This window comes from Arthrobacter sp. SE2 (genome assembly GCF_058244265.1).
Genome location: NZ_JBZAYA010000002.1, coordinates 57,375 through 169,274, shown reverse-complemented (window position 1 = coordinate 169,274; position 111,900 = coordinate 57,375). Strand labels below are relative to the sequence as shown.

Below are 111,900 nucleotides of genomic sequence, written 5' to 3'. Positions count from 1 at the left end.
ACTCGGCCTTCCGCCGGCTGTGCCGTGAATACGGCGGCGGCCTGTACGTCGCGGAGATGGTGACCTCCCGTGCCCTGGTGGAGCGCACCCCGGAATCGTTGCGCATCATCTCCCACGACGACGACGAAAAGGTCCGATCCGTGCAGCTGTACGGCGTGGATCCCGTCACCGTTGGCCAGGCCGTGCGCATGCTCGTCGAAGAAGACCGGGCGGACCACATCGACCTCAACTTCGGCTGTCCCGTGCCCAAGGTCACCCGACGAGGCGGCGGATCCGCCCTTCCCTGGAAGATCGACCTCTTCACCTCCATCGTCCAGACCGCCGTCAAGGAAGCCTCCAAGGGCGATATCCCGCTGACCATCAAGATGCGCAAGGGCATTGACGAGGACCACCTCACGTACCTCGACGCCGGCCGCATCGCCAGGGATTCCGGCGTTGCCGCCGTCGCACTCCACGGCCGCACGGCCGCGCAGTTCTACTCCGGCCAGGCCGACTGGTCCGCCATCGCACGCCTGCGCGAGGCCCTCCCTGACATTCCCGTCGTGGGCAACGGCGACATCTGGTCCGCCGAAGACGCAGTCCGCATGGTGCGCGAAACCGGGATCGACGGAGTTGTGGTTGGCCGCGGCTGCCAAGGCCGCCCGTGGCTCTTCGGTGACCTCCAGGCAGCGTTTGAAGGAAGCGACGAGCGCCACCGTCCGGGCCTGCGCGAAGTGGCCGACGGCGTCTACCGCCACGCCGAACTCATGATCGAAACATTCGGCAACGACGAGTACAAGGCGCTGCGCGAGATCCGCAAGCACATGGCCTGGTACTTCAAGGGCTACGTCGTGGGCGGGGAACTGCGGGCCAAACTGGCCACCGTGCCAACGCTCGAGGTCCTGCGCGAGCTGCTGGACCAACTCGACATGGACCTGCCGTACCCGGGCGTCGACTCGGAAGGCCCGCGCGGACGCGCAGGTTCCCCCAAGAGGCCGGCCTTGCCCAAGGACTGGCTGCTCAGCCGGCAGATGGACGCCGATCAGACGCGCGATATCGCCGCAGCGGAACTCGACGTCTCAGGCGGCTAAAGCCTGGCCCGGGTCGCCGCGTGCACGCGCACGGCCAGAGTCGTGGAAAACTGGCTGCATAGGCACTGGCTGACGAGACGCCGGTGCACGGCAAGCGGAGGAGGCAGATACCCATGGGAACTGAAGCGATGTCTGCAGCACGCCCGGCCGAAAACGCAACGGGCATTCCAGGCTATGTGGAGGCCGACTCGGCACGCTGGGTCCAGGAACCCCGGAAGAACACCTACCGCTCGGACTTCGAGAGGGACCGGGCAAGGGTGCTGCATTCGTCGGCCCTCCGACGGCTCGGAGCTAAGACCCAAGTAGTCGCGCCGGACACCGATGACTTCGTCCGCACCCGCCTGACGCACAGCCTTGAAGTGGCCCAGGTGGGCCGCGAGTTGGGCCGCGCGCTCGGTTGCGATCCGGATGTTGTGGACACGGCGTGCCTGAGCCACGACCTCGGCCACCCGCCTTTCGGCCACAACGGGGAATCCGCGCTCAACGAGGTAGCCCACGGAATCGGTGGCTTCGAAGGCAACGCCCAGACCCTGCGCCTGCTGACCCGACTTGAACCCAAGGTCCTTGCTGCCGACGGCCGGCCCGCGGGCCTGAACCTGACCCGCGCGAGCCTTGACGCAGCGTCCAAATACCCGTGGTCGGCCGTCGACGCGCCCGTCATCCACGGACAGCGGAGCAGCAAATTCGGTGCCTATGAAGACGACCTGCCCGTATTCACGTGGCTTCGTGACGGCGCGCCGGGCAACCGCTCCTGCATAGAGGCCCAGGTGATGGACCTGGCTGACGATATCTCCTACTCCGTCCACGACGTTGAGGATGCCATCGTTGCCGGCCACTTCCAGCTCAAGTGGCTGGACAATCCCGACCACCGGGCCCGAGTGGTGGGGTACACCAAGCAGTGGTACCTGCCCCACAACGATCCCGCCGAAATCGATGCCGCTCTGGCCCGCCTCGAAGCCACGAGCGTGTGGGTCCGCGAGGCCGATGGCAGCCGCAAGTCGATGGCGGCGCTGAAGGACATGACCAGCCAGCTGATCGGCCGGTTCTGCCAGAGTGCCCTTGAGACCACGCGTGCCCGCTTCGGCCCGGACCACCTCACGCGCTACGGCGCCGAACTCATGGTCGCGGAGGAAACCGTCACGGAGATCGCCGCCATGAAGGGCCTTGCCACCACGTTCGTGATCTCCACCGACCATCGGCAACCCGTCTATGAGCGGCAGCGCGAAGTCCTGCACGCGTTGGTGGGCGTACTCAACGCGAGCGGAGACCGGCACCTGGAACCGATGTTCGCCGCGGACTGGCGGGACGCCCCCGACGACGGCGCCCGGCTTCGCGTCGTCATCGACCAAGTGGCGTCCCTGACGGACGCATCGGCGCTGGCGATGTACGAACGGCTCGTGGGTAGCCTGCCGTCGCTCTGGTAGGCCACCGCCGAGTTGTCTGCCCGCTCAAGGACCGCCCGCGCGAAGCGACTAGGATGGTGACGTGGCTGGCCTGATCAAACGTGAAGATATCGACGAAGTACGCCAGCGCACCGATATCAAGGAAGTGGTGGACGGCTACGTCACCCTCAAGGGCGCGGGCCTGGGGACCTTCAAAGGCCTCTGTCCCTTCCACGACGAGCGCTCGCCGTCGTTCACTGTCCGTCCCCAAGTAGGCCGGTACCATTGCTTCGGCTGCGGTGAAGACGGCGATGCGATCTCCTTCGTCCAGAAGATGGACCACAGCTCCTTCCACGAAGCCGTGGAAAAGCTCGCAGCCCGGATCGGCTACGAGCTGCGTTATGAAGATGGCGGCACCGGTCCCAACCGCGAAGAGGTCGGCAAGCGCCAACGGCTGCTGGATGCCCACAAGATCGCCGACGAATTCTTCCGCGCCCAATTGCTCACGGCAGGGGCGGCCGAGGGCCGCAACTTCCTCCACGGCCGCGGTTTCGACCGGACCGCAGCCGAACAGTTCGGCGTCGGCTACGCGCCGCAGGGCTGGGACTCGCTCCTGAAACACCTGCGCGGACGCGGCTTCACGGACGCCGAATTGAAGCTGACGGGAATGTTCTCGGAAGGCAACAGGGGCATTTACGACCGCTTCCGAGGCCGGCTCATCTGGCCCATCCGGGACATCGCCGGCGACACCATCGGCTTCGGCGCCCGCAAGCTCTACGAGGACGACCAAGGCCCGAAATACCTGAACACTCCGGAGACCGTGCTCTACAAGAAGTCCCAGGTCCTCTACGGCATCGACCTCGCCAAGCGGAACATCGCCAAAGACCGGCAACTGGTGGTGGTGGAGGGCTACACGGATGTCATGGCCTGCCACCTTGCCGGAGTCGGTACCGCCGTGGCCACATGCGGCACGGCTTTCGGTACCGACCACATCAAGATCGCCCGCCGCTTGCTGTCCGACGACGGCACCGGGGGAGAGGTCATCTTCACCTTCGACGGTGACGCCGCCGGCCAGAAAGCGGCATTGCGCGCCTTCGAGGAAGACCAGCGCTTCGTCGCGCAGACTTACGTAGCCGTGGAACCGAGCGGGGCCGATCCCTGCGACTTGCGCCAGCTCAAGGGGGATGCGGCCGTCCGGGACCTGATTGGCACCCGCCGGCCGCTCTTCGAATTCGCGATCCGGGCGTCCCTCAAACGCCACAACCTGGACACCGTGGAAGGCCGCGTCTCAGCCCTGCGGGAATCGGCCCCAGTGGTGGCGCAGATCCGTGATTCGGGCATCCGCCCAGCATATGTCCGCGAGCTGGCAGGCTGGCTCGGCATGCCCATTGAAGAAGTCAGCCGGGCTGTGGGCTTGGCTGCCAAACGCGCTGCTTCCGGCGCGCCGGGTACTGCGGGGGCTGCGAGCACCGCAGGAGCCACGGGGGCCGGGCAAGGCGCAACGCCGGGCCAGGCCGGACAGCCGGCGGCAGCACCGCCGTCGGACGCTCCCATCGCCTTCATGCGCCCGGATCCTCGGGATCCCATTGCCGCCATGGAGCGGCAGGCCCTCGAGGTGGTCATCCAGAACCCCGCTGTCCTCGGAGGCGAAGCTGCGCTTAGCGGCGGAGCATGGGAACGTTTTGAGGCATGCCACTTCGTCACTCCGGCCTACTCCGCGGTACACACGGCGGTTCGGGCCGCCGGACTGGCCCACGTTGGGGACCCGGTGGCCTGGGTGGAAGGGATTCGCCGGGAAGTTCCGGAACCGCTCCAAGGCTTGGTCTCCGAGCTTGCCGTCGTTCCGTTGCCGGCCAGCACGCCGGAAGCGCTTCAGCGGTATTGCCGAGACATCCTGGCCCGGCTTTTCGAACTGCAGATCACCAGGGTCAAGGCGGACAAGATGGGCCAATTGCAGCGCCTGGATGCCTCGGCCCAGCCGGAGGAGTTCCAACGCCTCAACCGGGAACTGATGCAACTGGAAATGCAGCGCCGCGCCCTCCGCATGGATAGCTGAAGGCCTTCCCCTGCGCCGATTTCGTTTCCCGGCGGCCCTTTGTTAGGCTTGTACACGCTTCATTCCTCCGTAGCTCAATTGGCAGAGCATTCGACTGTTAATCGAAGGGTTACTGGTTCAAGTCCAGTCGGAGGAGCGCTACTCAAAAATCCCCGTCCTCAGTAGAGGGCGGGGATTTTTGGCGTCTTGTGCATTTACCTCGTGGTGAGGGTGACGTCGTCGAGGTACATCCAGGTGTCGTCGGCGGGGCTGGCGCCGTCGAGGTGGACGTTGATCCACAGCGTGATGGTCTGTCCCTTATAGGCAGAGAGATCGGCGCTGAACTGGGTCCACGTGCCGGAGTCACTGCAGAGTTTGAACAGGCTGGCCAGGACCGTGCCGTTCGTGGAGCGGACTTGTGCTTCCATCCAGTCGTACCGGCACGTGGTTCCGTTGCAGGTGTCGTCATTCGTGTGCGGCTGGTACCAGAAGGACAGCGTCGATGTCCCGGTGGCGGGGACCGTCACGGTCTGGGCCACACTGCTGTCGCCGAGGGGCTCGTTGCCGGAGGCCAGGCCCAGGAGCGCGGAGCCCGTGCCGGTGTGGGCGATGGTGGAGGCCACGGGTGCCCTGACGCCGCCGGTGATCCAGGAGCTGAGCCCGGATTCGAAGCCGCCGTTGGTGATGGTCGAGGTTGTTGTTCCCGTGGGGGTGACCGGTGCCGAGGCGGCGGAGGCCGGGGAGGTGCCGATGGCGTTGGTGGCGGTGACGGTGAAGGTGTAGGCGGTGCCGTTAGTCAGACCTGTCACGGCTGTGCTCGTGGCCGGGGGTGTACCGGTCACGGTGACCGGGGCCAGGGTCGTGGCGCCGGCGTGCGGGGTGACCGCGTAGGAGGTGGTCGGGGAGCCGCCGTTGGCCGGGGCGGTCCAGGACACGGTTGCGGAGGCGTTGCCCGCCGTCGCCGTGACCCCGGTCGGAGCGGCGGGTGCCGTCGCCCCCGCCGTGGGGGTGACCGGCGCCGAGGCCGCCGACGCCGGGGAGGTGCCGACGGCGTTCGCGGCAGTGACGGTAAACGTGTAGGCGGTGCCGTTAGTCAGCCCGGTGATGCTCGCCGACGTCGCGGGCGGGTTCCCGGTGACGGTCACCGGGGCCAGGGTGGTGGCACCGGCGTGCGGGGTGATGGTGTAGGAGGTGATCGGGGAGCCGCCGTTGGCCGGGGCGGTCCAGGACACAGTCGCGGAGGCGTTGCCCGCCGTTGCCGTCACCCCGGTCGGGGCGGCAGGCGCCGTCGGCGTTGTCTGGGTGTTGGTCAGGGTCACGTCGTCCAGGTACATCCAGGTGTCATCCGCCGGGCTGGAGCCGTCGAGGTGGACGTTGAACCAGAGCACGATGCTCTGGCCGTTGTAGGCGGAGAGGTTGGCGCTGAGCTGGGTCCACGTGCCGTTGTCGTTGCTGAGTTTGAACAGGCTCGCCAGGACCGTGCCGCTGGTGGTGCGGACCTGCGCTTCCATCCAGTCGTACCTGCAGGCGGTGCCGTTGCAGGTCTCGTCCGCGGTGTGCGGCTGGTACCAGAAGGACAGGGTGGACGTCCCTCCAGCGGGCATCGTGATCGTCTGGGACAGGCTGCTGTCCCCGAGCGGCTCGGCCCCGGAGGCCAGGCCCAGCAGTGCCGAGCCGGTGCCGGTGTGGGCGGTGGTGGAGGCCACGGGTGCCCTGACGCCGCCGGTGGTCCAGGACGTGAGCCCGGATTCGAACCCGCCATTAGTGACGCCGGGAACCGGGGCCGTGGGCGTGACCGGGGCCGAGGCCGCGGAGGGCGCGGACGTCCCGACGGCGTTGGTGGCGGTGACCGTGAACGTGTAGGCCGTGCCGTTAGTCAGCCCGGTGACGGTCCCCGTCGTCGAGGGCGGACTTCCGGAGACCGTCACCGGAGCCAAAGCCGTGCCGCCGGACGAAGGCGTCACCGCATACGAGGTGATCGCGGAGCCACCGTTGGCCGGCGCCGTCCACGACACCACCGCGGACGCGTTGCCCGCCGTCGCGCTCACCCCGGCGGGAACCCCCGGAACCGTCGGCGCCGTCGGGGTGACGGGAGCCGATGCGGCTGACGGCGCGGACGTCCCGACGGCGTTGGTCGCCGTCACGGTAAACGTGTAGGCGGTGCCGTTAGTCAGCCCGGTGACGGTCGCCGTCGTCGCGGGCGGATTACCGGTAACCGTCATCGGAGCCAAAGCCGTGCCACCGGACGAAGGCGTCACGGCATACGAGGTAAGTGGAGAGCCGCCGTTGGCCGGCGCCGTCCAGGACACGGACGCCGACGCGTTACCCGCCGTCGCGGTCACGGCGCTGGGAGCCGCAGGCGCCGTCGCGGCGGCCGCTACAGTTACCGCGTGCGTGACGGTCCCTGTGAGGCCGGAGTTATCGGTCACCGTCAGCTTCACTTGGTACGTTCCCGCCGCGGCGTAGGTGTGCGAAGGCTTCACACCGGTGCCTGCCGCGGAGCCGTCGCCGAAGTCCCAGCTGTAAGAGGCCACAGTCCCGTTCGGATCGGTCGAAGTCGATCCGTCAAGCGTGGCTGTGAGACCCGCCGTCGAGGATGTGAAGGCGGCTACCGGGGGCTGGCTGGGCACATTGCCCAAGGCCTGGGCGACCGTTTGAACGGACGTGGTTCCGTTGGCCGTTCTCGCAGCCAGCCACGTGACAAAAGTCTTGAAGAGATTGGGATCGATGGTCAAAGTGGGATCTGTCCCGACTGCGATGTGGTGGAAGGTCAGCTGGACCCAGCCCCCTCCCGGTTCCGCGTTGGTAACCAGGTCCTCCAGGTTCTGCAGCGTCCACGTGCTGTCGACTTCATCCGGTGCCGCTGTGTTGTAGGGATTCGCCGGCGGAAGGGTTTCCGCGAAGGGGCAGCCAGAGCAGCTCGCGGGCGAACGGATGTCACCCAAATTGCGCGCACTGGCAAAACCGCAGTTCTTCACGATTTGCTCGACGGAAGAGTTTTCGGCGGCGAAGGGATAGGCGAAATTGGTGGCGTTGAACCCCCAGCTGGCAAGCGTGGTCCGCCCGCCGCAAACCTCGTTAGTTGCGGCTGAGGTGGACAAGGTGGTGAGGTCCGGGTGGGTGATGGTGTGGCCACCGATCTCGTTGCCGTCCGCAGCGATGCTGTTCAGGTTGGCTCGGGTGAGCCATGACGGATTATCGATCCAGCTGGTCGTAATGAAGAAGGTGCCGTGCAATCCGAGTGACTTCAGTAACTGTTCGGCCGGGAGCTGATCGGCATTGCCGTCGTCGAAGGTCAGGCTGATGATTGTCTTCGGCACTGCCGCCCGCGCGGCAGGCGCCAAGTAGACAGCGGAGTAGCCCAGCAAGAACAGCACGGACGCGGCCGTGGCCCAGCGGAACCAAGCGGGCCGCCGGAACAGTATGGTCAGGAGCCGCATCGGCTTCCCCTTTTTCTGAACAGACCGGGTCAGAATCCCCAGGTCCGGAGCCTATTGGTTATCCATCGCACGGGTTAAGAGTGGATGGTACCCGTTTTAGACCCGGTCTCCCGCTCGTCCACTCGGGCTCCGATGCGCGTATCCGGCCCCAAGGCCGCCGACTCAAGCGAAAGGGGAGTACCTTCCCTCAGAGACGAGTTCGATTGTCCCGTCGAGCACGCTCACCACTGGCCCGTGACCCGGCAGGATGGTCTGAGCGCCCAATTGCCTAAGCACCTCAACGCTGGCCAAGGTCTCCGCCGGGCGGTGATGGAAGACAGCGGGCAACAACTGCGGACCGCGGACTGGACTGACGGCGTGGCCCGTGACGAGCGCGTCCCCGGTGACCACGGCCTTGGCTGAAGGGACGAAGAAGGACACATGGCCGCTGGTGTGCCCGCCGGTGGCGACGACCCGGGGAGATCCCGGGAGCCCGTCGAGAATGTCCTGGGTCATCGCGGCGACGCCCGGGACCGCGACGTCGGACAAGCCCCCCGAGCCGATGGCGTGTACCGCCCACGCGCCGACCCTCGGGCGGAGGATCCGCGATCCAAGATCTTTAACCGTGACTTGTTCCAGGACCTCCCGGCGGATGTTCGGCAACTCCGCATGGGACGCAAATACCGGAATACCCATCGCGGATATTCTGGCGGCATTGCCGATGTGATCCGAGTGACCATGCGTCAGGAGAACTCCGGCAGCATTTTCCATAGCCAGCCCAAGGAAATTCATGCTCGATTGGAGCAATGGCCAGTTCCCGGGATAGCCCGTGTCAATGAGGGTGAATTCCTTGCCCCGCTTGAGGATCGTCCAGTTGACGGCAGGCCCTTGGACGAAGAAGACGTCCTCGGCAACTTCCGTCACGTTGTCCTCGGCTGACCAGTTCTTAGGCATGCTTCCTTCTGTTCCTTTCCGTCACGGATGCGTTTCGGAGGCTCCACGTATGCGCCTCAGGCGCGCCGGACTATCCTATCCTCGGTGAGGGCGTCGGCTCCGCGGCATTTGGCGATACCCGGGAGGGGTATTCTGCTGCCCTTCCCGCAGGGTCCGGGGCTCGATTTCACTTGAGGCAAAACCTTTGCTAAAGTCATAACCGCTTCATTCCTCCGTAGCTCAATTGGCAGAGCATTCGACTGTTAATCGAAGGGTTACTGGTTCAAGTCCAGTCGGAGGAGCGCAAAGGTCCCGCACCGATTTTATTGGTGCGGGACCTGTTTTTTTGCCTCGGTTTGTCTGATTTTGCGCAATTGCTCGAATGGGCAGATTCTCATCGCCAAGTCGTCAAACGAAATCCATTTCCACTTGAAGGAATCTCGCTGCCTCGGCCACGGCGGACTGGAAGGCGTCATCTTCGGTGGGCGGCGTCCTCGGCTCCCGCGGGTGCCATTCGTGCGCGGCGGAGTGGACGCGGGTGAATCCGCCGCCAGGTGGTGCGTAGAAGATTCCGAAGCGTTGGACGGGCCATTCGGGGGAGGTCTCCGGAGCCACGAGCAGGGCCGCGCCGTTTGTCGGATTGAACCACTGCGCAATCGGCCGGCGGCGGTCCTCGGTGAAGAGCCCGGCCGCGTAAAGGGCCGCGGATTGCGGACTTGTCACGGTGCATAGACGATCCCACCACAGCGGCAGGATGCCATCATCCTTGCGCTGCCATGGGGCTGGAATAGGCTGTAGTTCCTGCCAACGGGGCACATCTCAACTTTATCGCCGGGCCATGACCGGCAACAGGCCTCGAAGCAACGGAAGGCCTGCTTAGTCCCGTTTCCATGGCCCGGGATTGATCCTGTAGAGGATTGCGGAACCGACGACGGCGCCCAGCAGTGCTCCGAACACAGGGTTTCCGGCCCCACGGCCCAGCAGGAAGCCGACGACGGCGCCAAGCACCGCTCCGAGGAAAAGTCCCCTGCCGTTGCGGTGCGGTTTGCGCGTCATGGTTTGAGCCTACTTCTCCGTGCCGACCGGGCTTCTCGAATCAGTGGACAGCTGCATCAGTGGATGGGCGGATCAGTGGATGGAGGGGACGGACCGGGGCCGCACGACGAGCCAGAGGGCCGCCACGGCGCCTGCAAGGCACACGGCCTGGACGGCCCCCATGGGAACGGCAGAACCGACGCCCAGCCAGCCAACCACGGGTGGGATGATGCCGGCCATCAGGAAGTTCGAGGCACCCAGCAGGGAGGCCGCGGTTCCGGCTTGCGCGCCATGGTTAGCCAGGGCAATCACCTGGACGCAGGGGAACATGAACCCGGTGGCAAGGATGTAGAACCACAACGGGACCATGACGCCCCATAGGCCGAAGCCGAGCAGATCGAACACCACAATCAACACAGCCATCAGGAGCATCCAGGCCGTGGCGAACGCCATGATCCATTGGGGTGCCACCCGCCGGATGACCCTGGAGCTGATCTGGACGCCAGCGACGATGCCCAAGGAATTGACACCGAACAGCAGGCCGTATTCCTGCGGGGAAAAGTTGTAGACCTGTTGGAACAGGAAAGTGGACGCGGATAGGTAAGCAAACAATCCGCCGAAGTTGAAGCCGCCTACGAGCAGCATCCCGACGAAAATCCGGTCGGCGAACACGGCCTTGTAACGCTGGCCCGCCGTCGACGTCGTCTGCCGGCGGAGTTCGGCAGGATACGTTTCCCGGATAAGGAAAACCGCGGCAATGAACACGAGGATTCCGTAGCTCGCCAGGAAGTAGAAGATCCCGGGCCATGGCATCACCAACAGCAGTTGTGAACCGATGATAGGAGCCAAAATGGGTGCCAGGCCATTCACCAGCGACATGCGGGAGAACATCCGCACCATGGCGTAGCCCGCGAAGAGGTCCCGGACCATCGCCATGGCCACTACGCCACCGCCGGCTGCACCGACGCCCATGAGGACGCGGAAAAGGGCTAGTGTGCTGATGTCCGTGGACAGCGCGGCGCCGAGGGAAGACCCGATATGCAGGGCCGTTGCCAGGATCAAGGGCATGCGGCGCCCGAACTTGTCGCTGAACGGCCCCACCATCAATTGGCCAATGGCGAAGCCCACCGTTGTGCCGGTGAGTGTGAGTTGGATCGCAGCCGCTGACACGTCGAAATGATGCTCCAGCGCCGGAAACGCCGGCAAATAGAGATCCACTGTGAATGGACCCAAGGCGGTCAATGCGCCAAGTAGCAGGATATAGAGGAGTTTTTCGCGTCGACTAAGGGAATCGCCCGGTACAGGGGGAGTGTTCACGATTATCAATCCTATGTGCGACAGATCATATTTATCAGCGATGGCGGGGGCGCGCCGCAGGACCGCCCCGGAAGTTGAGGCTGAAGCTGAATGGTAGTTTTGTGGACAGGTGCGCGTGGGCGGCTGTATTCGTCTCCGTGCCGGAGCCGGGTAGGAGCAAGATGGAAGCAGTGAGGCGGAACCTATGAGTGGACGTCACAGCGGCCGGGCTGGCCAACGCCCGGGCATTTCGGCGTTGCCGAACACCCTGAAACTTGCAGTCCGGCTCGCGCCGCGGCAGCTCAACGACGAAATCAGCCTGGCCAAGCTTGAACTTAAGGGCAAAGGCAAACAGCTGGGTGTTGCCGGCGCTTTCGCTGGCGTTGCGCTGATCTTTCTCTCTTTGCTCGTCATCGCTTTGGTTGTGGCGGCAATCTTGGGCCTGGCCACGGTCATGCCACCGTGGCTGGCTGCGCTTGTGGTTGCGGCCGCGTTCCTTTTGATCATTCTTATCGGGGCACTCGTCGCATTCCGCGGGTTCAAAGGCGCCATGCCGCTTGTGCCTGAGAAGACCATCCGCGGCATCAAGCACGATCTCGGCATAGTCAAGGAGGGCACTTCTTTCGATGCCAGCATCGTCGACCCCTCGTCGGAAGCCTACAAGGCAGCGGAGGCAGCGAAAGCCGCAGCAGCTGAGAAAGCCAAGGCTGAAAAAGCCGCCAAGGCAGAAGCACACAAAGCAGAGCAACCCCCCGCCCCAAGCGAAGCTGAGCTGCTCCGCCGTCTGGAGCAGCGCCGCGAGCACCTCGCCGACGTTCGCGATCAGCTCGGCGTCGAGCTCGACGTCAAGACCCAGGGAAAGGTCCTCCGCGACGTTGCCGGGCAAAAGTTCGACGACGGACGCCGGTTCGCTGCCGACAAGCTCGCAGATTTCAGTGAGAAAGTTCCTGCCGGGCTGCCGGAGCGGCTCGCCGCGCGCTGGAAAGAGCTGTTTCTCTTCGCCGCTTCCGCCACGGTGGCCGCAGTAGGACTGCGGAAGCTGTTCAAGAAGTAATCGGGACGGCAAGCAGCAGCGTCAGCTGCGGACTACGGAAAGGGGGACAGGTGAAGTTCATCGGTGCAGGCGCACGCCCGGGCCAGCCACAGATCGACCACGATCTCATCTTCACTGTCCCCAATTTCCTGACCGTGTTGCGCTTCATGGGCGTCCCGCTGTTCGTGTGGCTGGTGCTGTGGCAAAGAGAATACGGTTTCGCCGTACTGGTTCTCGCCATCATGGGCGGCACTGACTGGGTGGATGGCTACGTCGCGCGGCGTTTCAACCAAACCTCCAAACTGGGCCGCATCCTCGATCCCGTCGCGGACCGCCTGGCACTCATCGCCGTCGCTGTCACGCTCGCCATCGCCGGTGTGGTGGATTGGTGGTACCTGGCCGCCCTCGTGGTGCCCGACGTCGTGCTTGCCACTGCGTCATTGTTCTATTTCCATAGCCACCCCGACCTCCCGGTGAGCCGGATCGGCAAGATCAGGACCGCGTTCCTGCTCCTGGGCACGCCTCTTCTGGTCCTCTCGAGGCTCGCGATTCCCTACACCGGTGTGTACTTCGTGATCGCATGGATCTGCCTGGGCCTGGGGCTGCTGGGGCACTGGGTGGCGGCCTACAACTATTTCTGGGCAATCCTCCGTAAGGGCAAAGAACTCAAAGCCAACGACGGCGGTCGCAGCTGATGGCCTGGTTCGCAGTCCTTCTTGCGGTGCTTGGCGCCTTCTGCCTCGCCATTGGCGCCCAGCGCCAGGGCAGCGCGGTCAAGGCCGATACCGGTGGCCTCGCCCTCAGTTCCCAGGGTTTCCTGAGGCTTCTCCGAAATCCGCGGTGGGTGCTCGGCCTGCTGTTGCTTGCCTTGGGCATGTGCATGAACGCCATTGCCTTGGTGTCGGCACCCCTGACGGTGGTGCAGCCCATTGGAGCCATCGCGTTGGTCATCACCACGGTGGTCAACGCCAAGGACCAGGGACTCAGTATCAACCGCGGCACGGTGGTGGCGATCTCGGCTTGCGTGACCGGATCGGCGATGTTCGTCCTACTGGCCGTCAACGCCACCCAGGAGAACCATCACGTCAGCGGCGAGGACGAAATCACCATCGTGCTCCTGTTGACCCTCGCCGTCGGGCTCTTTGGAACGTTGGCCGTGATGTTCCGGCACCGCTTGAGTGCTTTCGTGTACATCCTGGGAGCCGGGGTGTTGTTCGGATTCGTCGCGGTGCTGACTCGCATCATCGGACGGCACCTGCTGGACCCGAACGGGCACTTTTTGCTTAACGTTCAGTGGTACACGTTGGTGGCAATCGCCGCCGCCGGCGGGCTCGGCTCGTGGTTCGTGCAGAGTGCCTACTCCGGTGGGCCGCCGGATTTGGTGATCGCAGGGCTGACTGTGGTGGACCCCATTGTCGGAATTGCCATCGGGATCGCAATTTTGGGTGAGCTTCGTCCCGATGTCCACGCCGTGCTTGCAATCGGCATGGCCGTGGCCGCTTCCCTTGCTATCGTGGGGGTTATTGCCCTGAGCCGGCACCATCCCGAGGTCACCAAGCGAAAACGTGACGCGAAGGCGGCTGCAAGCCGGAAGGCCTAGGGCAAAGTTCGACAACCGTGCCCCGCACACCCGCGGCAGGCAACCGGCGAAGACACCGCAGGCCCAAACGTTTTGCGATGTTCGCACCGTGACCATCAGGAGTTCTCCACGTGACTGTTCCCGAAACCAACAAACCCCTCACCATCCTGATCGCGGCGGAGACCTACCGCCCGCAGGTCAACGGTGCTGCACAGTTCGGGTACCGGCTTGCCAAAGGCATGAAGGCGCGCGGGCACAACGTCCATGTGCTGGCCTGCCGGGCGGACAACGGCAAGAGCTTCACCGAGTTCGGGGATGAAGGCACCGTGCACCGCTTGAAGTCCCACGGAGTCTTTACGCACGAGTACTTTCGCATCTGCTACCCCTGGGAAATCAAGAACGACATTCGGATGCTCTTCGACAAGGTGCAGCCCGACGTCGTTCACATCCAAAGCCACTACATGATCGGCGAACACGTTCTCTACGAGGCGAAGAAGCGGGGCATCCGGATCATCGCCACCAACCACTTCATGCCCGAAAACCTGAACCCGTTCTTGCCGTTCCCGCAGTGGTTCAAGGACATCATCGGGCGGGTCTCGTGGAAAGACATGGGCAAGGTCATGGGCCGGGCCGATGTCGTCACTACTCCCACGCCGCTGGCCGCGAAGGCCATGCACCAGCACGCTTTCCTCCGCAAGGTCCTGCCTCTGTCCAACGGTATTGACGCGGCGGCTTATGAACTGGCGCCGGGCGAAGAAATCGAGCCGCATGCCAACCCCACCGTTCTCTTCGTCGGCCGCCTTGCTGAAGAAAAGCATGTGAACGTCCTGATCGACGCCGTCTCCAAAACACCCGCCGAACTCAATGTGCATCTTGAAATCGTCGGCGGCGGAGAGGTTCGTGCCGCACTGGAGGCCCAAGCCAAGCGGCTGGGCCTGGGCGAGCGGGTCAAGTTCCTGGGCCTCGCCAGCGATGAGGACCTGAGGAAGGCGTATATTCGCGCGGACCTGTTCTGCATGCCCGGAACCGCCGAACTGCAGTCCCTCGTGACGCTTGAGGCGATGTCGGCGTCGACGCCGGTTCTTCTCGCCAACGCGATGGCCCTGCCGCACCTTGTGCGCGAAGGCGAGAACGGGCATCTCTTCACGCCAGGGGACAGCAATGAGCTGGCAGCCCGGATCACCGAGCTCTTCCGTCTGCCGGCCGGCGAACTCGAAGCCATGGGCAAGGCCAGTCGCGCCATGGTGGAGCCGCATAGCATCCAAGGCACATTGCAGACGTTCGAGGACCTCTACCGCGGGGCAAGCTATGAGGACAAGGTCATCTAGCCAGCTGGACCGGGCGTAGTCTCTCGCTTGGCTCAAGCGACCGAAGTGAATTCCCCACCTTTCGGAGACCGAACCGACCGCAATCACGGATTCATAAAGTTTCGGAGGTTCGATCACGACCAAAACAGGGGGATTTCAGCGCCACTCTCCGCGGTTTGCGGCCTGATGTGCGCCTGAGCCTTGGGAATGACTAGTATTGCTAGAGTGTTTTGGCCCGGAACGCTTCCCTAGGAAGATTTCCGGGCACTTTACGGGGCTATAGCTCAGCTGGTTAGAGCGCGGGACTCATAATCCTAAGGTCCTCGGTTCAAGTCCGAGTAGCCCTACCCGAAAAGAACCCCTGACCTGCGGAAACGCAGGGCAGGGGCTCTTTCGTTTTTGCGTTCTGAGGTAGCCATCCACCGGAAATCCACCGGAAACGAGTCGAGCTAGTTTCCGAATGCCTCCAACAGAGATGTGTTGTCGTGTGCCCCGTGCGTGTTCTGGACGTAGTGCTTCCTGGTCAGTTTTTCCCTCGAGTGGCCTAGCTGTGCGGAGGCGACAGCCACGCCTGACGAGGCTTCCAGCAGGGTCCCAACGGTCTTTCTGAAGGTGTGCGGGGTAGGGAGGGTAGGCATCCCCGCTATCGGAACGCATCGAATCATCAAGCTGACGAGTAGGTTGAGTACTTACCAAGAGCTGTTGCGCCTACGTCGCGCGGCCGGCGAGAGCTTCACGTGTGGCGGCTGCCGTGGCACAATGCCGGGGTGAGAACACCGTTCACCGACCTGATCGGCTGCAAACTGCCCCTGCAACTGGCCGTCCTCGGCGGCGTCGGAACCGAGGATCTGGCGCAGGCGGTCGCGGCCGCCGGCGGCCTCGGCATGCTGCCGATGGGGCTCGGCCTGCCGTCCCATCCGGCGGGCGCTCTGGGCATGGGATTCCTGCTCCCCTACCTGCCAACTTTCGAGGGCATCGCTCAGCAGACGCGCGGGGCCCGCGTGGTCGAGTTCTTTTGGGGCGGGCCCGACGCCGCGGCCGTGGCAGCAGGGCACGACGTCGGCGCCCTGGTCTCATGGCAGGTAGGCTCCGCCGCGGAGGCCGCGGTGGCGGAGCAGGCGGGGTGCGATCTCGTGGTGATCCAGGGGATCGAGGCAGGGGGCCACATCCGGGGAACAGGGCCGCTCGACGAGTTGCTTCGCGACACTCTGGCAAACGTGAGCATTCCCGTCGTTGCTGCGGGTGGCATTGGCACGCCCGAGCGGGTTCGCGAATTGATCGACGCGGGCGCGCACGCGGTGCGGATCGGCACGCGGTTCCTTGCCGCGCCGGAGGCGGATGTGCATCCGGAGTACCTGGCGGCGCTCATCGCCGGCAGTGCCAGCGACACCGTGCTCACCGATCACTTCGATGACGATGGCGGATGGCCCGGAACCGTACGCGTTATCGGGACGTCACTCAAGGGCGCTCAGGCCGTGGGCAACCGCAGCACGATGCCGGCGTCCAACGGTTTCGACCAGCCCGGGGTGATGCCGTGGTATGCGGGTCTTTCGATTGATCACGTCCACCGGTCTCAGTCCGCGGCCGCGATCGTCGCTGAGCTGATGTCGCTGCTGGATTGATGCCCGGCAGAGCAGGATGACGGGTTTGCGCCGGACCTGCGCCGGCACGCGGACCCATGGGAATCGGGGACTACCGGCAACCTAGCGAGGGCGTGGGCTTGCCCCGCACTCCGGGTACCCACGCGCGCCGCACCCCAGAGCGACACCAACGCGGACCATGTCTCCAGCATGTGCCAATGAAGCCCAGTTGCTTGGCGGCAAGGCGGGCCTCCTCGCACTCCCAGACACCTCGCCGACGGTACCTTTCGAGTAGAGCCGAGAAAGCTGGGGTCCCGGTGAGGATCGCCTACCGGGCACCCTCCTTTGGCGAGATATTGTCCATGGCGTCCCCAATCTTCCGGATGATTGACCCAAGAAGGCCCGACGCGAGAAGTCCGGAACCGAGCGGGCCTGCGAAGTCCTCACCATATGGTGGCAACTGCTGAAGCGTCGCCCTCACTTGAGCATTCATGTGCTCGAGTTGCCAGGAGATCTCGTCGGAGATTGCCGTGGGCTGATCCCGAGCGGCCAGCCCGGCCGCTTCCGCCGCGTAGGCGGCTGCGCCGAGAGCACGCGCGCCCATGTGAGTGACGCCCGCAGCTTGCCCAGCAGCATGGCGGCCACACAGCCGCAGGAGAGCTGACTGCGTGCGCGGCCCGACCAGCAACAAAGCCTCGGCGAATCTCACCACACACCGGACCGGAGGCCGGTCCCTAACAGCACAAGCGTGCCGGACGTCCGCGCTCTCAGCGGCCAAGCACCGAATCGGCAATCTGCTGCGCGGCTTGGTCCGGTGTGATGTGTGTGGTGTCGATGACCTCGGCTTCATCGTGCAACCAAGTACGAGCTGCCTCGGCGTATGGCTCCAAGTACGCTAAGCGGAACGTTGAGGGGCCGAGGTCTTTGTCGTTCTGTATGCGGTCGCGTAGCGTGGCCTGGTCAGCGTGGAGCACGAAATGCTGGATCGGTATGCCGTGCTCCGTAAGGCCATCGCTAATCTCCCGCCAGTAGCTCTCAACCAAGACAGTCATCGGCGAAATCGACTTCGACCCGAAACTCAAGACCATCACCGAGGTGGCACGCCAGGCCGCTGCCAGCACCGGCGACGTCTCCGCTGCCGTCTGGCAGGCAGCCGTCGAGGCGGGCTGGACCGAGGCAGAACTGGCCGAAGCCTTCACCCACATCGCGGCAAACCTGTTCACCAACTACTTCAACCACTACGCTCGCACCGACCTTGACCTCCCGTCCGCGGAACCACTGACCGCCTGAGAAGCCGGCGCCGCTTACTGAAGCCACCGCCGCGAAATGCGGACTCAAAACCATCAGGCCATTTAAGAAAGGAAAAAAATCATGGCAACCACCCAAGAGGTCAGCCGCCTACCATCTGGGCCGGGAATCAGGCACAGTGGTACCCCTGAACTGCAGCCGATGCCTTGAGGGAGAAGCTTGTGAGCACGAACCCTTTGGTGATTGTTTTTGACGTCAATGAGACCCTTTCGGACATGTCGCCGATGGCAGAGCGCTTCACCGAGGTCGGCGCCCCGGCCACCGTGGCTAAACTCTGGTTCGCCACCCTCCTCAGGGACGGATTCGCCCTCACCTCAGCAGGAGACAACGGCGCTTTCGCCGACATCGGGGCCGAAGCCCTGCGCGGCATGCTAGCCGGCATCGACCTCAACCACGGGCTGGGCCAGGCCGTGGAACACATCATCGCAGGCATGGCCTCGCTGAGCCTGCACCCCGAAGTCCCCGACGGCGTCCGGGCCCTGCGACAGGCCGGCTACCGGCTGATCACCCTGACGAACGGCTCCACCACGGTCGCCGAGAAGCTCTTCGAACCTGCCGGCATCCGCGCGGAGTTCGAGGCCTTGCTCTCGGTCGAAAACGCCCCGGCCTGGAAACCGGCCCGGGCTTCCTACGGCTACGCCGCGCAGGCCAGCGGCACCGCCCCTTCGGACATGCTGCTGGTCGCCGTGCACCCCTGGGACATCCATGGAGCAGCCAAAGCAGGCCTGCAAACGGCCTGGATCAACCGCGCCGGCGCGCGCTACCCCGGCTACTTCACCCCACCGGACCACACGGTCACAGCCCTGACCGAACTTCCCGCCGTCCTGGCCCGCAGGAGGACGTGAGCGCGAGCCCGGCAGCCGACACTGCGGAGAAGGATGAGACCAAGACGCGGTAGGAATAGTGCATGGCGCGGCAAACGGCCTGCTATGGCGTCCCACGCTCCTGCTCCCGTCCCCGGCGGCGCGGGTCCAATGTCGCGAGACTGTTCAGATGGCGCAGCACGAGAGCCGGGAGACATCCGTGGTGTAGGACTGGGCGGCGATCTTGATGCCTTCAGCCATGGTCAGGTACGGGGCCCAGGATGTGGCAACGTCCTCCACGGTCATTCCGGCCTTGAGGATGAACACGCCCGCGGCGGCGAGCTCTCCCGCGTCTTTGGCCACAGCAGTCAGGCCCAGGATTTTGCCGGTGCGGTTATCGGCCACGATCTTGATGAATCCCCGGGTGTCCCTGTTCACCAGCGCCCGGGGCACGTATTCCAGGGGCAGGATCCGGCACTGGCAGCGGATGCCCTGGCCGTTGGCCTCCTTGTCCGTGAGCCCGACCGCGCCCAGCGCCGGGCTGGTGAACGTGACGCGGGGCAGGTGCCGGTAGTCGACCTCGCGTCCGGCGTCGTTGAACGCGTTCTCCACGGCCAGGGCCCCGTGGGAGGAGGCGACGTAAACGAATTCGCGGTGCCCTGTGACGTCCCCGGCGGCCCAGATCCTCGGGTTCGAGGTGGCCAGGGAGGGCCTGGACCAGGACCTCGCCACGGTCTCCGGTCCTGACCCCGACCGCATCCAGGTCCAGGTCCTCGGTGACGGCGCGGCGGCCTGTGGCGACCAGCAGCCGGCGCGCCCGGATCTCTTCCCGCCCGCCGGCAACGTCGACGGCCGCGACGATCATGCCGGTGGCCTCATCCTTGCGCACCGATGACAACACGGCCCGGCGGATCACACGGATGCCCTCGTCGGCGAACACGCTCATGAGCGCCAGGGACGCTTCCGGTTCTTCCGCGGAGGCGAGCCGGGAGCGGACTAGCATTGTCACCTTCGAACCGAGCCGGGCGAAGAGCTGCGCCTGTTCAAGGGCCACGTAGCCGCCGCCGAGCACCAGCAGTGATTCGGGTACCTCCTGCAGTTCCATCGCGCTCGTGGAGGTCAGGTATCCGGTTTCTTCCAGGCCCGGTACGGGGGGTGCCCAGGGAGCGGAGCCGGTGGCGATCAGGTAGTGGGCGGCTGTGACGGTTTCCGTGGGCTGGTCGGGGTAGCTGATCTGAAGGACCGGGTCGGCAGGGGTTCCGGCGAACGAAGCAGTTCCCTGGCGCAGGTCCCACCCGTAGTCGGCGATCAGATCCACGTACTTTTCCGATCGCATCCCCGCGACCAGCGTCCGTTTGCCCTCTATCAGCGCGCCCATGTCCACGGGGCCGGCGGAGGTGCTGATGCCGGGGAAGCGTCCCGCGGCGCCGAGGGCCACGTGGCGGGCTTCGGCCGCGACCAGCAGGGCCTTGGACGGTACGCACCCGGTGTTCACGCAGGTGCCGCCCACCGTTGAGCGCTCCACCATGAGCACCCTCTTGCCCAGGTTGCTGGCGCGGATCGCGGCGGCGAACGCGCCCCCGCCGGAACCGATAACCGCCAGATCGTAGTCAAAAACCGTTGCTGCGCTCATGAGAACTCCAAGTCTTTGCCGGCCGCCCGCGCCGTCCCGAGTTGTCGGTGGTGTACCCGGACTTTCCTCCAGTCTGCACGTTGCCCCTCGGAGGAAGGTCAAGAGGCCGCCCGGAGAGGCAGACAAGCCCCCCGGGCGCGCCCCGGGAACCTGGCCTGCCTGTCCGGCTGCGGAGCGCACCGCCAACGGATACCGCGATTACACGGGCGAAACCATCAACCGGCTCGACTTCATCCGCCGCGGGCGCTCCGCAGGGCTTGCGCTTGCAAAGATCCGGGAAATCCTGTGCCTGCACGACGCAGGCCGCGCCCCCTGCACTCATGTCCGGGACCTCCTGGCCGGACAACTGACCGAGCTCGACGCGCAGATCGCCGAACTCAGCGCGCTGCGCGCCACCGTAGCGCAGTACCACGCCGCCACGGCCGCCGCAGACCCGGATGCCTGCGACGCCGGCCGGGTCTGCAGCTACCTCTGAAGCCACTCCGGCTAGGAGACCGGGCGAAGTTTGCCGGCTTCCTGCGCCGCCGCAGGCTTGGGCTTTATGGACGCTGTGTGGCAATTAGGCGTACCCGCGGCGGAGGAGCATTCCTGCTGCTTTGTCGAAGTGCTCCCGTGTGGGGATGTCGAAGTCGAGTGCGTTGGCGTAGCGGGTGACGATCGCAAACAGACTCGCAACCGCGGCTGCATCCTCGAGTTCGTTCCTGGTGAGACCCGCCATGAGCGCCGCTCGTGCGTCGTCCTTGTTGAGATCATCGGGGGTGCGGGTCAACTTCTCGATGAATACCAGCGCGACTTTGAGCTTGTCCGGGATGCGGGCGGTGCGGTAGTCCGCCAGGGCGGCGTCGACGATGCCTTTGTCCATGCCGCGGACAGCGACGGCGCCGTGCGCGCCGATGCAGAACGGACAACTGTTCCAAGTTGCAACCATTGCCGCCATGAGCTCACGTTCGGACACGGACCATCCGCTGGGCCCCCGCATCGTCTTCTGCGTCCATGCGCCGATGGATGGGCCTGCGAAGTCCTGGCGGTAGAACGCGACCCTGGCTGCATCCGGCAGCCGCATCCCCGACACCCTTGAGATGGTGGCGATCAGCATCCGGTGGCGGAGGGTGTCTCCGCGCTCTATTTCAGGTAGCCGCATCCTCGGCCTCGCTGATTGCCTTCTCCGCGGCGTCCCATCGTCGCAGGCCGGCACCGATCGCCGCGGTAAGAATGACTTCGAACGTGTCCCTCTCGGATCCGGTCTCCTGAAGCACCGCGTGGACCTGCGCGTCCGTCACTCCTAACGAGTCCCCATCAACGTGCTTGACGAGTACATCGTACGGTTCCGGCACCGCGGGACCGCCGGCGCCGCGAGCAAGGATGGCACGACGCAGCTCCCGATCCAGGGTCCCGGTCTCCCTGACCCTGGAACGAAGATCATCAGCAAGCTGCAAGTGCGAGCCCGGCGCATGTCGGGACATGCCCTCGACTCTACGCCTGAGCTGACACGGCTCGGAAGACCCTGCACACTGTCCCGGCCGATGTCGGGAATCAGCGGTTATCGGTGACGCCGTGGCTCCACCACAAACAGGAGCGTGCTCCATCGCCGTGGCGGTAGAGCACGCTCCTCGTGGAGATTCTCGAGCGGATCGACGATGCACTGGGCGACGTCGTCGAGCGGAACCCTGCCAAAGTCGAATCTTTCCCTGAACGCGTCTAACGGATCCTGCACGGGCCAAGATTGCGTTGAACGGCTTGTGTAATCACGGATGCATGGCTTGAGCGGTTGACGTTGGACCCCCGCGTCCGAGGGCGTTAGGGGAGCGGTCCCAGGTCGATCGTATGGTCGGTGTGGTCGCGCTTGGTGGTCAGGTACCGGGCATTCGCGGAGGAAAGGTGGACCCCGGTGGGCACGCGCTCGACCACGGCGACGCCGTTGGCCTCGAGCTGGCGGGCCTTGTCTGGGTTGTTGCTCAGCAGCCGGATCCGATCCACTCCGACAGCGAGCAGTATCTGCGCGGCCGAACGGTAGTCCCGCTCGTCCTCACCGTGGCCCAGTGCAACGTTCGCGGCGTAAGTGTCCAGGCCCCGGTCCTGCCAGTCACCGAGCCCCAGCAGCAGGTGCTCCTTGCGATCGACCAGACCACGGAAAGTGAACGCATCGGCCGGCGCAGTGAAGCCGTCGGCGAACCTGAGCGGGATCCGCACACATGTGCGCACCACGGCCGGTGGAGGCGCCGCACGCGCCTGGCGGGAGGGTCCGGAATAGCCTGGGCCGGCCGACACCGTCCCGACGGCGTCCGCCTCGGATCCCGGTCCTGCAATGGTGAGTCGTTGCTCGGGCATCTGGCCCTCCTTCTAAGGTTCGGAAGGCGCCGCCGCTGGCGCAGGCATCCCCGAATCTCTAAAACAACATATCACGTTTTTGGATTCTCAGGGCTGCCTGTGGGACGGAACAATAAGGCTCGCGATGGAGGATTCCTCGGTGATACCGGGAGGGAAGCCGGCACCTTTGCGATGACTGGCCCCCGCCCCCGCGACGGCGAATTCAACACCGCCGACGCCGTCACGGACAACCTGTCACGGGTCCGGAACATGAGAGATCGCGATCAGCTTGGGGGATCGTTTCCCACGAACGTCCCGGGCGGCATCCAGGCGCCGAACACGGGGCCTGGATCCGGCCGCTTTGCGTGGCGCCCATCGTCGGAGACTCTTTGCTTGAGACGTTGCAGGACCCACGGGAACAAGTGCTCGCGTGCCCAGAAAATGTCATCGGTCCTTGCTTCGCGCCACCTGCGCCCGGGTAGGTCTTTCGGTGTCATCGGTTCCAAGGTATGGGCGACGTTGAGCGTATCCAGCACCATGATGGCGATGGTGTGCTGGCCCAGGGGAGAGAAGTGCAGCCGGTCCGGATCCCACATCCGTGGGTGGGTGAGTTGACGCAAGGCCCAGAGGTCGGCGATTACTGCATCGTGGCGCGCGGCGATGGTGCGCAGATTCTCGTTGAAGATGGCCACCTTGGCGCGCGTGTGTCCCAGCATAGGCGTAGCGCCCCAGTCCGGTCCGGCGAACAGTACAACCGTTGCGCCGGCAGCGGCGAGGAGTTGCACGCCGGCGTCCATCCGGACGGCGAGCTTGTCGGGATCGCTTCTGCGGAAGATCAGGTCATTGCCCCCGGCGTTGAGAGTGATCAGATCCGGCTGCAGGGCCAGTGCAGGGCCGACCTGCTCATCCAGGATCTGATGGAGCAACCGTCCGCGGACCGCGAGATTCGCGTAAGCGAAATCGTCGTGTCCGGCGCTCAGCTCTTCCGCGACCCGGTCCGCCCAGCCTCGCAGGCCCCCCGGGCTGCGAGGCTCCGGATCTCCTACCCCTTCGGTGAACGAATCACCCAGGGCCACATAACGGCTCCACGGGTGCAGGCGGGCGCCGGAAACAACGGGGCCACCCTGCGCCGGACTTTCGGCGCTGGGAGCGTTCATCCCTCCATACTGCTCCTGCCCGGCCGAACGCGCCACGGCGGCCTCCCTTCTTCGCTCGCCGGATGCCCATCCTAGAGTTATCGTGTGAGCTTCGAATTGCCCTCGCTGATCGATCCTGAACTGTGGTCACTCGTCGATCAATCCCGCGCCTTCTACGCCCGGCGGCCGGCTGGCCGTGGTCCGGGCAGTCGGGAAGAGCTGCTCGCATTCCGAGCGAGAGCGGGGGCACCTGCGGAGTGCGATCCACGGCCAATCGCAGAGCTGGCAAGCGCACATGGCCGAAGCGTTCCGGTGCGGATCCACGTGCCGGTTAGCGCCCCGGTGGCGGGCGTATTCCTCGAAATCCACGGCGGCGGCTTTTACATGGGCTCGGCCGCCGGAAGCGACGTTCGCAACAGGCGGCTTGCGGATGCGCTGGGTATTGCAGTGGTCAGCGTGGATTATCGACTCGCTCCGGAGCATCCGTGGCCTTCCGCACCCGACGACTGCGAGACAGCAGCGCTGTGGCTGGTGGAGCATGCCGAACGCCGTTTTGGCTCAGCCAAACTCGCTATCGGTGGCTTTTCTGCGGGGGCGACGCTGGCGGTGTCTACGCTTGTGCGGTTGCGCGACCGCGGGGTCACGGCATTCAGCGGCGGGGTGCTGCAGTTCGGCACTTATGACCTTGCTGCGAAGACGCAGGCCGGACGCCTGATCGCCGACGAGTATTTTCTCGACGCCTATGCTGGGACTGCTCGGGATCGCACACACCCCGACCTCTCGCCGCTCTTCGCCGAGCCCGCGGGCCTACCGCCGATCCTGATCGCGATCGGCAGCGACGACATCCTCCTGGAAGACAATCTCGCAATGGCCACACGGCTGTCGGCCGCCGGTGTCGAGGTCGATCTGCGAATTTATCCTGCCTCCCCCCACGGCTTCACCGGGCACGCGACGCCGATGGCACGGGCCGCCCTCGAACACATCGACGCATGGCTTCGGGTTCGGCTGGGCCCAGCAGACTGAATCGCTCAGCCGGGACGACCGCGCGGGTCGATTCCGGCACCAATGCGCAAGGTGCGACACACTTGGGCGGATGGCAGACAGGTATAGAGCATGAGGCACCCTTCCAAAGCTCCTGACCGGGAGCGCACCTTCAGATTGCTGTATGAACTGGTCTACCCAGAGCTCATGAGATTTGTTCAACGCCGCGCCCACCCTGACCACGCCGAAGACGTCGTCAGCGACGCATTCCTTGTCGTGTGGCGCCGCCTCGATGAGTTGCCGAGCAGCCATGGTGACGCGAGGGCATGGATCTTCGGCATTACGCGAAACATTCTGCAAAACACCCACCGGGGCGAACGGCGTCGATTAGCACTCGGTGTTCGTCTCGCAGACTCCGCCGCTCTGGCCTACCTCGACGAGGACGCTGACCCGATCGTGAATCGCGTGGACCTAGGCAGGGCATGGCGTGCGCTATCGGAGATCCATCAGGAGGCCTTGGGCCTTGTTGTCTTCGAAGACCTCAAAGCACCACAGGCAGCCGCAGTACTCGGCATCTCACCGGTCGCCTTCCGTCTGCGAGTGAGCCGCGCCCGCCGAGCCCTTCGCCTCCTCCTCGAACACCTACCCCGGCAGTCCCGCACACCTGCGGCTTCTTTCGAAAGGACAACCACGCCATGACGCGCAATCAAGAGATCGATACTCTGCTTCGATCACTGGACGCCGCGGACCACAGGGGCCCCGTCGACAGTGAAAGGGCCGACGCCGATCTTCTCCGCATCTTGTCCACCGACCCGGCGGAGACACCATCCGAGCGCCCCTCGATGAGGACCGCTGCCCGCAATCGTAGGCCTCAAAGCAGCAGATGGACCTCCCGCAGGGTCGCAGTGGTCGGAGGAATGGTGGCGGTAGTCACTGCAGGCCTGGTTGTCTTGCCGTCCTTGTCAGGCGGGGATCCTGCGTTTGCCAGCTGGACGCCCGTTCCTGCCGGGATGACTGAAACTGAACGTGCCAGTGCCGCCGCGGAGTGCCGCGAATCCAAGAAGAATGTAGGGGATGGAATGTACGCTGACGACGTCGAATCGGCTGCGGTGACGATTGCCGAGCGGCGCGGCGTGTGGACCACGGTGGTGCTCACGGGTGAGGGCGGGTTCTCGGCGCTGTGTATTACCGATGACGCCGTCAGTCTTTTCGGTAAGGGCATGATCGGATCGGTTGGAAAGTCCAGCCCTCACACGGTTCCCGGCCCGCGTGAGATCACCGCCACGGCCCTAGGGACGGGAACCATGAGCGCAGGCGACATTTCCTTGGCGGCCGGCATCGCGGGCTCTGACATTCTCTCAGTCGTCTATAGAAGCCGGACCCACGGGGGCGTGACAGCGACCGTGTCCCGGGGACACTTCGCCTTGTGGCTGCCAGGAGACGAACTGCGGAACGCGTCGAGCGATGGTGCCGAGGTCGAAGTGACCTACCAAGACGGCACTACGGGAACGAGTCGTCTGACCCTTTAGGACAACCAGACACGTGAGGGGCCCTTTAGCCCGAAACAAAAGAAGCCCCTGACGCGCGGAAGCGCGGTCAGGGGTTCTTTCGAATGCGAGCGTTACTCGGAGCGCTGACCTTCGTTGGAGTCGTCCCCGGCGCCGCCCGTGAACATCAAGCCCTTGGGCTGGATGTAGGCGAGTTCCTTGATCGGGGCGAGAGCGCCCGTTCCCAAGTCCAGGTTTGCCAGGTAGGCGGGTCCGGCGTCGGGCACCACCGTGGAGACGGCTTCGCCGGCCTTGAACGGGCCAGTGATGGAGAAGACCTTGTTGTCCTTCGGATCCGTGACCAGAAGGGTCTGGTTGGAGTGGGCCGCGAACACGGTGTCATCCAAGGGCTGGGCAACCGAAAGCACCTGGAGAGCTTGCTTGCTGCTGCCCGGGTTGGAAGCGAAGATCAACTGCTGGTCCGCCTGCGCGTCAAGCATGAAGGAGTTCTTGAACCGCGGAGCGGCCGCCGGAACCTGTGTGTTGGAGTCCGGGTCCGTGAGGCCGAGCGTGGTCGCCTTTCCAGCCTGGGGGCCATTGGCTGCGGTGGCCGTAGCGCTGTCGCCGAAAAGAGGCGTCAGTTTGGCGGTGGCGCCTTCCAATGCGACGGAATAGGCGGCGGGACCCGAAGTATCAACCGGCGCCGAGGCGCTGACGAGGATCTTGCCGTTCACGACAGATACGGCATCGGTTCCCCCACCGTGGGTGAGGCCCGAATATGTGTACGTGGTCAGCGGCTTCGCCTGTTCAGGGCTGAGCGTCGAGAAGCTCGAGTTGCCGTCCTCGTTGGCGGTGAGGAGGAGACGGTGGTGTTCCGGATCGGCCGTAAGCCCGTCAACCTTGCCCGTGACTTGCCAGGACTTGCCGGGCTTTCCGTCGAGGCTGAACTGCTGAACGGTGCTGGCTGTGGTGCCGTTTGTAGACGCCTCGCCCAAGGGGCCAACGCCGTTCTGGAACGAGACGTACACAGAGTCGCCCATCCGCGTGATGTCGTCAGGTGCTGACTCGGTGCCGACCGGGGAGAAGGTCTTCACCGTGAATCCAGCGGCCGCGGCGTGTGCTTCGCCCTCGTCAGCGGCGGATGCCGGCAGGGCAACGGAGGCAAGAGTAGAAGCAGCGACTGCGGCGCCCACCAATACCATCGAGGTCCGCTTGAGCTTGTTGGGTGTAACAGGCATTGAAAATCGTCCTTAGATTGGGGAAACGATGTCCCTGCCAAGCTATGGGGGCGGGCTGGGAGGGCACCGTGCAAAGGGCAAACACCGGGAGACCCGGAGGTTAACGGCAACCATTCCCGCTTTGGACGATGACGCAACGCAAGACAGGAGTCCGCCAAGACGTCGGTGCACCTGCTTGCTTGTGTGGAGCACTGTCATCGCTGTAAGTTACTCACTAGTAACTTACAGCGAAGGAGTGCCATGTCCAAGGCAGCAATCGACCTCGAGAATCTCCCGTACGCCGACGGTGACTTCTATGGCTTTGAGCAATTGCTCACGGGCAAGGAGCAGGACCGGCTGGCCGAGATCCGGGCTTTCCTTTCCCGTGAGGTCAAACCGATTGCCGTCGATTGCTGGAACCGCGGGGAATTCCCCATGGACCTGATTCCCAAACTGGCCGAGATTGACCTCGTCAGTCCGGTCAGGCGTCAAGGCTATTCCAACGTGTTCGCTGGCCTTGTCCACGCAGAGGCAACCCGCGCCGATGCCTCGATTGCCACGTTCATGGGCGTTCACGACGGCTTGTTCACTGGCTCCATCGAATCGTTGGCATCTCAAGAGCAGCAGGACGCCTGGCTGCCCGACATATACTCCCTCAGGAAGATCGGCGCCTTTGGGCTGACCGAGCCATTGGGCGGCTCGGACGTCGCAGGCGGCACCCGGACTACTGCGCGCCGCGACGGCGGCAACTGGATCCTCAACGGGGCCAAGCGCTGGATCGGCAACGCCACTTTCTCGGACTGGGTTGTGGTCTTCGCCCGCGACCTCGGCGACAATCAGGTCAAGGGCTTCCTGGTGGACACGAGCCTCCCCGGATTCAAGGCCAGCAAGATCGAGAACAAGATCTCGCTGCGGACCGTCCAGAACGCCGATATCACCCTTGAGAACGTGGTTGTCCCCGACTTCTTCAAGCTGGCCGACGCAAACAGCTTCAGGGACACCAACAAGGTCCTCAAAGTCACGCGGCTTTCGGTCGCGTGGCAGGCAGTGGGCCAGCAGCTTGCCGCGTTCGACGTTGCCCGCCGCTACGCGGTTGAACGGATGCAGTTCGGGAGGCCCCTGGCATCGTTCCAATTGGTGCAGCAACAACTCGTGCAGATCCTGGGCAACACAGTGAGCTCCATGGGCATGATGGTCCGTCTCGCTCAGCTTGAGGATGCCGGGGTGGCCAAGGACGAGCAATCCGCGCTGGCGAAAGCCTTCACCACGGCCCGCATGCGCGAAAGCGTTGCCCTGGGCCGCGGCATCCTGGGCGGCAACGGCATTGTCACGGACTATGAGATGGCAAAGATCTTCGCCGACGCCGAGGCGATCTACTCCTACGAGGGCACCCACGAAATCAACACCCTTGTCACGGGAAGGGCCATCACGGGCATTTCCGCCATCGTCTAGCGGCAGCAACACGGACGGCCGGAGATCCGTCACGAAGGCGAGCGGGTTGACGTAGTCCTCCCCATGCCGCACTCCCCAATGAAGGCACGGTGATCCCGTGCAGTGGCCGGTTTCCACGACCCCGATGGCTTGGCCCTTGTTCACCGTGGCCCCCTCTACGAGTCCGCTGTCCACGGGCTCAAAGCTGCTCCGTAGCCCGCCCCCGTGGTCGATGGTGATCACTGGGCGGTCCACCACGACGCCCACGAAGCTCACGGTGCCGTCGGCGGGCGTGGCGACCGTGACGCCGTCGTCCGCTGCTCGTAAATCCACGCCGCGGTGCCCGCTCAACCACGGCTTGTCCGGAGGGTCGAAGCCGCGCATGACCGCGGGCTTGGGCGAGAGTGGCCACGCCCAGCCCGGGCGGGTTCCGGGCGGGCTGGTCGCGCCCGGCGGCGACGACGCAACGGCAGGCGCCGTGACCAAGGCAACGAGCAAAAGAACATAGGCCGGAAGGTGTGCAGTTCTCATGGAACAAGCCTTCGTTGGCGCCGGAGTGTCCGGAAGCTGTCAGTTCAACTATGTGGAAAACGGTGCGGGAAACCTGCCGAAGGATGGAGGCTGAATCCGGGGCTTTTGCGGTCATAAGGCCGGAGGCGCTGTAGTACACTTGGTGGAGCAGTTTGCTGTGCCCTCAAGCTTGTTCAGAAGCGCTTCTCATTCAGTCGCGCGGGGGTCCCAGGCTGACTACGCGTATCCAACCCTCCAATTGCGAATCCTCGCGGATTCAGTGCTGCGGAGGATTGTGCCTCTTGCGGTCCGGCGAGTCATTGGCCGGATGAGAAGTGCAATGGATGCCAGGAGCCAAGGCCCGTTCGGGTCCGGCTAATTAACCGTCAACTATTGGCAGGGTAAGAGCGGCCCGTGTGGCTCTCTCATGAATGACCTGCCGGAAGGAGCGTCGGCATGCCCGTCGTAACTATGCGCCAGCTGCTTGACAGCGGCGTCCACTTTGGACACCAGACCCGTCGTTGGAACCCGAAGATGAAGCGATTTATCTTCACGGAGCGCAACGGCATCTACATCATTGACCTTCAGCAGTCGCTGTCCTACATCGACCGCGCTTTCGAGTTCGTCAAGGCTACTGTCGCCCACGGCGGCACCGTCCTGTTCGTCGGCACCAAGAAGCAGGCTCAGGAAGCAATTTCCGAGCAGGCTACCCGTGTTGGCCAGCCGTACGTCAACCAGCGTTGGTTGGGCGGTATGCTCACCAACTTCCAGACCGTTGCCAAGCGCATCCAGCGTATGAAGGAACTCGAAGAGATCAACTTCGAGGACGTCGCAGGCTCGGGTTACACCAAGAAGGAGCTCCTGCTCCTTCGCCGTGAACTCACCAAGCTGGAAACCAACCTCGGTGGTATCCGCAACCTGACCAAGGCTCCTTCCGTTCTGTGGGTTGTTGACACGAAGAAGGAACACCTGGCTGTTGACGAAGCCAAGAAGCTGAACATCCCGGTTGTTGCCATCCTGGACACCAACTGCGACCCCGACGAAGTTGACTTCCCGATCCCGGGTAACGACGACGCCATCCGCTCCGTAAACCTGCTGACCCGCGTGGTTGCCGACGCCGTTGCTGAGGGCCTCATCGCCCGTAACCAGCGCGCAACCGGTGCTGCAGAGGCCCCGGAAGAGCCGCTGGCTGAGTGGGAGCGCGAGCTCCTCGAAGGCAGCAAGGCCGAAGCTGCTGAAGCTCCGGCTGCTGAGGCTCCGGCCGCAGAGGCTGCTGAAGCTCCGGCTGCGGAAGCTGTCGAAGCCCCGGCCGCCGAGGCCACCGAAGCTGCTGCTGGCGAAGCCGAAGCAGACAAGTAAATCCGGACCTTTCCCGCACCAATTTCGGTGCGGGGAGCTACTGACAGGATGGCGGCCCACCAGGTGGGCTGCCGTCCTGTCAGTCCGTAAACACATAAATTTCTAGACAGAGGGGTTCACATGGCGAACTACACTGCTGCTGACATCAAGGCCCTGCGCGAGCGCACCGGCGCCGGCATGATGGACGTCAAGAAGGCTCTTGACGAGGCCAACGGCGACGCCGAGAAGGCCATCGAGATCATCCGCATCAAGGGCCTCAAGGGCGCTACCAAGCGTGAAGGCCGCTCCACCGCTGAAGGCCTGGTTGCAGCCAAGGTCACCGGCGGCGTGGGCGTAATGATCGAGGTCAACTGCGAGACCGACTTCGTCGCCAAGGCTGACAAGTTCATCCAGCTGGCCGACAAGGTCCTGGCCGTCGCCGTCGAGTCCGGCGCTGCCGACCTCGAGACCCTGCTGGCCAACGACGTCGACGGCAAGCCCCTTTCCGAGGTTGTCGTCGAAGAAGGCGCCGTTCTCGGCGAAAAGGTTGTTGTCCGCCGCATTGCCCGCATTGAAGGCGGCACGGTTGACGCTTACCTGCACAAGACCTCCAAGGACCTCCCGGCCCAGGTCGGCGTCCTGTTCGCCGTTGAGGGCGAGGGCGACGCCGCTGCTACCGCAGCCCACGACGTTGCCGTCCACGTTGCAGCAATGGCCCCGAACTACCTGAGCCGCGAAGACGTCCCGGCCGAACTGGTCGAGTCCGAGCGCCGCATCGCCGAAGAGACCGCCAAGGCCGAAGGCAAGCCGGAAGCCGCTCTCACCAAGATCGTCGAAGGCCGCGTGACGGGCTTCTACAAGGGTGAAGTTCTCCTGGACCAGGCATTCGCCAAGGACTCCAAGAAGACCGTTGCACAGGTCCTCGAAGAGGCCGGTGTCAAGGCAACTGCCGTTGCCCGTTTCCGCGTCGGAAACTAGTTAGACATACAAAAGGGGTGGTCACTTCGGTGGCCGCCCCTTTTGCATGCAACGACAGGCTCGCACCGAGTGCATCCACGGCCGGCAGCTTTCTGCCCGGCCCCCAGCAAGATAATCTAGCCAGAGTCCACAAACGGGAAGGCACCATGGAAACCGAGAACACTGCAAGCCATCCGGAGAAGACCCGTCGTCGTGTACTGCTGAAGCTGTCCGGCGAGGTCATCGGCGGCGGGAAGCTTGGTGTGGACCCGGAAACCGTCCGCGCCATCGCCAAGCAAATCGCCGCTGCTGTTTCCGAGGTCGAGGTGGCAATCGTCGTCGGCGGCGGTAACTTCTTCCGCGGCGCCGAACTGTCACAGAGCGGCATGGACCGTTCCCGCGCCGACTACATGGGAATGCTCGGCACTGTCATGAACTGCCTGGCGCTGCAGGATTTCCTGGAGCAGGCCGGCGTCGAGACCCGCGTTCAGAGCGCCATCACCATGGGACAGGTAGCCGAGGCCTACATTCCGCGCCGTGCCATCCGCCACATGGAGAAGGGCCGCGTCGTCATCTTCGGTGCAGGCGCAGGTCTTCCGTACTTCTCCACTGACACCGTGGCGGCCCAGCGTGCACTCGAAGTGCATGCCGATGTCGTCCTCATGGCGAAGAGCGGTGTGGACGGCGTGTACACCGCGGATCCCAAGAAGGATCCCACGGCCGAGAAGCTCGAAAAGCTCAGCTACGACGAGGCCCTGCGCCGTGACATCCGCGTCATGGACCAGACCGCCATGACCATGTGCAAGGACAACAATTTGTCCATGGTTGTCTTTGGCATGGAAGGCGAAGGGAACGTCACCCGGGCCATTCTTGGCGAAAAGCTGGGCACCCTGGTCACCCCCTAGCAAGGGCTAGGATATTTCTAGGACTCTTCCGCCCGCAGGGGCGGAAATTTATTGTGCGTTGCGGCCCGTGGACCGGGGCGCGACTATTTCTGAGGAGAAACCGTGATCGAAGAAACCTTGCTCGAAGCCGGGGAAAAGATGGACAAGGCGGTCGAGGTAGCCAAGGAGGATTTCGCGTCGATCCGTACCGGTCGTGCGAACCCCGGACTCTACAACAAGGTGATCGTTGAATACTACGGCACCCCCACACCGCTGCAGCAGCTGGCTTCCTTCGCTATTCCGGACGCCAGGACCATCCTGATCACGCCCTTTGACAAGACTTCAATGCGCGACATCGAAAGGGCCTTGAGCGACTCCGAGGTCGGCGCCAATCCGTCCAACGACGGCAACGTCATCCGGATCACCATCCCGGAGCTCACCCAGGAACGCCGCAAGGAATACGTCAAGATCGTCAAGGGCAAGGGTGAGGACGCAAAGGTTTCCATCCGAAGCATCCGGCGCAAGGCCAAGGACGCCCTGGACAAGCTCGTCAAGGACGGCGAAGCCGGCGAAGACGAGGGTGCCCGCGGCGAAAAGGAACTCGACGCGATCACCAAGGCACACGTCGACGGTATCGACGAGCTCCTCAAGCGCAAGGAAGCCGAGCTGCTCGAGGTCTGATGAGCGAGGCTGAGCCGGCGCCCGCGCAGGGAATACCCACACGCGCCAGACGCCAACGAGGCAACCCAACGCCCAAGGCCGGCCGGAATCTTCCGGCCGCCATCGGCGTCGGGCTCGCCATGCTCTTCGCCGTTCTCGGCGGGCTGCTGTTCCTGCCGCTGGGGTTCGTTCTCCTGACCACCGCGTTTGCGGTCCTCGGGGTGTGGGAAATTTTTCGTGCGCTCGAAGCCCAAGGCACTAGGATGCCGATCATCCCTGTGCTGACCGGTACCGTGGCGATGCCGCTGGCGGCTTACTTCGGTGGTACCGAAAGCCTGCTCTTCGCGATGGTGCTGAGCAGCACGGCCGTCCTGCTATGGCGTTCGCTTGAAAGCGCTGCCGGGGCTCCGCGCAGCGTCTTCTCCGGAATCTTCACGCTTGCCTGGGTGCCTTTCCTGATCAGCTTTGCCATCCTGCCTCTCCACACGGGCGGGGGAGCGACGACGGCGGGTCCCTGGCCCGCCGGGCAGGTTCCGGCGGGTGCCTGGCAGATTGCCGTGATGTTGCTGCTGGTAGTGTCCAACGATACTTTCGGGTACCTCGTCGGGGCGCTGTTCGGCAAGCATCCGATGGCTCCCAAGATCAGCCCCAAAAAGACCTGGGAAGGGTTCGCTGGCTCGGTGGCAGGTGCCATGGTCATCGGGATCCTCGCCAGCATCTTCGTTCTGGGCAGGCCCTGGTGGGTCGGCGTGGTGCTTGCCGTAGGCATGGTGGCCGCGGCTACCGCGGGTGACCTCGCGGAGTCCATGGTCAAACGGGAACTTGGCGTGAAGGACATGAGTAGCATCCTGCCCGGACACGGCGGGGTCATGGACCGCCTCGACTCGATCGTCTTCGCGGCTCCGGCAGCATATATTCTTTTCGCGCTGTTGAGCGGCGCCTGACAACCACCCAGAAGGAAAGCAGTGGCAGTGGACATTCGTCGCCAGATCCCCGCAGCATTTGAGCGCGTGGCGCACACCAAGTATGGCTACAACGCGAAGCAAGTGGACCAGTTTTTCCAGCGCGCCCGGTTGTCGTTTGAAAACAGGGCCGAGGCCTCGGAGAAAATCGGCAGCAGCGATGTCCGTGCGGTTTCGTTTGATCCCGTCAAGGGCGGCTACGACGCCACCGCTGTGGACGCCGCATTGGACCGCCTCGAAGATGCCTTCGCACGGCGTGAACGCGACGAGCTGATAGCTGCCGAAGGCGAGGAAGCCTGGTTGCTGAAAATCGGCAAACTCTCCGGAGTGTTGCGCGGCCGTTTGCACCGGCCCGATGGCGAACGTTTCCGCCGGCCGGACAAGAATCGTGCGCGCAGCTACAACATCGCCGAGGTCGATGCCTTGTGCGTCTCCCTGATCGGCTACTTGGAGAACGACAAACCGCTGAGCGTCGACAACGTCCGCCGAGCCGCTTTCTCCGAGGCCCGCGGGCGCGACGGCTACGAAGAGGCGCAGGTTGATGCTTTCCTCGACCGGGTCGTCGAGCTCATGGCGGCGATCGACTAGCAAAAGACAGGCGCCCCGGCGCCTTCAGCGCCCTCGGCCGAAATCCCCAGCGCCCTCGGCCGAAATCCCTCAACGGAGCTGGCGCTCCGTGGCCACCGGTCGTTCCGGGACATGAAGCCTGGTCATCAGCCGGGTCACGGTCCCGGGGATGCGGTGTTTCGTGGCCCGCGAGACGAGCACCATCACGGCAAACGCGGCCGGCACCGTCCACGCCGCGGGCTGGGCAATCCATCCGGGCGCGGCGGAACCGATGATCGTGCTCGATACGAGCGCACCCCCGCACAGGACGGCTCCCGTCAACATGCCGGCAATCGCGCCTGCGTCGCTCAGGCCCCGCCACCAAATGCCCAGGACCAGGACCGGACAAATGGTGGACGCCGTGAAAGCGAACACCAGCCCTACACTGCCGGCCAGGGCCATCGAATCCGTGGTGAACGCAAAAGCCAAGGGAACAGCGACCGCCAGGAGGGTGGCCACCCGGAATCCGTGCACGCTCCCGCCAAGAAGGTCCTGGCTGATAACGCCGGCCAGCGAAACCACCAATCCCGACGTCGTCGAGAGGAATGCGGCAAATGCGCCGGCGACCACCAACGCCGACAGTAGATCGCCGGGCACGCCGCCCAGCAGCTTTCCAGGCAGCAGCAGGACCATGGCGTCGGGCCGTCCGTTGCGTGCAAGCTCAGGTGCGAAGACCCGCCCGAGCAGGCCGGACGCCGTCGGGAACAAATAGAAGACCGACAACAGGCCCAGCACGATAAGGGTGGTCCGGCGGGCCGATTGGCCGTCCGGGTTGGTGTAGAAGCGCACAAGGACGTGGGGGAGTCCCAGCGTTCCGAAAAGCAGTGCCACCAGGAGCGAGACAGTCTGGTAGAGCCCGGCTGCGGGGAGGCCCGTGGGATTGCTGGATGCCTCCGCAAGGACCGGTGAGCCGCCGCCGGTCTGGTTCAGCAGCAGGAACACGACAGGAACGGCCAACGCCGTTAACTTGAGCCAGTATTGGAAAGCCTGGACGAAGGTGATGGAACGCATCCCACCAGCCACTACCGTCACGCAGACCACGGCGACGACGGCGATGGAGCCCACCCAGGAAGGCAATCCTGTGCTGATCCGGATGGTGAGCCCGGCGCCTTGAAGCTGCGGCACGATATAGAGCCATCCGACAGCCACGACGATAAGGCTCGTCACGCGTCGGACGGCTTTCGACTCGAGCCTGGCCTCCGTGAAATCCGGAATCGTGTAGGCGCCCGATCGGCGCAAGGGGGCGGCCACGAACAGCAGCAGCATCAGGTAGCCGGCCGTGTAGCCCACGGGGAACCACAGAGCATCCGTTCCGGTCAGCAGGATCAGTCCTGCGACGCCCAGGAAACTCGCGGCCGACAGGTATTCGCCGCCGATCGCCGAGGCATTCCACCATGGCCGGACAGTGCGGGATGCCACGTAAAAGTCGCCCGTGGTGCGCGAAATGCGCAGGCCGTAGAAGCCGATCGCCGCCGTCGCGAGCGCCACACCCAGAAAAGCGGCGAGCCCGACGGCGGGATTCACTTCTCCTCCACAAGATCGCGGTAGCGGGCTTCGTTCCTTGCCGCGGAGCGGTTGTACAGCCAGGCGCTCAGGCCGATCACCGGATAAAGTGCCGCTCCAAGAATGATCCAATTGACCGGGATGCCCAGAATCCGCATTTGCGCGAGCTGGGGGACCAGCGCCACCATGGAGCCGTAGGCGGCCAGGACCAGCAGGAATCCGGAAGCCACAACCACAGCCAGGCTCAACTGCGAACGGATGAGTGACCGGACGAAGACCTGCCCGACGTCCGAGTCCTCGGCGGCCTCGCGCGAATGGTATGGACGCTTCGGGGCTATCCGGGCAGCTGACTGCGGGGCCGTGACCCTGACGCGGGTCATCCTTGTGGCCGGATCCGGGTGGCCTCGAGTTTGTCCCGCACGGCCGGAAGATGCCTGCGGCTGATCGGCAGTTCGGCTCCGGCCACGGTGACACTTGGCCGTGCCGCGGCGAGTTTCATATGCCCCACGTGGTTGAGGGACATCAGATAGGAGCGGTGGATGCGGATGAATCCGGCTTCCTCCCATTGCTGTTCGAGGTCGCTCAGGGGTACCCGGATCAGGTAGCTCGCCTCTGCGGTGTGCAGCCGGGCATAGTCTCCCTGGGCCTGGACGTAGCTGACGTCGTCCCTCCGTATCATGCGGGTGGTTCCGCCTTGGTCAACGGTGATCATCTCCGGCACCTTGCTGCCGTCCTTGATGAGCTCGCTGATGCGGCTGATGGACCTCGCCAGGCGCTCGGCACGCACCGGTTTGAGCAGATAGTCGACGGCGGCCAGTTCGAACGCCTCAAGCGCACAGTCCTCGTCGGCGGTGACGAAGACGACGGCGGGAGGGCGGGGGCTGCGCGAGATGGCGCGGGCGATGTCCAAGCCGGAAAGCGCGGGCATGTGGATGTCCAGGAAGACAGCGTCCACGGATTCCGTTTCGAGGGCGCTGAGGGCTTCGGCGCCTGAGACTGCGCGGTGGATGGCACCGATGCGCTCGTCCCGACCCAGCAGGTAGGCGAGCTCTTCAACGGCGGGGAGCTCGTCGTCGGCGACGAGTACGTTGATCATGGTTATAGATTAGCCTCAGGCATCATGGCTCGGCTGGGACTTTGGCACGCGGATGGTGATCAAGGTGCCCTCGCCCGGTGCGGTTTCGATGACGAGGCCGTGTTCGTCCCCGTAGACCTGCCGAAGTCGGGCATCGACGTTCCGCAGTCCAACGTGGTCGCCGTCGGCGTGCCCCGCCAGGACAGAGCGCAGGTGTTCCGGATCAATGCCCACGCCGTCGTCCTCGATGGTGACCTCCGCGAACGCCCCGGAGTCGTTGGCACAGATGGTGATGTGCCCGGGTCCTTCCTTCGCTTCCAGCCCATGGCGCACGGCGTTTTCCACGAGCGGTTGCAGGCTCAGGAAGGGAATCACCGTGCTCAGGACTTCGGGCGCGATCCTGAGGCTCACTTGCACCCGGTCTCCGAAGCGTGCCTTCTCCAACAGCAAGTAGCGGTCGATGCTCCGAAGTTCCTCCGCCAGAGTAGTGAAATCGCCGTGGCGGCGGAAGGAATACCGGGTGAAATCCGCGAACTCGACCACCAACTCCCTCGCCCTGGCGGGGTCAGTGTTGATGAACGAGGCAATGGCGTTGAGCGAGTTGTAGATGAAGTGGGGGCTGATTTGTGCGCGCAGGGCCCTGACTTCGGCCTCCATGAGCAAGGTACGTGAAGCATCGAGCTCGGCCAATTCGACTTGCACGGCCACCCAGTCGGCCAGCTCGCTTGCTGCGCGGACCAACCCGGCACCGGTTTGCGGGGCGAAGGCCGCGACGGCTCCCACCACGCGGTTTCCGGCCCTGATCGGCGCGACGACGGCGTTCAGTGCGTGCGAAGCCGGGACAACCACGGTCCGCCCGTCGGAGAGCACACCCGAGGCGAGGTCCATCAGTACCGCTTTGAGTTCTTCCGCCGCGCCATCCCACGCCAGGACCGACTCGGTGTCGGTGATCGCCAGGGCGTCGCAGCCAAGCAGGGAACGCAATTGCTTGCTCGCCTTGGCCGCTCCCGCCGCGTGGAGCCCGGTGCGCAGGTGCTGTCCCGCGCGCGACGCCGCGTGCAGGGTCTGGTAGGTGGCTCTCTCGGCGTCGGTTCCCAGCTCGCGGAAGGAACGGATGACCTTGAGGCCGACTCCGACGACGATCGCCACGGCGAGCACGATGACCGCGATGGCGGCGGCGGTGACGAGCGGGGAATCCGGCATGGAGCAAGACTAGCGAACGCGCCGTTCGGCGCAGCAACGTGTCCGCTGGGCGACGCCTGTGCCGGTGAATCTGGAAGTGAGGAAGCTGCGCGGCGATAGTGATTCCAGTCACATCGGCCAGGACTGTGTGGTCGATGTAGACGTCCACAACCAGGAGGAAGCCATGGGTAACGAGGCCCAGACACCGGACGCAGCGGCGTCCGTTGATTTCCAGGAAGTCCAGCAAACGGGGCAGTTTCAGGAGCTTCGCAAGCGCCACCGCAGTTTTGTCTTTCCAATGGCCATCGCATTCCTGCTTTGGTACTTCGCTTACGTCCTGCTGGCTGACTACGCGGTGGGCTTCATGTCCACCAAGCTGTGGGGCAACATCAACGTCGGCCTGGTCCTGGGCCTGCTGCAGTTCGTCTCAACTTTCGGAATTACGGGCTGGTACGTTCACTACTCCAACAGGAAACTGGACCCGATAGCCACAGAAATCCGGAATGAGATCGAGGGCCATGAGTTCGACAAGGGCAGCACCGTGAGGGGGGCAGCGAAATGAGTGCCATGGTCCCGATGGTCAACGTCGCCGCTCTGAAGGACACCACGCTGTTGAACATAGGCATCTTCGCCCTGTTCGTCCTGGTCACCATGGTGATCGTCTTCCGGGCCAGCCGGAACAACAAAACGGCTGCCGACTACTATGCCGCCGGGCGCTCGTTCACCGGTTCGCAGAACGGCACCGCTATCGCCGGCGACTACCTCTCCGCGGCCTCCTTCCTTGGGATCACCGGGGCGATCGCGGTCAACGGCTACGACGGCTTCCTGTATTCGATCGGGTTCCTCGTCGCATGGCTTGTCGCGTTGCTGCTTGTCGCCGAACTCATGCGCAACACGGGTAAGTTCACCATGGCCGATGTGCTTTCCTTCCGGCTGCGCCAGCGCCCGGTGCGGATCGCCGCGGCCCTGACCACTTTGGTCGTCTGCTTTTTCTACCTGCTGGCGCAGATGGCCGGCGCCGGAAGCCTCATCTCCTTGCTCCTGGGCATCAGCGACTGGGGCGGACAAGCCCTGGTGATTGTCGTCGTCGGCGCCCTCATGATCATGTACGTGCTGATCGGAGGAATGAAGGGCACCACCTGGGTCCAGATCATCAAAGCCGTGCTGCTCATCTGCGGTGCGGCAGTCATGACGCTCTGGGTGCTGTCCATCTACGGCTTCAACCTGTCGAACCTGTTGGGTGCTGCCGCAGACTCTGCCAAGAACCCCAACGTGCTGAACCCCGGCTTGCAGTACGGCAAGACCGAGACTTCCAAGCTGGACTTCCTGTCCCTCGGCTTGGCACTCGTCCTCGGAACGGCCGCCCTGCCACACGTGCTGATGCGCTTCTACACTGTGCCCACGGCGAAGGAAGCCCGCAAATCGGTGGTCTGGTCCATCTGGCTGATCGGGTTGTTCTATCTGTTTACCCTGGTCCTCGGCTACGGCGCGGCAGCCCTCGTTGGAGCCGACACCATCAAATCGGCCCCGGGCGGGGTGAACTCCGCTGCGCCGCTCCTGGCGTTCCACCTGGGCGGGCCGTTGCTGCTCGGCTTCATCTCGGCCGTCGCGTTCGCCACGATCCTTGCGGTGGTGGCCGGTTTGACCATCACGGCAGCGGCGTCGTTCGCCCACGATATCTATGCGAACGTCATTTCCAAGGGCAAGGCCGGCGCCGGAACCGAGGTCAAAGTGGCCCGGCGGACTGTGGTGGTCATCGGGGTCCTTGCGATCGTTGGCGGTATTTTCGCCAATGGACAGAACGTAGCGTTCCTCGTCGCCCTCGCCTTCGCAGTGGCGGCGTCAGCGAATTTGCCGACCATCCTCTACTCCCTGTTCTGGAAGAAGTTCACCACCCAGGGCGCCACCTGGAGCATGTACGGCGGGCTGTCGGCGGCCATCATCCTGATTGCCTTGTCGCCGGTTGTTTCCGGTGCCAAGACGTCAATGATCCCGGGCGCCAACTTCGCAGTCTTCCCTCTGAGCAACCCGGGGCTCGTGTCCATTCCACTCGCCTTCCTGCTTGGCTGGCTCGGAACCGTCGTGGACAAGCGGCGCGAAGACACGTCGAAGCAGGCCGAGATGGAAGTCCGTTCCCTGACCGGCGTCGGAGCCGAGAAAGCGGTGAACCACTAGGAGTATCCGTCCAACAAGCAGAAATCCCTCCCGCACTCAGTGTGGGAGGGATTTCTGCCGCGGATTGGCGTGACGCCCTAGTGGTTATGGCCGCCCGGCAGCGAGTGCTCTCCGTGCGGGACGGCGTGCGCTCCGGCCACCGAGGCGGCGAGGCCCGGCGTCGTAATTGCTGCGACGACGACGGCGGCGGCGAAGGCAGCCCCCAAGAGCGCGCCGGCCCTCGGGGGACCCGAGGTGGCTCCGCCGTCGTCCTCACGGAACCTGCGGGCGAGCCAGGCAGAGGATCCCAGGGCCATCAGGACCAGGAAAAGAGCAGCCAGATGCCCGCCGTCGAGCACTCTTTCGGCCATGCCGCCAACCAGGAATCCAACATGGACAGTGACGGCCGCGAGGAGGCCCATGGTTGTCGGCTTACGGAACCGGAGCCGCCCCCGTTGGAGGCTGGCAATCGAGCTGGCCAGCAGCGCCAGACCCCAGGCCCCGAAGACGCCGCCCGCCCACACAAGCGGTCCCCGGCTCGAAATGTCGCTCGATGCGATGGAAAGTTCCACGAGGCCGGCCCCCATTCCCGCGAAGCAGGAAAACAGGGTGAGGGATGCCCCGGCGGTGGGTCCAACGGACGTCGCTGCTTGAGCTGACACGGACGGCTCCTTACGGGTTTCGAGGTTTTCTAGACGTGGGCCCTGGCGGTGGTGGCGGGAACCTTGTCCTGTGAGAGACCGATGCCGAGAAGCACCACTGCGCTGGCGAGGTGCAGGACGTTGTCTGCGCCGTTGAGGGCAATGATGTTCAGGGCGGAGCCCACGAGGAACAGTCCGAGGATGCCGACAAGCAAGTAGACCGCGCCGACCGTCGTGTTGATGGTCTTGGACAGCACAGTGCTGTTCATGCCCGCGTAGAGCAGGGCGGCGCCGATGGCGAGGTGGATGATGTTGTGCAGGGGGTTTACCGCAAAGATGATCAGATTGGCACCCTCGGTGGCGAAGAATCCAATTCCCGAGGTGACGAAGAATCCAACGACACCCACGAGCAGGTAGACGGCTCCAAAGATGGTGGCGATCAGGCGGTTGGGCGAAGTGCGCATGGTCCAAACCTTCCGGTATGGCCGGTTTTGTATCCGGCCTGTGTTCGAAACCCCGGACGGGGCTCTCAACCAGATATTCGGACCACCCGGGGCTATGGATGGGTGGGATGGGACCAATATTTTTTGACGTTGTCCGGGCTCAGCCGGTACGGAGCGCTTTCTTGGTGTTCCGGTTCAGCAACGGTTGCACCCGGAAGGGAATCAATTCGCCCATGGACATCGCAGTGTCCGTCCGTTCCACTCCGTCACACGCGAGGATCTTGCCGTTGATCCGGAACAAATCCTCGGCGTCGAGCGCTACCACCCGCAGCAGCAGGTCAGCCGAACCGGTCAGGCCGTACCCCTCCAGGATTTCCGGGATTTCCGCGAGGTCCAGGGCAAGCTGTCCAAGCTTTTGCTGTTGCACATGCACCGAGATGAACGCCATGAGGGGATAGCCCAGCGCAGCCGGGTTGATGCGCCGCTCGAAGGAGAGAAACGCGTGCTTCTTTTCCAACTGCGCCATCCGCGCCTGTACCGTATTCCGCGACAGTCCCAGCTTCTGTGCCAAGGCCACTACCGTGCCGCGGGGGTCCTTCGCCATGGCCGAAAGCAGGCGTGTGTCGGTGCCATCCAAAGCTTGCATAATGCGCAACGTTAGCACGGTGCGAGACTCCCTGATAGTGCAAAATGCGCAGAATTTTCGACGGTGGTTGTACCCAATGAGCATTGTGAGTATGGTCACAATTAATCCAGGCGACGACGCCCGGATGCTGGCCCGCGGCTGGATCACAAGTCCCTCCAAAGGCCTGCGAGCACGAGCTGAAAGGTGCGATCAACTGTGTTGACGGACGAACCCGGCCAGGACGCCTACAAGGCTTCGAATCCCGGAATCAGTGCAGCAAGCCCGCGTCGGACCGGCGGGGGTCTGGTCCAACTGATTTCCCCGGAAGGGGAACGCATCAGCCACCCGGAGTTCGATCTCTGGGTCAGCGATGTCACGGACGAGCAACTGTGCTCTCTGTATGAGGACATGATGGTCATCCGCCGCATCGACGCCGAGGCCACCGCCTTGCAGCGTCAGGGCGAACTGGCCTTGTGGCCGCCGCTGCTTGGCCAGGAAGCGTCGCAGATCGGTTCGGGCCGAGCCCTCCGGGACGACGACTTTGTCTTCCCCAGCTACCGTGACAACGGCGTCGCCTACTGCCGCGGCGTGGAACCAACAGACTTGGTCCGCGCCTGGCGCGGCAACGCTTCGGCCGGCTGGGACCCGTACCGCCACAACATTGCCACCCAGCAGATCATCATCGGCTCGCAATCGCTGCACGCCACCGGCTACGCGATGGGCATCCAGTACGACGGAGCAGACTCCGTTGCAGTTGCCTACTTCGGCGACGGCGCCACGAGCGAAGGCGACGTCAACGAGGCAATGGTCTTCGCGGCGAGCTTCCAAGTGCCCGTGGTCTTCATCTGCCAGAACAACCACTGGGCCATCTCCGAACCCGTCCGGATCCAGTCACACATCCAGATCGCCGACCGTGCCTCGGGCTTCGGAATCCCCAGCATGCGGGTCGACGGGAACGACGTCCTGGCTGTTCTGGCGGTCACCCGGATTGCGCTGGACCGGGCCCGCAAGGGCGGCGGACCGACGTTCATCGAAGCAGTGACCTACCGCATGGGCCCGCACACGACGGCGGATGATCCCACCCGTTACCGCGACGCCAACGAGCTTGAGGACTGGGCGGCCAAGGACCCGATTAGCCGGCTCAAGGCGCTGCTTCGCACCAAGGGCCTCCTGACCGAAGAGCTCGAAGCCAAGACCCAGGCCAAAGCGGACGAGGTCGCAAAGAGCTTGCGGGCAGGAGTCATCAACATGACCGATCCCGAGCCGCTGGACCTCTTCAAGCACGTGTACAGCACCCCCAACTCCTGGATCGAACGCCAGAAGGACCACTACTCCCGCTATCTGGAAAGCTTCAGCGGATCAACCCAGGAAGGTGCACTCTGATGAGCAAGCTGACCTTCGCCCGAGCCATCAACGCCGGCCTGCGCAAGTCCCTTGAGAACGATCCCAAAGTTGTCCTCATGGGCGAGGACATCGGGGCGCTCGGCGGCGTTTTCCGGGTTACCGACGGCCTCCAGAAAGACTTCGGCACACACCGGGTGGTTGACACTCCCTTGGCCGAATCCGCGATTATCGGCACCGCCGTCGGATTGGCGTACCGCGGCTACCGGCCGGTCTGCGAAATCCAATTCGACGGCTTCATCTACCCGGCTTTCGACCAGATCGTCAGCCAGGTAGCCAAGATGCACTACCGGACACAGGGCCGCGTCAAGATGCCCATCACCATCCGCGTTCCCTTCGGCGGCGGAATCGGTTCACCCGAGCACCACTCCGAGTCCCCGGAAGCGTACTTCACCCACACCTCGGGCCTGCGCGTCATCAGTGTCTCCAACCCGCAGGATGCGTACACCATGATCCAGCAGGCCATCGCCTCGGATGATCCGGTGCTGTACTTCGAGCCCAAGCGCCGCTACCACGACAAGGGCGAAGTGGATGAGACCGCGGATCTGTCCACTGCGCTGTCCATGGAAAAGGCCAGGGTGGTCACACCAGGCAGCGACGTCACCTTGGTGACGTACGGCCCGCTCGTGAAGACCGCGAACGACGCCGCCATGGCCGCCGCCGACGAAGGAGTCTCCGTAGAGGTTATCGACCTGCGCTCGCTGGCTCCTATCGACTTCCCTGCAGTGGAGGCGTCCGTCCGAAAGACCGGCAGGCTCGTCATCACCCACGAGGCCGCGCAGTCCGGCGGGCTCGGCGCCGAAATCGCCGCCAGCATCACCGAGCGGTGCTTCAACTACCTTGAATCGGCGCCGGTCCGGATCACGGGCTTCGACATCCCGTACCCGTACTCAAAGCTCGAAATGCACCACCTGCCCGATCTGGACAGGATTCTTGACGGTGTGGACCGGGCACTCGGCCGCGGCAACTCCCTGAGCGGGCTGGAAGGATGAGCGCCACCATGATCAAGGAATTCAGGCTGCCCGACCTCGGCGAAGGACTCACTGAGTCGGAAATCCTCAGCTGGAAGGTCGCGGTGGGGGACACGGTGACCCTGAACCAGGTCATTGCCGAGGTCGAGACGGCCAAGGCCGTGGTTGAGTTGCCCTCGCCTTTCGCGGGAACCGTGGCCGCTCTGCACGAACAGGCCGGTTCCGTTGTGGAGGTCGGCAAGCCGATCGTTTCCTTTGAAGTCGACGACGACGGAGCGGCGCCTTCCGGTGTTGCCGGTTCCGGTGAGGCCGCCTCCACGGAAAGCACGGCGGAGGCCGCGGCGAAGCGTGAGCCGAACCTCGTGGGCTATGGCGCCGTCGTCGAAAAGTCCGGACGCCCGGCGCGACGCCAGCGGATGTTTGACGGGGGCCCCGCCGAACGCGAGCCCGCCCGGGAACCCGTTCCCGCCGTCGAGCCCGTTCCCGTGGTTGAACAGCCCGCGGTTCCAAACGGCCCCGTGGTAGAGCAGGAGCGTCGACGGTCCACGCCTCCGGTCCGTAAGTTGGCGAGGGATCTTGGAATTGACCTCGAGCTGGTCAGGGGAACCGGGCCGGGCGGCCTGATCACCCGTTCGGATGTCCAGGACTTCGCAGCAGGGTCCGAGCCGCAGCTCGCAGTTCCCGAAGCCGCACCGGTCGCCGCGCCCGCCGTCGGGGTTTCCGCCGAACGCGAGACCCGCACGCCTATCAAGGGCATCCGCAAGTTCACGGCCGCTGCCATGGTGCAAAGTGCCTTCACTGCGCCGCACGTGACGGAGTTCCTGACCGTTGACGTCACGCCCACGATGGAACTGCTGACGCGGCTCAAGGCCAGTCGCGAGTTTGCCGGGTACAAGCTGACGCCATTGACGATCGCGGCCAAGGCAATGTTGATTGCCCTGCGCAGGAACCCGACCCTGAACTCCCGTTGGGACGAAGGCGCACAGGAGATCGTGCAGTTCAACTACGTGAACCTGGGTATCGCCGCCGCCACGCCGCGGGGACTGACTGTTCCCAACATCAAAGACGCGGACAAGATGACGCTGCTGGAATTGTCCACGGCTTTGTCAGCACTCACGGACACGGCACGTTCAGGCAAGACCGCCCCGGCAGATCTGACGGGCGGCACCATTTCCATCACGAACATCGGCGTGTTCGGGATCGACGCCGGAACCCCCATCTTGAACCCGGGCGAGGCTGCCATCGTGGCGCTCGGATCAGTGCGCAAAGCTCCTTGGGTGCACAACGACGAACTCGCGGTGCGCCAGGTGATGTCACTGAGCCTGTCCTTCGACCACCGGCTGGTGGACGGCGAACAGGGCTCGAAATTCCTGGCCGATTTGGGCGCGATCTTGTCCGACCCCGCAACCGTCATGACCATGATCTAGCCGTTCTTTTCGACGACGCCCGCTCACTTATGTCGTGTTTCCGAGGGACGCTCGCTCACTTATGTCGTGTTCCGAGGGACGCTCGCTCACGTATGTCGTGTTTCTGGGCGACGCTCGCTCACATGTACAACGGCGCGGCCCGGGCGTTCAGGAGGGTTTAGTGGTGGGCCTCATAGGTGAGCGGGCGTTGGCCGGGTGGCCCTCATAGGTGAGCGGGCGTTGGCCGGGAGGGCCCTATAGGTGAGCGGGCGTTGGCCGGGTGGGCCTCATAGGTGAGCGGCCGTTGGCCTGGGGAGCTGGCTCGTCGCGGCTAGCGCACCATCAGAGCGGCCAGTGCCATGCGTTCGAGGATGGGCCGGGCGCTTTTGACCGCCATGCGTCGTCCGTGGTGCCGGACCGAGTGGGGCGTCGAGTTGATGAGGCCGAAGGCTGCGTGGGCGCGGACGCGTAGTTCGGCAGGATCCGTGTCGGGATGCAGTTCGCCGAGCACACCCACCCACAGTTCCACATAGTTGCGCTGCAGGGTGCGGACTTCGGCCTGGTCGGAGTCGCTGAGGTTGCTGAAGTCGCGGTCCTGGACCCGGATGACATCGGGATTGCTGAGGGCGAAGTCCACGTGGAACTCCACCAATCCGCGCAACGCAGCTTCGGCGTCGAGGGCCTCGGACGCCACGGTGCGGCCGCCGTCGAGCAGATTCCGGCTCACACTCAACAGCAGTTCGGCCAACACGGCCTGTTTTCCCGGGAAATGCCGGTACACCGCAGGGCCGCTGACTCCTGCCGCGGCCCCCAGGTCCTCAAGGGACACGCGGTTGAAACCGTCGGCGGCGAACAACCCGGCTGCGGCGGTCAGGAGGGCCTTGCGCCGTGTTTCCTTGGCTTGGCTTCGCTGGGTCGGTGCCTGACCGTCCTGCTGGGAGCTCCGCTGGAAGGTGACCACAATTCCTCCTTTTGCACGCGTCCAATTCAGCGCCGATACCGGGCAGGCCCGGTGCCGGGGCGATGGACAACACAGTTAATCGAGACTAACCTAGATTCCAGTTATGCGGTACTAACTGAGATGGCCATGGGCCGGGATGGGACACAGTCGATGGAGACACTCGCCAGCCAGCTGGATACCAGCAGCGATCAGTTCGCGGCCAACGAGGAAGCGCAACTGTCACTGGTGCACGAGCTGAAGAAGCGCCTTGCCGTCGCCGCCCTCGGTGGCCCGGAGAAGTCGCGTGAGCGGCATATCTCCCGGGGCAAGTTGTTGCCGCGCGAGCGCATCAACTATTTGCTGGACGAGGGAAGCCCGTTCCTGGAGGTCGCCCCGCTGGCGGCCAACGGGATGTACAACGATGATTCGCCGGGCGCCGGTGTGATCGCGGGGATCGGCTTGGTCCATGGCCGCCAGGTGATGGTGGTTTCCAACGACGCGACGGTCAAGGGCGGCACGTACTACCCGATGACGGTGAAGAAGCACCTCCGGGCCCAGGAAATCGCGCTGGAAAACAAACTGCCGTGCGTCTACCTCGTCGATTCCGGGGGAGCGTTCCTGCCCAAGCAGGACGAGGTGTTCCCGGACAAGGAACACTTTGGCCGGATCTTTTTCAACCAGGCGAAGATGTCCGCGGCGAAGATCCCGCAGATCGCCTCGGTCATGGGGTCCTGCACGGCCGGTGGTGCCTACGTTCCCGCCATGAGCGACGAAACCGTCATTGTCCGCAACCAAGGCACCATTTTTCTGGGTGGCCCGCCCCTCGTGAAGGCCGCCATCGGTGAGATCGTCACGGCCGAGGAGCTCGGCGGCGGCGACGTCCACTCGCGTATTTCCGGTGTGACGGACCACCTCGCCGAAAACGACGAGCATGCCCTGCAGATTGTCCGCGACATCGTCGCCACCCTGCCCAAGCCGGCAGCCCCCGCGTGGGACGTGGACACCGCCGTCGAGCCCGTTGTGGACCCGGGCGAAATCTATGGTGCAGTTCCCACGGACGTCAACGCCCAATACGACGTTCACGAAGTCATCGCCCGGCTCGTGGACGGCTCGAGGTTCCACGAGTTCAAGAAGGACTACGGCACCACACTGGTGACGGGGTTCGGGAAGCTCCATGGCCACCCCGTGGGCATCGTGGCGAACAACGGCGTGTTGTTCAGCGAGTCCTCCCTCAAGGGCGCGCACTTCATTGAGCTCTGTGACCAGCGTGGCATTCCCTTGGTTTTCCTCCAGAACCTTTCCGGCTTCATGGTCGGCAAGGACGTCGAGCACGGCGGCATCGCCAAGAACGGCGCCAAGATGGTCACCGCCGTCGCCACCGCCCGCGTGCCCAAGCTCACCGTGGTGATCGGCGGTTCTTTCGGTGCCGGAAACTACTCGATGTGCGGCCGGGCCTACTCACCGCGCTTCCTGTGGATGTGGCCGGCGTCCAGGATTTCCGTCATGGGCGGCAACCAGGCCTCCAGCGTGCTGGCCACCGTCAAACGGGAGCAATACGAGGCCCGCGGCGAGGAATGGTCCGCCGAGGACGAGGAAGCCTTCAAAGCCCCCATCAAGCAGCAGTACGAGGACCAAGGCAGCCCCTACTACTCCACCGCCCGGCTCTGGGACGACGGCATCATCGACCCCGCAGACACCCGGCGCGTCCTCGGAATGGCCCTCGACGTCGTCTCCCGCCAACCCCTGCCGGAAACCTCCTTCGGCCTCTTCCGGATGTGACCCCATGACAATCAACTCCTTCGACACCGTCCTCGTCGCCAACCGCGGCGAGATCGCCTGCCGCGTCATCCGCACCCTCAAGGCCATGGGCATCCGTTCGGTGGCGGTCTATTCAGACGCCGACGCCGGGGCCCGCCACGTGCGCGAAGCAGACGCTGCCGTCCGCATCGGTACAGCGGCTGCGGCGGACAGCTACCTGCGGATAGACGCCATCATCGAGGCTTGCCTGCAAAGCGGTGCCCAGGCGGTCCACCCGGGCTACGGATTCCTGGCCGAAAACGTGGAGTTCGCCAAGGCCCTGGACGCGGCAGGCATCGCGTTCATCGGCCCCGGCATTGACGCCATCGAGATCATGGGCGACAAGATCCGGTCCAAGAACCACGTCATGTCCTACGGCGTCCCGTGCGTTCCGGGCATCGCCGAACCAGGCTTGAGCGACGAGGCCCTGATCGACGCGGCACCCGGCGTCGGCTTCCCATTGCTTATCAAGCCCTCGGCGGGCGGCGGGGGCAAAGGGATGCACATCGTGGAGCGGCTCGAGGATATGGCGGCCACCTTGCTGACGGCCCGCCGCGTGGCGGCGAGCGCCTTCGGTGACGACACCCTGTTCCTCGAGCGGCTCGTCCAGTCGCCCCGGCACATCGAGGTCCAGGTCCTTGCCGACAACCATGGCAACGTCATCCACCTCGGCGAACGCGAATGCTCGCTCCAGCGCCGCCACCAGAAAGTCATCGAGGAAGCACCGTCCCCCTTGCTGGAGTCCCTGGCGAACGGTGCCGAGGTCCGGGCGCGGATCGGTGAGGCCGCCTGCCAGGCTGCCCGGAGCGTCAAGTACAGCGGTGCGGGCACGGTCGAGTTCCTCGTCTCGGACCAGGACCCGGAACACTTCTTCTTCATGGAGATGAATACCCGACTCCAAGTGGAACACCCTGTCACGGAAATGGTGACGGGCGTCGATCTTGTCGAATGGCAAGTGCGCATCGCCGGGGGTGAGGTCCTCACGGTGGCGCAGTCCGACGTCGTGCTTGAGGGCCACGCGGTGGAGGCGCGCGTTTACGCGGAGGTACCCGAGCGCGGTTTCATGCCGTCCATCGGCGAGATCGTGACTCTCCGGGAACGGGCAAGCAACGATCCGCACGTCCGCATCGACTCCGCCATGCTGCCGGGACTGTCCGTCACCGGCGACTACGATCCCATGCTCGCGAAGGTCATTGCGTGGGGCCCGGACCGCAAAGCGGCGCTGGACACCCTTGACCACGCACTGGGGGACTACACGCTGCTGGGTGTGCACACGAACGTTGAGTACTTGCGGCTCCTGATCAACGACGACGACGTCCGCGCCGGCCGCCTCGACACCGGCTTGATCGAGCGCAAACTGGACAGGATGGAATTCCGGCAAGTGACCGACGTCGAGCTGATCGCCGCAGCCCTGCTCAACCGAACAGAACTCCTCAACCGCTCGGAACTGCTCAACCGCTCAGAACTGGCTCTGATCGGGGCGGCAGCACCTTGGAACACCGCCGATGGCTGGCGCGTCGGCGCCCCGGCGCCGTGGAAGACCACCATCGGACGCCCCGACGGCGGCTTGGCCACCGTGGGGCTGACGGTGAACGGACCGGGTTTCACGGCACGCGTGGATGCCGGGGTCGAGCATTCTGCCGCCATGCGGCAGGGATCCGCCGGGGATGCGGTGCTGGTGCTCGACGGCATTGAGCACCATTTCGCGCACGGCTCACCATCTCCGGGGCGTGAGGCACGCGAACTTTGGCTCGGCAGCGACGGCTGGTCCTGCTGGCTCGAGATCCTGGACCGCGAGGCCCGGCTTCAACGCATCCTCGCGGGTATCCAGCGCGAAGAAGGCGCCGCGGATCCCGAAGTCCGGTCTCCGATGCCGGGAACCGTCGTCTCCGTTTCGGTGCACAACGGCGACCATGTAGAAGCGGGCGACGTCCTCCTCGCTGTGGAGGCAATGAAGATGGAACACCAGCTGCTGGCCTCGGTGTCCGGCACAGTGCACCTCAGCAGCAAGACCGGGGACCTCGTCAAGGCTGACCAAGTCCTCGCCACCATCCACATGGCGGCAGAACCCGCCCCTGAAGTCACAGCAGAACCGACTGAAAACCAGAAAGACGAGGAAGCCTAGCCATGGCAAGTTTTGAACTCACCGAGGAATACCAGGACCTGAGCGACTCCGTCCGGGAATTCGCCGACGAGGTAGTGGCCCCCGTATCCACCAAGCACGACGAGGAACACAGCTTCCCGTACGAGGTAGTCAAACAGATGGGTGAGATGGGCCTGTTCGGCCTGCCCTTCCCTGAAGAGCTCGGCGGCATGGGCGGGGACTACTTCGCGCTCGCCCTCGCGCTGGAACAGTTGGGCAGGGTGGACCAGTCGGTGGCCATCACCCTCGAAGCAGGCGTCTCGCTCGGCGCCATGCCGGTGTACCGCTTCGGCACCCAAGCGCAAAAGGAACACTGGCTGCCCCAGCTGACCTCGGCCGAAGCGCTCGCAGGCTTCGGCCTGACCGAGCCGGAAGCCGGCTCGGACGCCGGAGGCACCAAAACGAACGCGCACCTCGAGGACGGCCGCTGGGTCATTAACGGCAACAAGGAGTTCATCACCAACTCCGGGACCGACATCACCCGGCTCGTCACCGTCACCGCCGTCACCGGGCAGCACGAACGCAAGGACGGGAGCATCAAGAAGGAAATCTCCACCATCCTGGTTCCCACCGACACGCCGGGTTTCACTGCGGAAAAGGCCTACAACAAAGTTGGCTGGAACGCTTCCGACACCCACCCGCTCACACTGAACAACGTCCGGGTACCCGAAGAGAACCTGCTCGGCGTCCGGGGACGGGGTTACGCCAACTTCCTGTCCATCCTGGATGAAGGCCGCATCGCGATCGCCGCGCTCGCCACCGGTGCGGCGCAGGGCTGCGTTGACTTGTCCGTGAAATACGCCAAGGAACGCGTCGCGTTCGGGCAGAACATCGGCAAGTACCAGGCCATCCAGTTCAAGATCGCCCGCATGCAGGCACGGGCCCACACTGCGCGCCTTGCCTACTACGATGCGGCCGCGCGGATGCTGGCCGGCAAGCCGTTCAAGACCGAAGCGGCCATCGCTAAGATGGTCGCAGGCGAGGCAGCCATGGACAACGCACGGGACGCCACCCAGGTGTTCGGTGGCTATGGCTTCATCAACGAATTCACGGTGGCACGCCACTACCGCGACTCCAAGATCCTGGAAGTCGGGGAAGGCACCACCGAGGTCCAGTTGATGCTCATCGCCCGCGAGCTGGGCCTTTAACCGTCAGGGAAGGTAAACGATGATTGACAAAGTTGTTGCCAGCGCCGCCGAAGCGGTGAAGGACATCCACGACGGCGCCTCTCTCGCCGTCGGCGGGTTCGGCTTGTGCGGGATCCCGGTGGCGCTGATCGATGCGCTCCACGATCAAGGCACCAAGGACCTTGAAACAGTCAGCAACAACTGCGGCGTGGACGACTGGGGCCTGGGCATCCTGCTGAGGGACGGGCGTATCCGCCGGACCATCAGTTCCTATGTCGGTGAGAACAAGGAGTTCGCGCGGCAGTACCTTGCCGGCGAACTCGAGGTGGTCCTCACCCCGCAGGGCACCTTGGCCGAGAAACTGCGCGCCGGCGGTGCCGGTATCCCTGCGTTCTTCACTGCGGCCGGCGTCGGGACGCAGGTCTCGGAAGGCGGCCTTCCGCAAAAGTACGACGGCGACGGCAACGTGGCGATCGCGTCCTCACCCAAGGAAGTGCGCACCTTCAACGGCGCGGACTATGTCCTGGAGGAATCCCTGACACCCGATTTCGGACTGGTCCACGCCTGGAAGGGCGACCGTCACGGGAACCTAGTCTTCCATGCGACGGCCATGAACTTCAACCCGCTGTGCGCCATGGCGGCCCGGATCACCATCGCCGAGGTCGAAGAGCTTGTGGAACCCGGCGAACTCGATCCGCAACATATCCACACTCCGGGCATCTTCGTGCAGCGGGTCGTCGTGGCACCGGACACCGAGAAGCGCATCGAAAAGCGGACCGTCGCGTTGACCCAGCAGGCAGGAGCATAGCCATGGAATCGAATATCACCCAGGATGTGCCTCCTCGTCCCGAGACGGTCAGGCATGAATACCGCCGCGCCGGCGCCGACCACCACGAGGGCAAAGGCTGGACGCGGAACGAACTGGCCGCCCGCGTAGCCCGTGAACTCACCAACGGGCAATACGTCAACCTCGGGATCGGCATGCCCACCCTGATCCCCAACTACATCCCCGAGGGGGTCGAGGTGATCCTGCATTCCGAGAACGGGATCCTGGGCGTCGGCCCGTACCCCGCTGACGATCAGGTGGACCCCGATCTGATCAACGCCGGCAAGGAAACGGTCACCGTCAACCCCGGCGCCGCATTCTTTGACTCGGCAACGTCGTTCGGTATGATCCGCGGCGGCCATGTGGATGTCGCAGTGCTCGGAGCCATGGAGGTCGCGGCCAATGGGGACCTGGCCAATTGGATGATCCCCGGCAAAATGGTCAAGGGCATGGGCGGCGCCATGGACCTGGTCTTCGGCGCCAAGCGGGTGATCGTGATGATGGAGCACGTGGACCGCAACGGCAAGCCCAAGATCGTCAAGGAATGCTCGTTGCCCGTCACGGGGAAAGGCTGCGTGGACCGGATCATCACCGACCTCGCCGTGATCGACGTCGTCTCCGAAGGCGGGGCCTCGAGGCTCGTCCTGCGCGAGCTGGCACCGAATGTCTCCGAAGAGGACGTGGCGGCCGCGACCGGCGTCGAGCTCTTTGAAGAGGACCAGGAGCTGACCGTATGACCAACGTTCCCGAACCCCGCATCCCTGAACCGCGCGTCGTTGAGCAGCGGGGCCTGTACTTCGACGAGCTTGAGGAAGACGTTGTTTACGCCCACCGGCCGGGCCGGACCGTCACCGAAACGGACAACGTCCTGTTCACTACGTTGACCATGAACACCCAGGCCCTCCACCTGGACGCGGCCTGGAGCGCCACGCAGCCCTTCGGGCAGAGGCTCATGAACTCGATGTTCACCTTGTCCACCATGGTGGGACAGTCCGTCACGCAATTGACCCAGGGCACCATCATTGCCCAGCTGGGCCTCACGGACGTCTCTTTCCCGCACCCGCTCTACCACGGTGACACCCTCTACACGGAGACTGTCATCACCGGGAAACGGGAGTCGTCGTCGCGTCCCGGGCAGGGTGTGGTGACCATGAAACACACCGGCCGCAACCAGGACGGCACGGTTGTGGCGCTCGCCACGCGGGCTTGCCTTATGTGGATCCGGACCGCGCATCTGGAGGCGCAACAGGGGACAATCAATACATGACCTTCACCATGGGCCCCGCTTTGCTTTTCTGCCCCGCCGACCGCCCGGAACGGTTCCAAAAGGCCGCGGAGCGTTCCGACGCCGTCATCGTAGACCTCGAGGACGCCGTCGCGCCCGCAGACAAGAAGCGGGCCCGGGGCGCCCTCCTCGCCCAGCTCGGCTCCGGCGGAGAGACCGCCGAGCTCGACCCCAGCCGCACGATTGTGCGGGTCAATCCAGTAGGTACCCCGGATTTCGAGAAGGACCTGCACTGCCTCGCGCACACCCCTTACCGCACCGTCATGCTTGCCAAGGCCGAGACCGGTGAACAGCTGAAGGCACTCGAGGGTTACCACGTCATCGCCCTGTGCGAGACAGCCAAGGGGATCGTCAACGCGAGCGAGATCGCCCAGGCTCCCAACGTCGTCGGGCTCATGTGGGGCGCCGAGGATCTGATCGCCTCCATGGGCGGCACCTCGAGCCGCAAGGACGACGGCGGCTACCGCGCCGTCGCAACGCACTCCCGCTCTACCGTGCTGCTGGCCGCCAAAGCGGCAGGCAAGGAAGCCATCGACTCGGTCTACGTCGACATTCCCGATCTTGCCGGCCTGGCCGCGGAATCCGCCGACGCCGTGGCCAGCGGATTCGGTGCCAAGGCCTGCATCCACCCGAACCAGGTCGCCGTGGTCCGCGAAGCCTACGCACCGTCGCCGGAAGCCGTTGCAGGAGCCCGTGAACTGCTTGAAGCTGCGGCCGCGGCCGGAACCGGTGTGTTCCAATACAAAGGCAAAATGGTGGATGGTCCCATCCTGAAACACGCCGAATCCACGCTGCTAAGGGCCCGCCTGTCCTGAAGGGCTATTGACCGCGCCGTCGTTGCTTCGGCAGCGACAACGGGGCGATGACGTCGTAGAGCTCCATCCGGATCCAGCGATGACCTGTCTCGCGGAACTCGGCCCGTGTGGCGAAGCGGTAAAGGAAGCTGCGGGCCCGCACCCAACGCGGCCGTGCGCCGTCGAACGGGTCCTGGCGCAACAAGCGCAAGGTGGGCGGATCGGCGTCGAGCAGTTTGCCCAAGAACGCGTAGAACCATTCCTCGTGCACCGTGCGCAAGGGCAGGAACCACATCAGCCAGTCGAGGCGCAGGTGGTACGGCGCCCACTGACGGGGCAGCCGTCGGACGTCGCCGGGCTTGCCCTTGAAGCCGTATTCGCGCCAATCGGCCTCATCGACGGGGACGTCGGCCTGGGTGCCTTCCACCACGATTTCCACCCGGTGCCGCGTCACCGTGCCGAACGCCCCGTAGGTGTTGACCAACTGCCATCGGTTGAAGCTGGCGTTCATGAGCTGTTCCCGCGAGAGCAGGTTGCGGACGGGCCAATAGCTGAGCACCAGGAGGAGCGCCGTCACTGCGAGCACGACGGCGAGCCACCACACCGGGGTCTGCGGAACCGCCTCGGCCGGGGTCGGCCGTTGCGGAATGAACGGCAGCACAGTACGGGCGACCGGGTCACTCACCGCGGCGAAAGCGAGCACGATCGCGGACCAATTGAGCCACGCGAAGTTTCCGGTCCCCACAAGCCAAAGCTGCGTGAACACGACAATTCCGGCGGCAATGGTGGCCAGTGGCTGCGGGGCGAACAGGAAGAACGGCACGACCAGCTGGGCGAAGTGGTTTCCAAGCACCTCCATGCGGTGCATCGGTTTGGGTAGGAGATGCGCCTGGCGGCTCAACGGTCCGGGCATGGGCTGCGTCTCGTGGTGGTAGTACAGGGCGGTTAGATCACGCCACTCGCTTCCGCCATGGATCTTGATCATGCCCGCGCCGAATTCCAGCCTGAATAGCAGCCACACAAGCAGGACGAGGATGGTCCTGGGCGGGGGAGTCTGTTCCGAACCGAGGAAACCCACAGTGAAGCCCATTTCCAGCAGCAGCATCTCCCAGCCGAAGCCGTAAAACGTCTGGCCGACGTTGACGATCGACATGTAGAGCAACCACAAAGCCAGGAACGCGGCCAGGGGAAGCCACGGCGGTCCCAGTTGCGGCAGCCCGCCCACGAGCGTAAAGGAAACGGCAAGCCCGGCGGCGCACACGGCACGGAGCAGAGTGTCCGAATACTTCCAGCGGAACAGGCTGGGCCTGCGCAAGACCCTGTGTCCGTCCACGTACCTCGGGACAGGCAGGAGCCCGTGTTCGCCAAGGAGCGCGGGAAACTGGTTGAGGCTGGACAGGAACGCGATGAAATAGAGCGCGGCCGTGCCACGCTGGAGCACCTGCCGGGCGAATTCATAGTCCGGCGCCTCGAACCACGAGACCCAGTCCACAAAACAACGCTACGCCTGGGGTGCGGGATACTTAAGCAATGCAGCCGCGCAAGATCATCCTCCTCGGGTCCACTGGTTCCATCGGCACACAAGCAATTGACGTCGTCGACGCCGCTCCCCACCTCTTCGAGGTCGTGGCGCTGAGCGCGGGCGGCAGGAACCTGGAACTCATCGCGCAGCAGGCCGTCCACACCAAGGCCCAAGCAGTGGGCATCGCCTACGGCGACGCTCACGAACTCCAGAGACTCATCAGCGAGGCCGCTTCCGCCGCCGGGCTCCGGAACTATGATCCGGCGATCATTACGGGACCGGATGCGTCCACCAAGATTGCCGCGATCGAAGCGGACGTCGTGCTCAACGGCATCACTGGTTCCATCGGGCTGGCGCCGACGCTCGCGGCCCTCAAGTCCGGCGCCATCCTGGCCTTGGCGAACAAGGAATCCCTGATCGTCGGCGGTGCGCTGGTGAAGGCCGCGGCGGCCGTTGACCAGATCGTGCCCGTGGATTCCGAGCACTCGGCCATCGCCCAATGCCTCCGCGCGGGAACCGACAAAGAGGTCGAGAAACTCATCCTGACAGCGTCCGGCGGACCTTTCCGGGGCCGCAGCCGCGAGCAACTCCGCGACGTCACTCCGGCTGAGGCACTCGCCCACCCCACGTGGGACATGGGCCTCATGGTCACGACGAACTCAGCCAGCCTGGTCAACAAAGGCCTGGAGGTCATCGAGGCGCACCTGCTCTTCGATGTTCCCTTGGACAGGATCGACGTCGTGGTGCACCCGCAATCCGTGGTGCACTCGATGGTGGAGTTCGTGGACGGCTCCATCATTGCCCAGGCCTCTCCGCCTGACATGCGGCTGCCCATTGCCCTTGGACTCGGGTGGCCGGACCGCGTGCCCCGCGCCGCCAAGGCCTGCGACTGGAGCAAGGCCACCAGTTGGACGTTCGAGCCCCTTGACTCGGTGGCCTTCCCGGCCGTGGAACTGGCCAAGGACGCCGCGAAGCAAGGGAGCACCTTTCCGGCCGTCTTCAACGCGGCCAACGAGGAAGCGGTGGAAGCCTTCCACGCCGGGAGGATCCGCTTCACCGAGATCGTTGACACCGTGGAGTCCGTCCTCAGCGAACATTCAGGATCCTTGGAGCTGACGGTTGACTCTGTGTTGGATGCTGAGAGGTGGGCACGTACGCGCACCCACGATCGTTTAGCCAACAGCACCCTTTAGGAAGCAGTACTTAAGGCATGAATCCCGTCATTTTGTTCATTCTCGGAGTCGTCTTCGTCGCTATCGGCGTGGCCATCTCCATTGCGCTGCACGAGGTGGGGCACTTGCTTCCCGCCAAGCTGTTCAAGGTGCGCGTCACGAAATACATGATCGGGTTCGGCCCAACCCTGTGGTCCACGCGGAAAGGCGAGACCGAGTATGGCGTCAAGGCCATTCCGCTGGGCGGCTACGTCGCCATGATCGGCATGTACCCGCCCAACAAGGAAGATGGCAGCGTCAGGCCGTCGAGCACCGGCATGTTCCAGACCCTCGCCACCGAGGCCCGGTCCGCGGCGCATGAGGAAGTGGGCCCCGGGGACGAGAACAGGGTCTTCTACAGGCTGCCGGTCTGGAAAAAGGTCATCATCATGCTGGGTGGGCCGGCCATGAACCTCCTCATCGGCTTGGTGCTGACCGCGGTGCTCCTCATGGGCTTCGGAGTGTCCACGGCCACCACCACGATTGCCGAGGTGTCCAAGTGCCAGGTCAAGGCAGGCGAGACCGTGGATCCGAACTCGCCGAACTGCCAACTGACCCCGGCCGCGGTGGCCAAGCTCCAGCCCAACGACGTTGTCACCAGCTTTGACGGCAAGCCGGTGACGAGCTGGGCTGAAATGAGCGGCTGGATCCGGGCATCCGCCGGCAAGGCCGTGCAAATCACGGTGGACCGTGGCGGCAAGAGCGTCACCACGCAAGTTACCCCCGTGCTCTCTGCGCGCCCCGTCATTGGCGACAACGGCCAGCAGGCCAAGGGCGCGGACGGCAAGCCGTTGTATGAGGAAGTCGGGTTCCTGGGCATCGGTGCGCAGACCGCCATGGTGCCCCAACCGGCGTCGACCGTTCTTCCGATGGCCGGCGAGAACATCAAGCAGATCGCCGGAGTCATCCTCAACCTGCCTGCCAGGGTGGTCGGCGTGGCGCAAGCGGCCTTCGGCTCCGAACCGCGCGATCCCAATGGCCCCATCAGCGTGGTGGGAGTCGGCCGGGTAGCCGGTGAAGTGGCTGCCATGGATCAGGTTCCGCTGCAATCGCGCGTCAGCGCCCTCGTGGGGCTCCTCGCCGGACTGAACTTCGCCCTCGCCGTGTTCAACCTGGTTCCGCTCTTGCCGCTCGACGGCGGACACGTGGCGGGCGCGCTCTACGAAGGAGCACGGCGCCGAATCGCGAAGCTCTTCGGCAAACCGGATCCAGGCGCCTTCGACATTGCCAAGCTCTTGCCGCTTACTTACGTCGTGGCGAGTGTCCTCATGGCCATGAGCGCTTTGCTGATCTACGCGGACATCGTCAAGCCCGTCAACCTCTTCGGCTGATCCGGATTGGGCTTGGGGGATAGGCTATCCATATGACTGTTTTCGCTGTTGAGTACGTGTACGACGCCGAGTCCGCCGAGGTGCGCGACGCGAACCGCCCTGCCCACCGCGCCTGGCTCGCCAGCCTCGCCGAGCAGGGAACCCTGCTGGCGAGCGGCCCATACACCGATGGCGCGGGTGCGCTGTTGCTGCTTGAGGCCGCCGACGAGTCCGAGCTGAACGCCACGCTGAAGGAGGATCCGTTCGCCGCCGTCCGGGGGATTGCAGGCATCCGGACCTCGGAGTGGAACCCGATTATCGGAATGCTTGCCGCCCACGCTTCCTAGCAGCATGAACGGCCGGGGTCCTGACCCAGGCCCTACGATCCACCCATTTCAACCCAAGGAGTCCACGTGACCTCGGTCAGCCTGGGAATGCCGTCAGCCCCGCCCCCCGTTCTCGCGCCCCGCCGCAAGACCCGCCAGATCAAGGTGGGTTCGGTCGGCGTCGGCTCCGATTCGCCCATCAGCGTGCAATCGATGACCACCACCCCCACTACGGACATCAACGCCACGCTGCAGCAAATCGCGGAGCTGACGGCGTCCGGCTGTGACATCGTGCGTGTCGCTTGCCCTTCCGCGGATGACGCCGAGGCGCTGCCGATCATCGCCCGCAAGTCCCAGATTCCGGTGATCGCGGACATCCACTTCCAGCCGAAGTACGTCTTCGCCGCGATCGAAGCCGGTTGCGCCGCTGTGCGCGTCAATCCGGGCAACATCCGCAAGTTCGACGACCAGGTGAAGGAAATCGCCAAGGCCGCGAAGGACCACGGCACGTCCATCCGGATCGGCATCAACGCCGGCTCCCTGGAGCCCGGCATCCTGAAGAAATACGGCAAAGCCACCCCGGAAGCCCTCGTCGAGTCGGCCGTGTGGGAAGCTTCGTTGTTCGAGGAACACGGCTTCAACGATTTCAAGATCTCCGTCAAGCACAACGACCCAGTCATCATGGTGGCGGCCTACGAGATGCTTGCCGAAAAAGGCGACTGGCCCCTGCACCTTGGCGTGACCGAGGCCGGACCCGCCTTCCAGGGCACCATCAAGTCCGCGACGGCCTTCGGAGCGCTGCTGTCCCGGGGCATCGGCGACACCATCCGCGTGTCCCTTTCCGCGCCGCCTGTTGAGGAAATCAAGGTCGGCAACCAGATCCTGCAGTCCCTCAACCTGCGCCCCCGCAAGCTCGAAATCGTCTCCTGCCCTTCTTGCGGACGCGCGCAGGTGGACGTCTACACACTCGCGGAGCAGGTCACGGCCGGGCTTGAAGGAATGGAGATTCCGCTGCGCGTCGCCGTCATGGGTTGCGTGGTGAACGGCCCGGGTGAGGCACGTGAAGCCGATCTCGGTGTAGCATCCGGAAACGGCAAGGGGCAGATCTTCGTGAAGGGCGAAGTCATTAAGACTGTCCCCGAGAGCCAGATTGTTGAGACACTGATCGAAGAGGCCATGCGTATCGCCGAAGAGATGGGGGAGGCCGATGGCGAAGATGCTGTCAAGGGTAGCCCCGTGGTTAGCGTCTCGTAACGAGACAGCTGCTGATGGGATTTCCGTCCGGGTGCTCGGCGCTGCCGACACCCGGGCCCTTCGCGTGCTCGCGATGGAAGATCCGGTAGCGAACGTCTTTATTTTGGCGCACCTCGATTCGTCGGGAAGCGCCGCACCCACTTCCGGCGGAGCGAGCGTGTTTGGAGTGTTCGACGGCGACGCCCTGGTGGGTGCCTGCTGGGCCGGCGCCAACCTGGTTCCGGTGCAGCTGGATCCCGAACTGGCTTCCCGCGTTGCGGCCGTTGCACACAGGGCCGGACGTCGCTACGCGTCGATCTTCGGGCCTGCGGAGACCGTGCTGGCGCTCCATTCCCGCTTGGAGCAACTGGGCCATTTCGCCCACGAGGTACGCGCCGACCAGCCGCTTTTGGCGATCTCGGGGCCACCCGCCGTCGACCCCAATCCACAGCTCGGCTTCGGAAACATCGCGGACTTCGACCGGATCCTGCCCGCCTGCGCAGCCATGTTCGAAGAGGAAGTGGGCTATTCGCCCTTTCTCGGGAGCGAGGACTTCTACAGCCGCAGGGTGGCCGGACTGATCCGGCAAGGCCATTCCTTGGTGCACATCGACGCCGGCGGGACCGTCAAGTTCAAAGCCGAACTCGGGGCGGTCACGGCGCAGGCCACCCAGGTCCAGGGCGTCTGGATGAACCCCGAGTTCCGCGGCCAAGGACTCAGCGCCGGGTACATGGCGGGAGTGGTTGTCCTCGCCCAACAGTTCGCCCCGATCACGAGCCTCTACGTCAACGAATACAACACCCGGGCGCGCGCCACGTACGAGCGGGTCGGTTTCCAACGCCTCGGAACCTTCGCCACAGTTCTGTACTGACTAGCCCAACTGACTCGCAGTAGTTGTCGTTTTGACGGCTCATAGCGACAACAACTGCGTGGGCCCACGCCGCCTGGGTTCCCTGGCCGTGGGGCCCCACCGCCGGTGGGGACTTGCGAGGCGAGGGCGGCGGTGGGGATCACTTGGTGGGCGTAAACTCGCCCGTGAGGTAGTGCTGGACGTTCGGTGCAACGAGCCGGACCACTTCGTCCTGGGAGGCCGAAGCCAGGGGTTCGAGCCGGACCACGTAGCGCATCAGCATGAGCCCCACCATTTGCGTGGCAACGAGGTTGCCGCGCATTTTCGCTTCTTCGGGGGAGCCGGGAAGACCCGCGGTGATCCTGGAAAGGATCGTCCTCGCCACCATCTCGCGTAGCAAGGCGGTTTTGGCCTTGGAACCGATCGTGCCCCTGACGAACGCGACAAGGCCGTGTTGTGCCGGGCTTTCCCACAGCCGCAACACAGCGCGGACGATTGCCTCCGAGCGTTGCGACGGATCCAACGATTCGACGCCTGCAAGGACCTCGTCGGGATCCGCCGGGAGTTCGATGCTCTGGGCGAAGAGTTCGTCCTTGCCCTTGAAGAAGTGGTGGACCATGGCCGGGTCCATTTCGGCTTCGCGGGCCACTTGCCGCAGGCTCGTGCCGTCGAAACCATGCTCGGCGAAGAGCCGGCGCGCTGTGGCCAGGATCAGTTCGCGGGAGTCGCTTCCGCCGCTGCGGCGTCCCCGCCGCACGGGAGGCAAGGCGCCGCTCATGAGGTCCGCCGTCGGAGGGTGAATGAGGCCAGCACCAAAACTCCCACAACGATCGCCGCCATGACCCCGGCATCCTGCCACATGGCCTGCGTCGCCTCGGTGTTGTCGGCGATCTGCTGGAGCGCATCGACCGAAAACGTCAGTGGCAGCACATTGGAGATGCTCTCCAGGAGGCTGTTCATGTGGTCCCGGGCCACGAAGAGTCCGCACAACAGGATCTGCGGTATCACCACTACCGGCATGAACTGCACCGCCTGGAATTCGGTCCGCGCAAAGGCTGAGCACAAGAGGCCAAGCGCGACACCCAGCACTGCGTTGATGACGGCGATCATCACGACGTAGCCAGGACCGCCCTTGATATCCAGATTGAAGATCCAGTAGGCCACGGCCGTTGCCACAAGGGATTGCAGGGCAGCCATGATGGAGAACGCCAACGCGTAGCCGAACAGGAGATCGGCTTTGTGGATGGGCGTCGTGAGGAGCCGTTCCAACGTCCCCGACGTCCTTTCGCGCAACATCGTGATCGACGTGACCAGGAACATCACCACGAACGGGAAAATGGCCAGCATCATGAGTCCCACACGGTCAAAGGTCCGGGGGAATCCGGGAGGCAGAGTCTCGTTCTCGAACAGATAGTAGACGCCCGTGAGCAGTAGGGCGGGAACCACCATGATGAGCGCGACGCTGCGGTGGTCGTGACGCAGTTGTTCCAAGACCCGCCTGGTGGTGGCAAACATCATCCGTGGATTCATGACGCCACCTGGCTTTCATTTGCACCCCGGCGGTTCGAAGTGGCGCTCGTTTCCTGGATGATGTGCAGGAAGGCCTGTTCCAGATCGTTGCTGTGTCCCCGTTCGCTGAGTTCCGCCGGACTGAGCTGCGCCAGCAGCAAGCCGTCGCGGAGCAGGAGCAACGAGGAACAGTGCGAGGCCTCTTCCATGACGTGGCTGGACACCAGCAAGGTGGTGCCCGATTCGGCCATCGCGGCGAACCGTTCCCACAGCTCGGCGCGCAGTACCGGATCCAAGCCAACCGTCGGTTCGTCGAGGACCAGCAGCTTCGGATGCGAGACGAGCGCGCAGGCCAGCGAAACCCGGCTGAATTCACCACCGGAAAGGTCTGCTGTCTTCCGCCGTGCCAGTGATTCGAGCCCGACGGCGGCAATCGCCTCCGCACTGTCGGCCGCCGAGACGCCGTGCATGGCTCCGAAATACCTGACGTTCGCCTCGACGCTCAGGTCCGTGTAGACGCTCGGCGCCTGGGTGACGTATCCGACGTCGTGCCGCAATGACGGCGTACCCGCTGGACGGCCCAATACCACCACGCTGCCGGCTGTCAGTCGCTGGACGCCGACGATGCAGCGCATGAGGGTCGTCTTGCCGCTTCCGGACGGCCCGAGCAGGCCCGTGATGAGCCCGGGCTCCATGGTGAAGTCCAGGCCGCGCAGGATCTTCTTGTGGCCGCGCGTGACGTGCAGGCCCTCCGCTGCGACCGCCGGGGAGATGCCTGGTGCGGGACTTCCCACTGGACTGTAGGACATCACGGCCTCCGATTTATTCATCAAGTGATGAATAAAAGGTAAGTCCGATACACGGGCGCGTCAACTGTGAGCCTCGAGGACGGATCTGGCCCTTCGCTGAATTTCGGCGTCATGTTCTCTGGTGGTGGTTTTGCCGGGGTTTTTGCCCGGGATCGATGTGTGGCGGCGGGATGAACCAGGGGATGCCGTTGGTGACCTGGATCTTCCATTGTTCTTTGTGGACGAGGTGATGGTGGTGGGTGCAGAGCAGCACGCCGTTGTCGGTGCTGGTGGATCCGCCGTGTGACCAGTAGGTGATGTGGTGGGCTTCGCACCAGGTTGCCGGAATGGTGCAGTTGGGGAAGGCGCAGCCCCGGTCCCGGGCGGTGAGGGCTTTGCGGATGTGGGGCGGGAAGATGCGGGTGGTGCGGCCGATGTCCAGGATGCGGCTGTTGCTGCCGAGCAGGACCGGGATGATGTCGGCGTCGCAGGCGATTTTGCGGATGATGGCGGGGGATATGGGGCCGGTGTGGGTGAAGGTTCCGCTGCCGGGCTGTGTGCCGCGGGGGTCTTGGGCGGTACGCGTTTCGAGGCGGTTCAGGAGGTCCCGGTAGTTGATGGTGACCATGACCTGGGGGCGGAGTCCGCCCGTGGCGGGCAGGGTGGCGGCGGCGAGGGCTGTTTTGCAGGCGCCGACGAGGCCGTCGAGGAGGAGTTGGGCGCGGGTGCGCCGGTCCAAGCCGTCTTGGTGATCCGCCTCGGGGGCGCCGGGGTCACCGTCGCCGGGCCCGGCGTTGTCCGGGGTGGTGGTGCGGGGGTTGGTGGCGGTGTTCATGACGGTGAGGAGGTGTTCGTATTGCTCGGGTGTGGCGAAGATTTCGATGTGGTGGAGGCCGCGGTGGGGGCGGCGGAGGAAGGCGCCTTGGCGGTGGCGGTGTTCTTCTTCGCTGGGTTCGGTGCCGTCTTGTTCGATGGCGTCGACCCAGCGGCGGGCGATGCGGGTGAGGAAGTCCTGGTCGTTGTCGATGGCGGTGCGGGTGAGGCTGTGCTCCATCCGGGCCAAGGCGTCCGTATCGGGAATATGCCGGACGCGTTCCAGTGCGGTGGTGATGATGGTTCCGGCGTGGGAAGAGATGGTTCCGGTGGCCAGGGCCGCGGCCGTTTCTTCGTGTTTGGCGGGCATGGCGTGGCCGGGCAGGCCGGTGCGGGGGAGCACGGTTGCGGCCAGGGCGAGCCGGCGGCGGGCTTCGCTGACGCTGATCCGCAGCCGGGTCCTGAGGTACTCGGCGGTGTTCCGGCATCCGTCATCGGCCGGGGAGCGGGTGCCCGTGGCCGCCGCAGTCGGGAAGGAACCCGCCACAGCTGCGGGCTGGGTATCTGCCGCCGCAGTTCCCGGCGTGGTGCCTGCCGCGGTTGTGCCGGTGTCGGTTCCCCAGCCGGTGGTCCAGCCGTCCGTTCGGCTGGTAGGTCCGGCGGCGATGATTGCCTCGCTCCGGGTTTTGTCCACTGCTGCCGCGGCGAGCAGCTGGAGGTATTCGACCTGGCGGCAAGATCCTCCACGATCCCGGCGAAATCGGCTGCTTCGGGGAAGGTCGTGGCGCCGAGTTCCTCCGGGGCCGTGGACAGGGCCGAGTCCAGCAGGCCCAGGCACCGCCGCACGTCCGCGGCAGCACCGCCGTCGGGCGCCGGCCTTGGAGGCCGGAAGCCGGCGCCGGAGGCAGCAAAGGTGCCCGTGGCGGGAACACTGCGAAGCCTGCGGTCCTGAAGGAGGCCAGAAACACCGCGGCCGGGCGCGTTCGCGCTGGCTGCGGTGTCCGCTGCACGTTCCTCGAGGGCTTCCATGAATAAACCCTGTCACGGGGGTCTGACATTTTTAGGCCCACGTGCAACAACAAATATTGATAAGTCCAAGCCCTTGAAAAAAGTGTCCACCATCACATAAATTCAGAACCAGCCGTGTCGCTGGGGCGCGGGCGGTTTCAGAGAGGAAACACAAACCAAATGGCTGTACGCGTTGATCCTTCGAAGGCACTCGACAAGTCTGACTAAGCCTCCAGGACAACGCCCGCGGCCGACCAGCCGCTGAGCCACGCCATGGCAGGATGACCAGCCGCCCAGCGGCCAGGGGCTTCCTCGAACCATGGCGTGGCTCATCTTCGTTTGGTGAGGTGCCGCCCTCGGGAGGAACCCGGGGGATGGGCCCCGGCAGGTTCCCCGGCCGCAAGCCGGTAGATTGGTACACAGTAGTTTTTGCCAGCTCTTGCCATAGAAACGGATTCTGACCCGTGGTCCTTCGCCTCTCCCAGCTGTTCCTGCGCACCTTGCGTGAAGATCCCGTCGACGCCGAAGTCGCAAGCCACAGACTCCTGGTCCGCGCGGGCTACATCCGCCGTGCCGCACCGGGCATCTATACCTGGCTGCCTTTGGGATTGAGCGTCCTGCGCAAGGTCGAGCAGATCATCCGCGAGGAAATGGCCGCCATCGGCGCCCAGGAAGTCCATTTCCCGGCGCTGCTGCCCCGGGAACCCTACGAGGCCACCAACCGCTGGACCGAATACGGCGAGGGGCTGTTCCGCCTCCAGGACCGCAAGGGTGCCGATTACCTTCTCGCCCCCACGCACGAGGAAATGTTCACCCTCCTGGTCAAGGACCTGTACTCCTCGTACAAGGACCTGCCGCTGAGCCTTTACCAGATCCAGAACAAGTATCGCGACGAAGCACGCCCCCGGGCAGGCCTCCTCCGCGGCCGCGAATTCATCATGAAGGACTCCTACTCGTTCGACGTCGACGACGCCGGCCTGGACGCGAGCTACGCGGCCCACCGCGCCGCGTACCTGAAAATCTTCGAGCGCCTTGGCCTTGAGGTCATCCCCGTTGCCGCCACGGCAGGCGCCATGGGCGGATCCAAGAGCGAGGAATTCCTGTACCCCACCGAGATCGGCGAGGACACATTCGTGCGCTCGGCAGGCGGCTACGCCGCCAACGTCGAAGCCGTGACCACCGTGGCCCCGGCCGAGATCGACTTCAGCAACGCGCCTCCCGCGCGGGTCCTGGACACCCCGGACACGCCCACGATCGACACCCTCGTGACGGCTGCCAACCAGCTCGCCCCGCGCAGCGATTCCGACGGCGGCGCCTGGACTGCCGCCGACACCCTCAAGAATGTGGTCCTCGCCGTCACGCTGCCCACTGGCGAGCGTCAGATTGTGGTCATCGGCGTTCCCGGTGACCGCGCGGTGGACCTCAAGCGCGTCGAAGCCAACGTCGGTTCATTCCTGCCCATTGCCGGGGAGATCGGGCTCGAAGCGGCCAACGAGGAAGACCTCAAGAAGATTCCGGAACTCGTCAAGGGCTACATCGGCCCCGGACTGGTCCTCGGCGAAGCCGTTCTCGGGCTCGAAGGCACGTCCAAGTTGCTCTTCCTTGTTGACCCCCGGGTTGTCTCGGGCACCAGCTGGGTCACCGGAGCGAACGAAGACGGCAAGCACGTCTTCGGTCTCGTAGCCGGGCGCGACTTCGCCTGGGACGGCGTCATTGAATGCACCGAGGTCCGCGCGGGAGACGAAGCCCCGGATGGCTCCGGTCCCTTGGAGACTGCCCGTGGCATCGAAATGGGCCACATCTTCCAGCTCGGCCGCAAGTACGCCGAGGCCCTCGACCTGAAGGTCCTTGACCAGAACGGCAAGCAGGTTGTGGTCACCATGGGCTCGTACGGAGTCGGAGTGACCCGTGCCGTGGCCGCCCTGGCCGAGGCCAACAACGACGACCGTGGCTTGATCTGGCCGCGCTCCGTGGCCCCCGCGGATGTCCACGTGGTCGCCGTCGGACGCGGCGAGGAAATCTTCGCGGCAGCCGAGAAGCTTTCCGCCGAACTCGAGGCCGCAGGCCTCGACGTGATTTACGACGACCGCCCCAAGGTTTCCCCGGGGGTGAAGTTCGGCGACGCCGAGCTCGTGGGTGTCCCCACCATCGTGGCGGTCGGCCGTGGCTTGGTTGACGGTGTTGTCGAGATCAAGGACCGTCGCACCGGTGAGGCCGAAAACGTGGCAGTCGAGAAGGCTGCCGACTACGTGGTCAACGCCGTACGCCAGAAGTGATCTCCGGCTTCGAGTCGGTCCAGCTCACCACGCTCATCATGATCGTGGTGGCTGGATTCGCGGCCGGCTGGATTGATGCCGTGGTGGGTGGCGGGGGACTGATCCAGCTCCCCGCCTTGCTCCTGGTTCCGGGGATCACCCCGGTCCAGGCGCTGGCCACCAACAAAATGGGCTCCATCTTCGGGACAACGACCAGTGCCGTCACCTATTACCGCCGGGTTGGCCCTGACCTCAAGACGGCCATACCGATGGCGGTGATTGCCCTCGCGGGCAGTTTCGGCGGAGCGGTCCTGGCGGCCAACCTTCCCGCTAGCGTCTTCAAACCCATCATCGTGGTGGCGCTGATCGCCGTCGCGCTCTTCACCGCGCTGAGGCCCAATGCGGGCGAGCTGACCGCCCTGCGTCACGACGGCCACACGCACTACGTGGTGGCCTGCGCCATAGGTGCCGTGATCGGGTTCTACGACGGCCTGATTGGTCCCGGAACAGGTTCGTTCCTGGTGATCGCCCTCGTCTCCGCCATGGGCTATGCATTCCTGGAGGCCAGCGCCAAGGCGAAGATCGTCAACATGGCCACGAACGCCGGTGCCCTGTTCTTCTTCCTGCCGCACGGATCGCTGCTGTGGGGCGTTGGCGCCGTGCTGGGCCTGTCCAACATGGCAGGCGGCTACCTGGGCGCGCGGACCGCAGTGAAACAAGGCAGTGGCTTTGTACGGATCGTGTTCCTGATCGTCGTCGGCGCGTTGATCATCAAACTCGGCATGGACGTCTGGAACGACTACTTCGCCAAGTAGTGTTCCGGTTGCCGCCAGCGATGGCCGGAGCGATCCGGCGGGCGTAGCATGCACTCATGTGGGTCGATTCCGGCGACTATGAACGGGCACTCGAACGTGCATGGGAACATACCCGCGAGTGGTTGAGGGCCTTGCCTGGGCGGCCGGTACGGCCAAGTACTGCGGCCGATGACATCACGGCGGTCTTCGGCGGACCGTTGCCGGCCAGCGGGCTGGACCCGGTCTCGGTCATAGATTTCCTCGCCGAACACGCCGAGCCCGGGCTGATGGCCATGCAATCGGGGCGCTTCTTCGGTTGGGTCATCGGCGGTACGGTGCCGGCCGGGATGGCCGCGGACTGGATGGTTTCCGCATGGGACCAGAACTCCGGGCTGCGTTTCGCCACACCCGCCACTGCCGGGATCGAAGAGGCCGCCGGGCGATGGCTCCTTGAGTTGCTCGGCCTGCCTGTTGGCTCCGACGTCGGATTCGCGACCGGCGCCAGCATGGCCAACTTCACGGCCCTCGCGGCGGCCCGATGGCGCCAGCTGGCCAACGTCGGCTGGGATGTCAACGCCGAAGGACTCCAAGGCGCCCCGGAACTGCGTGTCCTGGTCGGAGCCGAGCGGCACGAGAGCCTGGACATGGCCCTGCGCTTCCTGGGGTTCGGGGCGCCCGAGGTTGTCGCGGCGGACCATCAAGGCAGGATCGATCCAGCCGCGCTGCGGGCCGCGTTGGAAACCGGTTCCGGTCCGGCAATTGTGTGCCTCCAGGCCGGGAACCTGCATTCCGGAGCCTTCGATCCTTTCCTCGAGGCGATTCCGGCTGCGAAGGATCACGGCGCGTGGGTCCACGTTGACGGGGCTTTCGGCTTATGGGCGGCGGCGGTGCCGGGACTGCGTCATCTGGTCGAGGGCGTCGAGTTGGCCGATTCGTGGGGAACCGATGCCCACAAGACCCTCAACGTGCCGTACGACGCCGGAATCGTGGTGGTACGTGACGTCGCAGCCCTGCGGTCCGCCGTCGGCATGCAGGCCGAATACCTCATGCAGGACGACCACGGCCCCGGCGACCCCATGGAGAAAGTGCCCGAGTTGTCCCGCCGCGCCAGGGGAGTGCCGGTGTGGCGGCCTTGCGTTCCCTGGGCGCCGATGGCGTGCGGGAGCTTGTCGCGGGACGCGCGGAGTGTGCCGCGGAACTGGCCCGTCGGCTCGCCGAAGTGCCCCGCGTGGAAGTCCTCAACGATGTGGTGTTCACGCAGTTGTCCCTGGCCTTCGGTTCAGACGAGAGGACCCGGGCCGTGACGGACTTCATTATGGCCGACGGGAGGGTCTGGATGTCCGGTTCGCGCTGGCAGGGCAGGGATATCCTGCGTGTTTCGGTGACCAACTGGTCAACGGATTCGGCCGACCTGGATATCGCGGTGCAGGCGATCAAAGATGCGCTGGAGGCCACCGGCTAGGCCGGGCGTCCGGACGGCTCGGCGCCCCGAAGCTAGTTCGATGCTGCCAGTCCCGGTTCGGGCAGATCGTGCGCGGCGGGCAGCCCGTCCAGGGGCCGTCCTGCGAGGGTGCTGGCCACCCACAACGAGCGTGCCAGATCGCCCTCATGCCGCGGTTTCCCGGCATACCACAGGGCGTTTTCGACCTCGCGGACCAGACTCCATTCCCGGGCCGCTTCGCCGTCCAAGCCGGCCGCGCTGCTGAAATCCGCGCAGCGCTCCAGAAGGGCAACTTCCGGAGCCGTCGTGGAGAGGTCGCGGATACGGTTCCACAAGATCGGTGCGACGGCGAATTCCGCTTCTCCGATCTTCGGTTGCGGATCGATCGCCACGTATGCGCGTTCTCCGATGGACGCAGCGCCATTGAGATGCGGGAGGATGTTCATGAAGTGCAGGTCGCAATGCACCAGGACGTCCCTGCCCGCCCGGCGCCCAACAGCGCCCCGGGTCTGGCACACCTCCAACGCGGCTTCGAGGAGCCACCGGGGGAAGGGCTGGCCAAGTTGCTCCCAGTCGGCCGGTAACTCATCGCTCCAGCGCTCGGCACGGGCCGCGATGTGCTCGAACTCTTTCCATTCAGGCCGCTCGTCCGGTTCGATGCTGAGTTCCTTCACGAGCGATCCCCAGACGTCGCGGGCTTCTTCCATCGGGGCGCCCTGCAGCCAGCTGACGGAGTCGAGCCGCTCCAGGAGCATCGCGCAGGAGGCGGCATCGGCGTCGAGCAGCTTTACGGCCCCGGTACCGCCCCAGAGGGCCAGCGCATGCCGTTCAACGAGGGCTTCCTCGTGCGGGAACGCTATCTTGAGCACCGAACGGCCGCCGTTGTAGAGGACCGGAATGACGATGCCGCCGTGGCCGTTCCATGGTTCCGCGCCGGGCTCCAGGTCAACCGAAAGCTTCCAGCGTTCCAGGCTGGCATCGATCAGCCCGGGCAGCCCTGAGAGCCACGCCCGCCCCTCCGCTGTGCGGGAGTAGCGTGCCTGGAGGTCGCCAGGGATGGAAACGAAGGTAGTCATCACTGTCAGCCTACCCAAGCCGGTCCGGGAGCGGTTCAGACCACTCCGGAGGAGCCCAAGAGGCTTCCGATGAAGAACGTCGCGGCAAGCGCAAGGGCTCCGCCGATGACGACGCGCACGGCGGCGCGGGTCTTGGAGCTGCCGCCGATCCATGCTCCTATGGCTCCGGTGATTGCGAGCGCGAGCAGCACGGAAATGAAGGTCAGCGGTACACGCAGCCCCGGGGGCGGGAGCAGAATCGCGAGCATGGGCAGCACCGCGCCGAGGGTGAAGGCAATGGCGGACGCGAAAGCCGCATGCCACGGGCTGACGATGTCGTCCTGGTCGATGTTCAATTCGGCCGAAAGGTGAGCGGCCAAGGCGTCGTGCTCCGTCAACTCCGCAGCGACTTTCCGCGCGGTTTCAGGCCGCAGGCCCTTGGCCTCGTAGATCGCAGTCAATTCGGCCAGCTCTTCTTCGGGTTCCTCGGCGAGTTCCCGCCGTTCCTTCTCGATGAGCGCCTTTTGGCTGTCGCTCTGGCTGCTGACGGATACGTACTCGCCGAGTGCCATGGACACCGCGCCACCTACGAGTCCGGCCGCTCCAGCAGTGAGGATGGCGCCGGTGTTCGTCGTGGCGCCGGCGACGCCCACCACGATGGCGGCGACGGAGACGATTCCGTCGTTGGCGCCAAGGACACCTGCCCGAAGCCAGTTGAGCCGGTGGGCGAGGTCGTTGGCGTGTGGTTCGTTCTCATGCAGGGCTGCAGTTTCGATGGAAGCCATGGTACAAGCCAAGCACCTGAAGACTGCTGCCGCCAGCAAAGAAAGGCTTTCCTATGGAGCCGGAGTGCCGCTCGGCAGCGGGGGGAGTGCCGTGCTGTCGATCGACAGTCCGGCGAACGGGCCAACCGGAGTTCCCCAGGCCTGGCTGCGTTTGGCGGCGTCGACAAGCCCGTCGATAGCCCATTGGCGTGTCTCGCCCTCTGACAATGCCACGAGGTCGGCATAGGCAGTCAACGAGCTGGCTTCCATGCTTCCCAGCGCGAGTGCGGGTTTGGCGGCGAAAGTGGCAGGCAGGCGATAGCCGGCCTCCCGCGGCGGTGTCGCGATGCAGTGCAGCCGGCCCTGGGCCTCCGCTCCCCGGAGCAGCTCCTGATGGCGCGCCAACCAGGTGGCTGCCGTCGCCGATGCCTTCGCGTCCAGCTTGGTCAGGGCCACTTGGTAGGCATAGATCGCCTCCTGTTCGGAGCTGACGACGGCGGCAAGGGCTGCGGGCAGATCGGCCTTGGTGGGCGCCGCTCCGAGTGTCGGTGCCGTTGACGTGGCCGGCGAGGCAGTGCAGCTGGGCGGCGGTGTCGGGGCGGTACTCGCCCCGGCCGGGGTCGCCGGTAGCGGCAAGCCCCAGGTTGCGGCCAGTCGCGATGACTCAAGCAACTGGGCGGTCCCGACGGCGGCAAGCAGCCGTGCCATGCCGCCGTCGGCGTCCGCGGCGTCCGCCAAGCGACGCGAAGCGCTCGAGGCGAGCGCGGAGACAAAGCCGGCCCGCGTTGGGCGCTCCTGGGTGGCACCGGGGCTTGGGGAAGCCGTGGAGGTATTCGATGCCGAAGAGCCGGAAGGTTGCAGCAGCGCTTGCGCTTGGCTTGTCAGCAACATCACAGTGTCCGTGCTCTCCAGGAGCGATGCGGTCCCCAGAAGCGTCTCGGTCGAAGAGAGCGCTTCGGAACGGGCAGTTTCGGAAAACGGCACTGCTGCGGGCCACGGGGCGTCCCGCGGGACAAGCACGGCGCCGACTCCTAGAACGAGGACTGCGAGGAAAGCCAGCAGGACGGTCCTCATCCAGCCATGGCTCCGTGGTTTCTCAACAGTCTCGTGGTTCACAACAGACTATGGTGTCACGCCCGCGGACAACTTGCCTCCCCGCAAGGAGTCCCCGTGCACCACGCCGCCGTAAATGTCGTTAAGCTAGTAGTCACAACATCATCTATCGGGAGGCGGCTGGCCAGTGAGTCATTCGGAAGCCACGACTTCAACAGACCAGGCTGGAACGGATCCGACGAGTCCAGCGCAACACGAGGTCCGCAACCCCGAGGAGAGCAGGCTGAAGGCGCTTCTGGCGCCTGCCGTCCTGGCGAGCCGGCTCTATCTTGAGGATGTTGCCATCCAGGTTGCCGGTTCGCACCGGGTAGTCCACGTGGTCATCGACCTGCCCCAGGGGGAAACCGGCGGCGTCAGCCTTGACGTCATCGCGGAAATCTCCAGGGCCCTTTCGGACATCCTGGACAACGATCCCCGGACCGACGGCCGCCCCTACGACCTCGAGGTCTCCTCGCCCGGCGTCGGCCGGCCCCTGACGGAGCCCCGCCACTGGCACCGGGCCCGCGGACGCATGGTCAAGGTCAACGTGATCCAGGGAGAGAACCTGACCGGGCGTATCCAGTCCGTCGACGACGACGGCGTCACCCTGGTTCCCGAGCAAGAGGTCAAGAAGGGCATGAAGCCCAAGCACGGCGAACCCGTGAAAATTCCTTTCGACAGGATCCGCCAAGGAAAAGTCGAGATAGAGTTCAGCCACCTCAACGAGGCCGTGCTGGAAGACGAGTACAACGGACCTTCCGAGGAGGCCTAATGGATATTGACATGAGTGCGCTGAGACTCCTGGAGCGTGAGCGTGAAATCCCGCTGGACCTCCTGATTCCCACCATCGAGCAGGCGCTCCTGGTGGCTTACCACAAGACGCCGGGCGCTTTCGAAAAGGCCCGTGCAGAGCTGGACCGCAAGAGCGGCCACGTGACCATTTGGGCCACGGAAATCGACGACGACGGCGAAGCCGTCGGCGAGTTCGAGGACACCCCTGCGGGATTCGGCCGCATTGCGGCAAGCACCGCGCGGCAGATCATCCTGCAGCGGCTGCGCGACGTCGAGGACGACAACGTCCTTGGCGAATTCAAGGGCCGTGAAGGCGAACTCGTCGCCGGCCTGATCCAGCAGGGCAACAACCCGCACATGATCCAGGTGAACCTCGGTTCCGTGGAAGCGCTGCTGCCGCCGCCCGAGCAGGTTCCGGGGGAGAAGTACACCCACGGCAACCGCCTGCGTGCGTTCGTGGTGGACGTCCACCGCGGCGCCAAGGGACCCTCAATCACGCTGTCGCGCTCACACCCAGGCCTCGTCCGGAAGCTTTTCGAGCTGGAGGTCCCGGAGATCGCGGACCGTTCGGTCGAGATCGTGGCACTGGCTCGCGAAGCCGGACACCGGACCAAGATGGCCGTCAAAGCCAACACCCCCGGCATCAACGCCAAGGGTGCTTGCATTGGTGAAATGGGCTCCCGCGTCCGCGCAGTCATGACCGAACTCAACGACGAAAAGATCGACATCGTCGACTTCAGCGAAGACCCGGCGACCTTCATCGCCAACTCCCTGTCGCCGTCGCGCGTGAATTCCGTCACTATCACCGACGAAGCCACGCGCTCCGCCCGGGTGGTTGTTCCCGACTACCAGCTGTCCCTCGCCATCGGCAAGGAAGGCCAGAACGCCCGGCTCGCAGCCAAGCTGACCGGCTGGCGGATCGACATCGTCTCTGACGCCGCTCCGGCCAAGGGCAACTAAACAGACCACCTGGCGCCCAGCCCCGGATCCGCGCACCTGTGGATTCGGTGGCCGGGCCCTCGGGGGCTTAGAATAGATGGAACCGGGCCTATGCCCGGTATCCGTGCGCTTTGGCGTGCTCGCGACTTACGGGGCAATAATCCCGGCAAGGCAAGGGCGGCGCCGAGCAAAGCAGAACCGCAGAAGACAGGTAAAGACACTGAGGCAGGTTGATACACCCAGTGACTGAACTGCTTCACACCAGGCACCAGCCTGTGCGCACCTGCATCGGATGCCGGAAACAAGGCAAGCGGAGCGAGTTGATCCGGCTTGTCGCCGAAGGCGGCGGGTCACCCGTCGTCCTGGTGGATGAACGACGCCGGATGGCTGGCCGGGGTGCGTGGCTGCACCCCAGCACCACATGCCTGACGCTGGCAAGCAAACGGCGTGCTTTCGCAAGGGCCCTCGCGGGCGCGAGTGAAGTCACCGCCGTCGAAAGCTACCTGGCGGCAGTCATACCCCCTGCGGACACTCCGTGAAAGCAGGAAAACCGTCCAAACCTGAAAGCGGGTCAGAAAACTGATGGAAACCCGATGAGTTCCCAGCGATGAGTGCGCAACGATGACAACTTTGTTGCGCTCTGCACAGGGCCTATCCGCCGCGTTCGCGGCAGGGGCCCGCAGTAAGAATTAGACGGTTCGTGCCTGGCTCGGTGCGGACCGAGACAGGAGAAATGTGGCCAAGGTCCGCGTACATGAGCTCGCCAAAGAGCTCGGTATTACTTCCAAAGATGCAGTGACGAAACTGCAGGAATTGGGCGAATTCGTTCGCTCCGCCTCTTCAACAATTGAGGCACCGGTCGTGAAGAAGCTTCGCGACGCCTACCCGGGTGCCGGCGCTGCAAAGGCCGCTGCCCCGGCAGCACCTCGCGTTGCAGCCCCCGCGGCACCTGCCGCACCCGCAGCATCCCGCCCGGCTCCGGGCCCCGCTGCGCCCAAGGCTCCGGTTCCCGCCCCCAAGGCTGAGACCCCCGCCCCGGCGGCACCTGCGGCTCCCGCAGCTGCAGCAAGTCCTATTTCCGCCAAGCCGGGTGCCCGTCCGGCACCCAAGGCCGAAGCCCCTGCCCCGGCACGTCCGGGCAGCCAGGCACCGCGGCCCGGCGGCCCCCGTCCGGGCAACAACCCGTTCGCGACCTCGCAGGGCATGCCCCGCGGCCGTGGCGACGGCGAGCGTCCTCCCCGTCCGGGCAACAACCCCTTCGCAACATCGCAGGGCATGCCCCGTTCCGGCGGCCGCACTGACGGCGAACGTCCCGGCGGTCCGCGTCCCGCGGCCGGCGCAGGCGGTCCCCGTCCCGCAGCCGGTTCCGGTGGTCCGCGTCCGGGTGCTCCGCGCCCCGGTGCTCCCCGTCCGGGCGCTCCGCGTCCCGCAGGTGGCCCCGCAGGAAACCGTCCTACCCCGGGCATGATGCCCAACCGCACCGAGCGTCCCGCTCCCGGTGGCGCAGGCCGTCCGGGTGGCGCTGGCCGTCCGGGTGGCGGCGGCCCCGGCCGTCCGGGTGGCGCTCCTGGCGCAGGCACCGGTGGCGGAGCTCCCGCTGGCGGTGGCTTCGGCAAGGGTGGCCGCGGACGCGGCGGTACCCAAGGTGCCTTCGGTAAGGGTGGCGCAGGACGCGGCAAGCAGCGCAAGTCGAAGCGTGCAAAGCGTCAGGAACTGGAGCAGATGAGTGCTCCGTCGCTGGGCGGCGTATCCGTACCCCGCGGCGACGGCAACACCGTAGTCCGGCTCCGTCGTGGCTCGTCCATTACGGACTTCGCCGACAAGATCGAGGCGAACCCCGCCGCACTGGTGACCGTACTGTTCCACCTCGGTGAAATGGCAACGGCCACGCAGTCCCTGGACGAAGACACCTTCGGCCTGCTGGGTGTTGAACTTGGCTACAAGATCCAGGTAGTTTCGCCGGAAGACGAAGAGCGCGAGCTCCTCGACTCCTTCGACATCGACCTCGACGCCGAACTGGAAGCCGAAGGCGACGACGTCCTCGAACCTCGTCCCCCGGTTGTCACCGTCATGGGTCACGTTGACCACGGTAAGACCCGACTGCTCGACGCCATCCGGAAGACCAACGTGGTTGCCGGCGAACACGGCGGCATCACGCAGCACATCGGTGCCTACCAGATCAGCCATATCCACGAGGGCACTCCGCGCGACATCACCTTCATTGACACCCCCGGTCACGAGGCGTTCACCGCCATGCGTGCACGTGGTGCCAAGGTCACCGACATCGCCATCCTGGTTGTCGCAGCCGACGACGGCGTCATGCCGCAGACGGTGGAAGCACTCAACCACGCACAAGCGGCCAACGTGCCGATCGTCGTCGCGGTCAACAAGATCGACAAGGAAGGTGCGAACCCGGACAAGGTCAAGGGCCAGCTCACCGAGTACGGTCTGGTTCCCGAAGAATACGGTGGCGACACCATGTTCGTTGAGGTTTCTGCCCGCCAGAACATCAACATCGACGAACTGATCGACGCCGTCCTGCTGACCGCAGACGCTGCTTTGGACCTGCGCGCCAACCCGGACAAGGACGCTCGAGGCATTGCCATCGAAGCGAACCTGGACAAGGGCCGCGGTTCCGTGGCCACCGTCCTGGTCCAGTCCGGTACCTTGGCCGTTGGCGACACGATCGTGGCCGGTACGGCCCACGGCCGCGTCCGTGCCATGTTCGACGAAGACGGCAACGCCCTCGACGTCGCGCTTCCGTCCCGACCGGTCCAGGTCCTGGGTCTGTCCAACGTTCCGCGTGCAGGTGACACCTTCCTGGTGACCTCTGACGAGCGTACGGCCCGCCAGATCGCTGAAAAGCGTGAAGCAGCCGACCGCAACGCGGCACTGGCCAAGCGTCGCAAGCGCATCAGCCTGGAAGACTTCGACCAGGCAGTTGCGGCGGGCAAGATCGACACCCTCAACCTCATCCTCAAGGGTGACGTTTCCGGTGCCGTTGAAGCCCTCGAAGACGCACTGCTCAAGATCGATGTCGGCGACGAAGACGTTCAACTTCGCGTCATCCACCGCGGTGTGGGTGCCATCACGCAGAACGACGTCAACCTCGCCACGGTGGACAACGCCATCATCATCGGCTTCAACGTCAAGCCCGCCGAGCGCGTGGCCGACCTTGCCGATCGTGAAGGCGTGGACATGCGCTTCTACTCCGTCATCTACTCGGCAATCGATGACATCGAGCTGGCCCTCAAGGGCATGCTCAAGCCGGAGTACGAGGAAGTCCAGCTCGGTACCGCCGAGGTTCGCGAAGTCTTCCGTTCTTCCAAGTTCGGAAACATCGCCGGTTCCATCGTGCGCTCGGGCATCATCCGCCGTAACACGAAGGCACGCGTCAGCCGCGATGGCAAGGTCATCGGCGACAACCTCACCGTTGAGACGCTCAAGCGCTTCAAGGACGACGCCACCGAGGTCCGCACGGACTTCGAGTGTGGTATCGGTCTTGGCTCGTACAACGACATCAACGAAGGTGACATCATCGAGACCTTCGAGATGCGCGAAAAGCCGCGCGTCTAAGGTGTCCTAGCGGGGAGCCTCCGAGTTGTGGGGGCGCCCCGCCCCTACGCTGGGCGGCCCGGGATCTGCGATCCTGAGCCGCCCAGCTCCGGTAGGCCCGATGCCACTCCCGGGCGCCCCCACAACTCTCCGGCATCGTCATAGACTCACCTCAGGTGCGTGGCAGCTTACGCAGACTCAACTTTGTGAGCCGCCACCGCGCCGTCGTACGCAAATTTTAGGAGTAGAAATGGCTGATCCGGCACGCGCTGCCAAGTTGGCGCAGCGGATTAAGGTTGTTGTTGCTGAGGCACTGGGCCGGCGGATCAAGGATCCGCGGGTTGAGGGCATCACTATTACCGATGCCCGCGTCACCAACGATCTTCAGCACGCCACCGTGTACTACACGGTCTTCGGTGACGAAGCCGCTCATTCGGATGCTGTTCGGGCGTTGGAGAAGGCCAAGGGTGTTTTGCGCCAGGAAGTGGGCCGCAACATCACGGTGCGGCTGACTCCTACCTTGGAATTCGTTGCCGACCTTATTCCGGTCAACGCCTCGAACCTTGAGGAGCTGTTGCGCACCGCCAAGCAGCGCGACGCCGAGGTGGCCGCGCTGGCCGCCGGAGCCAAGCACGCAGGCGATGCTGACCCGTACAAGAGCGATGTCCCGCAGGATGCGGACATCGACGAAGACGACTTTGATGAAGAAGACATCGACCTCCGTGCCGATGAAGACATCGACGAAGACGGCGGCAAGTAGTCCAGCGCTTCCCGGGTGGGACCGGATCCGCAGTTCTTAGAACTGCCGGATCCGGTCCTTCTTGTTTAAGCGGAAAAGCCGGGCCAAATTGATGGGCCGTCGCTAAGATCGGAGCATGTCGCCGCACGATGCAGCTCAGAGTCCCGAAGACTACCTCGAACACGCCGTGCGGCTCGCGGTGCAAAACGTGGCCGACGGCGGCGGCCCTTTCGGCGCCGTCGTGGTCACTCCGGACGGACGGCTCCATGACGGCGTCAACCGGGTCACCCGCGACAACGACCCCACAGCGCACGCAGAAGTGGTGGCCATCCGGCGGGCGGCGTCGGAACTGGGAACCTTCGATCTCAGCGGCTCGGTGCTCTATTCAAGCTGCGAGCCGTGCCCTTTGTGCCTCTCGGCCGCCCTATGGGGCAGGGTAAGCCGCGTCTACTTTGCCGCTGATCGGCATGGGGCCGCAGCCGCAGGCTTCGACGATGCCGTATTTTACGAATACTTCGACGGCAACAGGCCTGAACTTTTGCCCGTCCAACATACGGAGGTCGCCGCATCGGAGGCTCCTTTCGATGCGTGGCGCGGGCACAAGAACCGGACCAAATACTGAGGTTCACGCCCTTGCCGGGAGCCGCCCCACGCCGTCGAGCAGCTGCTGGTGATCACCGCACAACGCGATCCTGATCCATCCTTCGCCGATGGAACCAAAAGCGGTCCCCGGCGCCACGGCCACTCCAGAGTCCGCCAGGAACGTGCGCACCCAAGTACGCACGTCCCCGCCGCTTACATGCGAGACGTCTGCCCAAAGATAGAAAGCGCCTTGGGCGCCCAGGAAGGGAATGCCCTTCTCCGCAAGCACCGCCGAGGCGGCGTCGCGGTTTGAACGGTAATGCTCCCTCGCGGTGTCCACATAGTCCTGCGGGCCGGTCAGCGCAGCGACTGCCGCGTACTGTGAAGGCGATGCCACGCAGGAAACGATAGCTTCCATGACGTTGTTCATCTTCCGTTCCAGGCCCGGCGGGCAAATGAGCGCCCCGATCCGCAGCCCGGTCAGCCCGTACGTTTTGGACAAGGTCAGGGATGTGAAGACCCGGGCCTCCCCGGGAACGGTGCTGTCGAAGCGGGCGGGACTCGTGTGCGGAACGTCGAAGGTGAAGGCTTCGTAGCATTCGTCCGAAATGATCCACAGATCGTGTTTGACGGCCAGTTCCACGAGGTGGCGCGTCGTTTCCTCGCAGATCACCGCGCCCAGGGGATTGGACGGCGAATTCAGGACCAACACCTTGGTGCGGGGCGTGATCAGTGCCTCGATGTCCTCGATGCGGGGTTGGAACTCGTGCTCGGGGTAGAGCGGATAGTGCACCGGAACGGCGTGCAGCAAATGGCTCGTCATGGCAAAAGTGGGATAGCCCGGATTGGGAATCAGGATCTCGTCGCCGGGGGAGAGGAGCAGGCTCATGGCGAAATGCAGTCCCTGCTGGGCTCCGTCGACGACATACACGCGCTCCGCCCCGAGGTCCACTTTGTTGTGGGCACGGAAGCGTTCGGCGAAGGCCTCACGCAGCGCCGGGATCCCGGCATTGGGGGTGTAGTTGGTCTCGTCCCTGTCCAGGCAGGCTATCCCTGCGTCCAGGATGTGCCGGGGGAGCGCGAAGCCGGGCTCGCCGATGCTAAGGACAATTGCCCCGGGGGTGCTCCAGGCGGCCTCGGTAATTTCGCGGATCTGGTTCACGGGCACTTCGCGGACGTGTGCGGCAAGCTCAGGCATGGGAGCCATCTTAGCCGCGGTCCCGGACCGTTCAGGGAAGCAGCGGGCCGCAGGATGCATGCCCCGGCGCGGATATACTGGGAGGCGTGCTTTCTGGACTGGTAATCGTTGACAAGCCGCAAGGATGGACCAGCCACGATGTGGTTGGACGGATGCGGCGACTGGCCGGTACCCGGAAAGTGGGCCATGCAGGGACCCTGGACCCCATGGCCACCGGGGTGCTGGTGCTTGGCATCAACAAGGCGACGCGGCTGTTGACGTACATCGTGGGCACCTCCAAGACGTACTCCGCCACCATCCGGCTCGGCGAATCAACCATCACGGACGATGCCGAAGGTGACATCACCAAAAGCCGCAGCGCCGCCGGAGTCACTGAGGACGCCATCCGCGCCGGTGTCGCGCAGCTCAGCGGCGAGATCCAGCAGGTTCCCAGCAGTGTCAGTGCCATCAAGGTCAACGGCGAGCGGTCCTACGCGCGCGTGCGTTCGGGCCAAGAGGTCAAGCTCGCCTCCCGGCCGGTGACCATCCACCGTTTCGAGATCCACGCCATCCGGAGGGTCGACGACGGCAGGGTAGTAGACATCGATGTGACCGTCGAGTGCTCCTCGGGCACGTACATCCGCGCGCTGGCGCGCGACCTGGGCGAGGCTCTCGGCGTCGGCGGCCATCTCACGGCGCTGCGCCGCACCCACGTGGGGCCGTACTCCCTGGAGCAAGCCCGTACCCTCGAACAGCTTGCCGAGGAACTGGAAGTCCTCGACATGTCCGCCGCCGCCCGCGCGCTCATGCCCAACCGGGAGCTGAGCGACGCCGAAACCACCGAAATCTCTTTTGGCCGCAGGATCGCCGCGGGACCGGCGGCCGGCACGGCCGACGCAGCCACCGCCGAGAACCCGGCTGCTGCGTTCTCTCCATCAGGGGAGCTCGTGGCGTTGTTGGCCGATGCGGGGAGCTTCGCCAAGCCCGTCCTTGTGTTCGCCCCTGACAACGAAAAGCAGGCACACTAGCCATGGACGGATACTTTTACGCTGTCCTGGTGGTGGGCCTGCTGTCCACCATCATTTGCGTCGTGGCGGGCATCATGAAGAAGGCCCCCAACGACGTCACCATACTGTCCGTTGCCGCCGTCGAACTCGTCCTGCTGGTCTATCTGGTGGGATCGATCATCCGCGTAGCGATAGGTGAAAAAATCGCTGGGGAGCCTTGGGAATTCTGGGGCTACATCATCACGGCTCTCATCCTCCCCGTCGTCGCGGTGTACTGGTCCATCCTGGAACGGACCCGTTGGAGCAATTTCGTCATGGGCGCCGTGGGCGTCACCGCATTGGTCATGGCGGCCCGCATGAACCAGATCTGGTACTGACATTGGAAGAAGCACACGAAGTGACTGTTGAAACCACCGGGAAGAAGAACCGGGACACCCGCAACACGGGGCCCGGGAGGCTGCTGATTGCGGTCTACGGGGTTTTCGCGATCTCGGCCACGGCCCGTGCCGGCTACCAGATCCTGACCAAGTTCTCGGATGCTCCCTTGGCCCACATCCTCTCGGCCTTCGCCGCCGTCGTGTACATCGTGGCCACTGTCTCCCTCGCGAAGCCGGGCCGCGCGTGGTTCAAGGTATCGCTCGCGGCCGTCCTCGTGGAGATGGTCGGAGTGGTGGTGGTTGGTGCCATCAGCCTTTTCGATCCTGTGGCTTTCCCGCACGACACCGTGTGGTCCGTGTTCGGACGTGGATACGGCTTTGTGCCGCTGATCCTGCCGGTCCTGGGCCTGCTGTGGCTCTACCGTCGGCGCCCGGCGCGGCTCCCGCAGTAGAAATCGGGGCTCCGCCACCGGGCAAGGGCGCCCCCTGATAGCGGGTAACCTTAGAGAATTCCGGCGCCGGAGCAGGCACCGGGCATAGTGAATACCAGCAGTAAAAGGCGAGGTTGATGGTCCACATCTGGAACGATCCCACCGAGGTCCCCGAGGATTTCGGTCCCAGCGTCGTTACCATCGGCAACTTTGACGGTGTCCATCGGGGCCACCAGCAGGTGCTGACGCAGCTTCTGCGCACCGCAGGGCAGCACGGCGCGCGGTCCGTCGTCGTGACTTTCGATCCCCACCCGGCCCTGGTCCACCGGCCCGACTCCGCACCGGAGCTCCTCATGGGCTTGCAGGACAAGCTCGATGCCCTGGCCGACACGGGCGTGGACGCTGTCCTCGTCATGAAGTACAACCTCACGCTCGCGGCAATGACTCCCGAAGAATTCGTCGTCAAGGTCCTGCTGGACGGGCTTCACGCGGCACACGTTGTAGTGGGCCACGATCTCCGCTTCGGTGTGGGAAATTCCGGCGACGTCGGCACCATGCAGGAATTGGGCAAGGAACTCGGATTCGGCGTCCACGTGGTCAACGAATTCGGCGCGGAAGGCTTTCCAGTACACGACGACGGCGGCACGGACCGTCGCTGTTCCTCCACCTGGGTGCGCGAGGCCCTCGCCGAGGGCGACGTCGAGACCGCGGCTGCCGTCCTCGGCCGCCCGCACAGGATGCGCGGCGAAGTGGTCCACGGCGCCGCGCGCGGACGTGCTCTGGGCTTTCCCACGGCGAACCTGGACCACGGCGCCACGGGCTACGTCCCCGCGGATGGAATCTACGCCGGCTGGCTCGTGGACGAATCCGCAACCCGCTGGCCCGCCGCGATTTCGGTGGGTTCCAACCCCACGTTCGACGGCGTGAGCCGCCAGGTGGAAGCCCACGTGATCGACCGCCCGGAGGAGGAAGTGGAGGACTTCAACCTCTATGGCCAGACCGTCGTGGTGGAATTCACCGCGCGGCTGCGAGGCATGGTGGCCTACCGCGGACCCGAGGCCCTTGTGGAACAGATGCGGCTGGACGTCGCCCAGGCCCACGATCTCCTGCTGGACAAGTAGCCCCGCGCCGTGAGCGTTGAGAAGAACACCCGGCCACTCGACGAAGGCATCGTCAAGGACTTCAGCTCACGCATGAGCTACGCCTCCTACCTGCAGCTGCCCGTGCTGCTCAGCGCCCAGCAACCTGTCAGCCAGCCTGAACACCATGACGAACTCCTGTTCATCATCCAGCACCAAACCACCGAGCTCTGGCTGAAGCTGGTCCTGCACGAGCTCCGGAGTGCGGCCACCTGGCTGCGCCAGGACGACCTTGGCTCCGCGCTCAAGGCCATCGCACGGGTCAAGCACATCCAGAAGACGCTCACCGAGCAATGGTCGGTGCTCGCCACGCTTACCCCTACCGAGTACTCCCAGTTCCGCGGCTTCCTGGGCAATGCCTCGGGGTTCCAGTCGAGCCAGTACCGCGCCGTCGAGTTCATCCTCGGCAACAAGAACGCGAAGATGTTGCCGGTGTTCGAATCGGATCCGGAGTCCAGAACCATGCTGGACGAGCTCTTGAACGCTCCGAGCATCTACGACGAATTCCTGGCATACCTGGACCGGCACGGCTACGACGTTCCACGCTCCGTCCTGGACCGGGACGTGACGCAGGCCCACGAGTTCACCCCTGGGCTTTTGCCCCTTTTCAAGCACATCTACGAAAATGCCGCAGACAACTGGCCGGCCTACGAGGCCTGCGAGGAACTGGTGGACCTGGAAGACAACTTCCAATTGTGGCGCTTCCGGCACCTCCGTACGGTGCAGCGGACCATCGGCATGAAGACAGGAACCGGAGGTTCAAGCGGCGTTTCCTTCCTGAAGAAGGCGCTCGATTTGACGTTCTTCCCTGAGCTTTTCGCAGTCCGGACCGAGATCGGGCAGTGAGTGTCGCTTCTGTTTGAGGAGGGTCACACGGCAGCTTTCGACAAGATTGCCGGGCTGCCGGTAAACTGAGGGATGGATCCGGCTGCAGTCCGTGGCGGCTGGACCTGTTTTGTGTGCGGTCATCGGCACATCACAACCCGGCAGCGAGGCGCTGAATCGGGACGCACGGCACAACTCTAGGAGTTCACGTGGCACTTGAAGCCGCTGTTAAGCAGTCCATCATCGAGGCATACGCAACGTCCAAGGGCGACACTGGTTCGCCGGAGGTCCAGATTGCAGTCCTGACTCAGCGGATCAAGGATCTGACTGAGCACATGAAGGAGCACAAGCACGACTTCCACACCCAGCGCGGTCTGCTGGCCATGGTTGGTCGTCGCAAGCGCATGCTGGGCTACCTCAAGAAGACTGACATTGCCCGCTACCGTGCGCTCATCGAGCGCCTCGGCCTGCGCCGCTAGTTTGACTTCGGGCGGCCCGATCCTCCGCGGAACGGGCCGCCTTTTCTCCATAACTAAATCCAACACTTAACAGGAGTTCAACCGCATCGCGCATTCGCGGTCCTCGGTAGTGATCCCCGGGAGCAGCCTTCTGTGATGAAGGCACAGCCCGTGGGTCTCGATCGATGACCGGGTGTCGTACAGGCCAGGAACAGACGCTGGCCTGGGTCGATGCGGGAGGACTTCCGCTAAACAAGAAACGGAGGTGACTCTCAATGGAGGGTCCCGAAATCCAGTTCTCAGAAGCCATCATCGACAACGGCCGCTTCGGCAAGCGTGTTATCCGCTTCGAAACCGGCCGCCTCGCCAAGCAGGCAGCCGGCGCCGCGATGGTCTACATCGACGAAGACACCGCGCTGCTGTCCGCAACCACCGCAGGCAAGTCCCCGCGTGAAGGCTTCGACTTCTTCCCGCTGACCGTCGACGTCGAAGAGCGCATGTACGCCGCCGGCCGCATCCCGGGCTCGTTCTTCCGCCGTGAAGGCCGCCCGTCCACCGAAGCCATCCTGGCTTGCCGCCTCATGGACCGCCCCCTGCGCCCCGCATTCGTCAAGGGCCTGCGCAACGAGGTCCAGATCGTCGTCACCGTCCTGGCGATCAACCCGGACGAGCTCTACGACGTCGTGGCCATCAACGCCTCGTCGATGTCCACCCAGCTCTCCGGCCTCCCATTCTCCGGCCCGATCGGCGGCGTCCGCGTTGCCCTCGTCGCCGACGAACAGGGTTCGCAGTGGGTTGCTTTCCCGAAGCACTCCCAGCTCGAAAACGCCGTCTTCAACATGGTTGTCGCCGGACGCATTGCCGGTGACGATGTCGCCATCATGATGGTCGAAGCCGAAGCCACGGACAACTCCTGGAACCTCATCAAGGAACAGGGCGCTACCGCTCCGACCGAAGAAGTTGTTTCCGAGGGCCTCGAAGCTGCCAAGCCGTTCATCAAGGCCCTGTGCGAGGCCCAGGCCGACCTGGCTGCCCGCGCTGCCAAGCCCACTGTTGAGTTCCCGATCTTCCTGGACTACCAGGACGACGTTTACGCCGCTGTTGAAGCTGCCGCCGCCGAAAAGCTTGCCGCGGTCTTCCAGATCGCCGACAAGCAGGACCGCGACAACGCCTCCGACGAACTCAAGGACGAAGTCCTTGGCGCCCTCGCCGGGCAGTTCGAGGGCCGCGAGAAGGAACTCTCCGCAGCCTTCCGCTCCCTGACCAAGCAGGTTGTGCGCCAGCGCATCCTCAAGGACCAGATCCGCATCGACGGCCGTGGCCTGACGGACATCCGCCAGCTGACTGCCGAGGTAGAGGTCCTGCCCCGCGTTCACGGTTCCGCCATCTTCGAACGTGGCGAAACCCAGATCATGGGTGTCACCACGCTGAACATGCTCAAGATGGAACAGCAGATCGACTCGCTGTCTCCTGTCACGCGCAAGCGCTACATGCACAACTACAACTTCCCGCCGTACTCCACGGGCGAGACCGGCCGCGTCGGTTCCCCGAAGCGCCGCGAAATCGGCCACGGCGCCCTCGCAGAGCGCGCCATCATGCCGGTGCTGCCGTCCCGCGAGGAATTCCCGTACGCCATCCGCCAGGTGTCCGAGGCCCTCAGCTCCAACGGTTCGACGTCGATGGGTTCCGTTTGTGCCTCCACGCTGTCCCTGCTCAATGCAGGTGTGCCGTTGAAGGCCGCTGTTGCCGGCATCGCCATGGGCCTGGTTTCCGACCAGGTTGACGGCCAGACCCGCTACGCCGCCCTGACCGACATCCTCGGCGCCGAAGACGCTTTCGGCGACATGGACTTCAAGGTTGCCGGTACTTCCGAGTTCGTCACCGCCATCCAGCTCGACACCAAGCTCGACGGCATCCCGGCATCGGTCCTGGCTGCAGCCCTAAAGCAGGCCCGCGAAGCCCGCCTGCACATCCTGGACGTCATCAACGCCGCCATCGACACTCCGGACGAGCTCTCCGAGTTCGCACCGCGCGTGATCGCCGTCAACATCCCCGTTGACAAGATCGGTGAGGTCATTGGCCCCAAGGGCAAGATGATCAACCAGATCCAGGAAGACACCGGCGCCGACATCTCCATCGAGGACGACGGCACCGTCTACATCGGCGCTACCAACGGTCCGTCTGCAGAAGCAGCCCGCGCCGCGATCAACGCCATCGCCAACCCGCAGATCCCGGAAATCGGTGAGCGTTACCTGGGCACGGTCGTCAAGACCACCACCTTCGGTGCGTTCGTTTCCCTGACCCCGGGCAAGGACGGCCTGCTGCACATCTCAGAGCTGCGCAAGCTGGCCAGCGGCAAGCGCGTGGACAACGTCGACGACGTCGTCTCCGTGGGCCAGAAGATCCAGGTCGAGATCACCAAGATCGACGACCGCGGTAAGCTCTCCCTCTCCCCGGTTGTGGCTGAGGAAGAAGGCGCCACCTCGGAAGAAGCTCCCGCCGAAGAGGCTGAAGTTTCCGCCGAGTAGCCTGAACCGGCAAACACGGGCAGGACCGGTGGACATGTCCACCGGTCCTGCCCGGTTTAACAATGAATTCCCGTCCCAGAGGCGATGCGGCCGCTGGTACGATTGCAGCCAGATTTGGCACCCGTGATTTCCCGCAGAACTGAAAGGTCTTGATGACTGTCGTACCCCTCCCATTGGCGCAGACCGTGCCCGGCGGCGAATTGATCCATGGCGCCGAAGGCGGCTCCGTTGTCCGGCGTTCAGTGCTTCCGGGAGGCGTCCGGGTGCTCACCGAGGCCATGCCCGGGCAGCGTTCGGCAACCATCGGATTCTGGGTGGGAGTCGGCTCCCGGGACGAGGCAGACGGCCAGCACGGCTCCACCCACTTCCTGGAGCACCTCCTGTTCAAAGGCACCAAGAAGCGCACCGCCCTCGAGATCGCGTCTGCTTTCGACGAGGTCGGCGGTGAATCGAATGCGGCCACGGCTAAGGAAAGCACATGCTACTTTGCCCGGGTACTGGACACGGACCTCCCCATGGCCATCGACGTCATTGCCGACATGATCACCGGCGCCGTGCTCGATCCTGCGGAACTTGAACAGGAACGCGACGTGATCCTTGAGGAAATCGCCATGGACAGCGATGACCCCACCGACGTCGCACATGAAAACTTCGTGGCCGCGGTACTCGGCTTACATCCGCTGGGACGCCCGATCGGTGGCACCCCTGCCGCCATCAAGGCCGTGTCCCGCGATTCCGTGTGGGCACATTACCAGCGCTACTACCGGCCGGACGAAATCGTCATCACCGCAGCCGGCGGCCTGGACCACGACGTCGTTTGCCGCCTTGTGGTAGATGCCTTGCGGACGGCCGGGTGGGAGCTGAAGGACACCGCTGCCCCCGTCGAGCGCCGCTCCACTGAGCGGGCGGATATCACGGGCACCGCAGGGCTGCATGTGATCAAGCGTCCCGTGGAGCAGGCCAACATCATCATGGGCTGCCCCTCGATCGTCGCCACCGACGATCGGCGCTTCGTGATGAGCGTCCTGAACGCTGTCCTTGGCGGTGGCATGTCTTCGCGTCTCTTCCAGGAGATCCGCGAAAAGCGGGGCCTCGTCTATTCGACTTATTCCTTCGCCTCCGCCTACGCGGACGCAGGCTACTTCGGCATGTACGCCGGTTGCACGCCGTCGAAGGTCAAGCAGGTTTTGGAACTCCTGGGCGCCGAACTGGATAAGCTCGCTGCCGACAGAATCACGGACGAGGAACTGCGCAAGGCCGTGGGCCAATTGTGCGGCGGCATCGTCCTGGCCCTTGAAGACACCGGATCCCGGATGTCCCGCCTTGGCCGCGCCGAACTCGTTTCCGGCGAATTCCAGGACATCGATGAAACGCTGGCCCGCATCAAGGCCGTCACAGCCGAGCAAGTCCAGGAACTCGCCCGGGTGCTCGCCGAAGCCCCCCGCACCGTGACCGTCGTCGGGCCCTTCGAGGAAACAGAGACGTTCGGCCTCTAGTGGACATGCCCCCCGTTGGCGCCTAGGAGTGGACATAACCCTGATATGTCCATTCCTGGTTTGGAAGAGGGGGCATGCCCGGTGTGGGGAAGGCTGGACGCGCCTGCTCGATCGGGAACATGATGGTGACGTATCCACCGTCTTGCGCAGGAGTCGCCATGAACGAGCCATTGAAGAGTCATGCACATACTGCGCTGGAGGCATTCCTGGGGCATTGGCGGGGGAGTACCGAGCTCTCGGCGTCGCCCTGGGGACCTGCCCGGACCGCCGACGCCGAGGTGACGTTCTCGCGCGCGGCAGGAGGTTACGCCTTGGTGCAGAGCTACCGGCACATTGAACCCGACGGCACCCATTTCGAGGGGCATGGTGTCTTCACCGTTGACCCGGACCACGGCGACACCTTGTGGTACTACGTGGACAGCATGGGCAGGCCGCCGGAAGCTCCGGCCCGGGGGCATTGGGAAGACGGCACACTGAGGCTTGAGCGGCGCAGCCCCCGCGGGACGGCGCGGCACACTTTCAAGGTGGACGGCGGCGTGCTGACCCATATGGCGGAGCTCAGGCTCGGGGATGCCCCGACGTTCAGCCCGTTCATGGTCTCTGTCTGCAGGCGCGTCTAAGGCTCACGTCCAGCAGGCACATCACTCAGAGGACTCTGGCCTCCATCGACTCGACCATCCGCGCATCTGGCATGCCGTCGAGCGAGGCCGGCCTTCCTGGTCCACTCCACACCTTTATCCGCAAGGTGTTCAGCATTGACTCAGCTTGCTCCCGTTCGGCGAAATCAAGCTCAATCAGGACCCGCTGCGAATCGTCCACAAGCCTGGAGACCCGGTAGGAGACAACGCCGGAGCCGGCGCGATCTGCCGGATCCGAGTCGAACGACTGCTTCCATGCGCCGAAGTCGTTCACGGAGTGTTCGATCAGGAGGGTGTACATGGCTGTTCCTTTGCTGTTGCGCGGATAGGCACAGCGTAGGCTCCTTGGACCCGGGGAACCACTCCTCGGCCTTGGCCGGCTCAGCCGCCGGCAAACGGCGGGAGGACGTCGACGACGTCGTCCGCACCGAGAGCGGCCGATCGGTCGCGGACTGCTACCTCATTGCGTAGGAAGCTGCTGCGCGAAATGATCCGGGCCAGCGGCGGTGTTCCAGCCGGTGGTTCCGGACGTTCGACGGCGAGCACAGCCGCGATCAGCCCGTCCAGGCCGGTCCCTTCAGGAAGATCGTGGTGTTCCTCTTCGACGCCCGCCGCGGCGCGCGCGGCAGCGAAGTATCGTACGAGCAAAGCCTCAGCCTCCGATCGCGCTCATGCTGCGGTCCGGTTGGATGAAGTCGGGTGCGCCGAGGCCGGTGTGGTCCATGCCGTGCGCTTTGGGTTTGATCCACATGGCGTCCTGCCAGCGTTGGGCGAGTTCCTCGTCGTCCGCTCCGGAGCGAAGGAGTCCCAACAGGTCGAATTCCTCGCGGGAGAACAAGCAGCTCATGATCTTGCCTTCGGCGGTGATCCGTGTGCGCCGGCAATCGGAACAGAACGGTTCGGTGACGGAGGCGATGATGCCGACGGTCCCCAGAAGCGGACCCGTGGCGTCCGCAGATGCCGGGTCCCGGCGTCGTACTTCGAATCGTTCAGCCGGTGCCCCGTCGCGTTCGCGCGGGTCCGGGCTCAGTGCGAAGTCTCGGGAGAGCAGTTCGCGGATCTCGGCTGCGGTGATCATGTCCCGCCGGGTCCAGCCGTGATCGGCGTCCAGCGGCATTTGCTCGATGAAGCGCAGCTCATAGCCGCGGTCCACGGCCCAGGCCAGGAGGTCGGGGGACTCGGCGTCGTTGATTCCGCGCATGAGGACGGCATTGATCTTGACCGGACCCAGCCCTGCAGCCCAAGCGGCATCGACGCCGGCCAAAACCTTGTCCAGGAAGGGTCGCCTGGTCAGCTTCGTGAACGTTTCTTCGTGCAGGGAGTCGAGGGACACGTTGATGCGGGTGAGCCCGGCGTCCTTGAGCGCCGCCGCTTTCTTGTCGAGTCCGACGCCGTTGGTGGTCATAGAGATCGGCAGCTCGGGGTGCGCCTCGCGGAGGGCCGAGATGATGTCCACCAGGTCGGCACGGACCAGGGGCTCGCCTCCTGTGAGGCGCAATTCGCGGACCCCGAGCTGTTCGACGCCGATCCGCACCAGCCGGACGATCTCGGCGGCGGTCATGACGGCCTGTTTGGACAACCATTCAAGGCCCTCGGCAGGCATGCAGTACGTGCAGCGGAGGTTGCATTTGTCAGTCAGGGACAAACGCATGTCGGTGGCCCGGCGTCCGTAACGGTCGAACAGGCCCGGGGGAGTTCCTGCAGGGCGCGGCGGGGGCGCAGAAACGCTGCTTCCCGTCCCGTCGCCCGTAGGAGGCAACGGCATGCCTAGCTGAACACTCATGGGTTCAGGCTACGCCAGGCAGGGCCCGAGCGTGATATCGCCCACCGGTCACGTTCGTCGTCAGCTCCCGTGGAAGGCAAGGAAAGGCGTGACTTCTTACGGAATGCATACGGTTGGCCTGGCGGCGCCCGGAACACATACCGCGGGCACCATGCGAATCTATGCTGAAGGTGTGAACACGCAGTCCGCCCCGCACCCTGCCGAAGTCGGCAATCGCCGCATTCTGCTGGTCGAAGACGAACAGACCATCGCCGATGTCGTCCGGGACTACCTGGTCCAGGCTGGCTTCCAGGTCGATCTCGCGGGCGACGGCTTCACCGCACTGAGCCTCGCGGCCGCCAGGCGGCCCGACCTTGTCATCCTGGACCGGATGCTGCCAGGACTCGACGGCGTGGAAGTGTGCCGCAGGCTGCGCCTGGCCATGAGCGTTCCCATCATCATGGTCACCGCCCTTGGCACGGAAGACGACCGGATCCTGGGCCTGGAAACCGGAGCGGACGATTACGTCACCAAACCCTTCTCACCCCGCGAGCTTGTCCTCCGCGTGAAGTCCGTATTGCGCCGGAGTATCCGGGAATTCAGCCCGGAACCTCCCGTGGAGCTCGCCGGCTTCGAATTGGATCCGGCGTCCCGCACAGTGCTCCAGGATGGCAAACCCCTCATGCTTACGGTGCGTGAGTTCGATCTGCTGGCCTTCCTGCTCCGCAGGCCCAATCAAGTGTTCAGCCGCGAGGATCTCATCAAGGCCGTGTGGGGCTGGGACTTCGGGGATTTGTCCACCGTGACAGTCCACGTCCGTCGCTTGCGCGAAAAGATCGAGGACAACCCCACCACCCCGGTGCTGCTCAAGACCGTCTGGGGAGTCGGCTACCGCTTTGACGCGAAGGAAGGTGGACATGCAGGCAGCTGAAATGTTCGCGATCCTGGGCTGGATGCTGCTGTGGGCTGTCCTCATCGGCGCCTTGACCCTTGCCTTGCTGCGTTTCCTGCGCGGCGCGTCGATCCTGGTACAGATCTGCCTCGTGGTGGTGGCCACCGTTGCCGTTCTCGTGGCAGGGATGGTGAGCGCCTTCAATGCGATGTTCATTTCCGCGGTGGACCTCGAAGTCATGTGGTACATCCTCGGGGTGGCCTCGGCCGTGGCAATAGCGATTTCCCTCGTCCTCGGGGCCGGGGTGTCCCGCAACGCCATCCGGCTCGTGGCAGCAACGCGGCGCCTCGGCAGCGGAGAAGCCCTCGATGGCTCCTTCCTGACGCAATCAGGATCGCGGCGGGCCGGACCGGCAATGAACTCCGAGCTTGCCCAGCTCGCCCAGGAACTCGAAGCGAGCAGCATCAAACTCGAGGAATCCCGACGGCGGGAAGCCGCCGTCGAGACCGCCCGCCGCGAACTGGTCTCCTGGATCTCGCACGACCTCCGGACTCCTTTGGCCAGTATGAGGGCCATGGCCGAAGCGCTGGAAGACGGCATGGCCTCCGACGTCCCAACGTACTACCGCAAGATCATCGCCCAGACGGACCAGATGGCCGTTATGGTCAACGACCTCTTGGAACTGTCCAAAATCCAGGCCGGAACGCTCCGGCTGAGCGCAGAATCCTTGGACCTCTACGACCTCGTGAGCGACGCCATCGCCGATCTTGCGCCGCTCGCCGCCCAGCGCGGCATCCGGCTCGACGGCGGCGGCGACCGCGAGTGCATGGCCATCGCGGACGGCCCGAGCCTGGGAAGGGCCGTCCGGAACGTGGTGCTTAACGCGATTATCTACAGCCGGCCCGACGGCGGGGTCGTGGTTCGCGTCGGACGCGACGGAAGCGACGCCGTCGTCGACGTCGTGGACAGCTGCGGTGGCATCGACGACGAGGATCTCGCCCACGTTTTCGAGACCGGTTGGCAAAAGGACCGTTCCCGGGGAGCGGGAAAGCCCGTCGAAGGGGGTCCGCCGCGGTATAGCGGGGCAGGCGTAGGACTCAGCATGGTGGCGGGCATCGTGAAGGCGCATGGTGGCGCGGTCACGGTGGCGAACACGGGCGAGGGTTGCTGTTTCACGCTCCGCCTTCCCTCGGGTGCGCAGGCAACCCCATCCCGCGCCGAGGTATCTCCGATACTTACAGTTCACGCGGACGAGGTTCCGGCAGAGAGCCACAAACAGGCAGGGACATCATCATGAGCAGGACCACTTCGAAGAAAGCCAGTACCAGGACGGCAGCACGGTGGGCGGCGGCGTGCGGCGTGGTGGCCATCGGACTCGGGGTGGCTGCCGGCGAGTTGCTCGCCGGGTTCCTGAGCCCGTCCGTCTCGCCGGTCACCGCGCTGGGCGGCGTGGTCATCGACGCCGTTCCGGGTTGGGCCAAGGAACTGGCCGTCAACCTTTTCGGCACTGCTGACAAACTTGCCCTGATCGTCAGTATCGCACTGGTGACCCTCGTCCTCGCCGCGGTCGCCGGGCTCCTGGAGTATCGGCGAAAGGGAGCGGGGCTGGCGCTTGCCTTGCTCGCCGGAGCGGCGGGGCTGGCTGCCGTGCTGACCCGTGCCCAAGCCGCGCCCACTGCGGCAATCGCCCCCGTCGTGGCCACCATCGTCACCATGCTTTTCCTCCGGCTCCTGATCCAGCGGCTCGAAACCTGGCGACCCGTGCCCGAAGCAGCCGACATGCCGTTGGCCCGCCGAAGCTTCATGCAATTGCTGGGTGGAACCGCGATCGCAGCCGTCGTCGTAGGGATCGTGACGACGGTGGTGCGCAGGGCCGGAACGGTGGCATCCGATTTCCGCCGCGGGGTGGCCCTTCCCGCCCCGGTGACTCCTCCGCAGAAGGTTCCCGACGGCGCTGCACTCACCTTGGCGGGTCTGCAGCCGCTCGTCACGCCGAACCCCGACTTCTACCGGATCGACACTGCGCTCATCCCGCCTGCCGTGAATCCGCCGGACTGGACCCTCAAGGTGACCGGTTTGGTTGAACGCGAAGTCCAGTTGGATTTCGCCACGCTGCTGACCAAACCGATGATCGAGCGCTACGTGACCATCGCTTGCGTGTCCAACGAAGTCGGCGGAGACCTGATCGGCAACGCCCTCTGGCTGGGTTGGCCGGTCCGCGAACTCCTCGCCATGGCCGGACCCAAGTCCGGGGCGGACATGGTGCTGTCCCGCAGCACTGACGGCTGGACCGCCGGAACCCCCCTCGAAGCGCTCACTGACAATCGCGACGCGATCCTCGCTGTCGGAATGAACGGCGAACCGTTGCCGCTGGAGCACGGCTTCCCCGTCCGGATGGTCGTCCCGGGCCTCTATGGATATGTTTCTGCCACCAAATGGCTGACGGAACTGAAGGTGACCCGTTTCGCTGACGACCAGGGCTACTGGGTTCCGCGAGGTTGGAGCGACCACGGTCCCATCAAGACGCAGTCCCGCATCGATGTGCCCCGGGACGGCCGCTCGGTCAAGGCCGGAACGGTCCAGTTCGGCGGTGTCGCCTGGGCTCAACACCGCGGCGTTTCCCGCGTGGAGTTGCGCGTCGACCGCGGAAGCTGGCATGAAGCCAAGCTCGCTCCGGGGATCTCCTCGGACACCTGGTACCAATGGCAGCTGGGCCTTGACTTGGGCTCAGGGAACCATGAAGTCCAGGTCCGTGCCACCGATGCCACGGGTACCCCGCAGCCCGAAGCCCAAACCCCCGTGGCACCGGACGGCGCCACGGGGTTCCACACCATCCATGTCACTGCAAACTGACACTAGGCTGGGTAGGTCTGAGCGAAACAACCCGGGAGGAACCCTCGTGGCACGATCCGTCGCAGCCCACCGTCAAGCCGTCCAGGAGCTACTGTCCGGCCTTGCACACATAGACGGCACCGAAGAGCTGCCGTTGATGGGGGCGCTCGGCCGGATACTTGCCGCGGACGTGTTGGCCCCGCTCAGCCTGCCGCCGTTCGCCAACTCCCAGATGGACGGTTTTGCCGTCCGCGCAGCGGACCTCGCCCCCCACGCAGGGAGTGACGCCGGTGCGGAGCTGACGGTCGTGGATCCCGTCCCGGCCGGCGCGGCACCGGCCCGGCTCATGCCTGGCACCGCAGCCCCGATCATGACCGGCGCCATGATGCCCGAGGGTGCCGACGCCGTCGTGCCCATCGAACAGGCAGTGCCTGATGTCTTTCCCGTCCCCGGTGTCCCATCAACCGTCCGCCTTCCTACCACTGAGCCCGGAACGTTCGTCCGCGACGCCGGGAGCGACATCACCGCGGGAACCGTTGCCTTGCGCGGGGGAACGGCCCTCGGACCCGGGCAATTGGGGCTGCTCGCCGCCCTGGGGATGACCGCCGTCGAGGTCCGCATGCCGGTGCGCGTGCTCCTGGTCACCACCGGCGATGAAGTCGTGGAACCGGGTACGTCCCTGCCGGAAGGCAAGATCTACGATTCCAACGGAACCCTGCTCGAAGCCGCCATGCTGCAGTCCGGTCTCCACGTCACGCGGACGGGAATCAGCGGCGACAATCCTACTGAGCTGCTGGCGCTCCTCCGCAGCCTGGGCGGCACCGTCGATCTCATCGTCAGCACCGGGGGCGTCAGCAAGGGGGCCTACGAAGTGGTCCGGCAGGCCATGATGGACCAGTCGGTCGAATTCGTGTCGGTGGCCATGCAGCCCGGCGGCCCCCAAGGGATCGGAACGTTCGACGGCCTGCCCTTCCTGGGATTCCCGGGCAATCCCGTGAGCTGCCTCGTGTCCTTCGAAATGTTCCTTCGCCCGGCGCTCGCCGCCGTCGTGGGCAGCCCTGCATTGCGGCCGAGCCTGCTGGCCCGCCTTGCGGAGTCTTTGACCTCGCCGGCCGGTAAGCACCAGGTCCGCCGGGGCACCCTTCTTCCCGGCGGAACGGTCAGGCTTGAAGGGGGTCCAGGCTCCCATCTCATCCATGCGCTCGCCAACTCGAACGCGCTGGTCCAGGTGCCTGCAGCAGTCACGGAACTCGCCGCCGGGGCGGAAGTGGAAGTATGGATGTTGTGAATGACACTCCAGATCCCGCAAGCATCGTCGGCGGCCTCACCCACTTGCGCCATGATGGCGGCGCCCTTACGCATTTGCGCCAAGACGGAACAGCCCAAATGGTCGATGTCTCCGAAAAGGCCGTGACCACGCGGGAGGCCACCGCCACCGCCACCGTCCACAGCACGTCCGAGGTGCTCACCCTGCTCGGCGCCGGTGACCTCCCGAAAGGCGACGCCCTTGCGGTGGCGCGCGTTGCCGGCATCATGGCAGCCAAGAAGACGCCCGAACTCATCCCGCTGTGCCACCCGCTGCCGATTTCCAAGGTCACTGTGGACTTCGAACTCGGCCCGGACACCGTGGTTGTCCTGGCAACGGTGAAGACCAGGGGCGTCACGGGCGTGGAGATGGAAGCTTTGACTGCGGCCTCAGTTGCTGCCTTGAGCGTCTACGACATGATCAAGGCAGTGGATAAGCACGCTGTCATCAGCGGCATCCAGGTGTTGGCCAAGAGCGGCGGAAAGAGCGGCGACTGGGCCCTTCCCGCCTCGTCCGGTGCGTCCGGCGAAGGAGAAAGCGCATGAACGCCTGCGAACCTGCCCGTGGTCCGCGGAAGGCCGGCGTTGTCATCGCGTCCAACCGTGCCGCGGCGGGAATCTACGAGGACAAGAGCGGCCCCGTGATCCTGGACTGGTTGGTCGAACACGGCTACCAGACCTTCCCCGTCATGGTGGTCCCGGACGGTGAGCCGGTCGGTGCCGCCATCCGTGCGCTGCTGACCCTGGAACCCGCCGTCGTCATTACCAGCGGCGGCACCGGGCTGAGCCCCGATGACCGCACTCCGGAAGTCACCCTGCCTTTGCTGGATCGCGAAATACCGGGGCTCATGGAAGGCATCCGCCGCGCCGGAGCCGCCAAGACCCCCATGGCGATGTTGAGCCGGGGCCATGCCGGTACAGCAGGCAAGACGTTCATTGTGAACCTGCCGGGTTCGCCGAAGGGCGTAATGGACGGCCTTGCCGTCCTTGATCCCATCATCGCCCACCTTTGCGATCAATTGGAGGGAAGTCATGACCACTGAAACCGACTTCGAAGTCATCAGCGCGATCCTTAGCGCGGAGCCGATTTCCGTGGATCAGGCCATAGCAGCCGTGGAATCGGATACGGCGGGAGCGGTCGTGAGCTTCAGCGGCGTGGTCCGGAACCACGACGGCGGAAAACCCGTCGACAGGCTCAGCTACAGCGCCCACCCCACCGCGCACCAGGTCATGGCCGACGTCGTGGCGAAGCTTGTGGCGGAGCACTCGGGGGAGGCCGCACAGCCTGTCCGGATCTGGGCAGCACACCGGATCGGCTTGCTGGAGATTGGCGACCCTGCGCTCGTCTGCGCCGTTGCCGCTGCACACCGCGGACAAGCCTTCGCAGTGTGCTCGGAGCTCGTGGACAGGATCAAAGCCCAAGTGCCCATCTGGAAGGAACAGTTCTTCAGCGACGGCACGGTCGAGTGGGTCGGCGCCGGGGAGTAATCCAGCGCAGGGGATCGCGAGTGCTACAACGTCACGAGATTTGTGCGCACCGCATGGATGAGTACTTGGACGCGGTCGCGCACGTCCCATTTGTTCATGATGCGGCCGAGGTTCGACTTGACGGTCGCCTCTGAGAGGTGGAGGGCCTGCGCTATCTCGGCGTTTGACATACCCTGCGCGAGAAACACCACAATCGACAGTTCGCGTTCCGTGAGCGCTTGGGCGCGGGAGAGCGAGACGTGACCGTTGGGGGTGGCCGTATCTCGAACGGCTGCGATGAGTCCACGAGTTATGCGCGGCGAGAGCACTGACATGTCAGCGTGCACGTCCAAGATGGCGCTGACGATCTCGTCCGGATGCGTGTCCTTCGCGAGATAACCGGAGGCTCCGGCCCTGAGCGCGGAGATGACGTGGCTTTCGGAAGAGAATGTGGTCACTGCAAGGACCCGGGCGTCCGGGTATTCGGCAGTGATCATCTCTGTCGCCTCAATGCCGTTCATCACCGGCATCTGGATGTCCATCAGCACGACGTCCGGTTGCAACATGCGGTACTGCTCGACGGCTTCCGTTCCATTAACGGCTTCTCCGGCCACAACTGTGGCCGGGGCCGACTCTAGGAAGATGCGCAGTGCGTGTCGCACGAGGGCTTCGTCATCGACGATCAGAACACGCACGCCCTCCGTTACTACAGTTTAGGCGTCGGGAGTCGACTCTCAGATCGGACGAAAATCGCGCGAGGAATCGACTTTCGTCGGTAGAACCTGTGCCTGCAGGCTGCGACGATCAGGTTGTTGGTACTTTCAGGCAGAAGGGGACTTGACTAGTGTGCCTGAGGGGCGGGGCGCTTCATCTGGATAATTGGGGGATGAAGCGAAAGGGTCCGGCAGACGCTACCCGCAATGTCCAAGGGTCTGCTGGTTCGTGGCTTCTGGGCGTTCACAGCGTTGCCGGCCGGTGCTCGTCTCGCATTGGGGGCCGTGGTCGCGGTGGCGCTGCTCGTGGATGGTGTACTGGCGTTACTTGCCCAGACGCCGATGCCCACCGCGATCGTTTACGTCGGCGCGCTTATCGCAATCGGTGCTTTCGCGTGGCGGCCTCCCGTGGCGGCGACGGTGCTCGTGGCATGCGGCCTCGCGGCAACATTGCTTGGTGCGGGTGGGCCTTACTCTCTGGCCCTTGCCGTCTCGGTCGGCTTGGTCACGAGAACGTGCGGTCGGTGGCTGTGCGTCTCATACTGCGTCGTCACAGTGGCGTTGGCGATGGTTGCGGAAGGGGTTGGCCAGGGGCTTGTACAAGGCGGCGGGGTCGGGAGCGTTGCCGTTGGCCTTGCTTCAGGACTGATCGGTTGGGGGTTCCGCGGAGGTCGAGCGAGGGAGCATCAGCTTGCTGCTCACATTGATCGGCTCAAAAGGGAATCGGCGGCCGCCGTACAAATGGAGCGGGATCGAATCGCCGATGAGCTGCACAACATCATTGCCCGCGACATCACGGCCGTTGTCATGCAGGCCCGGGCCCTCGAACTGGTGGACGACCCCGTGACTAGAGACACATCGAGGCGTGCGATCACCGATGCCGCTACACAGGCGCTCACAGACATCCGTCGGATGCTGCGTTTAGTCCAGGGGACGGACGAGACCGTCGGAGGAGCCGGGCCAGGTGCCGTGTCCTTGGCAGCGACGTTGGAATCATTACGACTGGGACTCGGCTCGATGGGAGCCTCGGTGGAGCTCTCCTTCCCCGGCAGTGAGATGTCAATTTCGAGCAGCATCGAGACCACGCTCGTGCACATCGCTCGTGAGGCAGTCACCAACGTGATGAAGCACGCTCGGCAGACCCCGTCGATTCGTTTGGCGGTCACGTCTGATCGTGAATGGGTCACTTTGCAGGTCTGGAATGCTCCGTCCAGCGGCAGAGGGGACGAGACCGCTGATGCGACGGGGTACGGGCTGAAGCGGATGAACGATCGTGTGATGCTGCTGGGTGGAACATTCGAGGCAGGCGGTGATGAAAAAGGGTGGACCGTGACGGCGACGATGCCCAGGTTCTAGCGGACCAGTTATACGAAAGTAGCTATGCCGATGACGGCCGCATCGTCGGCTTCATCGGGCCTAACGGCGCTGGCAAGACCACCACCATGCGAACCGCCCTCGGCCTTGAGAAGCCCGATTCGGGACGGGCGTTGTTCGACGGACGCCCGTATGGAGAGCTACCCAACCCACGCCAGCGCGTTGGGGCGGTCCTCGACGCCGGGGCGCTGATCCCTGAGCTACGGGCGATCGAGCTCCTGTGGTACTGCGCAAGTGTTCAGGGCGTGGACAACGCGCGGGCCGAACGGGTGCTGGACATGGTCGGCCTTGGTGGGGCCCGCAGACGGCGGGTGCGCGAGCTTTCCCTTGGCATGAGGCAGCGCCTCGCGCTCGCCGCAGCTATCTTGGGCAACCCAGGCAACTACGTCCTTGATGAGCCGCTCAATGGTCTCGACCCGTCGGGCATCCAGTGGCTGCGTCACCTGCTCATCCAACTTCGTGATGATGGAGCCGCGATTCTCCTTTCGTCGCACATCATCACCGAGCTCGAGCTTGTGGCCGACGACGTCGTACTGATCAACAACGGTGTACTCAAACTCCGAAGCAGCCTTGCCGACCTCGCACGAGGAGCCGGGGCGCACGTCCACGTCGTAAGCGAAGACGTCAGCACGCTCATCGCGCTCGCAGAGGGAAACGGCGCCACCATCGTCGAGGCAGACGCTCGCGCCGTCGTCGTCGCAGACATCACAGCGCGTGAGGTGTTCTCCCTTGCAGCTGCGCATGGGCTTGTCTTGGACGAGCTTCGCACCGAGAGAGTCTCTCTTGACGACGTGTATCGACGGATCGTGGACACGAAGGTAGAAGGAGAGGCTCGTTGAGGACGCAACGGCTGGCCGAGCTCGTGTCCGCGGAGACGGCCCGGATCATCCGGACCCGAACATCCGTGGTCGTGCTGTTGCTGGGAGCCGCCGTACCGCTCGCACTCGGCGTAGGGCAAGCGATCTATCGAAAGGTGTCTTCGCCGGCACAGGATCTGACGGGTATCGCGACGGCCGGGGTCGACATCTTCGCGTTCGTGGCAGCTCTGGCGGCGGCCATCGGCGTAGGCCGGGACTACCAGACGGGAGCGATCGGCTTCCGAATGTTGCTCGTCCCGCGCCGCGGCCGGCTCCTTGCGGCGAGTGCACTCGGGTACAGCGGGGTCGCCGCAGCACTTGCGTTGCTCGCCATGCTCATGGGCGGCGTGTTCGCTGCCGTGTTGGGCGGGACACCCGTGCCCTTCTCTTTTGACTCCGTCGCCGCGGTAGTGTGCTCGATCGCTGCGGTCGTGCTCGCCTCATGCTTCGGCGCAGGGCTCGGGTACGCGGTGCGCTCAGCCACCGTCGCCGCGATCGTCATCATCACCGTTTTTTGGCTTGCACCGATCACGCTCCTTATCGCCGGACTGAGTGGAGTCCCGGGCGCTACGGCAGGAGCGAACATGACCATCGGGATACTGGTCGGGCAAGCGATCAGCGCCACCCCGGAGCCCGGGGACAACCTTGGGCCCTGGGGAGCGCTCCTTCTTCTTACGATCTGGTCCAGCGGAGTGCTTCTCCTGGCTGCTCTGCGATTGAAAGGAAAATGATCCCATGTCCAAGAAAATCCAATCGTGGCCCTGGTTCCTTGTGCCCACGCAGGTGGTGGCGGCGCTCGTTATCGCCATCAGCATCCCGGGACTCGAGGCGGCTCGGGAAGAAATCGGTGCTGATTCGCTGGTGATTCCCATCGTTGCCATGCTCATCCTCGCAGTCGTCGCCGGCTCGGTCTTGGGACTAATCGTTCTGGGCGTTCGAAAGCTCGTACGACCGCGATCCGTCGCTCCGACCCGCGACTAAGGGTGAACCCGACGGCGAAAATCCCGGTGCGCGCCGCCCGGTAGGGTTAAGGGCATGACCGAACAACTTGCTGTCGCCGTTCTGGGCGCCCAGGGACGCATGGGTATCGAAGCCGTCAAAGCGGTGGAGGCAGCCTCCGATATGAAGCTCGTCGCGGCGCTCGGCCGCGGCGATTCCCTTGATACCCTGCTCGACGCCGGAGCCAAGTTTGTCGTCGACCTGACCGTTCCGGACAGCACCGAGGCGAACGTACGCTTCGCCGTCGAACACGGCATGCATGCTGTTGTTGGGACCACCGGTTGGGATGCCGCGCGGCTCGCTGCGTTGCGCGGCTTGCTTGAGGCGAACCCGGATGCAGGCGTCCTTATTGCCCCCAACTTCGCCCTCGGCTCCGTCCTCGCCTCGGCCTTCGCCGCCAAGGCCTCCAAGTATTTCGAATCGGTGGAAATCATCGAGCTGCACCACCCGAACAAGGTGGACGCTCCCTCGGGCACAGCCGTCCGCACGGCCCAGCTCATTGCCGCCGCCCGCGAAGAAGCCGGTGTCCCGGCAAGCCCGGATGCCACGAACACCGCCCTTGATGGCGCCCGCGGTTGCGACGTAGACGGTGTCCGCGTCCACAGCGTCCGCCTGCGCGGACTCGTGGCACATCAGGAAGTGCTCCTCGGCGGGCCGGGTGAGCAACTGACCATCCGCCACGATTCCTTCGACCGGGCGTCCTTCATGCCCGGTGTGTTGCTGGGACTGCGCAATGTGGCGTCCCACCCCGGGCTGACAGTCGGCCTGGACGGCTATCTGGATCTGGGGCTGTAGGCGCATGGGCTCGCTCTGGAACGCATTCAAGGAGAACCGCACCAAGATCTGGGTGGGTGCCGTCACCCTGTTGTTGGTTCTCTACCTCGTGGTCACCTTCGAACGCTCGATCCTGCTGCTCAGTGACGCGAACCTGGTCGCCAAGGGAATCGGCGCTGCCTATCTGGTGCTTCCGATCATCGGAGCGTGGGCATTGATCCGCGAGCTTGTGTTCGGTGCGCGCACGGAGAAGATGGCGAAGGTGCTCGAAGCCGAAGGCGGGCTGCCCGTAGACAACTTGCCCCGCACACCGGGAGGCCGCATCGTGCGTGCCGCCGCGGACGCCGAGTTTGAGAAGTACCGCGTGGAGGCCGAGGCCGCCCCCGAGGACTGGCGTTCCTGGTTCCGGCTCAGTTGCGCCTACGATGCCGCGGGCGACCGCAAGCGCGCAAGGGAATCCATGCGCGACGCCGTGCGCCTCTTTCGCACTGAGCCCACCACGGCGGAGCGGTAGCGGCTGCCGCCAAGAAGGAAACACCCTTGTGTTCGAATATATGTTCGAATACCATGGCTGCATGAACGATCCTTCGAAGCGGCCGAACGGCTATCCCCAAGGCCTGGATGGGCCCATGAAAGCGATGAGCCCGGGCGTCGTCGATTTCCTCTTCCGGCAGCTTGTGGCGGGGGAGCCGCCTGAAGATGTGCAGTGGCGGCGCGAGGGAACCGTTCTGGGCGAACAGCAGCCGGGCGCCGAACTCGCCAGGCGGCTTGAGGAGACTGACCTCGAATCGTTGACCCCCGTTGAGTTGTTCGACTATGTGCGGGCCGCCCAGCGGCTGGGAGCGTGGGCAGACCGCTTGCGGGAGTCAGCGGTTGCGCTGTATTGCTCGCCGGAGGCGCCAGCCAAGCCCGGGCGCCATAGCGACGCTTCAGCCTGAGGCCTTGCTCCCATTTCGTTGAATTTGACGACAATCACGCGGGCCCCATTCTCCTAACCCGCAGCTGACAGGGTAACGTTTTTCATATGTCTGACTCTCGTGCGAACGTTCCTGCTCTCGGTACCCTTCTGACCGCCATGGTCACCCCGTTCACCAAGGACGGCGAAGTTGACTACAAGCAGGCAGCGGAACTGGCAGTCAAGCTTGTTGACGACGGCTGCGATGGCTTGGTCGTCACCGGAACAACCGGGGAGACATCCACGCTCACCGATGAGGAAAACCTCGGCATGTTCCGCGCCGTGAAGGAAGCCGTAGGTGGTCGCGCGGCCATCATCGCGGGAACCGGAACCAACGACACCGCACACTCGGTGCACCTCTCCCAGGAAGCCGCGAAGCTCGGCGTCGACGGACTCCTGATCGTCACCCCGTACTACAACAAGCCGAGCCAGGCCGGCGTCCGCGCCCACTTCGAGGCCATCGCGTCCGCCACCGAGCTCCCCGTCATGCTCTATGACATTCCCGGACGCTCCTCCATTCAGATCACGCCGGAGACCATGATCGGCCTGGCCGCCCACCCCAACATCGTTGCGGTCAAGGATGCCAAAGCCGACTTCGCCGCGGCCACCCGCGTCATGGCCGAAACCGACCTCCTCTTCTACTCGGGGGACGACGGCCTGACCCTCCAGTGGATGGCCATGGGTGCGGTAGGCCTGATTGGCGTCACCACCCACGTCGTTACCCGCCGTTTCCGTGAGCTCATCGACGCCATCAACTCGAACGACCTTGGCACGGCACGCAAGATCAACTTCGAACTCGAGCCCGTGATCCGCGCAACCATGACCCGGGTCCAAGGCGCCGTCGCCGCCAAACAAATTCTTAAATGGCAGGGAGTCCTGCCCAACTCGGTTGTCCGTTTGCCCCTCGTGGAGCCGGACACCGCCGAGATCGCAATCATCCGCGAGGACTTGGCGGAAGCTGGAATGGACTTCACTGTCTAGAACGATTCCGCCGGAAAGTAGCGCATTATGACCCAAACCGCCCTTCCCGGACTTGTCACCCCGCCCAAACTTCCGCAGGGAACACTCCGGATTGTGCCCCTTGGCGGGCTGGGGGAGATCGGCCGCAACATGGCCGTTTTCGAAATCAATGGCAAGCTGCTGGTAGTTGACTGCGGCGTGCTCTTCCCTGAAGAGACCCAGCCGGGTGTTGACCTGATCCTGCCCGATTTCTCCTACATCGAGGACAGACTGGACGACGTCGTTGCCATCGTCCTGACGCACGGCCACGAAGACCACATCGGTGCTGTGCCGTACCTCCTGCGCCTGCGTCCGGACCTGCCGTTGGTCGGCTCCCAGCTGACGCTTGCCCTCGTTGAGGCCAAGCTCCAGGAACACCGGATCAAGCCATACACGCTCACGGTCGCCGAAGGAGAAGTGGAGCAGTTCGGCCCCTTCGAATGCGAATTCGTTGCCGTCAACCACTCCATTCCGGACGCCTTGGCCGTCTTCATCCGCACCGCCGGCGGCAACGTGCTGCACACGGGCGACTTCAAGATGGACCAGTTGCCCCTCGACGGCCGCATCACGGACCTGCGCCACTTCGCCCGCCTGGGCGAAGAAGGGGTGGACCTGTTCATGGCCGACTCCACCAACGCGGATGTCCCCGGTTTCACCACGGCGGAAAAGGAAATCGGTCCCACCCTGGACCGCTTGTTCGGCCAGGCCAAGAAGCGCATCATCGTCGCGTCCTTCTCCTCGCACGTGCACCGCGTCCAGCAGGTGCTTGACGCGGCCGCCAAGCATGGCCGCAATGTCGCCTTCGTGGGCCGTTCCATGGTGCGCAACATGGCTATCGCCGCGAAACTGGGCTACCTTGACGTCCCGCCGGGAATCCTGGTGGACATCAAGAACATCGACAACCTTCCGGACCACCGCGTGGTCCTGATGTCCACGGGCTCGCAGGGCGAGCCCATGGCAGCGCTGTCCCGGATGGCCAACGGAGACCACCGCGTGGTGGTCGGCCAGGGCGATACCGTCATTCTGGCCTCGAGCCTCATCCCTGGCAACGAGAACGCGGTCTACCGGATCATCAACGGGCTGCTCAAGCTCGGCGCCGACGTCGTCCACAAGGGCAACGCCAAAGTGCACGTCTCCGGCCACGCCGCGGCGGGCGAACTGCTCTACTGCTACAACATCCTCAAGCCCTTGAACGCGATGCCTGTGCACGGCGAAACCCGGCACCTCATCGCCAATGGCAATCTGGCGGAAGAGTCCGGCGTGCCCTCGGACCGCGTCATCCTCAGCGACAACGGCACAGTCATTGACGTCAGGGACCACAAAGCCAATGTAGTGGGCCAGGTGGAAGTGGGCTTCGTCTATGTGGACGGCTCCAGCGTGGGTGAAATCACCGACGCCGACCTCAAGGACCGCAGGATCCTCGGCGACGAGGGCTTCATCTCGGTTATCACCGTGATCAACCGGACCACAGGCAAGATCGTCTCGGGCCCGGAAATCCACGCCCGCGGCGTGGCCGAAGACGATTCCGTCTTTGACGAGATCATCCCCAAGATCAACGCGGCCCTTGAAGACGCAGTGCTCCACCACGCGGACCACACCACCCACCAGCTCCAGCAAGTGGTGCGTCGTGTGATCGGCACGTGGGTCAACCGCAAGCTTCGCCGGCGTCCCATGATCATCCCGTTGGTTTTGGAAGCTTAGTCAGGCTCCGAACGGCCCGGTTCAAATGAACCGGGCCGTTCGTGTTTCACGACCGGCTCGCCTCAATGCCGGGTCCGCAGATTGTCCAACAGGGGCAACATGGTTCCTCCGCGCCCCTGAAATCCGCGGGTTTCCGGACGGGTTGGGGTAGCGTGGCCGATATGGCGACTCGTACTACCTCCGCGCCTAGAGGCAGCTCCAACAGCAAATCCGGCGGCTCGGGCAGCGGCCGGACCCCGGCTAAGACCGGCCGGAGCGGCACAGGCACGGCCCGCGGCAAGCAGGCAGCCGTCGTCGAACCCCAACAGCCGTGGATCCTGCGCGCGCTTGCCGGCGTCTGGCTGGGAATCGGGCACGTGGTGGGCGCGGGCGTCCGCCGGATCGGCTACGACGTCAGTGACCTTGATCCCGCGGACCGCCGGGATGGCGCCGCGCTTTTCAACCTGGCCCTCGGTGTCTTCATAGCAACCTTCGCCTGGTGGGGCTTCAAAGGCTGGTTCCCGGACGTTGTCTACAGCATCGTGAACGGAACCTTCGGCTGGGTATCCCTGCTTCTTCCGCTCATGCTTTTCGTCTGCGCTTTCCGGCTCTTCCGGCAGCCGTGGGACAGCCGTGGCAACAACCGCGTGGGCATCGGCTTCCTGATCATGACGTTCGCCGGCACCGGCTTGGCCCACATTATCGGGGGCCAGCCGACCGTCGCCGATGGCTTCGAGGGCCTCCGGCGCGCGGGCGGGATGCTCGGCTTCCTCGCAGCCTCGCCTCTTGCCGCTATCCACCCCGTGGTCCCCGTCATGGTTTACGGTGCCTTGGCGTTCGTCTCCCTCTTGATTGTGACGGCCACACCCTTCGGCGCCATTCCCCGGCGTATCCGTGGCGCCTACGAGCACCTTATGGGCGTCGACCTGGTGGATGCCGACGCGCAACGCGGCGATTCCCACGACCGCAGCTACCTCTACGAAAACGAGGCGGCCGTTGAACCGAAGAAGAAGCGCCGCAAGCGCTTCTTCGGCAAGGATCACGACGACGACCCCACGCTTGAAGGCTATGTTGGCGACGAGGCCTTCGAACACGCAATCGTCGACGACGATGCCCCTCCCGCAAAGGGCGGGCCGGCAGTTCCGCCCGGGGTTCGCAGGCCGACGCAGGCCGAAATCGCCGTCGAGAAGATCAAGGCCGCACAGGGTCTTGGAAGTGCACAGGGACTTGGAAGCCCGAAGGCGATTGCGGACAACGCGACCGAAGCGATCCCCCTGGTCGTGCCGACCGCGGCACTTTCGCCGGCTGTGCCGCCGGTCATCGTGCCTTCGGCGCCCGTCAGTCCGCCACCACCCCCGACGCCGATCCCGCAGCGCACCGAGCAACTTTCGCTTGCCGGGGACGTCACCTACACGTTGCCGTCCTCGGACAACCTGACTCCGGGTTCCATTCCGAAGGAGCGCACGGAAGCGAACGACGCCGTCGTGGCCGCCCTGACGGACACCTTGCAACAGTTCAACGTGGACGCCACTGTCACCGGCTTCAGCCGGGGGCCAACCGTGACCCGTTACGAGATCGAACTTGCCTCCGGCACCAAGGTGGAGCGCGTCACGGCGTTGTCCAAGAACATCTCCTACGCCGTGGCATCGAGCGATGTCCGTATCCTCAGCCCGATCCCCGGCAAGTCGGCCATCGGCATCGAGATCCCCAACACGGACCGCGAAACCGTGTCCCTCGGCGATGTCCTGCGCAGCCAGAACGCGCGGCGGACCGACCACCCCATGGTGATGGGCGTCGGCAAGGACGTCGAGGGCGGCTACGTCGTCGCGAACCTCGCGAAGATGCCGCACTTGCTCGTGGCGGGTGCCACGGGTGCCGGCAAGTCGTCGTTCGTGAACTCCATGATCACCTCGATCCTGATGCGCGCGACGCCCGATGAGGTCCGCATGGTCATGGTGGACCCCAAACGCGTCGAACTGACCGCGTACGAGGGTGTTCCGCACCTCATTACGCCCATCATCACCAACCCCAAGAAAGCCGCCGAGGCACTTCAGTGGGTAGTGCGCGAAATGGACGCCCGCTACGACGACCTCGCCAACTACGGCTTCAAGCACATCGACGACTTCAACAAGGCTGTCCGCGCCGGCAAGGTTGTTCCGCCGGTTGACTCCAAGCGCATCATCAAGCCGTACCCTTATTTGCTGGTAATTGTGGACGAGCTCGCCGACCTCATGATGGTGGCCCCGCGCGATGTCGAAGACTCGATTGTCCGCATCACCCAGCTCGCCCGTGCTGCCGGCATCCACCTGGTCCTGGCCACCCAGCGTCCTTCCGTCGACGTCGTCACCGGCTTGATCAAGGCGAACGTCCCGTCGCGTATGGCGTTCGCCACGTCCTCTGTCACCGACTCCCGTGTGGTCCTGGATCAGCCCGGCGCGGAAAAGCTCATTGGCCAGGGTGATGCACTTTTCCTCCCCATGGGCGCCTCCAAGGCGATGCGCGTGCAGGGCGCCTGGGTCACCGAGTCCGAAATCCACCGCGTGGTGGAGCACGTCAAGGGACAACTCAAGGCCGTCTACCGTGACGACGTCGCGCCCGAGGCGCAGAAGAAGCAGATCGACGACGACATCGGAGACGATCTCGAGGTCCTGCTCCAGGCCACCGAACTCGTTGTCACCACCCAGTTCGGCTCCACGTCGATGCTGCAGCGCAAGCTCCGCGTCGGCTTTGCCAAGGCAGGCCGCCTCATGGACCTGCTGGAGTCGCGCGGAGTCGTGGGTCCGTCCGAGGGTTCCAAGGCGCGCGATGTCCTGGTCAAGCCCGACGACCTCGCGCCCGTGCTGGCGGCCATGAAGGGCCAGGACGCTCCGGTCACGCCCGACGCGCACACGGCCGCCCTGAGCGAGAACGCGAACGCGAACATCGCCGTCGGCGGGTACGCAGAGGACCTCGTGGCCACCGATCTCGAGCGCCGCAAGCAGGTCACGGAATACCACGACGGCGCAGATGGCATCGATGACGAGGACGAAGGCGGCGAAGACGCCTGGTCATTGACCGGACGGTAGCCTAGAGGGGTGACTACATCCGACGGCAGCAAAGCCGGTTCCAGCAGCTCCGATATCTGGAATCTGCCCAACATCCTGACGATGCTCCGAATTGTCCTGGTTCCGTTCTTCGTCTGGTTCCTTCTGGAGGACAACAGCCAGCACGGCCTCTGGCGCTGGGCCGCCGTGGTGGCCTTCGCCGTGGCGATCTACACGGACAGGCTCGACGGCGACATCGCCCGGAGCCGCAACCTCGTCACCAACTTCGGCAAGATCGCGGATCCGATTGCCGACAAGTTGCTGATCGGCTCGGCACTTGTTCTCCTCTCGGCGCTGGGAGAGCTGCCGTGGTGGATCACCATCCTCATCCTCGTGCGCGAATGGGGCATCACGGCATTGCGCTTCTTCGTCATCCGCTATGGGGTGATGCCGGCCTCGCGTGGCGGCAAGCTGAAGACCGTCGTCCAGACTGTCGCCATCTTCCTTTACATCCTGCCTCTGAATTCTTTCGCTCCGTGGCTCCTCAGCGTGGCCTTCTGGGTCATGATCGTCGCCCTTGTTATCACGGTGTGGACCGGCGTCGAATATGTGATTGAAGCCGCAAAACTTCGCGCGGCCGGCAAGCGCGCATGAGCCCCACCGCTGATGAGGTGGCCGCCTCCGCCGTTGCCCTCGCCATCAAGCGGGGCATCACTGTGGCGACCGCGGAATCCCTGACCGCCGGGATGGTTGCCGCCACTCTCGCTGATACCCCGGGGGCGTCAGGCATGCTCCAGGGCGGGGTGGTCGCCTACCAGAACGCGGTCAAGGCCGAAATCCTGGGGGTGTCCGAGGAGCTGCTTTCCGCCGTCGGATCCGTCGACGCCGAGGTGGCGGCGGCCATGGCCGCCGGCGCGAGGCGCGCGTGCGGGGCCGACGTCGGGATCTCCACTACGGGGGTTGCGGGGCCTTTGCCGCACGACGGGAAGCCGGTTGGCACCGTCTTCATTGGCGTCGCCACGCAGGGCGGAGCCACAGCGCATGCCTACTCCTTTCCGGGGGATCGGCCAAGTATCCGTGCCCAGGCAACGGCGGCCGCACTGGAGCGCTTGCTGGAGTGCCTTCTCCATGCCGACCTACTGCACGTAAAGTAGCCGGGAACAAAAACAGCGGCCCAATAGTTGTTACATTGTGTCGCCCCGGAATGGCCGGGGCGCCTAGGATGTAAAAAACAACCGGTGCACCGGCAAGGTGAACCGGACTCACGAGGGAGCAAGGCGATACAGATGGTTAAGCAGCCCGTATCCATAAACGGCGTTGTCCGCTGGAAGGATGTGGGCTTGGCCGAGAAGGCACCGAGCGAACAGAAGGAGCGCAAAATGGTTGTACTGCGTCACGAAATTGGTGATGTCCTGCGCGATGTCCGCCAGCGCCAGGGCCGTACGCTCCGCGAAGTCTCGCACAGCGCCCGCGTTTCCCTTGGCTACTTGAGCGAAGTTGAGCGCGGCCAGAAGGAAGCATCCTCAGAGCTGCTGTCCTCAATCTGCTCAGCGCTGGACGTTCCGTTGTCCGGCATGCTCCGAGAGGTCAGTGACCGGGTTGCCGTCGCCGAAGGCGTCGCTGTTCCGGACACCGTCCCGCAGGAATTCGCCCAGCGCTACGGCCGCGATCTCGACCGCGAGCTCAGCGCCGAATTGAACGACGATTTCACCCAGGGCATGCTCTCCGGAGCCCGCTAGAACGCACTGACTCCGGTACGCAGTTGCCGGGGGTGAGGTTCAGCACGTACCTGCCGGGATGCGTTGCGCCGAAACATCGGCAAATGCTTGAAGCAAGAAGGAGGGCCTCCATGTGGAGGCCCTCCTTCTTTGGTCTTTTGTTGCTCGGCGCGGTCAGTCCTTGCCGATTCCTTCGCCGTAGGCAGCGTTGAGCCGTTCAATGTAGTCCGCCAGCGTCTGGATTTCTTCCAGGGGCCACTCACCCAGGCGTTCCCGGAATACCTGCCGGCGTGCGTCCTGGACCTGGTGCATCTTTTCTTCGCCCTTGGGAGTGAGCCGGATCGATTGTGCGCGGCCATCCTGGGGGTCGGCTTCTTTGTAGACCATGCCGATGCTCTCGAGGAACGCGATCTGGCGGCTCACTGAGGGCTTTCCGACGCCGATGCACGAGGCGAGCTCCGTCAGGCGGATGGGGCCTTCTTTCCGGATAATCGTCAGCAGTCCGTATGCGGCTGGTTCCATGTCGGGATGGACCTGCCGGGATAGCTGGTGGGACAGCGATCGTGCGCGTCGCCAGAACATGCTCAGCTGGTGTTCCACCTGCTGGAGGGCGGCGTCGACGTTGTCGCCTGCCTCCACCATCTCTGGCGCGTCGTCGGGAGTGTTGCTCATGACAACCATTCTAGAGTCCGCT

At 64.6% G+C, this 111,900-nt stretch carries 109 protein-coding genes, 3 tRNA genes and 3 pseudogenes (1 of these 115 cut by a window edge); 79 read left to right on the top strand and 36 right to left on the bottom strand.

The genetic code is table 11. The annotated features are described in order from the left end of the window. The 4 genes from dusB to AC4CS3_RS03525 form a co-directional block, all read left to right on the top strand. Positions 1 to 1,070, top strand: partial view of a tRNA dihydrouridine synthase DusB gene (dusB, locus tag AC4CS3_RS03540; RefSeq protein WP_490782222.1) — the 3' portion only. It extends 112 nt beyond the left edge of the window; the window shows 1,070 of its 1,182 coding nt (coding positions 113-1,182); the start codon falls outside the window, past its left edge; the stop codon is at positions 1,068 to 1,070. 113 nt (positions 1,071 to 1,183) lie between these two features. Continuing rightward, positions 1,184 to 2,494: a deoxyguanosinetriphosphate triphosphohydrolase gene (locus tag AC4CS3_RS03535; protein ID WP_441414553.1), complete on the top strand. Its 1,311-nt coding sequence runs from the start codon at positions 1,184 to 1,186 to the stop codon at positions 2,492 to 2,494. A gap of 61 nt (positions 2,495 to 2,555) precedes the next feature. Next, positions 2,556 to 4,508: a DNA primase gene (gene dnaG, locus AC4CS3_RS03530; RefSeq protein WP_490782221.1), complete on the top strand. Its 1,953-nt coding sequence runs from the start codon at positions 2,556 to 2,558 to the stop codon at positions 4,506 to 4,508. Positions 4,509 to 4,571: 63 nt separating this feature from the next. Continuing rightward, a tRNA-Asn gene (locus tag AC4CS3_RS03525) sits at positions 4,572 to 4,644 on the top strand. Between the two features lie 58 nt (positions 4,645 to 4,702). Here AC4CS3_RS03525 and AC4CS3_RS03520 read toward each other — a convergent pair. Together AC4CS3_RS03520 and AC4CS3_RS03515 are read right to left on the bottom strand one after the other, a co-directional pair. Continuing rightward, positions 4,703 to 7,927, bottom strand: a complete 3,225-nt coding sequence (locus AC4CS3_RS03520) for a fibronectin type III domain-containing protein (RefSeq protein WP_490782220.1) — start codon at positions 7,925 to 7,927, stop codon at positions 4,703 to 4,705. Positions 7,928 to 8,089: 162 nt separating this feature from the next. Continuing rightward, positions 8,090 to 8,860 carry an MBL fold metallo-hydrolase gene (locus tag AC4CS3_RS03515; RefSeq protein ID WP_490782219.1) on the bottom strand — a complete coding sequence of 257 codons (771 nt, stop codon included), beginning with the start codon at positions 8,858 to 8,860 and terminating at the stop codon, positions 8,090 to 8,092. Positions 8,861 to 9,068: 208 nt separating this feature from the next. On the opposite strand from AC4CS3_RS03515, the gene AC4CS3_RS03510 reads away from it, so the two are divergent. After that, positions 9,069 to 9,141, top strand: a tRNA-Asn gene (locus AC4CS3_RS03510). Between the two features lie 106 nt (positions 9,142 to 9,247). Here AC4CS3_RS03510 and AC4CS3_RS03505 read toward each other — a convergent pair. The 3 genes from AC4CS3_RS03505 to AC4CS3_RS03495 form a co-directional block, all read right to left on the bottom strand. Beyond that, on the bottom strand, positions 9,248 to 9,655 hold the full coding sequence (locus tag AC4CS3_RS03505) for a hypothetical protein (RefSeq protein ID WP_059387862.1): 408 nt from the start codon (positions 9,653 to 9,655) through the stop codon (positions 9,248 to 9,250). Between the two features lie 60 nt (positions 9,656 to 9,715). Next, a complete protein-coding gene (locus tag AC4CS3_RS03500; RefSeq protein WP_059387861.1) occupies positions 9,716 to 9,895 on the bottom strand; it encodes a YMGG-like glycine zipper-containing protein in 180 nt (59 codons plus the stop codon). Positions 9,896 to 9,967: 72 nt separating this feature from the next. Continuing rightward, positions 9,968 to 11,197, bottom strand: coding sequence for a multidrug effflux MFS transporter (locus AC4CS3_RS03495; RefSeq protein WP_490782444.1), 1,230 nt, complete (start codon positions 11,195 to 11,197; stop codon positions 9,968 to 9,970). Positions 11,198 to 11,375: 178 nt separating this feature from the next. On the opposite strand from AC4CS3_RS03495, the gene AC4CS3_RS03490 reads away from it, so the two are divergent. The 6 genes from AC4CS3_RS03490 to AC4CS3_RS03465 all read left to right on the top strand — a co-directional run bounded on the left by AC4CS3_RS03490 (position 11,376) and on the right by AC4CS3_RS03465 (position 16,711). Next, positions 11,376 to 12,224: a phage holin family protein gene (locus AC4CS3_RS03490; protein WP_490782218.1), complete on the top strand. Its 849-nt coding sequence runs from the start codon at positions 11,376 to 11,378 to the stop codon at positions 12,222 to 12,224. Positions 12,225 to 12,274: 50 nt separating this feature from the next. Then, positions 12,275 to 12,898 carry a CDP-alcohol phosphatidyltransferase family protein gene (locus AC4CS3_RS03485; RefSeq protein ID WP_490782217.1) on the top strand — a complete coding sequence of 208 codons (624 nt, stop codon included), beginning with the start codon at positions 12,275 to 12,277 and terminating at the stop codon, positions 12,896 to 12,898. Further along, positions 12,898 to 13,803: a DMT family transporter gene (locus tag AC4CS3_RS03480; RefSeq protein WP_490782216.1), complete on the top strand. Its 906-nt coding sequence runs from the start codon at positions 12,898 to 12,900 to the stop codon at positions 13,801 to 13,803. The genes AC4CS3_RS03485 and AC4CS3_RS03480 overlap by 1 nt, the downstream gene beginning before the upstream one ends. A gap of 110 nt (positions 13,804 to 13,913) precedes the next feature. Further along, positions 13,914 to 15,110 carry a glycosyltransferase gene (locus AC4CS3_RS03475; RefSeq protein ID WP_490782215.1) on the top strand — a complete coding sequence of 399 codons (1,197 nt, stop codon included), beginning with the start codon at positions 13,914 to 13,916 and terminating at the stop codon, positions 15,108 to 15,110. A gap of 252 nt (positions 15,111 to 15,362) precedes the next feature. Next, positions 15,363 to 15,436 (top strand) — tRNA-Ile (locus AC4CS3_RS03470). A 420-nt stretch (positions 15,437 to 15,856) separates the two neighbouring features. Then, positions 15,857 to 16,711: an NAD(P)H-dependent flavin oxidoreductase gene (locus tag AC4CS3_RS03465; protein WP_490782214.1), complete on the top strand. Its 855-nt coding sequence runs from the start codon at positions 15,857 to 15,859 to the stop codon at positions 16,709 to 16,711. A gap of 286 nt (positions 16,712 to 16,997) precedes the next feature. Here AC4CS3_RS03465 and AC4CS3_RS03460 read toward each other — a convergent pair whose 3' ends face one another. Both AC4CS3_RS03460 and AC4CS3_RS03455 read right to left on the bottom strand, forming a co-directional pair. Next, positions 16,998 to 17,273, bottom strand: coding sequence for a hypothetical protein (locus AC4CS3_RS03460; RefSeq protein WP_490782213.1), 276 nt, complete (start codon positions 17,271 to 17,273; stop codon positions 16,998 to 17,000). Between the two features lie 163 nt (positions 17,274 to 17,436). Then, a complete protein-coding gene (locus AC4CS3_RS03455; protein ID WP_490782212.1) occupies positions 17,437 to 17,721 on the bottom strand; it encodes a hypothetical protein in 285 nt (94 codons plus the stop codon). A 43-nt stretch (positions 17,722 to 17,764) separates the two neighbouring features. Between AC4CS3_RS03455 and AC4CS3_RS03450 the strand changes: the two genes are divergently transcribed. Both AC4CS3_RS03450 and AC4CS3_RS03445 read left to right on the top strand, forming a co-directional pair. Then, on the top strand, positions 17,765 to 17,959 hold the full coding sequence (locus tag AC4CS3_RS03450) for a carboxymuconolactone decarboxylase family protein (RefSeq protein WP_490782211.1): 195 nt from the start codon (positions 17,765 to 17,767) through the stop codon (positions 17,957 to 17,959). A gap of 179 nt (positions 17,960 to 18,138) precedes the next feature. Continuing rightward, positions 18,139 to 18,822 carry a haloacid dehalogenase type II gene (locus AC4CS3_RS03445; protein WP_490782210.1) on the top strand — a complete coding sequence of 228 codons (684 nt, stop codon included), beginning with the start codon at positions 18,139 to 18,141 and terminating at the stop codon, positions 18,820 to 18,822. Positions 18,823 to 18,966: 144 nt separating this feature from the next. Here AC4CS3_RS03445 and merA read toward each other — a convergent pair. Beyond that, positions 18,967 to 20,413: pseudogene (gene merA / locus AC4CS3_RS03440) on the bottom strand (mercury(II) reductase). Between merA and AC4CS3_RS03435 the strand changes: the two are divergent. Further along, on the top strand, positions 20,412 to 20,888 hold the full coding sequence (locus tag AC4CS3_RS03435) for a MerR family DNA-binding protein (protein WP_490782209.1): 477 nt from the start codon (positions 20,412 to 20,414) through the stop codon (positions 20,886 to 20,888). The pseudogene merA and the gene AC4CS3_RS03435 overlap by 2 nt on opposite strands. Before the next feature lie 84 nt (positions 20,889 to 20,972). Here the strand turns inward: AC4CS3_RS03435 and AC4CS3_RS03430 are convergent, their stop codons facing one another. From AC4CS3_RS03430 to AC4CS3_RS03415, 4 genes are all read right to left on the bottom strand, one after another. Beyond that, positions 20,973 to 21,554: a carboxymuconolactone decarboxylase family protein gene (locus AC4CS3_RS03430; RefSeq protein WP_490782208.1), complete on the bottom strand. Its 582-nt coding sequence runs from the start codon at positions 21,552 to 21,554 to the stop codon at positions 20,973 to 20,975. Further along, positions 21,541 to 21,876 carry a hypothetical protein gene (locus tag AC4CS3_RS03425; RefSeq protein WP_490782207.1) on the bottom strand — a complete coding sequence of 112 codons (336 nt, stop codon included), beginning with the start codon at positions 21,874 to 21,876 and terminating at the stop codon, positions 21,541 to 21,543. Before AC4CS3_RS03425 ends, AC4CS3_RS03430 begins: the two co-directional genes overlap by 14 nt. 334 nt (positions 21,877 to 22,210) lie before the next feature. Then, positions 22,211 to 22,741, bottom strand: a complete 531-nt coding sequence (locus AC4CS3_RS03420) for a GTP cyclohydrolase II (protein ID WP_490782206.1) — start codon at positions 22,739 to 22,741, stop codon at positions 22,211 to 22,213. A gap of 263 nt (positions 22,742 to 23,004) precedes the next feature. Then, the gene (locus AC4CS3_RS03415) at positions 23,005 to 23,877 is read right to left on the bottom strand and encodes an SGNH/GDSL hydrolase family protein (RefSeq protein WP_490782205.1); all 873 of its coding nucleotides are present in this window, start codon (positions 23,875 to 23,877) and stop codon (positions 23,005 to 23,007) included. Between the two features lie 84 nt (positions 23,878 to 23,961). On the opposite strand from AC4CS3_RS03415, the gene AC4CS3_RS03410 reads away from it, so the two are divergent. The 3 genes from AC4CS3_RS03410 to AC4CS3_RS03400 all read left to right on the top strand — a co-directional run bounded on the left by AC4CS3_RS03410 (position 23,962) and on the right by AC4CS3_RS03400 (position 26,366). Further along, positions 23,962 to 24,879 carry an alpha/beta hydrolase gene (locus AC4CS3_RS03410; RefSeq protein WP_490782204.1) on the top strand — a complete coding sequence of 306 codons (918 nt, stop codon included), beginning with the start codon at positions 23,962 to 23,964 and terminating at the stop codon, positions 24,877 to 24,879. Positions 24,880 to 24,969: 90 nt separating this feature from the next. Then, on the top strand, positions 24,970 to 25,536 hold the full coding sequence (locus AC4CS3_RS03405; protein ID WP_490782203.1) for an RNA polymerase sigma factor: 567 nt from the start codon (positions 24,970 to 24,972) through the stop codon (positions 25,534 to 25,536). After that, a complete protein-coding gene (locus AC4CS3_RS03400; RefSeq protein ID WP_490782202.1) occupies positions 25,533 to 26,366 on the top strand; it encodes a hypothetical protein in 834 nt (277 codons plus the stop codon). The genes AC4CS3_RS03405 and AC4CS3_RS03400 overlap by 4 nt, the downstream gene beginning before the upstream one ends. Positions 26,367 to 26,458: 92 nt before the next feature. Here AC4CS3_RS03400 and AC4CS3_RS03395 read toward each other — a convergent pair whose 3' ends face one another. Continuing rightward, complete coding sequence (locus AC4CS3_RS03395) at positions 26,459 to 27,562, bottom strand: hypothetical protein (protein WP_490782201.1); 1,104 nt, start codon at positions 27,560 to 27,562, stop codon at positions 26,459 to 26,461. A gap of 240 nt (positions 27,563 to 27,802) precedes the next feature. On the opposite strand from AC4CS3_RS03395, the gene AC4CS3_RS03390 reads away from it, so the two are divergent. Further along, complete coding sequence (locus tag AC4CS3_RS03390) at positions 27,803 to 28,993, top strand: acyl-CoA dehydrogenase family protein (RefSeq protein ID WP_490782200.1); 1,191 nt, start codon at positions 27,803 to 27,805, stop codon at positions 28,991 to 28,993. Between the two features lie 102 nt (positions 28,994 to 29,095). Here the strand turns inward: AC4CS3_RS03390 and AC4CS3_RS03385 are convergent. Beyond that, positions 29,096 to 29,356 (bottom strand): annotated as a pseudogene (locus AC4CS3_RS03385) (peptidoglycan DD-metalloendopeptidase family protein); the annotation flags it as partial. Between the two features lie 582 nt (positions 29,357 to 29,938). On the opposite strand from AC4CS3_RS03385, the gene rpsB reads away from it, so the two are divergent. The 6 genes from rpsB to AC4CS3_RS03355 all read left to right on the top strand — a co-directional run bounded on the left by rpsB (position 29,939) and on the right by AC4CS3_RS03355 (position 34,871). After that, entirely contained in the window at positions 29,939 to 30,841 is a 903-nt protein-coding gene (rpsB, locus tag AC4CS3_RS03380; protein ID WP_441414650.1) for a 30S ribosomal protein S2, read from the top strand. Between the two features lie 120 nt (positions 30,842 to 30,961). Further along, positions 30,962 to 31,798: a translation elongation factor Ts gene (gene tsf / locus AC4CS3_RS03375; RefSeq protein WP_490782199.1), complete on the top strand. Its 837-nt coding sequence runs from the start codon at positions 30,962 to 30,964 to the stop codon at positions 31,796 to 31,798. 146 nt (positions 31,799 to 31,944) lie between these two features. Beyond that, the gene (gene pyrH, locus AC4CS3_RS03370; protein ID WP_437773059.1) at positions 31,945 to 32,682 is read left to right on the top strand and encodes a UMP kinase; all 738 of its coding nucleotides are present in this window, start codon (positions 31,945 to 31,947) and stop codon (positions 32,680 to 32,682) included. Positions 32,683 to 32,784: 102 nt separating this feature from the next. After that, positions 32,785 to 33,342, top strand: a complete 558-nt coding sequence (gene frr, locus AC4CS3_RS03365) for a ribosome recycling factor (protein ID WP_078105729.1) — start codon at positions 32,785 to 32,787, stop codon at positions 33,340 to 33,342. Next, a complete protein-coding gene (locus AC4CS3_RS03360) occupies positions 33,342 to 34,265 on the top strand; it encodes a phosphatidate cytidylyltransferase (protein WP_345449754.1) in 924 nt (307 codons plus the stop codon). Before frr ends, AC4CS3_RS03360 begins: the two co-directional genes overlap by 1 nt. A gap of 21 nt (positions 34,266 to 34,286) precedes the next feature. Beyond that, the gene (locus AC4CS3_RS03355; RefSeq protein WP_490782198.1) at positions 34,287 to 34,871 is read left to right on the top strand and encodes a DivIVA domain-containing protein; all 585 of its coding nucleotides are present in this window, start codon (positions 34,287 to 34,289) and stop codon (positions 34,869 to 34,871) included. Positions 34,872 to 34,940: 69 nt separating this feature from the next. Here AC4CS3_RS03355 and AC4CS3_RS03350 read toward each other — a convergent pair whose 3' ends face one another. From AC4CS3_RS03350 to AC4CS3_RS03335, 4 genes are read right to left on the bottom strand one after another with little or no spacing between them, the layout of a single operon-like run. After that, positions 34,941 to 36,413 carry a sodium/solute symporter gene (locus tag AC4CS3_RS03350; RefSeq protein ID WP_490782197.1) on the bottom strand — a complete coding sequence of 491 codons (1,473 nt, stop codon included), beginning with the start codon at positions 36,411 to 36,413 and terminating at the stop codon, positions 34,941 to 34,943. Then, positions 36,410 to 36,772 (bottom strand): hypothetical protein, encoded by a 363-nt coding sequence (locus tag AC4CS3_RS03345; RefSeq protein WP_490782196.1) that lies wholly within the window; start codon positions 36,770 to 36,772, stop codon positions 36,410 to 36,412. The genes AC4CS3_RS03350 and AC4CS3_RS03345 overlap by 4 nt, the downstream gene beginning before the upstream one ends. After that, positions 36,769 to 37,488: a LytR/AlgR family response regulator transcription factor gene (locus AC4CS3_RS03340; RefSeq protein ID WP_490782195.1), complete on the bottom strand. Its 720-nt coding sequence runs from the start codon at positions 37,486 to 37,488 to the stop codon at positions 36,769 to 36,771. Before AC4CS3_RS03340 ends, AC4CS3_RS03345 begins: the two co-directional genes overlap by 4 nt. Before the next feature lie 15 nt (positions 37,489 to 37,503). Then, complete coding sequence (locus AC4CS3_RS03335; RefSeq protein ID WP_490782194.1) at positions 37,504 to 38,670, bottom strand: histidine kinase; 1,167 nt, start codon at positions 38,668 to 38,670, stop codon at positions 37,504 to 37,506. A 163-nt stretch (positions 38,671 to 38,833) separates the two neighbouring features. On the opposite strand from AC4CS3_RS03335, the gene AC4CS3_RS03330 reads away from it, so the two are divergent. After that, positions 38,834 to 39,211: a DUF485 domain-containing protein gene (locus AC4CS3_RS03330; RefSeq protein ID WP_059387841.1), complete on the top strand. Its 378-nt coding sequence runs from the start codon at positions 38,834 to 38,836 to the stop codon at positions 39,209 to 39,211. Continuing rightward, positions 39,208 to 40,824 carry a solute symporter family protein gene (locus AC4CS3_RS03325; RefSeq protein ID WP_490782193.1) on the top strand — a complete coding sequence of 539 codons (1,617 nt, stop codon included), beginning with the start codon at positions 39,208 to 39,210 and terminating at the stop codon, positions 40,822 to 40,824. The genes AC4CS3_RS03330 and AC4CS3_RS03325 overlap by 4 nt, the downstream gene beginning before the upstream one ends. Positions 40,825 to 40,901: 77 nt before the next feature. On the opposite strand, the gene AC4CS3_RS03320 is transcribed toward AC4CS3_RS03325, so the two are convergent. From AC4CS3_RS03320 to AC4CS3_RS03310, 3 genes are all read right to left on the bottom strand, one after another. Then, positions 40,902 to 41,465, bottom strand: a complete 564-nt coding sequence (locus tag AC4CS3_RS03320) for a hypothetical protein (protein ID WP_490782192.1) — start codon at positions 41,463 to 41,465, stop codon at positions 40,902 to 40,904. Between the two features lie 29 nt (positions 41,466 to 41,494). Further along, a complete protein-coding gene (locus tag AC4CS3_RS03315; RefSeq protein WP_059387837.1) occupies positions 41,495 to 41,908 on the bottom strand; it encodes a DUF4383 domain-containing protein in 414 nt (137 codons plus the stop codon). Positions 41,909 to 42,047: 139 nt separating this feature from the next. Then, the gene (locus AC4CS3_RS03310) at positions 42,048 to 42,533 is read right to left on the bottom strand and encodes an Lrp/AsnC family transcriptional regulator (RefSeq protein WP_078105724.1); all 486 of its coding nucleotides are present in this window, start codon (positions 42,531 to 42,533) and stop codon (positions 42,048 to 42,050) included. A gap of 195 nt (positions 42,534 to 42,728) precedes the next feature. On the opposite strand from AC4CS3_RS03310, the gene pdhA reads away from it, so the two are divergent. Genes pdhA through AC4CS3_RS03295 form a run of 3 tightly spaced genes read left to right on the top strand, consistent with a single transcriptional unit; the run spans position 42,729 to position 46,311 of the window. Continuing rightward, entirely contained in the window at positions 42,729 to 43,895 is a 1,167-nt protein-coding gene (pdhA, locus tag AC4CS3_RS03305) for a pyruvate dehydrogenase (acetyl-transferring) E1 component subunit alpha (RefSeq protein ID WP_490782191.1), read from the top strand. Then, positions 43,895 to 44,905, top strand: coding sequence for an alpha-ketoacid dehydrogenase subunit beta (locus AC4CS3_RS03300; RefSeq protein WP_441414640.1), 1,011 nt, complete (start codon positions 43,895 to 43,897; stop codon positions 44,903 to 44,905). The genes pdhA and AC4CS3_RS03300 overlap by 1 nt, the downstream gene beginning before the upstream one ends. Then, entirely contained in the window at positions 44,902 to 46,311 is a 1,410-nt protein-coding gene (locus AC4CS3_RS03295) for a dihydrolipoamide acetyltransferase family protein (RefSeq protein ID WP_490782190.1), read from the top strand. Before AC4CS3_RS03300 ends, AC4CS3_RS03295 begins: the two co-directional genes overlap by 4 nt. Positions 46,312 to 46,621: 310 nt before the next feature. Here AC4CS3_RS03295 and AC4CS3_RS03290 read toward each other — a convergent pair whose 3' ends face one another. Further along, on the bottom strand, positions 46,622 to 47,251 hold the full coding sequence (locus AC4CS3_RS03290) for an SACE_7040 family transcriptional regulator (protein WP_345449765.1): 630 nt from the start codon (positions 47,249 to 47,251) through the stop codon (positions 46,622 to 46,624). A 150-nt stretch (positions 47,252 to 47,401) separates the two neighbouring features. On the opposite strand from AC4CS3_RS03290, the gene AC4CS3_RS03285 reads away from it, so the two are divergent. From AC4CS3_RS03285 to AC4CS3_RS03255, 7 genes are read left to right on the top strand one after another with little or no spacing between them, the layout of a single operon-like run. Further along, positions 47,402 to 49,009 carry a carboxyl transferase domain-containing protein gene (locus AC4CS3_RS03285; protein WP_490782189.1) on the top strand — a complete coding sequence of 536 codons (1,608 nt, stop codon included), beginning with the start codon at positions 47,402 to 47,404 and terminating at the stop codon, positions 49,007 to 49,009. A gap of 4 nt (positions 49,010 to 49,013) precedes the next feature. Next, on the top strand, positions 49,014 to 51,152 hold the full coding sequence (locus tag AC4CS3_RS03280) for an acetyl/propionyl/methylcrotonyl-CoA carboxylase subunit alpha (RefSeq protein ID WP_490782188.1): 2,139 nt from the start codon (positions 49,014 to 49,016) through the stop codon (positions 51,150 to 51,152). Between the two features lie 2 nt (positions 51,153 to 51,154). After that, complete coding sequence (locus AC4CS3_RS03275) at positions 51,155 to 52,318, top strand: acyl-CoA dehydrogenase family protein (RefSeq protein ID WP_490782187.1); 1,164 nt, start codon at positions 51,155 to 51,157, stop codon at positions 52,316 to 52,318. A 19-nt stretch (positions 52,319 to 52,337) separates the two neighbouring features. After that, positions 52,338 to 53,105 (top strand): CoA transferase subunit A, encoded by a 768-nt coding sequence (locus AC4CS3_RS03270; RefSeq protein WP_490782186.1) that lies wholly within the window; start codon positions 52,338 to 52,340, stop codon positions 53,103 to 53,105. Positions 53,106 to 53,107: 2 nt separating this feature from the next. Beyond that, on the top strand, positions 53,108 to 53,860 hold the full coding sequence (locus AC4CS3_RS03265; protein ID WP_490782185.1) for a CoA transferase subunit B: 753 nt from the start codon (positions 53,108 to 53,110) through the stop codon (positions 53,858 to 53,860). Next, positions 53,857 to 54,390, top strand: coding sequence for a MaoC family dehydratase (locus tag AC4CS3_RS03260; RefSeq protein WP_490782184.1), 534 nt, complete (start codon positions 53,857 to 53,859; stop codon positions 54,388 to 54,390). The genes AC4CS3_RS03265 and AC4CS3_RS03260 overlap by 4 nt, the downstream gene beginning before the upstream one ends. Further along, positions 54,387 to 55,223 (top strand): HpcH/HpaI aldolase/citrate lyase family protein, encoded by an 837-nt coding sequence (locus AC4CS3_RS03255; protein ID WP_490782183.1) that lies wholly within the window; start codon positions 54,387 to 54,389, stop codon positions 55,221 to 55,223. Before AC4CS3_RS03260 ends, AC4CS3_RS03255 begins: the two co-directional genes overlap by 4 nt. Before the next feature lie 4 nt (positions 55,224 to 55,227). On the opposite strand, the gene AC4CS3_RS03250 is transcribed toward AC4CS3_RS03255, so the two are convergent. Next, positions 55,228 to 56,694 carry a lipase maturation factor family protein gene (locus tag AC4CS3_RS03250; protein WP_490782182.1) on the bottom strand — a complete coding sequence of 489 codons (1,467 nt, stop codon included), beginning with the start codon at positions 56,692 to 56,694 and terminating at the stop codon, positions 55,228 to 55,230. Positions 56,695 to 56,732: 38 nt separating this feature from the next. On the opposite strand from AC4CS3_RS03250, the gene dxr reads away from it, so the two are divergent. From dxr to AC4CS3_RS03225, 5 genes are all read left to right on the top strand, one after another. Next, on the top strand, positions 56,733 to 57,917 hold the full coding sequence (gene dxr / locus AC4CS3_RS03245; RefSeq protein WP_490782181.1) for a 1-deoxy-D-xylulose-5-phosphate reductoisomerase: 1,185 nt from the start codon (positions 56,733 to 56,735) through the stop codon (positions 57,915 to 57,917). Between the two features lie 17 nt (positions 57,918 to 57,934). Then, a complete protein-coding gene (locus AC4CS3_RS03240; protein ID WP_490782180.1) occupies positions 57,935 to 59,266 on the top strand; it encodes a M50 family metallopeptidase in 1,332 nt (443 codons plus the stop codon). A gap of 32 nt (positions 59,267 to 59,298) precedes the next feature. Then, positions 59,299 to 59,592, top strand: a complete 294-nt coding sequence (locus AC4CS3_RS03235) for a YciI family protein (protein ID WP_236816616.1) — start codon at positions 59,299 to 59,301, stop codon at positions 59,590 to 59,592. 66 nt (positions 59,593 to 59,658) lie between these two features. Next, positions 59,659 to 60,825 (top strand): flavodoxin-dependent (E)-4-hydroxy-3-methylbut-2-enyl-diphosphate synthase, encoded by a 1,167-nt coding sequence (gene ispG / locus AC4CS3_RS03230; protein ID WP_236816619.1) that lies wholly within the window; start codon positions 59,659 to 59,661, stop codon positions 60,823 to 60,825. After that, positions 60,788 to 61,675: a GNAT family N-acetyltransferase gene (locus AC4CS3_RS03225; protein WP_490782443.1), complete on the top strand. Its 888-nt coding sequence runs from the start codon at positions 60,788 to 60,790 to the stop codon at positions 61,673 to 61,675. Before ispG ends, AC4CS3_RS03225 begins: the two co-directional genes overlap by 38 nt. Positions 61,676 to 61,814: 139 nt before the next feature. On the opposite strand, the gene AC4CS3_RS03220 is transcribed toward AC4CS3_RS03225, so the two are convergent. From AC4CS3_RS03220 to AC4CS3_RS03205, 4 genes are all read right to left on the bottom strand, one after another. Further along, positions 61,815 to 62,432 carry a TetR/AcrR family transcriptional regulator gene (locus tag AC4CS3_RS03220; RefSeq protein ID WP_490782179.1) on the bottom strand — a complete coding sequence of 206 codons (618 nt, stop codon included), beginning with the start codon at positions 62,430 to 62,432 and terminating at the stop codon, positions 61,815 to 61,817. After that, positions 62,429 to 63,172 carry an ABC transporter permease gene (locus AC4CS3_RS03215; RefSeq protein WP_366176575.1) on the bottom strand — a complete coding sequence of 248 codons (744 nt, stop codon included), beginning with the start codon at positions 63,170 to 63,172 and terminating at the stop codon, positions 62,429 to 62,431. The genes AC4CS3_RS03220 and AC4CS3_RS03215 overlap by 4 nt, the downstream gene beginning before the upstream one ends. A gap of 8 nt (positions 63,173 to 63,180) precedes the next feature. Continuing rightward, on the bottom strand, positions 63,181 to 63,972 hold the full coding sequence (locus AC4CS3_RS03210; protein WP_490782442.1) for an ABC transporter ATP-binding protein: 792 nt from the start codon (positions 63,970 to 63,972) through the stop codon (positions 63,181 to 63,183). Positions 63,973 to 64,081: 109 nt separating this feature from the next. Further along, positions 64,082 to 65,458, bottom strand: a complete 1,377-nt coding sequence (locus tag AC4CS3_RS03205) for an HNH endonuclease signature motif containing protein (RefSeq protein ID WP_490782178.1) — start codon at positions 65,456 to 65,458, stop codon at positions 64,082 to 64,084. Positions 65,459 to 66,236: 778 nt separating this feature from the next. Here AC4CS3_RS03205 and AC4CS3_RS03200 point away from each other — a divergent pair. From AC4CS3_RS03200 to AC4CS3_RS03190, 3 genes and pseudogenes are all read left to right on the top strand, one after another. Further along, positions 66,237 to 68,048 carry a proline--tRNA ligase gene (locus AC4CS3_RS03200; RefSeq protein ID WP_490782177.1) on the top strand — a complete coding sequence of 604 codons (1,812 nt, stop codon included), beginning with the start codon at positions 66,237 to 66,239 and terminating at the stop codon, positions 68,046 to 68,048. After that, entirely contained in the window at positions 68,045 to 68,842 is a 798-nt protein-coding gene (locus AC4CS3_RS03195; protein ID WP_284983964.1) for a sulfite exporter TauE/SafE family protein, read from the top strand. Before AC4CS3_RS03200 ends, AC4CS3_RS03195 begins: the two co-directional genes overlap by 4 nt. A gap of 56 nt (positions 68,843 to 68,898) precedes the next feature. Continuing rightward, positions 68,899 to 70,283 (top strand): annotated as a pseudogene (locus AC4CS3_RS03190) (pyridoxal phosphate-dependent decarboxylase family protein). A 32-nt stretch (positions 70,284 to 70,315) separates the two neighbouring features. Here AC4CS3_RS03190 and AC4CS3_RS03185 read toward each other — a convergent pair. From AC4CS3_RS03185 to AC4CS3_RS03175, 3 genes are read right to left on the bottom strand one after another with little or no spacing between them, the layout of a single operon-like run. Then, on the bottom strand, positions 70,316 to 71,338 hold the full coding sequence (locus AC4CS3_RS03185; RefSeq protein ID WP_441414623.1) for an aminoglycoside phosphotransferase family protein: 1,023 nt from the start codon (positions 71,336 to 71,338) through the stop codon (positions 70,316 to 70,318). Positions 71,339 to 71,373: 35 nt separating this feature from the next. Next, complete coding sequence (locus tag AC4CS3_RS03180) at positions 71,374 to 72,102, bottom strand: VIT1/CCC1 transporter family protein (RefSeq protein ID WP_437773090.1); 729 nt, start codon at positions 72,100 to 72,102, stop codon at positions 71,374 to 71,376. A 51-nt stretch (positions 72,103 to 72,153) separates the two neighbouring features. Beyond that, the gene (locus AC4CS3_RS03175; RefSeq protein ID WP_490782176.1) at positions 72,154 to 73,155 is read right to left on the bottom strand and encodes a DUF4439 domain-containing protein; all 1,002 of its coding nucleotides are present in this window, start codon (positions 73,153 to 73,155) and stop codon (positions 72,154 to 72,156) included. Between the two features lie 166 nt (positions 73,156 to 73,321). On the opposite strand from AC4CS3_RS03175, the gene rimP reads away from it, so the two are divergent. From rimP to AC4CS3_RS03145, 6 genes are all read left to right on the top strand, one after another. Continuing rightward, on the top strand, positions 73,322 to 73,945 hold the full coding sequence (rimP, locus tag AC4CS3_RS03170) for a ribosome maturation factor RimP (protein ID WP_490782175.1): 624 nt from the start codon (positions 73,322 to 73,324) through the stop codon (positions 73,943 to 73,945). Further along, positions 73,945 to 74,925 carry a transcription termination factor NusA gene (nusA, locus tag AC4CS3_RS03165; protein WP_184735854.1) on the top strand — a complete coding sequence of 327 codons (981 nt, stop codon included), beginning with the start codon at positions 73,945 to 73,947 and terminating at the stop codon, positions 74,923 to 74,925. Before rimP ends, nusA begins: the two co-directional genes overlap by 1 nt. A 221-nt stretch (positions 74,926 to 75,146) precedes the next feature. Further along, positions 75,147 to 75,443, top strand: coding sequence for a YlxR family protein (locus AC4CS3_RS03160; protein WP_490782174.1), 297 nt, complete (start codon positions 75,147 to 75,149; stop codon positions 75,441 to 75,443). A gap of 196 nt (positions 75,444 to 75,639) precedes the next feature. Further along, on the top strand, positions 75,640 to 78,480 hold the full coding sequence (gene infB, locus AC4CS3_RS03155) for a translation initiation factor IF-2 (protein ID WP_437773094.1): 2,841 nt from the start codon (positions 75,640 to 75,642) through the stop codon (positions 78,478 to 78,480). Between the two features lie 229 nt (positions 78,481 to 78,709). Continuing rightward, the gene (gene rbfA, locus AC4CS3_RS03150; RefSeq protein ID WP_490782173.1) at positions 78,710 to 79,219 is read left to right on the top strand and encodes a 30S ribosome-binding factor RbfA; all 510 of its coding nucleotides are present in this window, start codon (positions 78,710 to 78,712) and stop codon (positions 79,217 to 79,219) included. 115 nt (positions 79,220 to 79,334) lie between these two features. After that, the gene (locus tag AC4CS3_RS03145) at positions 79,335 to 79,820 is read left to right on the top strand and encodes a nucleoside deaminase (RefSeq protein ID WP_490782172.1); all 486 of its coding nucleotides are present in this window, start codon (positions 79,335 to 79,337) and stop codon (positions 79,818 to 79,820) included. A gap of 3 nt (positions 79,821 to 79,823) precedes the next feature. Here the strand turns inward: AC4CS3_RS03145 and AC4CS3_RS03140 are convergent, their stop codons facing one another. Beyond that, positions 79,824 to 80,978 carry a pyridoxal phosphate-dependent aminotransferase gene (locus tag AC4CS3_RS03140; protein WP_490782171.1) on the bottom strand — a complete coding sequence of 385 codons (1,155 nt, stop codon included), beginning with the start codon at positions 80,976 to 80,978 and terminating at the stop codon, positions 79,824 to 79,826. Between the two features lie 86 nt (positions 80,979 to 81,064). On the opposite strand from AC4CS3_RS03140, the gene truB reads away from it, so the two are divergent. From truB to AC4CS3_RS03095, 9 genes are all read left to right on the top strand, one after another. Further along, positions 81,065 to 81,985 carry a tRNA pseudouridine(55) synthase TruB gene (gene truB / locus AC4CS3_RS03135; protein WP_490782170.1) on the top strand — a complete coding sequence of 307 codons (921 nt, stop codon included), beginning with the start codon at positions 81,065 to 81,067 and terminating at the stop codon, positions 81,983 to 81,985. Between the two features lie 2 nt (positions 81,986 to 81,987). Beyond that, positions 81,988 to 82,341, top strand: coding sequence for a hypothetical protein (locus AC4CS3_RS03130; protein ID WP_490782169.1), 354 nt, complete (start codon positions 81,988 to 81,990; stop codon positions 82,339 to 82,341). Positions 82,342 to 82,343: 2 nt separating this feature from the next. Further along, on the top strand, positions 82,344 to 82,793 hold the full coding sequence (locus AC4CS3_RS03125) for a hypothetical protein (RefSeq protein ID WP_490782168.1): 450 nt from the start codon (positions 82,344 to 82,346) through the stop codon (positions 82,791 to 82,793). A 116-nt stretch (positions 82,794 to 82,909) separates the two neighbouring features. Next, positions 82,910 to 83,893, top strand: coding sequence for a bifunctional riboflavin kinase/FAD synthetase (locus tag AC4CS3_RS03120; protein WP_490782167.1), 984 nt, complete (start codon positions 82,910 to 82,912; stop codon positions 83,891 to 83,893). Between the two features lie 9 nt (positions 83,894 to 83,902). Continuing rightward, positions 83,903 to 84,757 (top strand): tryptophan 2,3-dioxygenase, encoded by an 855-nt coding sequence (gene kynA / locus AC4CS3_RS03115; protein WP_490782166.1) that lies wholly within the window; start codon positions 83,903 to 83,905, stop codon positions 84,755 to 84,757. Between the two features lie 188 nt (positions 84,758 to 84,945). After that, complete coding sequence (rpsO, locus tag AC4CS3_RS03110) at positions 84,946 to 85,215, top strand: 30S ribosomal protein S15 (RefSeq protein WP_028266602.1); 270 nt, start codon at positions 84,946 to 84,948, stop codon at positions 85,213 to 85,215. Between the two features lie 254 nt (positions 85,216 to 85,469). Further along, positions 85,470 to 87,722, top strand: a complete 2,253-nt coding sequence (locus tag AC4CS3_RS03105) for a polyribonucleotide nucleotidyltransferase (RefSeq protein WP_490782165.1) — start codon at positions 85,470 to 85,472, stop codon at positions 87,720 to 87,722. A gap of 152 nt (positions 87,723 to 87,874) precedes the next feature. Then, positions 87,875 to 89,218 (top strand): M16 family metallopeptidase, encoded by a 1,344-nt coding sequence (locus AC4CS3_RS03100; RefSeq protein ID WP_490782164.1) that lies wholly within the window; start codon positions 87,875 to 87,877, stop codon positions 89,216 to 89,218. 158 nt (positions 89,219 to 89,376) lie between these two features. Beyond that, positions 89,377 to 89,838 carry a DUF1579 family protein gene (locus AC4CS3_RS03095; RefSeq protein ID WP_345449793.1) on the top strand — a complete coding sequence of 154 codons (462 nt, stop codon included), beginning with the start codon at positions 89,377 to 89,379 and terminating at the stop codon, positions 89,836 to 89,838. A 25-nt stretch (positions 89,839 to 89,863) separates the two neighbouring features. On the opposite strand, the gene AC4CS3_RS03090 is transcribed toward AC4CS3_RS03095, so the two are convergent. From AC4CS3_RS03090 to moaA, 3 genes are all read right to left on the bottom strand, one after another. Next, on the bottom strand, positions 89,864 to 90,157 hold the full coding sequence (locus AC4CS3_RS03090) for a hypothetical protein (RefSeq protein ID WP_490782163.1): 294 nt from the start codon (positions 90,155 to 90,157) through the stop codon (positions 89,864 to 89,866). A gap of 80 nt (positions 90,158 to 90,237) precedes the next feature. Further along, positions 90,238 to 90,504 (bottom strand): MoaD/ThiS family protein, encoded by a 267-nt coding sequence (locus AC4CS3_RS03085; protein WP_234753108.1) that lies wholly within the window; start codon positions 90,502 to 90,504, stop codon positions 90,238 to 90,240. A 4-nt stretch (positions 90,505 to 90,508) separates the two neighbouring features. Then, positions 90,509 to 91,639 carry a GTP 3',8-cyclase MoaA gene (gene moaA / locus AC4CS3_RS03080; protein ID WP_490782162.1) on the bottom strand — a complete coding sequence of 377 codons (1,131 nt, stop codon included), beginning with the start codon at positions 91,637 to 91,639 and terminating at the stop codon, positions 90,509 to 90,511. Positions 91,640 to 91,790: 151 nt separating this feature from the next. Here moaA and AC4CS3_RS03075 point away from each other — a divergent pair, with 151 nt between their 5' ends. Genes AC4CS3_RS03075 through AC4CS3_RS03045 form a run of 7 tightly spaced genes read left to right on the top strand, consistent with a single transcriptional unit; the run spans position 91,791 to position 98,135 of the window. Continuing rightward, positions 91,791 to 92,549, top strand: coding sequence for a response regulator transcription factor (locus AC4CS3_RS03075; RefSeq protein WP_345449869.1), 759 nt, complete (start codon positions 91,791 to 91,793; stop codon positions 92,547 to 92,549). Further along, entirely contained in the window at positions 92,536 to 93,807 is a 1,272-nt protein-coding gene (locus tag AC4CS3_RS03070; protein WP_490782161.1) for a sensor histidine kinase, read from the top strand. Before AC4CS3_RS03075 ends, AC4CS3_RS03070 begins: the two co-directional genes overlap by 14 nt. Beyond that, positions 93,804 to 95,363 carry a molybdopterin-dependent oxidoreductase gene (locus tag AC4CS3_RS03065; protein ID WP_490782160.1) on the top strand — a complete coding sequence of 520 codons (1,560 nt, stop codon included), beginning with the start codon at positions 93,804 to 93,806 and terminating at the stop codon, positions 95,361 to 95,363. The genes AC4CS3_RS03070 and AC4CS3_RS03065 overlap by 4 nt, the downstream gene beginning before the upstream one ends. Continuing rightward, the gene (locus AC4CS3_RS03060; protein ID WP_490782159.1) at positions 95,347 to 96,630 is read left to right on the top strand and encodes a molybdopterin molybdotransferase MoeA; all 1,284 of its coding nucleotides are present in this window, start codon (positions 95,347 to 95,349) and stop codon (positions 96,628 to 96,630) included. The genes AC4CS3_RS03065 and AC4CS3_RS03060 overlap by 17 nt, the downstream gene beginning before the upstream one ends. After that, positions 96,618 to 97,193, top strand: a complete 576-nt coding sequence (moaC, locus tag AC4CS3_RS03055; RefSeq protein ID WP_490782158.1) for a cyclic pyranopterin monophosphate synthase MoaC — start codon at positions 96,618 to 96,620, stop codon at positions 97,191 to 97,193. Before AC4CS3_RS03060 ends, moaC begins: the two co-directional genes overlap by 13 nt. Continuing rightward, the gene (locus tag AC4CS3_RS03050; protein ID WP_490782157.1) at positions 97,190 to 97,690 is read left to right on the top strand and encodes a MogA/MoaB family molybdenum cofactor biosynthesis protein; all 501 of its coding nucleotides are present in this window, start codon (positions 97,190 to 97,192) and stop codon (positions 97,688 to 97,690) included. The genes moaC and AC4CS3_RS03050 overlap by 4 nt, the downstream gene beginning before the upstream one ends. Continuing rightward, positions 97,680 to 98,135 carry a molybdenum cofactor biosynthesis protein MoaE gene (locus tag AC4CS3_RS03045; protein WP_490782156.1) on the top strand — a complete coding sequence of 152 codons (456 nt, stop codon included), beginning with the start codon at positions 97,680 to 97,682 and terminating at the stop codon, positions 98,133 to 98,135. Before AC4CS3_RS03050 ends, AC4CS3_RS03045 begins: the two co-directional genes overlap by 11 nt. Before the next feature lie 23 nt (positions 98,136 to 98,158). On the opposite strand, the gene AC4CS3_RS03040 is transcribed toward AC4CS3_RS03045, so the two are convergent. Beyond that, positions 98,159 to 98,809 (bottom strand): response regulator, encoded by a 651-nt coding sequence (locus AC4CS3_RS03040; protein WP_490782155.1) that lies wholly within the window; start codon positions 98,807 to 98,809, stop codon positions 98,159 to 98,161. A 225-nt stretch (positions 98,810 to 99,034) separates the two neighbouring features. Here AC4CS3_RS03040 and AC4CS3_RS03035 point away from each other — a divergent pair, with 225 nt between their 5' ends. The 13 genes from AC4CS3_RS03035 (at position 99,035) to AC4CS3_RS02975 (ending at position 111,227) form a co-directional block, all read left to right on the top strand. Further along, positions 99,035 to 100,183, top strand: coding sequence for a sensor histidine kinase (locus tag AC4CS3_RS03035; RefSeq protein ID WP_490782154.1), 1,149 nt, complete (start codon positions 99,035 to 99,037; stop codon positions 100,181 to 100,183). Next, entirely contained in the window at positions 100,150 to 101,040 is an 891-nt protein-coding gene (locus AC4CS3_RS03030; protein ID WP_490782153.1) for an ATP-binding cassette domain-containing protein, read from the top strand. Before AC4CS3_RS03035 ends, AC4CS3_RS03030 begins: the two co-directional genes overlap by 34 nt. Continuing rightward, entirely contained in the window at positions 101,037 to 101,789 is a 753-nt protein-coding gene (locus tag AC4CS3_RS03025) for a hypothetical protein (RefSeq protein ID WP_490782152.1), read from the top strand. Before AC4CS3_RS03030 ends, AC4CS3_RS03025 begins: the two co-directional genes overlap by 4 nt. 4 nt (positions 101,790 to 101,793) lie before the next feature. Continuing rightward, on the top strand, positions 101,794 to 102,039 hold the full coding sequence (locus AC4CS3_RS03020; protein ID WP_490782151.1) for a hypothetical protein: 246 nt from the start codon (positions 101,794 to 101,796) through the stop codon (positions 102,037 to 102,039). Between the two features lie 54 nt (positions 102,040 to 102,093). After that, entirely contained in the window at positions 102,094 to 102,852 is a 759-nt protein-coding gene (gene dapB, locus AC4CS3_RS03015) for a 4-hydroxy-tetrahydrodipicolinate reductase (RefSeq protein ID WP_490782150.1), read from the top strand. Positions 102,853 to 102,856: 4 nt separating this feature from the next. Continuing rightward, on the top strand, positions 102,857 to 103,345 hold the full coding sequence (locus tag AC4CS3_RS03010; RefSeq protein WP_490782149.1) for a hypothetical protein: 489 nt from the start codon (positions 102,857 to 102,859) through the stop codon (positions 103,343 to 103,345). 61 nt (positions 103,346 to 103,406) lie between these two features. Then, on the top strand, positions 103,407 to 103,769 hold the full coding sequence (locus tag AC4CS3_RS03005; RefSeq protein WP_437773115.1) for a hypothetical protein: 363 nt from the start codon (positions 103,407 to 103,409) through the stop codon (positions 103,767 to 103,769). Positions 103,770 to 103,855: 86 nt separating this feature from the next. Further along, positions 103,856 to 104,767, top strand: coding sequence for a 4-hydroxy-tetrahydrodipicolinate synthase (dapA, locus tag AC4CS3_RS03000; RefSeq protein ID WP_490782148.1), 912 nt, complete (start codon positions 103,856 to 103,858; stop codon positions 104,765 to 104,767). 27 nt (positions 104,768 to 104,794) lie between these two features. After that, positions 104,795 to 106,486: a ribonuclease J gene (locus AC4CS3_RS02995; protein WP_441431600.1), complete on the top strand. Its 1,692-nt coding sequence runs from the start codon at positions 104,795 to 104,797 to the stop codon at positions 106,484 to 106,486. Positions 106,487 to 106,647: 161 nt separating this feature from the next. Further along, positions 106,648 to 109,530: an FtsK/SpoIIIE family DNA translocase gene (locus tag AC4CS3_RS02990; protein ID WP_490782147.1), complete on the top strand. Its 2,883-nt coding sequence runs from the start codon at positions 106,648 to 106,650 to the stop codon at positions 109,528 to 109,530. 9 nt (positions 109,531 to 109,539) lie between these two features. Continuing rightward, complete coding sequence (gene pgsA, locus AC4CS3_RS02985) at positions 109,540 to 110,142, top strand: CDP-diacylglycerol--glycerol-3-phosphate 3-phosphatidyltransferase (protein WP_490782146.1); 603 nt, start codon at positions 109,540 to 109,542, stop codon at positions 110,140 to 110,142. Further along, positions 110,139 to 110,642: a CinA family protein gene (locus AC4CS3_RS02980; RefSeq protein ID WP_490782145.1), complete on the top strand. Its 504-nt coding sequence runs from the start codon at positions 110,139 to 110,141 to the stop codon at positions 110,640 to 110,642. The genes pgsA and AC4CS3_RS02980 overlap by 4 nt, the downstream gene beginning before the upstream one ends. 132 nt (positions 110,643 to 110,774) lie before the next feature. After that, the gene (locus tag AC4CS3_RS02975) at positions 110,775 to 111,227 is read left to right on the top strand and encodes a helix-turn-helix domain-containing protein (protein ID WP_059387810.1); all 453 of its coding nucleotides are present in this window, start codon (positions 110,775 to 110,777) and stop codon (positions 111,225 to 111,227) included. 153 nt (positions 111,228 to 111,380) lie between these two features. Here the strand turns inward: AC4CS3_RS02975 and AC4CS3_RS02970 are convergent, their stop codons facing one another. After that, the gene (locus AC4CS3_RS02970; protein WP_078105745.1) at positions 111,381 to 111,878 is read right to left on the bottom strand and encodes a MarR family winged helix-turn-helix transcriptional regulator; all 498 of its coding nucleotides are present in this window, start codon (positions 111,876 to 111,878) and stop codon (positions 111,381 to 111,383) included. Positions 111,879 to 111,900: the final 22 nt, after the last annotated feature.

Coding starts and splice junctions, on each gene's coding strand:
- AC4CS3_RS03390 (WP_490782200.1), top strand. CDS start 27,803: ATGTCCAAGGCAGCAATCGACCTCGAGAATCTCCCGTACGCCGACGGT.
- AC4CS3_RS03415 (WP_490782205.1), bottom strand. CDS start 23,877: ATGAACGCTCCCAGCGCCGAAAGTCCGGCGCAGGGTGGCCCCGTTGTT.
- pyrH (WP_437773059.1), top strand. CDS start 31,945: ATGGAAACCGAGAACACTGCAAGCCATCCGGAGAAGACCCGTCGTCGT.
- AC4CS3_RS03075 (WP_345449869.1), top strand. CDS start 91,791: ATGCGAATCTATGCTGAAGGTGTGAACACGCAGTCCGCCCCGCACCCT.
- AC4CS3_RS03275 (WP_490782187.1), top strand. CDS start 51,155: ATGGCAAGTTTTGAACTCACCGAGGAATACCAGGACCTGAGCGACTCC.
- AC4CS3_RS03240 (WP_490782180.1), top strand. CDS start 57,935: ATGAATCCCGTCATTTTGTTCATTCTCGGAGTCGTCTTCGTCGCTATC.
- AC4CS3_RS03300 (WP_441414640.1), top strand. CDS start 43,895: ATGAGCAAGCTGACCTTCGCCCGAGCCATCAACGCCGGCCTGCGCAAG.
- AC4CS3_RS02975 (WP_059387810.1), top strand. CDS start 110,775: ATGGTTAAGCAGCCCGTATCCATAAACGGCGTTGTCCGCTGGAAGGAT.
- AC4CS3_RS03425 (WP_490782207.1), bottom strand. CDS start 21,876: ATGTCCCGACATGCGCCGGGCTCGCACTTGCAGCTTGCTGATGATCTT.
- AC4CS3_RS03340 (WP_490782195.1), bottom strand. CDS start 37,488: ATGATCAACGTACTCGTCGCCGACGACGAGCTCCCCGCCGTTGAAGAG.
- rpsB (WP_441414650.1), top strand. CDS start 29,939: ATGCCCGTCGTAACTATGCGCCAGCTGCTTGACAGCGGCGTCCACTTT.
- AC4CS3_RS03010 (WP_490782149.1), top strand. CDS start 102,857: ATGGGCTCGCTCTGGAACGCATTCAAGGAGAACCGCACCAAGATCTGG.
- AC4CS3_RS03285 (WP_490782189.1), top strand. CDS start 47,402: ATGGAGACACTCGCCAGCCAGCTGGATACCAGCAGCGATCAGTTCGCG.
- AC4CS3_RS03395 (WP_490782201.1), bottom strand. CDS start 27,562: ATGCCTGTTACACCCAACAAGCTCAAGCGGACCTCGATGGTATTGGTG.
- dxr (WP_490782181.1), top strand. CDS start 56,733: ATGCAGCCGCGCAAGATCATCCTCCTCGGGTCCACTGGTTCCATCGGC.
- AC4CS3_RS03100 (WP_490782164.1), top strand. CDS start 87,875: ATGACTGTCGTACCCCTCCCATTGGCGCAGACCGTGCCCGGCGGCGAA.
- AC4CS3_RS03515 (WP_490782219.1), bottom strand. CDS start 8,860: ATGCCTAAGAACTGGTCAGCCGAGGACAACGTGACGGAAGTTGCCGAG.
- AC4CS3_RS03050 (WP_490782157.1), top strand. CDS start 97,190: ATGAACGCCTGCGAACCTGCCCGTGGTCCGCGGAAGGCCGGCGTTGTC.
- AC4CS3_RS02990 (WP_490782147.1), top strand. CDS start 106,648: ATGGCGACTCGTACTACCTCCGCGCCTAGAGGCAGCTCCAACAGCAAA.
- AC4CS3_RS03400 (WP_490782202.1), top strand. CDS start 25,533: ATGACGCGCAATCAAGAGATCGATACTCTGCTTCGATCACTGGACGCC.
- moaA (WP_490782162.1), bottom strand. CDS start 91,639: ATGAGTGTTCAGCTAGGCATGCCGTTGCCTCCTACGGGCGACGGGACG.
- AC4CS3_RS03130 (WP_490782169.1), top strand. CDS start 81,988: ATGGACGGATACTTTTACGCTGTCCTGGTGGTGGGCCTGCTGTCCACC.
- tsf (WP_490782199.1), top strand. CDS start 30,962: ATGGCGAACTACACTGCTGCTGACATCAAGGCCCTGCGCGAGCGCACC.
- AC4CS3_RS03140 (WP_490782171.1), bottom strand. CDS start 80,978: ATGCCTGAGCTTGCCGCACACGTCCGCGAAGTGCCCGTGAACCAGATC.
- AC4CS3_RS03315 (WP_059387837.1), bottom strand. CDS start 41,908: ATGCGCACTTCGCCCAACCGCCTGATCGCCACCATCTTTGGAGCCGTC.
- AC4CS3_RS03215 (WP_366176575.1), bottom strand. CDS start 63,172: ATGATGTTTGCCACCACCAGGCGGGTCTTGGAACAACTGCGTCACGAC.
- AC4CS3_RS03280 (WP_490782188.1), top strand. CDS start 49,014: ATGACAATCAACTCCTTCGACACCGTCCTCGTCGCCAACCGCGGCGAG.
- AC4CS3_RS03345 (WP_490782196.1), bottom strand. CDS start 36,772: ATGACCCGCGTCAGGGTCACGGCCCCGCAGTCAGCTGCCCGGATAGCC.
- AC4CS3_RS03265 (WP_490782185.1), top strand. CDS start 53,108: ATGGAATCGAATATCACCCAGGATGTGCCTCCTCGTCCCGAGACGGTC.
- AC4CS3_RS03065 (WP_490782160.1), top strand. CDS start 93,804: ATGAGCAGGACCACTTCGAAGAAAGCCAGTACCAGGACGGCAGCACGG.
- rbfA (WP_490782173.1), top strand. CDS start 78,710: ATGGCTGATCCGGCACGCGCTGCCAAGTTGGCGCAGCGGATTAAGGTT.
- AC4CS3_RS03175 (WP_490782176.1), bottom strand. CDS start 73,155: ATGAGGACCGTCCTGCTGGCTTTCCTCGCAGTCCTCGTTCTAGGAGTC.
- AC4CS3_RS03120 (WP_490782167.1), top strand. CDS start 82,910: ATGGTCCACATCTGGAACGATCCCACCGAGGTCCCCGAGGATTTCGGT.
- AC4CS3_RS02995 (WP_441431600.1), top strand. CDS start 104,795: ATGACCCAAACCGCCCTTCCCGGACTTGTCACCCCGCCCAAACTTCCG.
- dapA (WP_490782148.1), top strand. CDS start 103,856: ATGTCTGACTCTCGTGCGAACGTTCCTGCTCTCGGTACCCTTCTGACC.
- AC4CS3_RS03435 (WP_490782209.1), top strand. CDS start 20,412: ATGAGAACTCCAAGTCTTTGCCGGCCGCCCGCGCCGTCCCGAGTTGTC.
- AC4CS3_RS03335 (WP_490782194.1), bottom strand. CDS start 38,670: ATGCCGGATTCCCCGCTCGTCACCGCCGCCGCCATCGCGGTCATCGTG.
- AC4CS3_RS02980 (WP_490782145.1), top strand. CDS start 110,139: ATGAGCCCCACCGCTGATGAGGTGGCCGCCTCCGCCGTTGCCCTCGCC.
- AC4CS3_RS03420 (WP_490782206.1), bottom strand. CDS start 22,741: ATGCCCGAGCAACGACTCACCATTGCAGGACCGGGATCCGAGGCGGAC.
- AC4CS3_RS03260 (WP_490782184.1), top strand. CDS start 53,857: ATGACCAACGTTCCCGAACCCCGCATCCCTGAACCGCGCGTCGTTGAG.
- AC4CS3_RS03535 (WP_441414553.1), top strand. CDS start 1,184: ATGGGAACTGAAGCGATGTCTGCAGCACGCCCGGCCGAAAACGCAACG.
- AC4CS3_RS03455 (WP_490782212.1), bottom strand. CDS start 17,721: ATGACTGTCTTGGTTGAGAGCTACTGGCGGGAGATTAGCGATGGCCTT.
- AC4CS3_RS03035 (WP_490782154.1), top strand. CDS start 99,035: ATGTCCAAGGGTCTGCTGGTTCGTGGCTTCTGGGCGTTCACAGCGTTG.
- AC4CS3_RS03105 (WP_490782165.1), top strand. CDS start 85,470: ATGGAGGGTCCCGAAATCCAGTTCTCAGAAGCCATCATCGACAACGGC.
- AC4CS3_RS03220 (WP_490782179.1), bottom strand. CDS start 62,432: ATGAGCGGCGCCTTGCCTCCCGTGCGGCGGGGACGCCGCAGCGGCGGA.
- moaC (WP_490782158.1), top strand. CDS start 96,618: ATGGATGTTGTGAATGACACTCCAGATCCCGCAAGCATCGTCGGCGGC.
- AC4CS3_RS03185 (WP_441414623.1), bottom strand. CDS start 71,338: ATGACTACCTTCGTTTCCATCCCTGGCGACCTCCAGGCACGCTACTCC.
- AC4CS3_RS03490 (WP_490782218.1), top strand. CDS start 11,376: ATGAGTGGACGTCACAGCGGCCGGGCTGGCCAACGCCCGGGCATTTCG.
- AC4CS3_RS03325 (WP_490782193.1), top strand. CDS start 39,208: ATGAGTGCCATGGTCCCGATGGTCAACGTCGCCGCTCTGAAGGACACC.
- AC4CS3_RS03005 (WP_437773115.1), top strand. CDS start 103,407: ATGAACGATCCTTCGAAGCGGCCGAACGGCTATCCCCAAGGCCTGGAT.
- dapB (WP_490782150.1), top strand. CDS start 102,094: ATGACCGAACAACTTGCTGTCGCCGTTCTGGGCGCCCAGGGACGCATG.
- AC4CS3_RS02970 (WP_078105745.1), bottom strand. CDS start 111,878: ATGAGCAACACTCCCGACGACGCGCCAGAGATGGTGGAGGCAGGCGAC.
- AC4CS3_RS03330 (WP_059387841.1), top strand. CDS start 38,834: ATGGGTAACGAGGCCCAGACACCGGACGCAGCGGCGTCCGTTGATTTC.
- AC4CS3_RS03310 (WP_078105724.1), bottom strand. CDS start 42,533: ATGCAAGCTTTGGATGGCACCGACACACGCCTGCTTTCGGCCATGGCG.
- AC4CS3_RS03070 (WP_490782161.1), top strand. CDS start 92,536: ATGCAGGCAGCTGAAATGTTCGCGATCCTGGGCTGGATGCTGCTGTGG.
- AC4CS3_RS03020 (WP_490782151.1), top strand. CDS start 101,794: ATGTCCAAGAAAATCCAATCGTGGCCCTGGTTCCTTGTGCCCACGCAG.
- AC4CS3_RS03225 (WP_490782443.1), top strand. CDS start 60,788: ATGCTGTCAAGGGTAGCCCCGTGGTTAGCGTCTCGTAACGAGACAGCT.
- AC4CS3_RS03270 (WP_490782186.1), top strand. CDS start 52,338: ATGATTGACAAAGTTGTTGCCAGCGCCGCCGAAGCGGTGAAGGACATC.
- AC4CS3_RS03520 (WP_490782220.1), bottom strand. CDS start 7,927: ATGCGGCTCCTGACCATACTGTTCCGGCGGCCCGCTTGGTTCCGCTGG.
- nusA (WP_184735854.1), top strand. CDS start 73,945: ATGGATATTGACATGAGTGCGCTGAGACTCCTGGAGCGTGAGCGTGAA.
- AC4CS3_RS03430 (WP_490782208.1), bottom strand. CDS start 21,554: ATGCGGCTACCTGAAATAGAGCGCGGAGACACCCTCCGCCACCGGATG.
- AC4CS3_RS03255 (WP_490782183.1), top strand. CDS start 54,387: ATGACCTTCACCATGGGCCCCGCTTTGCTTTTCTGCCCCGCCGACCGC.
- AC4CS3_RS03060 (WP_490782159.1), top strand. CDS start 95,347: ATGTCACTGCAAACTGACACTAGGCTGGGTAGGTCTGAGCGAAACAAC.
- AC4CS3_RS03180 (WP_437773090.1), bottom strand. CDS start 72,102: ATGGCTTCCATCGAAACTGCAGCCCTGCATGAGAACGAACCACACGCC.
- AC4CS3_RS03360 (WP_345449754.1), top strand. CDS start 33,342: ATGAGCGAGGCTGAGCCGGCGCCCGCGCAGGGAATACCCACACGCGCC.
- AC4CS3_RS03095 (WP_345449793.1), top strand. CDS start 89,377: ATGAACGAGCCATTGAAGAGTCATGCACATACTGCGCTGGAGGCATTC.
- AC4CS3_RS03090 (WP_490782163.1), bottom strand. CDS start 90,157: ATGTACACCCTCCTGATCGAACACTCCGTGAACGACTTCGGCGCATGG.
- AC4CS3_RS03045 (WP_490782156.1), top strand. CDS start 97,680: ATGACCACTGAAACCGACTTCGAAGTCATCAGCGCGATCCTTAGCGCG.
- AC4CS3_RS03235 (WP_236816616.1), top strand. CDS start 59,299: ATGACTGTTTTCGCTGTTGAGTACGTGTACGACGCCGAGTCCGCCGAG.
- AC4CS3_RS03405 (WP_490782203.1), top strand. CDS start 24,970: ATGAGGCACCCTTCCAAAGCTCCTGACCGGGAGCGCACCTTCAGATTG.
- AC4CS3_RS03480 (WP_490782216.1), top strand. CDS start 12,898: ATGGCCTGGTTCGCAGTCCTTCTTGCGGTGCTTGGCGCCTTCTGCCTC.
- AC4CS3_RS03460 (WP_490782213.1), bottom strand. CDS start 17,273: ATGGGCGCGCGTGCTCTCGGCGCAGCCGCCTACGCGGCGGAAGCGGCC.
- AC4CS3_RS03500 (WP_059387861.1), bottom strand. CDS start 9,895: ATGACGCGCAAACCGCACCGCAACGGCAGGGGACTTTTCCTCGGAGCG.
- AC4CS3_RS03210 (WP_490782442.1), bottom strand. CDS start 63,972: ATGTCCTACAGTCCAGTGGGAAGTCCCGCACCAGGCATCTCCCCGGCG.
- AC4CS3_RS03145 (WP_490782172.1), top strand. CDS start 79,335: ATGTCGCCGCACGATGCAGCTCAGAGTCCCGAAGACTACCTCGAACAC.
- AC4CS3_RS03295 (WP_490782190.1), top strand. CDS start 44,902: ATGAGCGCCACCATGATCAAGGAATTCAGGCTGCCCGACCTCGGCGAA.